We start from the raw sequence: 106,601 nt of genomic DNA, 5'->3' as shown, positions 1-106,601 counted from the left end.
AGGATACAACTGTTGTTGGACAGTTCAAGATGAAGAACCCTAAACCTGAAATGGCTCAGTGGGGTACTCCTTATTTCATAGCTTGGACTACTACTCCTTGGACATTGCCTTCAAACACAGCTCTTTGCGTTGGCCCGAAGATTGACTATGTGGCTGTACAGACTTATAACGGTTATACAGGCGAGAAGATGACTGTAGTTTTGGCAAAACCTCTTCTTTACACTCATTTCAACAAGAAAGCTGAAGAAATAGCTCTTGAAGACTATAAGCCTGGTGACAAACTTATCCCATTCAAGGTGGTAGGAGAGTACAAGGGTACTGACCTCGTAGGTATGGAATACGAACAGCTTATTCCATGGGTTAAACCTGTTGAGGCTACAGCTGATGGATGGGTTGAGGCTTCTGCCAAGGCTTTCCGCGTAATCCCTGGTGATTATGTAACAACAGAAGACGGTACAGGTATAGTACATATCGCTCCTACATTCGGTGCTGACGACGCCAATGTGGCTCGTGCGGCAGGAATTCCTTCATTGTTTATGATCAACAAGAAGGGCGAGACTCGTCCTATGGTTGACTTGACAGGTAAGTTCTATCTGTTGGACGAACTTGATGAGGCTTTCGTGAAGGAATGTGTAAATGTTGATGCTTATAAAGAATATCAGGGACGTTGGGTTAAGAATGCATACGACCCTCAGTTCACAGTTGACGGCAAATATGACGAAAAAGCAGCTCAGGCTGCAGAATCGCTTGATATCTATATCTGCATGATGATGAAGCAGAACAATCAGGCATTCAAGATTGAGAAGCATGTACACAACTATCCTCACTGCTGGCGTACAGACAAACCGGTGCTTTACTATCCGTTGGACAGCTGGTTTATCCGTTCTACTGCAGCTAAAGACCGCATGATAGAACTGAACAAGACTATCAACTGGAAACCAGAATCAACTGGTACAGGACGTTTCGGCAAGTGGCTTGAAAATCTGAACGACTGGAACTTGAGCCGTTCCCGTTATTGGGGTACTCCGCTTCCAATCTGGCGTAACGATGAAGGAGAAGAATTGTGCATCGGTTCTGTAGAAGAACTTTATAATGAAATAGAAAAGTCTGTAGCTGCAGGCTTTATGACAGAAAATCCATATAAGAAACTCGGTTTCGTTCCAGGACAGTACAGCAAGGAAAACTACGATAAGATAGACTTGCACCGTCCTTACGTAGATGATATCGTTCTTGTTTCTGAAAGCGGCAAGCCGATGAAACGTGAAACTGACCTTATCGACGTTTGGTTTGACTCTGGTGCTATGCCATACGCACAGCTTCACTATCCGTTCGAAAACAAGGAGATAGTTGACAACCGTTCTTACTATCCTGCCGATTTCATTGCAGAAGGTGTTGACCAGACTCGTGGATGGTTCTTTACACTTCATGCAATCGCTACTATGGTGTTCGACAGTGTGGCTTACAAGAATGTTATCTCTAACGGTCTTGTACTCGACAAGAACGGTAACAAGATGTCTAAGCGTCTTGGTAATGCGGTAGATCCGTTCGCTACAATCGAGAAGTTCGGTTCAGACCCATTGCGCTGGTACATGATTACCAATGCTTCTCCATGGGATAACCTGAAGTTCGATACTGAAGGTGTGGATGAAGTGAGACGTAAATTCTTCGGAACACTATACAATACATATTCATTCTTTGCACTTTATGCAAATGTCGATGGCTTCTGCTATGCAGAGAAAGATGTACCGATGGAAGAACGCCCTGAAATAGACAGATGGATATTGTCATTGCTCAACTCTTTGATTAAGGATGTTGATGCTTGCTATAATGATTACGAGCCAACCAAGGCCGGTCGTCTGATTACAGACTTCGTGAACGACAATTTGAGTAACTGGTATGTACGTCTGAACCGTAAGCGTTTCTGGGGAAGCTCAATGTCAACAGACAAGCTTTCTGCTTATCAGACATTATATGTATGTCTTGAGACAGTTGCCAAACTGATGGCTCCTATAGCTCCGTTCTATGCAGACCGTCTGTATATGGACCTTGTAAATGTAACAGGACGTGACAATGTAGTTTCTGTTCACCTTGCTAAATTCCCTGTTGCTGATGAAAGTCTTGTAAACAAGGAACTTGAAGCACGTATGCAGATGGCACAGGATGTCACTTCAATGGTACTTGCACTTCGTCGTAAGGTAAATATCAAGGTACGCCAGCCACTGCAGTGTATCATGGTTCCAGTTGTCGATGAAGACCAGAAACGTCATATAGAGGCTGTTAAGGATTTGATTCTTAGCGAAGTGAATGTTAAGGAAATCAAGTTCGTTGAAGGTGCTTCGGGTGTATTGGTTAAGAAAGTTAAGTGTGACTTCAAGAAACTTGGTCCTAAGTTTGGAAAGCAGATGAAAGCAGTAGCCGCTGCTGTTGCAGAAATGTCGCAGGAAGCTATTGCAGAACTTGAAAAGAACGGTTCTTACACATTTGCTCTTGACGGAGGTGACGCCGTTATTGAAACTGCCGATGTTGAAATCTTCAGCGAAGACATCCCAGGATGGCTTGTTGCCAACGAAGGCCGTCTGACTGTAGCTCTTGAAGTGACAATCACTGAAGAACTCAGACGTGAAGGTATCGCACGTGAACTTGTAAATCGTATACAGAATATCAGAAAGAGTAGCGGATTTGAAATAACAGATAAAATAAATATCACTTTATCAAGAAATTCCAATACAGATGATGCTGTAAATGAATATAATAATTATATTTGCAACCAAGTTTTGGCTAACTCACTTGAACTGGTAGATGAAGTTGCTGAAGGTACAGAACTTAACTTTGACGACTTCTCTCTGTTTGTGAAGGTTACCAGACAGTGATAAATGTTCTCATCTGCCGGGTGTTGTAACATCTGGCAGGTACTATTATTAATTTTAAAACTTAAACACTATGGCTGAGAAAACAAGGTATTCTGACGCTGAACTCGAAGAGTTCCGTGCCATTATCATGGAAAAGCTTCAGCTCGCAGAACGCGACTATGAGAAACTTAAAAGCAGTATAATGAATGCTGACGGTAATGATACAGACGATACTTCACCTACATACAAGGTGCTGGAAGAAGGTGCCAGTACGTTGTCGAAGGAAGAAACAACTCGTCTTGCATCACGACAGCTTAAGTTTATTCAGAATCTGCAGGCTGCTTTAGTGCGTATAGAGAACAAGACGTATGGTATTTGTCGTGAAACAGGCAAACTTATTCCTAAGGAACGTCTTCGCGCTGTGCCACACGCTACTTTAAGCATTGAAGCAAAACAACAAGGAAAGAAGTAATTTTTATTGTTTTATGAAATTGAGAATCGAAGTTTTTCGGTTCTCAATTTTTTAGGATAAGATTGAAAGTTGCTTAGTTTTAAGTTTTTTACTGATTTGATAGGTTTTTATATGAACAAGTTTTTTTCACAAGGCAGGATGGCTGCTATCGTTGTAATTGTGGTGTTGATTATTGATCAGATAATTAAAATATGGGTTAAAACATCGATGTTCCTTCATCAGAATTACAAGATAACAGACTGGTTCTATATATATTTTACTGAGAATAACGGAATGGCTTTCGGCCTGGAAATATTTGCAAAATTATTTCTTACCATATTCCGTATAGTAGCCGTTATCTTGATAACATGGTATATTGCCAGACTGGTGCGTCAGACTGAAAAGGTAAAGAACGGATATATTGTATGCTTGTCATTGGTTCTTGCCGGAGCAATTGGTAATATAATAGACTGTGTTTTTTACGGTGAGATCTTTAGTGAAAGTACAAGAACCCAAATTGCCAGTTTTGTTCCGATTGGAGAAGGATATGCCGACTGGCTTCACGGGAAAGTAGTCGATATGTTTTATTTCCCGATAATTGATACATATTGGCCGGATTGGATGCCGTTTGTTGGTGGAGAGCATTTCATTTTTTTCAGTCCGATTTTTAATTTTGCCGATGCAGCCATTAGTTGTGGTATTATTGCTTTGCTTATCTTTTATAGCGGATATCTTAATTCATTGTCTCATTCTGAAAAGAAATAATATATAGATTTTTATGAATAAATATTTACGTTTGTTACTCTGGGTAACGGTTTTGTTTTTTATGTCTTGTGGAAAACAGATTCCGGGCGATATTATACAGCCTGCTGAAATGGAAGACTTGCTGTATGATTATCATTTGGCTCTTACAATGGGTAATGATTTGAGCTATACTGACAGATATAAGCGTGAATTATATAAGAATTATGTATTTGAAAAACATGGAGTGACTGAAGCTGAGTTCGATTCTTCAATGGTATGGTATACCAGAAACAGCATAATGTTGACTGATATATATAAGAATTTGCAAAAAAGATATGAGATTGCAGAAGAACAGATGAGGTCAGAACTTAATAAACGAAGCGGACAGATTTCGGTTTCACTGTCGGGTGATTCTGTGGATGTATGGTCTGACAGAAACATTTATTGGTTGACATCATCGCCTCTAACTAACAGGCTTATGTTCGACCTTAAGGCTGATACTACATTCCATATAGGTGATGTACTGGTGTTTGAGGCAGAATATAACTTTTTGACATACGAGAAGAACAGTGCTAAAGCTGTTGTTGCGATGAATATAACATTCAAAAACGACAGTACTCAGGGCATATCGAGAATAGTCGATAAATCCGGAAAATGGGATTTGACTTTAAAGCCTGACTCTGCATTTGAATATAAAAGTATTAATGGGTTTGTATATTTCAATAATCCTGACAGTACGGAAACATCTGTACTTATAAATAAAATCAGGCTTATGCGTTATAGAAACGGTAGTTACAGGGGTGGCAAATCTGACGGACAAATGCCACAGCCTGCTGTACAACCTATTGTTGAGAGTGATAAATCTAAGGCCAAAAATGAAGATGTACGTATGTCCGACAGAAAAATCAGACGTACAGACAGTGAAGTGAAAGAGTTGAAGCCAATATCAAGTAAATAAAAAAGTTAGTGTGAAGAGATTTGCTTCTCATAGGTTATATATACCACATAAGAACATTTTGCTGAGGAATCAGGTGGTTGAGATTAGTGAAGTTGGGGGCGAAGTGACTGGATATTATCCTTTTATGGAAGAAATTCCATATACCGAATGGATGAATGGCCTCATAGTATTGTCTTACAATGAACCTATTATTTCGGCACATACACATCCGGATCCGATTAATGATTCTGTGGTCCTTTATATAGGGCTGGAAAAAGAAATAAGGAGTGTCCTACCGCTTGATTCCGATATGACATTCCTTACTTTGAAAGCTTATTATGTGACAATGTTTAACGTGTCTGAAGTGAGCTTCTCATTGGATAGCAGGGTGATACAGCTTTGCTAGAGTTGTCTTCTTCTGAATTCTGAACATACAATTGCCGTTGCTACTGCTACGTTTAGCGAATCTGTTGTTTCGTGCCCTTGTGGATAATTGGGAATCAGAATTCTTCTATTTATCAATGCTGAGACTTCCTTGCTTATACCGTTACCTTCATTTCCCATTACTATTAGACCGTTTGATGACAGACCGCTTTCGTATATATTGTCACCGTCAAGAAAAGTACCGAATACTGGAACATCTTTAAGGTTGGAAATTAATTCTTTTATGTCGCAATAATGCAGTTTTACTCTGGCAAGAGCTCCCATTGTGGCTTGCACTGTTTTTGGGCTGAAAGCATCAGCGGTTCCATGTGAACAATAGATGTTGTGAATTCCAAACCAGTCGGCTATTCTAATGATAGTTCCTAAATTACCAGGATCCTGTACATCATCAAGAGCCAGACATAACTCTTTATTCGGACACTCTTCGGATATTGGATAAGACGGTATCTCTAAAACAGCCAGAACATCTTGTGGACTTTTAAGTAGACTTACACGTGATAGTTCATTTTTTTCAACGCAGATTGTTTCATCAGAATTTATGTTAGGGTTTGCTGACAACCAATCTTGGGTTGCAACCAGAATCCTACATCTGAAATGTGGTACAAGTTCAGATACAAGTTTGTTGCCTTCGGCGAGAAATACTTTATTTTCTTTTCTGAATTTCTTCAATTCTAAAGAGTGGATAAATTTTATCTTGTTTTTACTGAGCATATAGTTGTTGTATTCTATGTTTTTTCTTAGGCAAAGCTAATAAGATATTTTCAATAAATGGTTATCTTGTATCTTATAATTGGATAATTTTCATTTACATATTCACTGTTAGTGGATTTTTTTGTAAGTTTGCAAATAAAAAAGTTTGCTTGTAGGAATGATGAACAGAGTTTGTATATACATATATTTCTTGACAGTGGTTATGCTGCTGGGCAGTTGTTCCGTAAGTAAATTTATCCCTGAAGGACAATACCTGCTTGATGAAGTTCATGTAAAAAGTGACAATAAGGAAATAAAATCGTCTGAAATGTACTCATACGTACGACAAAAACCTAATTCAAAATGGTTCAGTTTGGTTAAATTGCCTATGTATATTTATTGTGCGTCAGGCAAGGATTCTACAAAATGGATTAACAGGTTACTCCGTAAAATGGGAGATGCTCCCAGAATATATGATTCATCTGCAGCTGAGGAAACAAGAATGCAAATACTAAGTGCTGTACAGAATAAGGGATATCTTGGTGCTGAAGTCTTCCTGGAAGAGAAAGTAAAGAATAATAAAATTGATGCTTATTACAAAATCTCCACTGGAAATCCATACGTTGTATCCACTATCAGCTATAATATTGAAGATTACGTAATAAGAGGTTTATTGATGAATGATTCCATAAGTATTGGATTGAAAGAAGGAATGCGTTTTAATGTAAATGTACTTGAAGAGGAAAGAAATAGGATTACGCAGTTTCTTCTTAATAGAGGCTTTTACAGGTTTAATAAGGATTATATTACGTTTCAGGCTGATACGGTTTATGGAACATACAAGATTGATCTTACAATGAATATAGCTCTTAGTGACCAAAAAATGGGAAATAGCTCAAATTCATTACATCGTCAGTATAAAGTCAGAACTGTAAATTATCTTATGGATATTGATAATGTATCTGCTAATGTCAATTCATTGAATGATACCGTTAAATATGATCAGCTCAGTATAATATATAATGATAAATTGTTTCTTCGTCCGGGTGTTATAACCTCGCATAACAGGATAGATGCTGGAAAGTTGTATTCTAATCGTGACGTAATGGCTACGTATTCCTCTTTATCAAGACTTGGTATATTGAAATACTCAAATATCAGATTTGTAGAGTATTTTGAGAATGATTCTGCATATCTTGATGCTTTTGTTTCTTTGTCAAAGAATAAGAATAAAACTTTGGCTTTTCAGATTGAAGGAACAAACTCTGCCGGCGATTTGGGAGCTGCGGCGTCAGTAACTTATACTCATAGAAATCTTTTTAAAGGATCTGAAACTTTCAATATCAAGGTCAGGGGAGCATACGAGGCTGTTACAGGTCTAGAGGGTTATGCTAATAACAATTATACGGAGTATGGTGTTGAGAGCAGTTTGGAATTTCCTGAATTTATGTTTCCGTTTTTGCGATCTGATTTCAAGAAAAGTGTTAACGCAAAGTCACAAGTCAGTGTAAAATATAATTGGCAAATCAGGCCTGAGTTTGAAAGAACATTGGCTTCAGCAGCCTGGAGTTACAGATGGAACAGTAGAAGGAAAGCCAGTCATAGGCTTGACGTTCTTGATATAAATTATATATATATGCCATATAGGTCGAAAACATTTATAGAATATCTTGACTATATGGATGAAATCAATCCTCTGTTGAGGTATAGTTATGAAGATCTGTTTATCGTAAGATTGGGATATACATATACTTATAACAGTGCAGGAGTCTCCACTCAGCAGACTGCCAAGAAAAGTTCTTATTCCATCCGTTTCAATATTGAGGAGTCGGGTAATCTTATATATGGATTATCGAAGTTGATACATAGGAAACCTTCTGACGGAGAGTCCTACAAGATGGGGAACATAAGTTTTGCTCAATATGTTAAGGTGGACTTTGATTTTGCTAAGAACATTATGATTGATGAAAGAAATGCACTGGTTTTCCATATTGGTACCGGAGTGGCCGTTCCATACGGTAATTCAAAAAGTTTGCCTTTCGAAAAACTTTATTTTTCCGGTGGTGCCAATAGTGTAAGAGGGTGGAGTGTGCGTTCGCTTGGGCCGGGAGGATATCCTGGAGCAGCGGGTTCCTTAGATTATGTAAATCATACAGGAGATATTAAACTGGATATGAATATAGAGTACAGGACTCATCTGTTCTGGAAATTAAACGGTGCTGCGTTTATTGATGCAGGAAATGTATGGACTCTTAAAAACAGATATTCTGATTCTACCGGACAATTCTCATTTAAACGTTTTTATAAAGAAATTGCAGTTTCTTATGGATTGGGAGTCAGATTTGATCTTGATTTCCTGATTTTGAGATTCGATGGTGGTATGAAAGCTATAAATCCTATGGAATCAGGAGCGAACCGTTTCCCGTTTTTAAGACCGGATTTCTCTCGTGATTTTGCTTTCCATTTTGCTGTTGGATATCCGTTTTGATAGAAATAAATATTATCTGATTTATAATAAAATAATATATGGCTAAAATAGAAACTAAGCTTTATACTCACGATGAATTGCGTGAACTGGAAGAATGGTTCAATGGTAGAGAATTGCCGGAAGATATCCAATTGGATAAAGCTACATATATTCCGAATGTCAAAGAAACCATTGGCAGACTTATGATTCAAGCCGAAATAAACTGTGATAATCCTAAAATGCAAGGAGCAATATATATCCTTGAACGTCTTAAGACTAAGCTTGAAGAAACTCAAAAGTGAATATAATTGCATAAGTCAAAAACATGTACTAACTTTGTCGTTCAAAAGATTAAAAATACTCTTAATATGTTTAGAAGTCATACTTGTGGCGAGTTGAGACTTGCCGATGCAGGCAAAAATGTAACGCTTTCCGGATGGGTACAGCGTACACGTAAGATGGGAGGAATGACATTCGTTGACCTCCGCGATCGTTATGGTATCACACAGTTGGTTTTCAATACCGATGTGAATGCCGACCTTTGTGAAAAAGCCAATCATCTGGGACGTGAGTTCGTTATACAGGTAAAAGGTACTGTGAGCGAACGTTCAAGCAAAAACAATAATATTCCTACAGGTGATATCGAAATCATCGTTTCTGAGCTTAACATTCTGAATTCTGCTCAGACTCCTCCTTTCACTATCGAAGATAATACTGATGGTGGTGACGATCTTCGTATGAAGTACCGTTACCTAGACCTTCGTCGTACTGCTGTTCGCAAGAATTTGGAATTGCGTCACCGTATGACAATGGAAGTACGTCGTTATCTTGATAGCAAAGGATTCCTTGAAGTGGAAACTCCTATGCTTATCGGTTCTACTCCTGAAGGTGCGCGCGACTTTGTAGTTCCGTCACGTATGAATCCGGGACAGTTCTATGCACTTCCACAGTCACCTCAGACATTGAAACAGCTGTTGATGGTTTCAGGTTTCGACCGTTACTTCCAGATTGTGAAATGTTTCCGCGACGAAGACCTTCGTGCAGACCGTCAGCCTGAGTTTACTCAGATTGACTGCGAGATGAGCTTCGTTGAACAGGAAGATATTATCAATATGTTCGAAGGCATGGCAAAACACTTGTTCAAGGAATTGCGCGGTGTTGAGCTTACCGAACCGTTTATCCGTATGCCTTGGGCAGATGCAATGAAATATTACGGTAGCGACAAACCTGACTTGCGTTTCGGAATGAAGTTTGTCGAACTGATGGACATCCTCAAAGGTTATGGTTTCTCTGTATTTGATAATGCTGCATATATCGGTGGTATCTGTGCCGAAGGTGCCGCTACATATACACGCAAGCAGCTTGACCAGTTGACTGAATTCGTTAAACGTCCTCAGATCGGTGCTAAGGGATTGGTTTATGCACGTGTTGAGGCCGACGGTAATGTGAAGTCAAGCGTTGACAAGTTCTATTCACAGGAAGTACTGCAGAAGATGAAAGAAGCATTCGGTGCAAAACCGGGTGATTTGATTCTTATCCTCAGCGGTGATGATGTGATGAAGACACGCAAGCAGCTTTGCGAACTCCGTCTTGAAATGGGTAATCAGTTGGGATTGCGCGACAAGAACAAGTTTGCTTGTCTGTGGGTTGTTGACTTCCCGATGTTCGAATGGAGCGAAGAAGAAGGTCGCTTGATGGCTATGCACCACCCATTCACTCATCCTAAGGATGAAGATATCGCACTCCTTGACACTGATCCGGCAGCAGTTCGTGCAGATGCATACGATATGGTTATCAACGGTGTTGAAGTAGGAGGTGGTTCTATCCGTATCCACGACTCTCAGCTTCAGGCCAAGATGTTCGAAATTCTTGGATTTACTCCTGAAAAGGCACAGGAACAGTTTGGCTTCCTGATGAACGCCTTCAAGTTCGGTGCACCTCCTCACGGTGGTCTTGCATACGGTCTTGACCGTTGGGTATCACTCTTTGCCGGTCTGGATTCAATCCGCGACTGTATAGCATTCCCTAAGAACAACTCAGGAAGAGACGTTATGCTTGATGCTCCTGGTTATCTTGACCAGAAACAGCTTGACGAACTTAACCTGGTAGTTGACATCAAGGAAAAGAACTGATAAAACTTCTTTAAATATAATTAGGCACGGATATAGGTGTGTTTGGATTATACCTGTTTCCGTGCCGTATTTTTGAATTTCATTAATGAAAGAAACAGTACGTATCATAAGGTTTGTCATAGTGGGTACTCTCAATGCAGTGATCGCTGCCTTGGTGGTATGGGTGCTTATGCATATTTGCAGACTTGACTATATGATAGCCAATATTTCTGCATATACGGCCGCACAGATAAACAACTTCCTTTGGTGCAAGTACTGGATTTTTCCTTTGGACAAGGAAACAAAAAAGAACAGCATCCAGCGTCAGATACTGTTCTTCCTTATAGCTTTTGTCATGGCCTACAGCGCCCAGTTTGTGTTCCTTCTTGTATTGGTGGAACTTCTTCATCTCAATGAATATCTTGCCCAGTTCCTTGGACTCTTTGTTTATGGCGCTGTAAATTTTATAAGCAACAAGATGATTACTTTCAAGTAATTTATATTGCATTTGTTTATGCCATATTGTACAAGTCTTTATCTTCCAGATAACTCATATTGTTCTTTGTAATCACATCTCTTGTCTTTTCAGCATCGTCTGTGCGGAATACAAGGATACCTTTTCCTGCCAGTAGGAACGAATACAGATATGATATGCCTATGCCTGCGTCTGTGAAGCTCTTTATTGCATCGGCAGCTCTTCCCGGATAATTGTCGAGTGTTATTGCAAATACTTCCGAAACATTTGCAGATATTCCTGCCTTGCTTAGTGTCTGAAAGGCTCTTTCAGGATCGGAACATATTATTCTGTATATTCCGTATTCCACAGTATCGGAAATGGTAGAGGCTATTAACTGAATTTCTGCCTCTTTCAGCAGTTCGAGAACTTTTAGGAGAGTTCCCGATTTATTTTCTACAAAAACAGATAATTGATGTACTGTCATGATGTATATATCTTTAAATTAATGTTTTACGTAAATCTTTCACTCTCACAGCCTTTCCTTCCTGCTTCGGCAAGCTTCCTTTCGGTACCAGTTTTACGGTTGGGGTAATCAGAATTTCGTCTTTCAGTTGGCGAGTAATTTCCTTTGTAAGTTTTTGCAGTGAGCCGAAATCGTCTGTGAATTCGTTCAGTTCCACTTCTACCGTCATTTCATCGTTTGCATCAAGGTTTGTAAGTGTGATCAGGTAGTCAGAACCAAGCTCTTTGAACTGCATAAGTATGGTTTCTATTTGAATAGGGAAGATGTTTACCCCCTTCAGTATGATCATGTCGTCACTTCTTCCCTTCATGCGGTCAAGGCGTCTGTGATGACGTCCGCACTTGCATTCTCCTGGTAGGAATCTTGTAAGGTCTCTTGTTCTGTATCTTAACAGGGGCATTGCCTCACGGTTTATTGTTGTAAGGACAAGTTCACCCACTTCACCGTCCGGCACAGGTTCCAGCGTTTCCGGATCTACTATTTCAACTATATAATAGTCCTCCCATATGTGCAGACCGTTCTGTTCTGTACATTCGAAAGCCACTCCCGGACCGCACATTTCTGACATTCCGAAAGAGTTGTATGCCTTCACTCCGAGCATTTTTTCTATTCTTTTCCTTTGTTCTTCAGAGTGTGGTTCGGCACCTATTATCAGTGTTTTCAATTTTGTATCCTTAACCGGATCTATTCCCATTTCTTCCATAACCTCATGCAGACGCCCTGCATAGCTTGGTATGGCGTGAAGTGCAGTAGTTCCGAAGTCTGTTATGAATTTAATCTGTCTTTTTGTGTTTCCTGCTGCAGCCGGTACAGTTAGCATTCCAAGTCTTTCAGCGCCATACTGAAATCCCAGTCCACCGGTAAACATACCGTATCCGGACGAGTTCTGGAATATATCTCCGGCTCTCAATCCAACCATGTGCAGACAGCGTGCCACGGCATTTGCCCATTCGTCAAGATCTTTTTGTGTATGGAGTATTACTGTAGGTGTTCCTGTCGTACCGCTTGACGAATGCAGTCTTACCACGTCCTTCAGTGGTACTGCGGCAAGCCCGTAAGGATAGTTGTCGCGCAAATCCTGTTTGGTCGTGAACGGTATTTTTCTTATGTCGTCAAGTGATTTTATATCTTCAGGTTTCAGATTACACTCTTCGAATCTTTTCTTATAGAAAGGTGAGTTCATGCAATGTTTTACTGTTTTTTTCAGTCTTTCCAATTGCAGCTTCTCTATTTCCTCTCTCGTCATTGTTTCCATCTCCGGATGGAGATATTTGCAGTCGTTTTCCATTATAACAATTATTTGTAAGGTTTATGTTTTTATTGGAATATTATTCTGAAATGTTATGTTGAAATTCCTATGACTGCAAAATTAGAAAAAATCATCAAAACAGCAAGGAAAAATTTCATTTTTGCTGCTCTGATGATTTATGTGTGTCAATTTGATGTTATTTTTATTCGTTTTCTGTCTTTTTAAGGTATCCTACCGGCATCTCAACCATTGCGCATCCCAGCATGTTGAGCCTTACAGATACTTGACATTTCCCTTCTATGTCGATTAGTTCTCCTTTTAATCCGTTTAGCGGTCCTTTTATTACTTCGACTTTTTCCCCGGGTTTGAGTTGTTCGTTTGTGAATCTTACTGTATCTTCTGAATAGTCCAACATGAACATGAAACGTTCCATTTCTTCGTCTCTAATTATTGCAGGTTTGTGTGTAGCCTTGTCTATCATGGTACCGTTTATTGAAGGGACAGATTTCAGAATTTCAATTCTGTCTTTTTCATTCGATTTTACAAAGATAATCATCGGAATAATAACAACTTGTATCTTTTTCTTTCTGTCGCTCCATTGTCTTACGGTTTCCTGCAGTGGCAAATAGTTTTTGATTCCCATATTGGATAGCTTTTCTGCAGTCTTTTTTTCGTGATGCATTTTTACATACATCGCATACCAGTGTTCGTTCTCCATTTGTGTCTTGTAGTTTACTTTTCGTTTAAGCTCCTACAAAAGTATAAATAAAAATTAATAGTACATTTTTTATTCATTAAAACTTTCTTCATGTTATGTCTTTCATTATTTTACAAATTATGAGGTATGGTATATATTTTTTATTATATTTGTTCTGAGTAAAGTAATAAATAATTTTTGTATGAACGAAATTGAGGTTATTATAATAGGAATATCTAATTTATTAAAACCTTCTACATCGCATGCCCTGATTTTGGAGGAAGTTACGAGTTGTAATGGTGGAAGGCGTTTGGCAATGATTATAGGCGATAGAGAAGCTTCCGATTTAAGAGCATGTATGTCCGGTTACAAATCTCCTCGTCCATTGACCTACGATTTTGTTAATTCTCTATTGCATGAAGCTGGTATTTCTGTAGATAAGGCTGTAATATACGATGTCAACGACGGTATTTTTAATTCTTATATATACTGTACACGTTCTGATGGGACTAGTTTTAAAGTTGATTCACGCCCTACCGATGCATTGGCTTTATCTTTTAAAATGGGGTATCCGGTTTATGTTTTAGATGATTTGCTTGAAAAAGAAAAGATTCGTATTGTAACTTCTGATGGTTCTGGATTTAGTATGCCGCTTAATTCTGTAGGTACTGATATGCTGAAAATGGATTTGGAGGCAGCTGTTAATAATGAAGATTACGAGAGAGCCGCAATGCTAAGAGATGAAATATCAAGGAGAAAAAATAAAGATCAATGTTAACTAATATGTATAACTATTTATATTGTGAGATTAAGGTATAAAAATAGTTAACCATGATGCTTTTTTCTTTGTTTTTATATGTTACATAACATAAAACCCGTATATTTGCACTGTGTTTTTCATGGTATTAGATTTAAGGTTAATGAAGATTGGGAGTCTGGGAAGATTCCCTTTTTTTATGCCTTATATTTTACCGGAGAAAATGACAGTTCATTTTAATTGAAACGACAAAGCGTTTTAGGTAAAATGACAGGTAATTTTTTTGAAATGTATCAACATGATTATTATGGAAACAGAAACTATAAAACTATTGAAAGAGTGGGCTGAGACTTACCATTGTGCATCGTTTATTCCCGACGACCCAGTACAATTCCCTCACAGATATACCGAACAGCGTGATATTGAAATTTCAGGTCTTCTTACGGCTGTTCTCAGTTTTGGCAATCGCAAGATGATACTCCGCAAGGCAGACGAACTGGATGCCATTATGGGACATTCACCCTTGCAATATATCCTTTCTGGGAAATGGAGAGATGATTTCCGTGCTGACGACAAGAGCAGTTTCTACAGGATGGTGTCGCATTCCGACTTCCGTTTTTATCTTGAAAAACTTTATTCCGTCTATTCTGAAGGAAAGACTTTGGAGGACAGACTATTGGAATATAACGGAACACCGATGCAGAAACTATGCGCGTTTCTTGAGGTCTCAGACCGTTCGCCACAGAAGAAACTCAACATGTTCCTGCGCTGGATGATACGTCAGAATTCTCCAGTTGACTTCGGTATGTGGAAAAGAATGGATGCTGCCGATTTAATTATTCCTCTTGATACCCACGTATGCCGTGTGGCGCATCTTCTGGGACTTACTGATAAGCCAGTGTTCTCGCTCACAAACGCTAAAAGAATAACGAATGCTTTGGCAGAAATATTCCCTGGTGATCCTTGTATGGGGGATTTCTCACTTTTCGGCTATGGTGTGAATAATAAAGATTAAATCAATGAAAAATGAAAGTATTGTTTTTATAAATAGTATAAATCAGAAATTCATCGAAGCATAAATGCCGTAATGACCGTCACCTGCTACGGGACTTATCGTAAGATTATGTTTCTTGGCAAACGGACGTGTGAATATGTATGAGCTGGCAGTACCTATAACGGCTCCTGCCGCAACATCCCACCAGTCATGTTTCTTGCCATAAACGCGACTCCAGCCTACATACGTTGACATTACGTATGCCGGTGCTCCCCATTTCCAGCCATAGCGACGCTGTATGAAAGACGCAGCCGCGAATGATACTGACGTGTGCATGGAAGGGAAGGAGTGAAAGTTGCTATGGTCAGGACGTTCTTTCTTTACGGCATATTTCAGTGCATATGTCACTCCAAGTGTGGTTATGCCTGAAAATACTCCTTGTTTCAACCCCTGCCAATCCTTGTTTATAAGAATGGCTGTCAGTCCGGCTACTGGCAAAAGCACTGCACCTATATCACCGGATGTGCGGACTGCCTTACGGCTACCGGTAACTTCGATGGTCTGTGCGCTTATGGAGAATGACAGCAGGCAAACCATAAATAATATGCTGGTTCTTTTAATCATATTTTTTTATCATTTAGTATAGAAACACAAACTTCAGCGTGTCTGTTCAGCTGAATATTTCCATTATTTTAGGAATAAATATAATCAGTCCTACTATGGCTGCTGATATGGCAAGTATAAGCACTGCTCCTGCAGCAAGATCTTTAGTACGTTTGATAGCTTCATTATATCCTGGTGAAATAAGGTCTGCAATGGCTTCTATTGACGAGTTTACAGCTTCTGCTGCAAGTACTGTTCCTATGGCAAACGTTACAGCTATCCATTCTGTAGCGGATATGTCAAAAGCAAATCCTGCTATTATTACACATACAGCCGCAAAACAATGTATCCATGCATTGTGTTCACGGGTAATGAGCAATATTATGCCGTTAAAGGCAAACTTAAAACTCTTCAGCCTTTTTCTGAGTGTAAACCCGTCGTTCTTCATCTCTATATTATAAATCGATGGTTACTTCCACCGGACAGTGGTCTGAACCGAATATTTCTGTATGTATTTTTGCTCCCTGAAGTTTATCGGCAAGGCGTGCCGAAGCCACGAAGTAGTCAATACGCCACCCTGCGTTCTTTTCGCGTGCCTTGAAGCGGTACGACCACCATGAATAGATATTCTCCATGTCAGGATAGAAATGGCGGAATGTATCTATAAAGCCGGCATCGAGCAGTGTCTGGAACTTTTCTCTTTCCTGGTCGGTAAATCCTGCATTCATGCGGTTGGTCTTTGGATTTTTCAAATCTATCTCTTTGTGTGCCACATTAAGGTCTCCGCATACTAATACAGGTTTCTTGCTGTCAAGATTCTTGATGTATGCCCTAAAATCGTCTTCCCATGTCATACGGTAGTCCAGACGTTTAAGTCCGTCTTGTGAGTTTGGAGTATATACCGTTACAAGGAAGAAGTTTTCCATTTCCAGTGTTATCACACGTCCTTCATGGTCATGTTCGTCAATACCTATGCCGTATGTAACGTTCAGAGGCTGGTGGCGTGTGAATATTGCTGTACCGGAATAACCTTTCTTTTCAGCATAATTCCAGTATGATGTATATCCTTCGAAACTGAGGTCTAACTGTCCTTCCTGCATCTTTGTTTCCTGCAGGCAGAAGAAATCGGCATCAAGTGCCTTGAATGAATCACGGAAACCTTTGTCGCAGCAGGCGCGGATTCCGTTTACGTTCCATGAAATAAGGCGCATATTGAATTAATAATTAACAATTAAAAAAGATTATATGGCTTCAGTTACGAGTTTACAAGGCATTATGGAAACTTCGTTATCTCGTCAACTTGTCAACTGAGCCTCATTTTCTTATATCAAAAAGATAAGTAATTTTGCCACATATATAAGTATGTGCCGAGCGTGAAAAATAGTCTTTCTTTGTACTGTTGAAAAAATCGCTAAGTCCGAAATAGTACCTGCCTTCAAGTAGGAAGTGACCTATACCTGTACGTATTTCCAGACCTCCGCCACCAATCAGTCCATAATCGAAACCGTTTTCAGCAGCTTTGCCGTATTGCTCTTTTTGTATTGAAGGCATGGCATGAGTTTCCTTTTCACCTATCAGAAATCCTATCTGAGGTCCTAGGTTAAGAATGAATCTTGCTCCGTTTCCGTGTTCTTTACCGAATGCCAGATGCGCCAGAAGAGGTACTTCTACATAATTCATAGCTCTCTGATAGCTGTCACCACTATTGTCTTCTATTACTTCTTTCCATCCGCGCTGGGAGTAGTTCACTTCCGCTTGAATACCACAAATCATGCTGAAATATTTCTCGGAGATATATCTGGCGGTGAAACCCATTTGCGGTCCTACGAGGTAGCCTTGTTTTATTCTTGGAGCAAAATCAACATTGCTGAAATTTACACCTCCGCTTATACCTATGGAAAAGTTATGTTTCTGTTCTTGCAATTGGGCTTGTGTTTCAGTAACGTTTAGCCAGCAGAGAAAACATACTAAAATGGATATATATTTTTTTATAATCATTCAAAGTCAAGTTTAATCAGTTCATAATCCTTTGAGAAATGTACGAAGAACACTTTTCTGTTTATAAATCCTCCCCAGTTATTTACACGTTCGAATTTGAATCCTGTCTGGATTGGAGTAACTTGTATTGAAGCTAGGTTTTCTTCCATTTTATTTCCGTATTTAGCCAAACCCTTTAGGAAGAAATAACCGGTGTCATACCCTAGCATTCCGTATTTTGGGTAAATATTAGCCATGTCTTTACTATACCAACGGCGGTATGCCTGAGTGAAGTTTATGGCAGCTGGGAAAAGATTGTTTGTATAGAATGATGAATAAAAATAAGTGTCAAGCTCATAAAAGCTTGCCAGATAATCGTTGGTATAAGTCTGCCATTCTGGATAACCAAACATATTTATCATGTAATGAGGCTTTTCGCGACGGATCTGTGTGAGTTGAGGAAGAATCTTTACCAAAGCAGTACTCTTTCCGGAAGTAGGAATGAATATATTGTTTCTCAGTGTATCCATAACGCTGATTATCTCATAAAAATTGTCAGTCAGTGTAAAGTCACGGTAACTTATTCCCTTGTCTTTCAGCTCTGTTTTCATTCCTTTGATAAATTCATCTTTTTCTCTGTCACCGTTGCCGGCATTAAGGAATATCACATTACTGTCGCTGAACTTACGGTTGAAGTGTTCGTATACCTCTGAGTACAGATATGACTGTGGAGTGTTAACCTGGTAGATATGTGGATTCTTGAATACCTGATCTACTTTTGGGGCAAATGGTACGACCAGACGAATGTTGTTTTGGTCTGCAAAAGTTGCAAGAGCATCGATGTCCTGTGTCCTTGCAGGTCCGAATATTATATCCATACTCTTCATTTCCTTCTTGGCAAGAATGTTGTTCAGCGTTGCTTCTCTACCTTTGGTGTCGTATGTATAAAGGTCAACAGAAACGCCCTGTTTTTTCAGACTGTCCACTGCCATGAGAAAACCTTCATAGTATTCCACCATTCTTAGCTGTTCGTCAATGTTTGCACTTGTTCCTGACATGAACGGAAGAAGTACTGCTGCCTTGATTGTCTTAATGTCTTTTCTTGAATCTTCCAACTGGCTGAATATCTCTTCGTTGGTGAGTTCCTGTTTTTCAGGCTTTGATTCCGGTTTTTGAGCTTTTTGGTCATTTTTTCCGTATGGGATGAACAGGAAAGTGCCTTTTTTCAGCTTACCTTTTTTCAGCTCAGGATTGGCTGCAATAAGTTCCTCTTCAGTGATTCCATATTCGCGGCTGATGCTGAAAATTGTTTCTTTCCTTTCCACTTTATGCATGTCTTTCCAGTCATTCATCTTCACATTTGTTTTCTCCTGTTCAGCTACTTTAGGAGTTTCTTTTTGTGGCTTGGAATCAGACTGGACGGGAATTATTATCACTTGTCCGGAACGAAAATTTTCACTGCTAAGTCCAGGATTAGCTTCGCAAATAGCCTGAGTGGTGACGTTATATTTCACAGATAGGCGATACAAAGTTTCACCTGCTTGTATTGTGTGGAATACTGGTTTGTCGGAATTGGAATTGGTTGCCTGAGGAATTTTAAGTGCAGCTCCTTCGCGGATTTGCTTGTCGCTTCCTGGATTCAGGCGTACAATGTCGTCAATAGTAACATTATACATACTTGATATGGAATATAGGCTTTGGCCTTTTGTTACTGTGTGAAGAAAATATCCGCTCTCGGCAGATGCCTGAGCCATTACTTTAATGCTGCTTCCGGCCATGAGTGCCAGTGCAAGAAATACAGATTGAATAAATTTCATTTTTCAGCTATATGATTATTTACGGGCAAAAGTACGAAAAAAGCATTATCTTTGCAATGTTTCACTGAATATTAAGATATGACAGAAGGAAAAGAAACGATAAGCGTGCAGGGAGCACGTGTACATAATCTGAAAAATATAGATGTCGAAATACCGCGCAACAGCCTTACGGTTATCACCGGGCTGAGTGGAAGCGGTAAGTCATCGCTTGCATTCGATACAATCTTCGCCGAGGGACAGCGCAGGTATATAGAGACATTCTCCGCATACGCCAGAAATTTCCTTGGTGGAATGGAACGTCCTGATGTTGACAAGATTACAGGACTGAGTCCGGTTATCTCAATCGAGCAGAAGACGACCAACAAGAATCCGCGTTCCACTGTGGGTACAACTACCGAGATATACGATTATCTGCGTCTGCTCTATGCGCGTGCAGCTACGGCATATTCCTATCTTTCGGGAGAGAAGATGGTGAAATATACCGAGGAACAAATCATAGAACTTATAAACCGTGATTATAAGGGAAAGCGTATCTTTATACTTTCTCCATTGGTTCGTACCCGAAAGGGACATTATAAGGAGCTGTTCGAACAGGTCAGAAAAAAAGGCTATCTTTATGTTAGAGTTGACGGTGAAGTGAAGGAAATCACTCACGGAATGAAACTGGACAGATACAAGAACCATGACATAGAAGTTGTGGTAGATAAAACAGTTGTAACCGAGAAAGAGGATAAAAGGTTGCGACAGAGTGTGGCTACTGCCATGCGGTTGGGAGACGGTCTGCTTATGATACTAGATGCGCAGACAGAAAGTGTGCGTCACTACAGTAAGCGTTTGATGTGTCCTGTGACAGGACTTTCTTATCGTGAGCCAGCACCACACAATTTCTCTTTTAACTCTCCGCAGGGCGCATGTCCGCGATGCAAGGGATTGGGATATGTCAATCTTATAGATGTTGACAAGGTAATTCCTGACCGTACGCTTTCTGTGTATGAAGGGGCAATAGCACCACTTGGGAAATATAAGAATGCCATGATTTTCTGGCAGTTGAGTGCATTGCTTGAACGACATGAAGCTACGCTTAAAACTCCCGTAAGCGAATTGCCTGACGATGCCATTAATGAAATTCTTTACGGTTGCGATGAGCGTCTGAAGATAGACAGTTCACTGGTACACACTTCGTCAGACTATTTCGTAGAATACGAAGGTATAGTGAAATATATACAGATGATGCAGGAGAAAGATGCTTCTGCCACTGCACAGAAATGGGCGGAACAGTTTGCCAAGACAGATGTTTGTCCTGAGTGTAAGGGGATGAGGCTGAATAAGGAGGCTCTACACTTCCGTCTGCATGACAAGAATATCTACGAACTGGCTTCGATGGATATAAACGAATTGTACGAATGGCTGCAGGGAGTGGAGGAACATCTGGACAACAAGCAGAAAGTAATAGCTCAGGAAATTCTGAAGGAGATCCGTACACGACTGAAATTCCTTCTTGATGTGGGACTGGAATATCTTTCTCTTAACCGTACTTCAGTCAGTCTTTCAGGTGGCGAAAGCCAGCGTATTCGCCTTGCAACACAGATTGGTTCGCAACTTGTAAATGTACTTTATATCCTCGATGAACCTAGTATAGGACTTCATCAGAGAGACAATGTCCGACTGATAAACTCTCTGAAAAGCCTTAGAGATATAGGTAACTCGGTGATAGTGGTAGAGCATGACAAGGATATGATGCTGGCATCGGACTATATAGTGGATATGGGACCTAAGGCAGGACGATTGGGCGGCGAAGTGGTATTTGCAGGAACTCCGCAGGAGATGTTGAAGACACACACTATGACATCGCAGTATCTGAATGGTGAAATGAAGATAGAAATACCTGCCAAAAGAAGACCGGGTAACGGCAAGAAACTTTCCTTGTTCGGAGCAAGAGGAAACAATCTGAAAGGAGTTGATGTGGAATTTCCGTTGGGAACACTTATTTGTGTGACAGGTGTTTCGGGAAGCGGTAAGTCAACTCTTATCAACGACACTCTTCAGCCTATACTTTCTCAACATTTCTACCGTTCGCTTCAGGACCCTTTGCCATACGACCGTATTGAAGGACTGGAGAATATAGATAAGGTGGTAAATGTGGATCAGTCGCCGCTTGGGCGTACTCCGCGTTCAAATCCGGCTACATATACCGGAGTGTTCTCAGATATAAGAAACCTGTTTGTAGGTCTGCCGGAAGCAAAGATACGTGGTTACAAGCCTGGGCGTTTTTCGTTCAATGTAGCCGGAGGACGCTGTGAGGCTTGCGGAGGAAACGGATATAAGACCATAGAAATGAACTTCCTGCCTGATGTGCTTGTTCCTTGCGAGGTATGTCATGGAAAGCGATATAACCGTGAGACATTGGAAGTAAGATACAAGGGAAAGTCAATAGCCGATGTGCTTGATATGACAATAAACCGTGCTGTGGAGTTCTTTGAGAATGTGCCTCAGATACTGAATAAGATAAAGGTACTTCAGGAAGTAGGTTTGGGATATATCAAGTTGGGACAGCCCTCAACCACTCTTTCCGGTGGAGAGAGCCAGCGTGTGAAACTTGCTACCGAACTTTCCAAGAAAGATACAGGAAAGACTTTCTACATCCTTGACGAACCTACCACAGGTTTGCATTTCGAGGATATCCGTGTACTGATGAATGTACTCAACCGTCTGGTGGACAAAGGAAACACAGTTCTGGTTATAGAACATAATCTTGATGTTATAAAGATGGCTGACTATATCATCGACATGGGACCTGAAGGCGGAAAGGGTGGAGGACAGTTGCTTTCGTGCGGAACACCTGAGGAAGTGGCTATGTCTGATAAAGGATATACACCTAAATTCCTTAAAGAAGAACTAAATCAGAAATAAATTGTTTAATCTATACAGACGTAATTATGAATGCCGTTTAATCAGCTTTTAAAAAGTATTTAAATAGCTTTTAAACGGCATTTAAACATTGTTTAAAATTATAACATTATACAGTTATGGCTAAAGAAAAAATATCCAAGACCAATGTGGCAAGACTTCTGGACAAGGATAAGATAAAATACGAACTTGTACCATATGAGGTTGATGAGAATGATTTGAGTTGCGTGCATGTGGCTGCAACTCTTGGTGAGAATATAGAACAGGTATTCAAGACACTTGTACTTCATGGCGATAAGTCAGGGTATTTTGTATGCGTGATTCCTGGAGAACATGAGATTGATCTGAAACTGGCTGCCAAACTTTCAGGGAACAAAAAATGCGACCTTATCCCAATGAAGGAACTTCTTCCACTTACGGGATATATTCGTGGAGGTTGCTCTCCTATAGGTATGAAGAAACATTTCCCTACATATATTCATCACACTTGTAATTATTTTGACTATATATATGTAAGTGCCGGAGTACGCGGGTTGCAGGTTAAGATAGCTCCTGCAGATTTGATTAAGGTGAGTCGTGCGGAAGTTTGCACATTGTTTGAATAATAAATAATTTATCTATGATATTTACAGCAGAGAATATACTTTTGATTGGATCGGTGCTTATCTTCACCAGTATATTGATAAGCAAGACCGGTTATCGTTTCGGAATACCGACATTGTTGCTTTTTCTCCTTGTGGGAATGATGTTCGGTAGCGACGGACTTGGATTGCAGTTCAATAGTGCCGAGGATGCACAGTTTATAGGAATGATGGCACTCAGTATCATCCTCTTTACCGGGGGTATGGAGACTAAGTTTACAGACATTAAGCCTGTTCTTAAAGAAGGTATTGTTCTCTCTACCGTAGGGGTTCTTCTGACGACTTTACTTACCGGACTGTTTATCTTCTATATTTCGGGATGGAACAGTACGAATATCGAACTGACATTCATGGTGTCACTGCTTCTGGCAGCTACAATGTCTTCTACCGATTCGGCTTCTGTGTTCAGTCTTCTCCGTTCGCAGAAAATGAATCTGAAGGAAAACCTTCGTCCTATGTTGGAGTTGGAAAGTGGAAGTAATGACCCTATGGCATATATGCTCACGATTGTTCTTATACAGGTAATATCCAGCGGTAGTTCGCTTAGTATAGGTCTTTTGCTCAAAGACCTGTTTGTACAGTTCCTCATTGGTGGTGCTTTGGGGTATTCCATGGGACGGTTCATGTCATGGCTCACAAACAAGATAGGTCTGTCAAACTCATCACTTTATTCAATACTTCTTCTGAGTATGGTTTTCATTACTTTTACTGCTACTGATATGCTTAAAGGTAATGGTTATCTGGCTGTATATATAGCCGGTGTGGTGGTCGGGAATATGAAACTGACTTATCGAAAGGAGATTGTTACATTTATGGACGGACTTACCTGGCTGTTCCAGATTATAATGTTTATCACCCTCGGATTGCTTGTAAATCCTCATGAAATGCTTGATACTGCCGTAGTAGCATTGCTTATCGGCGTATTTATGATAGTTGTGGCACGTCCGTTGAGTGTGTTCGCGTGTCTGCTTCCTTTCAGGGGAATAAGTGCCAAAGCCAAACTTTTCGTTTCGTGGGTTGGACTGCGTGGTGCTGTACCAATCATATTTGCCACATATCCTGTGATTGCACATATAGAAGGTTCACATCAGCTGTTTAATATAGTGTTCTTTATCACTTTACTGTCACTTGTAATTCAAGGAATGACAATTTCTTCTGTGGCACGTTGGCTTAAACTTGACTTACCTTTGGAGAAGGAAGGAAACGAGTTTGGAGTAGAACTGCCGGATGAGATAGATTCGCAGCTTCACGACATAACTCTTAATGAAGAAATGTTGGTACACGGTAATCGTCTGGCTGATATGAATATACCTAAAGGTTCGCTGGTTATGCTTATCAAACGTGGAAATGAGTTCCTGATTCCTAACGGACAGATGGAACTGCATGTGGGTGACAAATTATTGTTTATAACGGAGAGTACGAAAGATTAAATTTAAAATATGGTATTTTATTTTTCAGCTACAGGCAATTCTTTATGGGTTGCACAATACATATCAAATTCTTTCAATGAACCCTTGTGTGAAGTTTCCGGGTTTATACGGAAACATTCGGCTGAAGGTCTGAGATATACATTGCGAGATGAGGCGGAAATGTTATTTTTCGTATTCCCTGTACATTCATGGGGACCTGCATTAGTCATGCTGCGTTTTATCAGGGAGTTACAGTTGTCCGGATTGAAAGGAAACCGTGTATTCGCCATTGGCACATGTGGTGACGATTGTGGATATACAGACCGGATAGTGCGTAAGGAACTTGCAGACAAATGTATTCCTCTGGAAGCCTTCTTTTCGCTGAAAATGCCCAATAACTATATTCTGATGCGTGGTTTCGGTACTGATCCTGAGCCGGTGAAGGATGAAAAACTTGCTTTGGCTCCAAGTGGTATGGAACAGATTGTAAAAGCTATAGATACACGTAGTTATTCTGAATCTCTGATTCTCCGTACAGGAATGTCGTGGCTGAAGAGTTACGTGGTCTATCCTGTATTTAAGAGATTTGTTATAGGTAGGCAGTCTTTCCGGACTACAGAGGTGTGTATTTCCTGCGGACTGTGTGCTAAGGTCTGTCCAACAGGTACGATAGTTATGCATAACGGCAAACCGGTATGGCAAGGAAGGGATTGTGTACAGTGTACGGCATGCATACACCGTTGTCCGGCTAAGGCTATTGAATTTGGCAAGGTGTCGGTGGGTAAGGGAAGATATGTTCATCCGGTACTTGCTGGAAAATGATAATAAATAAACCATAAACTATAAATATGAATAACACATTGAAAAACGACAGAATAGAAGTTGTAGATGCCTTACGAGGTGTTGCATTGTTTGCAATAGTGATTTTACATTGTTTTGAGCACTATAATCTTTATTATATGCCGGATTGTCAGCCTCATTGGCTTACAGCTCTTGATAAAGGGGTTTGGGATACGGTATGGTTCTTGTTTGGAGGAAAAGCCTTTTCCACTTTTTCTCTTCTTTTTGGACTTAGCTTTTTTATTCAGTTTGATAATGCAAAAAAACGTGGACTTCCTTTCCGATGGAGATTTGTGTGGAGAATGATTCTTTTGATGCTTTTTTCTCAGCTTCATTCCTTATTTTATAATGGTGATATTCTTTTGTTGTATTCCGTTATGGGAATTTTCCTTGTATCAGTATCAGGCCTTTCCACAAAATCGGTGCTAATATTGGCTTCGGTTATGATTATTCAGCCTGTTGAATGGATAAGACTGATTTGTATCGGATGCGATATTCCTTTTCTGGAATATGGGAATAACTGGGTAGTGTATGGTAATTTGGCAAAGCCTGTAATGGAGTCCGGTAGTTTCCTGGAAATTCTGAGGTCAAATATCACCGACGGGCAGTTGTATGGTAATTTATGGCAGATAGAAAACGGTCGTGTTTTTCAGATAGGAGGACTGTTTCTGTTTGGAATGGCAGCGGGAAGGCTTTCTTTATTCAAGAAATCTGATTATTCAGTCATGATATGGAAAAAAGTATTGTTGTGGTCTGTAAGCCTGTTTGTAACTTTCAATATAATCAAGATGACATATCCGGAAATGGTAGCCGGTAATGAAGCGCTTATGGTACCGTTGGATATTGCAGTACCGTCTATATGCAACTTCCTTTTTATGGCATTGCTGGTTTCATTCTTTGTTTTGATATGGTGGTTCGGAGCAGGAAACGGATATAGATTCCAACGTATATTTATCCCTTATGGGAAAATGAGTCTGACAAACTATATTGTACAGTCAATAATAGGTGTATCTTTATTTTATGGCTTCGGCTTGGGATTATATAAATATACAGGAGCAACTTCGTGCTTGGTTATAGCGATATTTGTATTTATGATACAGTTGTCATTTAGCAGGTGGTGGCTTTCATCTCACAGACATGGACCGTTGGAGTGGATATGGAAGAAACTTACATGGATTATTTTCAAGTAATGACTGTTATATTTTAGATAAGTTTCATCTCCTTCGCTATTTTGCAGGCCTCGACAGAATTTTTAGCCTGAAGTTTCTCAAGAATATTCTGTCGGTGTCTGCTTACTGTATTCTTGCTTATGGATAGGGTGTTGGATATGTCGATACTGCTCATACCTTTTTCTATGAGGCGCAATATCTCTTTTTCTCTTTCTGATAAGATACGGTTGTCGTATTCATTGTCGAGAATATATGATTTTTGGGTTATTGAGTTGAGAATATACGAATCTTCTTTTTCAACATCTATTTTAAGGTTATAGAGGCATAGTGAAAATCGTATGTTACTGTTTTCGTTCTCGTAAAAATAGTACATTCTGTGTGTTATGGGAAAACATTTACCATCTTTGTTGAACATTCTCAACGATTCTTTTACAAAGAAACCTTCTCTTTTCTGAGGTGGAAGATTTTTGATGAAGTTGTAGAATCTGAGTTCGTTGATGTGTTTATTAGATAAATCGTCCTTATGTATAGAGTCGTATATTTTCTTTTCCCAAATAGAGTTTACAATTTCATTTGTATAGCTTTCTGCTATACCTAATAATTCAGCTATACCTCCATAGTATATATAACTTTTATTATTTTTCAGGTCGCTCAATACTGCTATTGCGTTTTCTGTTACGGCGTATCCCAATGCAACGGTTTTCAGAAAACGTGTCTTTTCTGAATCATCATCCGAGCTGAAAGGCTGCATCTGAAAGTTCCTGCTTATTTTTTTCTGAATGTCCATAAACGCATAAAAAATGGTTATTTGTGATTATTGTGCCGAGGTAGCATATATCATAACTTTGCAAAAGTAAACAAAACACAAATTATAAAGAAATGACTGAAAAGGAAAAATGCCATAAAGGGCTGCTCTATGATGCTAATTACGATGAAGAACTGTTACGTGAGAGGGCAGTATGTAAAGATTTATGCTATGAATATAACTCTTTGAGACCGTCAATGATTGCTGAACGTACTGAGATAATACGACGACTGTTCGGAAAAACAAAAAATAACTTTCTGATAGAGCAGCCTTTTTATTGCGATTATGGCTATAATATTGAAATAGGTGAGAACTTCTATATGAATGTGAATTGCGTCATCCTGGATGGGGCAAAGGTGACATTTGGTGACAATGTTTTTGTCGCTCCTAATTGTGGCTTCTATTCGGCAGGTCATCCTCTTGACGCAGAGAAAAGAAATAAGGGGTTGGAATATGCTTTCCCTATTACAGTAGGTAACAATGTGTGGATAGGGGCAAACGTGACTGTTCTGCCTGGAGTATCGATAGGCGATGATACGGTAATAGGAGCGGGAAGTGTAGTCACAAAAAACATACCTTCGGGAGTTCTGGCAGCCGGCAATCCTTGCAGAGTAATTCGTGAACTGACTGAAGATGACAAAAACAAATACAGAATGGAATAACACATAAAGCATTATAAATATGAAGAAACTGATTTTAAGTTTGTTTGGAATGATGGCTCTTTCGTCGGTATCGGCACAGAGTCTGGAGAAAATGAACTGGTTTAATGAACCGGAAAGATGGGAGATAAAGGATAGTAAAACCATGACAATGTTCGTTACTCCTCAGAGTGACTATTGGCGTTTATCTCATTATGGTTTTACAGTAGATGACGCTCCTTTCTATTATGCTACATATGGTGGTGAGTTTGAAGCAAAAGTAAAGGTGTCGGGAGAATACAAGACGCGATTTGACCAGGCCGGTATAATGTTGAGAATAGATCATGAGAATTATATCAAGGCAGGAATTGAATTTGTCGATGGCAAGTACAATCTTAGTACAGTGGTTACTCATAAGACATCCGACTGGAGTGTCATTACTCTTGACAAGCCTGTTCCTTATATCTGGATTAAGGCTGTAAGAAGACTTGATGCTGTAGAGGTGTTCTATTCTTTCGATGATAAAGAATACACAATGATGCGCAATGCGTGGATGCAGGACAATGTTCCGATGAAGGTCGGTATCATGGCAGCATCTCCTGATGGAGACGGATTTGAAGCCAAATTTGAGAACTTCACTGTGAAACATTTGCCGGACATGCGCAGATTGGAATGGCTGAAAAAGAATGCGGAAGAATAATTACATAACAAATGTTATAATGTAAATAATTGATAGGATTAATCATTCAGATGATTAATTTTGTCAATTATTTTTTTGTATCCTTTTAATGTAAAAACATAGATGAAAACAAAATCAGTTGCTTTTTTATTATTGTCTTTTATCTCGATTATTGTAAAAGCTGATCCTTTTTCTTCACTAAGAAATGAAATCATACACAGTATATCTAAATACGATGCAAAAGTAGGTGTAGCGGTAATGGTAAATAATACGGATACACTGACTGTAAATAATGGCGATAAATATCCTATGATGAGTGTCTTCAAGTTTCATCAGGCATTAGCTGTATGTCATCATATGCAGACTAAAGGAATATCATTGGACTCTGTAATTAATATATCAAAGGAAGAGTTAAGGAAGAATACTTATAGTCCATTACGTGACAGATTTCCGGAAGGGAATATCCGCATAAGCTTATCGGAACTTATGGAATATACTCTCCAACTTAGCGACAATAATGCATGTGATATTCTGTTCAATCGTATTCTTAGTACAAAAGATACAGACAGGTATATTCGCTCATTGGGTATTGATGATTTTTCAATAGAAATGGATGAGAACGACATGCATGAGAATCTTTACAACTGTTACAGCAACTGGACTACACCTATGGCTGCCGTACGCCTGATAAATTTATTTCTAGAAGGAGATGCAGTTTCTGGTGAATATTATGATTTTATTAAAAGAACAATGACGGAATGTACTACGGGTACCGGCAGATTGCCATATCCGCTGAAGAATACTGCAGCTGTGATAGGTCATAAAACTGGAACAGGCGACAAGAACTCCGATGGGCGGTATATTGGCATAAATGATATCGGTTTTATTGATTTGCCGAACGGTGACCGTTATCTGATAGCCGTATTTGTGAAAGATTCTGCCGAGAACTATGAGACTACGGAAAAAATAATAGCAGAAATATCATCTATAGTATATAAGAATATTAGTAATCAATAAAAACTGTATTATGAAAAAAAACAATCTTTTATTTTTACCGGCATCATTAATGATTATGATGTCGTGTGCTGAAGGGGGAAATATGTTTAATGAAACATCATTCATTGGCGAATGGCACGAGATAATGCCTGTAAACAAGCATATTCTTCAGGGGGTTGTGTTTGAAAAGGACGGAAAGGCTTCGTCTGTGGGTATGGCTACTCTGAAATATAAAGCTTGGGAGTTGTTGAAGAAAGGAAAGGAGTGCAATATCGTGTTGTCAGGCGAAAGTATTGGTAACGGCCAGACAATACAATTCTCAGATACACTTAATGTTATATCACTGAATAATGATACTTTGACCTTGGGAAAAGGAGATATGTATCGTATTCAGTATGTTAAATCTGGAAACCCGGAAGGGCAGCTTATAGGAGGCAGTGACGCTGCCATGGGATATACTTATTCAAAAGTACTCGATAAGAAAATCAGGATTTTTGAGGAAGGTGGTCGTTTGCTGTCGGCTACAGATCCGAATGCCACTATGGCTGCATATTCAGTGTTTTCTGCCGATTCATCAAAGGTAGAGCTGTTTTTGCCTGGAGGGGCTGTGGTATTGGACAAGCGTGTCAGACCTAATGGTACAGCAATATGGAACGTAGAGGATGATGATACTTATATGGTAGAGAAGTATAACGATGAATGGCTTGTTACCAGAAGAGGCAAGTTGCTTTATGTAACGTCAGGAACAGAGAATACTATTAATACAGAATTTACCGGAAAAGGTGGTGAGAATCTGTTCGTTACATTTTTCAATAATGCAGGAGTGGCTCAGATGAATTATAATGGTGTTGATTATTTGCTTTATCAGTATCGTACTGCTTCTGGTTACGGATATAAGAATGCTTTTGCCGATATTCGTGGAAAAGGCAAGAATATGACACTTACTTTGGCAGGAAGTGAATCTATCGAATTTACTGAAAAATGATAGGGCTTTAATTTAGTAATGTCAGTTGATATATGAAAAATCCCGGTTCGGAATTGTTTTTTAACTTTCCGAATCGGGATATTCTTTTTTGTTATAATTGTGGTAATGTAGTCAATTACATATTGTCATTAGTAAGAGTCTTACCCTTGTATTCACCTGTAAGAGTTTTCAGGAACTTCACGATGTTGGCAGTTTCAGTTTCTGTAAGTGTGATACCTACTTCATATTTAGCCATATCGTTTACAGCTTCTTCAAGTGTCTTCTTTGTACCGTCGTGGTAGTAAGGACCTGTCAGCTCGATGTTTCTCAGACCAGGAACCTTGAATCTGTGCATGTCGCGTTCAGTCTTGGTTTCCTTGTTGCGGCCATGGTCTTCGAATGTGATTTCAGTACCTCTGTCGCCGAAGTAGTCAGCTCTTACTCCCATAAGCTCATATGACTGTCCTCCCAAGTTTTCACCTACGTGACAAGTAGCACAGTTGTACTCCTTGAACAGTTCGTAGCCGTTTATCTCTTCTGCTGTAAGGATATTCTTGTCGCCTTTCAGATATTTGTCGAACTTAGAATTTGGAGTAATCAATGTGCGTTCGAATTCCTGAATAGCATCAGTGATTGTTTCCTGAGTGAATCCTTCCGGATATACTTCCATAAATGCTTTTTCAAAGGCTTTGTCTTCTGAAAGGACCTTACAGATATCATCGAATGATTTGTGTCCCATTTCTATAGGGTTGAGTGGAGGACCACCTGCCTGTGCTGCCAGTGTAGCGGCACGTCCGTCCCAGAACTGAACGAAGTTGTAGTGTGCGTTGAACACAGTAGGTGCGTTTACACCTCCAACCTGTCCGTCAACACCTTCAGAGAAACGCTTGTTGTCCACACCAGCAGTGTTCAGAGCATGACAAGTTGCACATGATACGGTATTGTCTATAGAAAGACGTGTGTCGTGGAAAAGCATATCTCCAAGGATAACCTTACGGATATCTACAGGAATAGAATCGTGTATAGGACGTATTGGCTCGTTTGCAAACTCAGCAGCAGCCAGAGTATTTGGATATGCCTGAGCTCTGTAATTCTTTACCCAGTCAAGAGCAATCTCTGTTTTCTTGCCAGTCATAGACGAACCCCAGTGTACAAGGTAATATTTAGCCAATGGCATTGTACCGTCCTTTATTACCTTTTCTACTTTAGCCAAATCGACTTCGCCCACTTTCTCACCATTCTTGAGAGCTGTCATCATAGGCTCTACGTCAAACTCTCTGTATCCTTTCTCGATGTCCTCTTTCACCACTTTTCCTGCTACAGGGAAGTTGGCATAGAAAGGAAGTTTAGGATTTGCCGAGTGGCACTCCATACATCCTCCGTCAGTAAGTATTGCAAGCATTCTTTCGTTTGCTGCAAGCGATTCTGATGGAGCCTGATTCACAAGGCGGTAAACTACCACAGCTCCCGCTGCAATCAGTAATGCTGCCAAGATAATCTTTTTCTTCATAATCTCACTTTTTTTAAATGTTAGTATTAGTAGTTTCCTTTTGGGATTATTGTCTATTATATAAATGTACACTCTTCTGTGCCGCCGGAAGATAGTTTACTCCATACCAGCACATCTGCAGTGATACGAATCCTGCAATGAGCAGTCCGTACAGTAGTTTTTTACTCTTATACGTTCTTTGCAGTCGTATGTGTATGTATAGCAGGTAAATTGTCCATGTTATGGCTGCCCATGTTTCCTTCGGGTCCCAGCTCCAGTAATTGCCCCATGCATCCTTTGCCCATATTGCTCCGGTCAGCATACCTATGGTGAGGAAGGCTGTTCCTGTATATACCAGCTCGTCTGCAGTAGTAGTGTATATCTCTTTATGCTTTTTCATTCCTATACATCCTATGATAAATGCGCATCCAAGCACTGAGTATGAGAACATGTAAACTGTTACATGAGGTATGAACCACACACTTTGCAGAGCCGGCATCAGCGATTGGTCGTGTATCTCCGGTTTGAGTATGTTGATAATGCAGAATACTGTAGATACCAGTGTAGAGAATGAGAGTATCCACCTGTATTTCCACCTCAAGTATGTGATAATTCCGGATATTCCCATGAAAAGCGAATACCATAATCGGGTTTCTCCCATTGTTCTGAGCGGAGGTCTTTGCAGATAAATCCATAGTCCTATGATAAATGCCAGGAAAACGGTGCTGCCTGAAAGACTTGCTGCAACGGCTGTTTTTGAGATACCGTTTTTCATGGCAGAGGTAACAGAGCTTATAATCCACAGAATTACAGAAACGATAGTGAATATATAGAAAACATCCCAGTTGATTGTCATTTTTTTTATAGTTATAAGGGTTATTGTTACTGCTTTGAAATCTGTTTTTGTGGTCCTCCGATAAACATTCCTGTAGCTCCGGCTATTGTCATTATTATACCTATGAGTTGGATATATTTCCATGGTTGATATACTATCTGCAGGACACAGTATTGTGGCTTATCACTTTGCGTATCATAACTCACCAGATAAATGTCTTCACCGAATTTGTATTCGTGAGGGTGGTTTACTTCAAGGCTTATTTGTGATGAATTCCCGGAATGTCTGTCAGAAACTTTCACCTCCGCTACATAGCTTTTGGGCATTCCGTTCTGATAGTAATCAGCATTGAAACCTGTCAGCTGCATGTCGTAGTCAAGGTAGAAATGCTTGCCTTCCATGGTCAGAGCTTCATTGTTCTCTTTATCGAAAAATACGGGAATTCTTGCTGTGATAATGTCGCTGCTACCCATGAAACCGCCAAAGAGTGCAAGCCATACTCCGGCATGGTTGAGCAGAAATCTCCATCTTTTATTTTTTCTGGTCCTAAATCCTTTTATGGTTATGGCAGCAAGATGTGAGAGTAAGATAAACAGTACCGATACAAAAATCCATGAGGACATGAAATTGTAGAATCCGAGGCGTCCTAATATACCTTCTTTATTTTCGGCATCTAAGACTGACAACTGTGGAAAAAGTCCAATAACTAATGTCCCACAAATGAAAAGAAACAGGCTGAATACTGTAGTTTTAGGAGAAACAAGAACTTTTGATATATTGTTGTTACAATTTTTTTTACGTAAAAATATGTATATGGAGTAAATCCATATTGCCCCAAGAATAATATTCAGTGGGAACTCAAAGAAATGGAACGGGAAATTTCCTGCAAAATATTGTATAATGGCAGCTGCCACTATAGGATATAATAATATCAGGTAGATATTTTTCGCCATTTTTGTGTCGTTTAAGTCTAAAAAACTGTTTTTGTATATTTGAGTGCAAAAATAGTAAAAACTATCTATTCTCAATATATTATTATATGAAAATTGTATTTGTTACAAAAAGGTAATAGAACTTGTCATATAAAAGCAGAAAAGCAATGATACCTATCTTGTGTATAAGAGTCATTGCTTTATTTAGATATAGTTTGAGTTGTATTACATACTTTTCAAGGCCTTGCAAAGTTGGTCTGGACATGAAGTATTCTTGTTTCCACAACGGATACCTTCAAGGCGAGAGATAACTTCATTTACTTCCATTCCTTTTACGAGCGAGCAGATGCCTTTAAGGTTTCCGTTGCATCCGCCCGTGAAGCTTACTTCCTTAATCTTGTTGTTCTCTACTTCAACCTCGATAAATGAACTGCATGTTCCCTGTGTTCTGTAGTTTATTTTCATTGTTTTTTCTTTTTATTGTATTATAAAAAAACAGATTTCACACGAAGAAAACTTTATGCGAAATCTGTTTCTGTCTGTATAATTAAGAATGATTACTCTTCTTCAGGCTTCATGTTAGTGTAAACATTCTGCACATCGTCGAATTCTTCAAGACGTTCTACCATCTTGTCGATAGTTTCGCGCTGTTCAGGAGTAACATCTTTCAAATCGTTAGGTACGTATGTGAACTCACCACCGACATCTTCGAAACCACATTCTTCCAAATGTTTCTGGATAAGAGAGTAGCTCTTAGGATCACCGTAGATAGTGATTGTTCCTTCTTCCGGATCTTCGTCGTATTCATCTTCTACGTTGTAGTCGATAAGGTCAAGGATAAGTTCTTCCATATCAAGACCGTCTTTCTTCTTGAATGTGAAAACGCACTTGTGGTCGAACAAGAATGCAAGCGAACCTGTTGTTCCAAGGTTACCTGAGAACTTATTGAATACTGAACGAACGTCAGCTACAGTACGTGTAGTGTTGTCTGTAAGAGTATCAACGAATACTGCAACTCCAAAAGGTCCGTATCCTTCGTATGTCATGCTCTTGTAGTCGCTCTGGTCTTTTCCCTGTGCATTCTTGATAGCACGTTCGATGTTGTCCTTCGGCATGTTTTCACGCTTGCAGACAGCGATGATAGAACGAAGTGTAGGGTTGTTTTCCGGTTCCGGACCACCTGCTTTTACTGCAATTGCAATTTGTTTACCCAGACGTGTAAAGGTCTTTGCCATGTGACCCCATCTTTTCAATTTGGCAGCTTTTCTATATTCAAACGCTCTTCCCATTGGTTTATAATTTTATATTGTTGTTATTTGTTTCTTGTTATTTTTGATTATTCTAAATAATCTGTATGCCGTGATGATAAACAATATCAGGAAAATACCTCCACCTATTGATGCACAAATTATTTTCCATGACGGATTTCCTTCCTGAAACAATGTATTCAAAGATACACCGATGAACAATAGTTGAATGTATAATGCAACTGTCAGTACTGCATTTTTCTTGTTAATATTTCCCATGACATTATAGTTTTATGTTATCTCAGTTTAGCGTCAAGCTTGTTCTGCAGGTTAGTGATAAGTTTCTGCATGAACTTGTCAATCTGCTTGTCGTTAAGAGTGGCATTCTCGTCTTGAAGCATGAAGCTTACTGCGTAGCTCTTTTTGCCTGCCTCGAGGTTCTTGCCTTCGTAAACGTCGAACAGTTCAACAGATTTCAAGAGTTTCTTGTCTGTTTCGTAAGCTATCTTTTCGATTTCAGCGAACTGTACTTTCTTGTCGATGAGCAATGCAAGGTCACGTTTTACTGCAGGGAACTTAGAGATTTCCTTATATGTTACTCTGTTACCCTTGATTGACTTCATCACTTCGTTCCAGCAGATGTCTGCAAAATAAACTTCATTGTCTATATCGAATGCTTTCTGAATCTTCTTACTTACTACTCCGAATGTAGCCAACAGTTTTCCTCCACGAGTGTGTACTGATATTGCTACAGAGTAGATATCGTCTGTAAGATTTCCGAATACAAGGCCACCGAAGTTTACACCAAGACGACGGAAGATATTGAGAACGTATGCCTTGAGTTCGTAAACAGATGAGTTTTCGTCTGCGTGTGCCCATGAGTTGCTTACGCGCTTACCTGTAACCCACATACCGAGGTGAAGTTCTTCAGAATATGCGGCAAGAATCTTTTCAGGGTTCTTTTTTTCTTCGTTGAAGTGGTAGCACTTACCGAATTCGAAGAATTTCAAATCTGCATTCTTACGGTTTGCATTGTGCTGGATGCTTTCAAGACCACCGAACAGCAGAGTTGCACGCATTACGTTCAAGTCGTTGCTCAACGGATTCATCAGGCGAACCAAGTTTTCAGGCTTGTAAGTTTCAAGTCCTTCGTAATAAGCAGCTGCAGTAAGCGAGTTGTTCATTATTTCATTGAATCCGCATCCTACAAGCTGTTCTGAAACGATGTTCTGAAGTTTTACAGACTTGTCTTCAGCACCCTTAACGTTGATGCTTGATTTCAGACTAGTAGGTATCTCTACATTGTTGTATCCATAGATACGGAGGATATCTTCCACTACGTCGCATGGACGCTGTACGTCAACACGATAAGGAGGAACAAGAAGAGAAAGACCTTCAGCTGTTTCGTTTACAATCTTCATTTCAAGACTGCTTACTATGCTCTTGATTGTTTCGGCTGGTATAACCTTTCCGATAAGGGTATTTACATAATCGTATGAAAGTTCGATAGCGAAATCAGCGATAGGAGCAGGGTAGTTGTCTTTGATTTCAGAAGCTATTTCACCGCCGGCAAGTTCTTTCACCAACATTGCAGCTTCTTTCAGTGCATAGATAGTGATGTTAGGGTCGATACCACGTTCGAAACGGAATGAAGAGTCTGTGCTCAGTCCGTGACGGCGTGCAGTCTTACGAACCCAAGTTGGGTTGAAGTATGCACTTTCAAGGAATACATCTGTAGTAGTTTCAGTAGTACCTGAATCAAGACCACCGAATACTCCGGCAATACACATTGGTTCTTCAGCGTTGCAAATCATGAGGTCGCGTTCAGACAAAGTGCGTTCCACTTCGTCAAGTGTTACGAATTTTGTACCTTCGGCACAAGTTCTTACTACGATTTTGCCACCTTTAATCTTGTTTGCATCGAAACAGTGCATTGGCTGTCCGTAAGCATGAAGTATATAGTTTGTAATATCGACGATATTGTTGATAGGGCGAACACCTATAAGGCGAAGTTTGTTCTGAAGCCATTCAGGACTTTCCTTTACGGTTACGTTCTTGATAGCAACTCCGGCATATCTTGGACATGCTTCAGTGTTTTCCACTTCGATGTCGATATTCAGATTGTTGCTGTCTACCTTGAATGCGTCTACAGAAGGACGTTTCAATTCAGCTTTATAACCATTTTGGATTAACCAAGCGTAAAGGTCACGAGCTACACCATAGTGTGAGCATGCATCCGAACGGTTAGGAGTAATGTCCACTTCAAGTACGTATTCGCTCTGAATGTTGTAGTATTCTTTTGCAGGAGTTCCCGGAACAGTGTCTGCAGGAAGAACGATGATACCATCGTGGCTTGTTCCCACACCGATTTCATCTTCTGCACAAATCATGCCGTTTGATTCTACGCCGCGGAGTTTTGATTTTTTGATAGTGAAACATTCGTCGCCATCGTAAAGTTTTGTTCCAAGAGTTGCTACGATTACTTTCTGACCTGCTGCAACGTTGGCTGCGCCACAAACAATCTGTACAGGCTCTCCCTGTCCCAAGTTTACGGTAGTAACGTGCATGTGGTCTGAGTTTGGATGAGGCTCACAAGTCAGGACTTCACCTACAACAAGTCCTTCAAGACCTCCTTTTATAGTCTGAACTTCCTCTACGCCTCCGGTTTCGAGACCGATTGAGGTAAGTGCGGCTGCTACTTCATCTGGAGTCAAATCGAAATTGACATATTCTTTCAGCCAGTTATAAGAAATATTCATATATAGATAGTTTTATGTATTTTTATGAATGATGTGCAAAGTTAATATAAATATTTGGTTTACAAGACTGCGTAAAAGTTTTTTTCTGAAATCAGAATGGTACATCTGGTAACGGTCCGCCAAACGGATTTCCATCCTGTACAGGAGCCATATCCGCAGGTGGGGGAGGTATGGAACCGTTTCCCTTGTTCATCTTCGAACGGATAACCGGTGTTGCATTCTCTTCGGTAGGTAACGGTACAATCATTTCGTCTTCAGGATTCTGGAATCTGGCAAATTCTCCTCGGAATCGTAGTAGTACGTCTCCTACTGCACCGTTACGGTGCTTAGCAATAATGATCTCGGCCATACCATGAAGGTCGTTACCCTTTTCGTCTGTATATATCTTGTAGTATTCAGGACGATGGATGAAGCAAACCATATCGGCATCCTGCTCGATGGCACCTGATTCACGAAGGTCGCTCAGCTGCGGACGCTTACCATCTACACCCTCACGGTTTTCTACACCACGGTTCAACTGACTCAGAGCTATGATAGGAATGTTCAATTCCTTGGCAAGCCCTTTGAGCGAACGTGATATGGTGCTGACTTCTTCCTGACGGCTGCCGAACGACATACCGCTGGCATTCATCAGCTGCAAGTAGTCGATGATGATTATTTTCACATCATGCTCTCTTACAAGTCGGCGCGCTTTTGTTCTTAGTTCGAATACAGACAATGAAGGGGTATCATCGACATATAGAGGAGCATCATACAGTTCCTTTATCTTATAGTCCAATTGTCCCCATTCGTATGGAGCGAGCTGTCCGCTCTTGATTTTCTCGCCCGGTATCTCACACACGTTTACAATCAAACGGTTGACCAACTGGACGTTACTCATTTCAAGCGAAAATAATGCTACCGGCACCTTATTGTTCACGGCTATGTTCTTGGCCATAGAAAGCACGAACGCGGTCTTACCCATGGCAGGACGTGCTGCAATGATTATAAGGTCGGAGTTCTGCCATCCGGAAGTCATTTTGTCTAGCTTGTGGAAACCGCTTGCAAGACCACTCAAACCGTCGGTACGTGCAGCTGCTGTACGAAGCATCTCATACGCTTCCTGTATCACAGGATTGATCTGCGTATAGTCCTTCTTCATGTTCTGCTGCGAGATTTCGAACAGACGTCCCTCGGCTTCCTGCATAATGTCGTCTACGTCTTCAGTCTCATCGAAAGCCTTTTTCTGTATGTTACTGGTGAAAGTTATAAGTTCTCTGGCAAGGTATTTCTGTGCTATTATGCGTGCGTGGTATACGATATGTGCAGACGATGCCATCATACCGCTCAATTGAGTGATGTAGAAAGGACCGCCCACTTCTTCAAGATGTCCTTTGAAGCGCAGGTGTTCTGTCACTGTAAGCAAGTCTATAGGCTTCTGCTGTATTGCAAGATCCGTTATGGCGGCATATATCAGCTGATGCCTGTGCTCATAGAAAGATTCCGGCTTAAGAATCTCACTTACAAGCGAGTATGCATCTTTTTCTATCATCAGTGCACCTAGTACAGCCTTCTCCAACTCAGGAGCCTGGGGCTGAAGGTGTCCGTATTCATCCGTAAGCTTTTCTTTGCTTACCTTTGTTGTTCGTGTGGGTCTTTTCTGTGTAGTAGCCATTATCTATGGTATAATTTTTTGCAAAGATAAGATTTTCCTATTTATAATTTAGGATAAACGTGAATAACTAATAGCAAAAAAAATGCTATTTCGTATTTTGGTGCTGACTATTGTCGGCAGAGCTGCCCACTATAGTCAGCAGTGCTGCTCACTATGGTCGACAGTGCTGCTCACTATGGTCGACAATGCTGCTCACTATGGTCGGCACCAGAAAATCTAGGTATAATTTTTTTGATCTCTCCAAAACGAAATGTGATTTTTATTAATTCTAATGTATAAAAAAATAGGAAGAAAGCCATATTGACTATCTTCCTACTTAAATATTCTTATAAAGACAATGATTATTTTACGGGGATTTTATCTATTCTACCCTGATGACGTCCGCCTTCAAATTCAGTATTGAAGAATTCTGTCATAATCTTGTCTGCCATTTCAGTATCAATGAATCTTCCCGGCATAACAAGAACATTTGCATTATTATGCTGGCGTGACAGTTTTGCTATTTCAGGAATCCAACAAAGTGCTGCACGTATTCCCTGATGTTTGTTCAATGTCATGCTTATACCTTCACCGCTACCACAAATGGCTATTCCAGGATAACATTCGCCAGCCTCTACAGCTTCTGCTAATGGATGTGCGAAGTCAGGATAATCACAACTAGCAGTGGAGTAAGTTCCAAAATCTTTGTATTCCAATCCTTTTGCTTCCAACCACTGCTTAACATATTCCTTCAATTCAAATCCTGCATGGTCGGATGCGAGTCCTATTGTTTTCATTATAACATTGCTTTTACTTGGTTATAAACATTTTCTGCTGTGAATCCCAGTTTTTCGTCCAATACCTTGTAAGGTGCAGAGAAACCGAATGATTCAAGACCCCAAACTTTTCCGTTAGGACCAACAAGTCCTTCAAGGTTTACAGGAAGACCTGCTGTAAGTCCGAATACTTTAGCTCCTGTAGGGATTACGCTTTCCTGATATTCCTTACTTTGGCTGCGGAACAGACCTTCAGATGGAACAGATACGATACGTGTCTTGATACCATCTTTTTTCAACAGTTCGGCACCGGCAACCAATGTTGAAACTTCAGAACCTGAAGCAACCATTATTACATCTGGAGTACCTTCTGAGTCAGTAACAATATATCCACCTTTAGCAGCTTCGGCATATTTAGTATTTTCAGGAAGGTCGTTAACATTCTGGCGAGAAAGAATTAAAGCTGTTGGAGTGTCAATGTTTTCCATCGCCAGTTTCCAAGCCTCTGCTGTTTCTTTAACATCTGCAGGACGAAGAACAAGCATAGAGTTCTTTCCGTGGTGGTTTTTCAGTTTTTCCATTAGACGAATCTGAGCTTCCTGCTCTACAGGTTCGTGAGTAGGACCGTCTTCACCTACACGGAACGCATCATGAGTCCATATGAACTTGACAGGCAATTGCATCAAAGCAGCCATACGTACTGCAGGTTTCATATAGTCTGAGAATACAAAGAATGTACCGCATGCAGCGATAACACCACCGTGAAGAGCCATACCAAGACAGCAGCACGCCATAGTAAGTTCGGCAACACCAGCCTGTAAGAATGCTCCACTGAAGTCACCTGACTGGAATGCATGAGTTTTCTTCAAGAAACCGTCAGTTTTGTCGGAGTTTGAAAGGTCTGCAGAAGAACAGATCATGTTAGGTACCTGTTCTGCAAGGATACTAAGAGCCGCAGCTGATGCGTTACGTGTAGCATCGTTGGCCTTGAGCTGTATTTTTGACCAGTCTACTTTTGGTGCATTTCCGCTGAACCATTCTTTGAGTTGGGTAGCCTTTTCCGGATTTGCAGCAGCCCATGCCTTTTCTTCTTCGTATCTTGCAGCAACGATTGTTTCAAGTTCCTGAGCACGTTTGGCATATATTTCTTTTACATCATCGAAGATAACGAATGGATTCTCAGGGTCAGCTCCCAGATTAATAATTGTATTTTTGTAAGCATCACCACCAAGAGGAGCACCGTGAGTCTTGCAACTGTTTTCGTATGAAGAATTGTCGTCCTTACGCGCACCCTTACCCATGATACATTTACCAATAATAAGAGTTGGACGTTTTGTTTCTGCTTTAGCTGCTTCTATGGCTTTGCGTATTTCGTCGCAGTCGTTACCGTTTATTTCAATAACGTACCAACCCCATGCACGGTATTTCATGGCAGTGTCTTCTGTCATTACTTCTTTTGTCTCAGTAGAAAGCTGGATATCGTTTGAGTCGTAGAACATGATAAGATTATCAAGTCCCAAATGACCTGCTATACGTCCGCTACCTTGTGATATTTCTTCCTGAATACCACCATCAGAAATATATGCGTAGATAGTTTCTTTAGCGAAAGTAGGGTTACCTGTACGTGCAGCAAGGAATTTGGCTGCAATAGCGGCACCCACAGCAAATGTATGTCCCTGTCCAAGTGGTCCGGATGTATTTTCAATACCGCGTTCTACATCAACTTCAGGATGTCCCGGAGTAGGTGAACCCCATTGACGGAACTCTTTCAACTCATCGATAGTGAATTTTCCGGCTAAAGCCAATTGTGAATACAGCATAGGAGACATGTGTCCCGGATCAAGGAAGAAACGGTCTCTTCCTTCCCATTTAGGATTTTTAGGGTCGTACTGCAGATATTCCGAATAAAGAACATTGATAAAGTCTGCACCACCCATAGCACCACCAGGGTGTCCTGACTTAGCTTTTTCTACCATTGAAGCTGCCAGAATACGGATATTGTCTGCAGCATGGTTCATTACTTGTTTGCTGTTCATATTAGTTTGTTATTTTATTGAATATTTTTTATCAGCTTTCTGTGTTATATGAATTTGGGAGCAAAAATATAACATTTATATGTAAAACACAACCTGAATAACAGCTTTTTTATCAATACTAAGATTGAATAATCAGTTATTCAGGTCGTTTTATACTTACTTATTGTCAATATTTATTGTTACTTTTTGTATTTCACAGCAGCTTCTTCAACAGGTATGCAAGCTTTGTAGTTTTCTATGTATTTGTTGAATCCTGCTACATCTTCTGCAGTAGGAGATACTTCTGTACCTGTATTTCCGGCAAATACCTTTTCATCCAGGAAGTCGGCAAGTGATTGTTTTTTGTCATTGTTTACTAAATAAGAACCAAGTAGTGCTATTCCCCATGCACCGCCTTCGCCTGCTGTTTCCATTACCGATATAGGAGAGTTGATGGCTGCGGCAAGAACTCTTTGTCCTACACCTTTAGTTCTGAACAGACCACCATGTCCTGTGATTCTGTCAACCTTGATTTTCTCTTCATTGAACAGGATGTCGTTACCTATTTTCAGCACTCCTACAGAAGCATACAGATGTGCGCGCATGAAGTTGGCAAGGTTGAATTTATCACTTGCATTACGAACGAATAGCGGGCGGCCTTCTTCAAGTCCTGTTACAGGTTCGCCTGAGAAGTAGTTGTATGAGATAAGTCCGCCGCAGTCTGCATCACCTTTCAGGGCGTTGTTGTAAAGTTTTCCGAATATCTCGTCCATATCTACAGGAATGCCCATCAGCTCCTGATATTCCTTGAAGATGTTTACCCATGCGTTTAGGTCGGAAGTACAGTTGTTGCAGTGAACCATTGCCACAAGGCTTCCGTCAGGAGTAGTGACCATATCAATCATTTCGTATGGTTTAGACAAGTCTTTTTCCAATACAATCATTGAGAAAGAAGAAGTACCTGCAGATACGTTGCCTGTGCGCTGTTTAACAGCATTTGTAGCTACCATACCAGTTCCGGCATCGCCTTCAGGAGGACAAACAGGGATACCTGCTTTCAGATGTCCTGACACGTCGAGCATTTTTGCACCTTTTTCTGTAAGGCAACCTGCATTTTCGCCAGCCAGAAGGACTTTAGGAAGAATATCTTCAAGAGTCCAGTTAAATCCGTATGGAGCTACGAGATTGTTGAATTTCTTTACCATTTCGGCAGAATAGTTCTTTGTTTCGGGATTGATAGGCAGCATACCGGATGCATCACCTATTCCAAGAACTTTTTCCCCTGTTATCTGCCAGTGTACATATCCTGCCAATGTTGTTAGGAATGTTATGTCTTTTACGTGTTCTTCCTTATTGAGGATAGCCTGATAGAGATGTGATATACTCCATCTCAAAGGAATGTTATATACGAACAGTTCAGACAATTCTGCGGCAGCCTTACCTGTGTTGGTGTTTCTCCATGTGCGGAAAGGTACGAGGATTTCTTCTTTGTCGTTGAAAGCCATATAGCCGTGCATCATTGCGCTCACACCAATTGCAGCCAGAGTTTCAATTTCAATTCCGTATTCCTTGTTTACGTTTGCGCGGAGGTTTGCATAACAGTCCTGTACTCCGTTCCATATAGCATCAATACTATATGTCCACAAACCGTTTTCAAGTTGGTTTTCCCATGTGTGGCTTCCTTGTGCGATAGGCTTGTTTTCTTCGTCTATCAATACAGCCTTGATTCTTGTAGAACCGAATTCGATACCCAAAATGGCTTTCCCGCTTTCTATTGTTGATTTAGCATTAAGACTCATAGATTTTAAGTTTTTAAGTTCTAAAAAAATAAAAGTGCTACAAACGATTGCTCGCCGAGCACTTTTAATTAAGGCAATATAATCAATTTATTAGCAAAGAGCTTTGTTCAGCATGTAGTAAACTTCATTCATGCGAAGCTCTTTCTTGAACTCACTGATAGTAGTATCTTTGTTGATATGAACCATTTCGATACCTGCGATTTCTGCATAGTCTTCCCAGTATTCTGCTGTCAGATCGTATGAGAAGCAAGAGTGGTGAGTACCACCTGCAAGAATCCATGCACCAGCACCTGTTTCGAAGTCAGGCATTGGTTTCCAAAGAGCGGAAGCAACAGGAAGTTTTGGCAATGGTTTTGGTTCGATACATTCTACATCGTTTACGATGAGACGGAAACGGTTTCCGAGGTCAACAACTGTAGCTGTACATCCTGTTCCGACTTTAGATGTAAACACAAGGCGTGCAGTCTGGCTCTTGCGGATACCAATGCCGAGGAAGTGAACTTCCAGACGAGGTTTCTTGGCTGCTATTAACGGACAAACTTCCAGCATATGTGCCTGAAGGATTGAGCTGTTTTTGCCATCGAAGTTCAGAGTATAGTCTTCAAGGAATGAGCAACCGTTTGCAAGTCCCTGATTCATTACCCATACAGTGCGGTAGAGAGCTGCTGATTTCCAGTCACCTTCAGCACCGAAGCCGTAGCCTTCTGCCATAAGACGCTGTGAAGCAAGACCCGGAATCTGGTCGAAATGGCTGCCGTCTGTCTGTCCGAGGTCGTCGAAGTTTGTAGTGAAACCTTTGGCACCTTTAGCTTTCAGGATAGCACGAAGAGCAAGTTCTGCCTTAGCTGCATTCCATACTTTCTGATATGCTTCAGTTGACTTGTCTTCAAGTTCTGCATCATGGTCATATTCGCTGAAGTAAGTTTTAACCAAAGCTTCAACTTCTTCGTCCTTGATATTCTTGTGATATTCCATCAGTTCGCTTACTGGGCAATAGTCAACGTGGTAACCCATGCGCTGTTCAGCTTCAACTTTGTCACCGTCTGTTACGGCTACATTGTTCATCTGGTCGCCGAAACGTAAAATAAGCATATCCTGAGAATCAGCCCAAGCAGCACATACTCTCATCCAAACAGCAATCTTGCTGAGTGTTTCTTCGTCTTTCCAGTAGCCTACAACCACCTTGCGGCGAACACGCATACGAGTGCAGATATGACCGAACTCACGGTCGCCATGTGCGCTCTGGTTAAGGTTCATGAAGTCCATGTCCATAGTGTCCCAAGGAATTTCCTTGTTGAACTGAGTGTGTAGGTGCAGCAAAGGTTTCTTCAACTGCTGAAGTCCGTGAATCCACATCTTGGCAGGAGAGAATGTATGCATCCATGTGATTACACCGATACATTTTTCATCATTGTTTGCTGCCTTGAATACTGCTTCTACTTCTTTTGAAGAATTTGCAGTGCCTTTATATACAACCTTAACAGGAAGTTTTCCACTTTCGTTAAGACCTGCTACCATTTCATTACTGTGTGCATCGACTGCTATTACTGCGTCGCCTCCGTAAAGGAGCTGTGCTCCGGTTACGAACCATACTTCATACTGACTGAATGCGTTCATAATTTTTTATTTTATTAATAGGTAATAATTTGTTTATTTCAGTATTTATTAATTTCAGATGTTTTTACTTTTTCTGTCCGTAGTAAGCGTTAGGACCATGCTTGCGGTTGAAGTGTTTTTCCACCAGCAGAGGATTCATCGTAAGGTTTGGGTTAGCTGCATATGCAATGCTTGCCATTTTGGCTACCTGTTCCATAACTACGGCATTATGAACTGCATCGTTGGCATCCTTACCCCATGAGAAAGGACCGTGGTTCTTCACTAATACTCCCGGAGTGTGTATCGGATTCATTCCTTCGAAACGTTTTACTATCACATTTCCTGTTTCCTTTTCGTATTCACCTTTCACTTCTTCTTCTGTCATATCTGCAGTGCAAGGAATAGCTTCGTGGAAATAGTCGGCATGAGTTGTTCCTATGTTTGGAATGTCAAGTCCGGCCTGTGCCCAGGCTGTGGCATAAGTGGAGTGAGTATGTACCACACCGCCAATTTCAGGGAATGCCTTATAAAGTACAAGGTGAGTAGGAGTGTCGCTTGACGGACGAAGATTGCCTTCTACTACTTTGCCTTCCAGATCAACTACTACCATGTCTTCTGCTTTCATCTCGTCGTATGAAACGCCACTAGGCTTGATTACTACAAGTCCTGTTTCGCGGTCAATGGCAGAAACGTTTCCCCAAGTGAAAATAACAAGTCCATGTTTCACCAAATCAAGATTGGCATGGAATACTTTTTCTTTTAATGCTTCTAACATATTTGAGTTCTTTTTTTAAGTCAAATTTTGAATTTCGGATCCTTTTCGTATGCCTTGTCATTAAATTTGAACAGGCGTGCACCTCTTTTCGATCCGGTTTTGTCTATTTTGTCTGTCTGTTCTATAAAGTCCATTTCGGCTATGCGCTTGCGGAAGTTTCTCTTGTCCATGGTTTCACCATAAATGGCTTCATAAAGATTTTGCAGTTGTGTCAGGGTGAACAGTTCAGGTAGCAGATTGAATCCTATCGGTTTGTGCGAAGCTTTTTCTTTCATCATCTTTCTGGCTTTTCTTACCATTTCCGAATGATCGAAAATCAGTTCAGGCACTTCATTGATATTAACCCAATGTGCGTTGTGTTGCTGTACCAGTTCACGGTCGTATTCATTTATGTTTATCAGTGCGTAGTATGCAAGTGATATGACACGTTCTCCAGGATCTCTGTCTACTGCACCGAATGCGCCTATTTGTTCCATGTAAACATTCTCAAGTCCTGTCAGTTCACTCAATACACGTTTCGCTGCATCGTCTGCACTTTCGTTTTCCTGTATAAATCCTCCCATAAGAGACCATTTCCCTTTAGCCGGCTCAAAATTTCTCTTTAGCAGGAGGAGATTCAGTTCGCCTTTGTCAAAACCGAATATAATACAGTCTATGCCGACGTAGAATTTTGGATTTTGTTTGTAATATGCTGTCATGTAAGTACAGATTTTATATTGTTCTACATTTTTTCGAATACAAATGTAGAACAATATTTATTCTTTTTACCAGAAATAAGCGTAGAATAATCCGCAAAGGAGTATAACTCCAAGTGATGCTATTACATCCCACTTATTCCAGCTCTTTCTGATAAGTTCCTTGTAACTACCTGTGAATGTTATAGCTTCAATCTGCTGTGCAGAAGGTTTTGGGGTGAAACATGACACTACAGCCATCATTATCATCAGGAATACCAGTAACCATATTTCAAAAATCAACCAGTTAGTCTGCCAGAACCATGCTGTAGCATCCCAAAACGCTCCTTCCATTGTTGCTGAACCGCTTTTTGTTATTACGTTAGTAACGAGCCTTACCATGCCAATGATGAAACCTCCGATAAGTCCCCATTCGCCAGCCTTAGGAGTGATTTTCTTAGAGAAAATACCTAGTGTAAATACTGCTACCATTGCAGGTGCCAACAGTGATTGGATGTCTTGCAGATAGCTGTAGAGATTATCCATGTTCATCATGATAGGTAACCATAGCAATCCGAGGATAACAACTACTACTGTAGCTACTCGTCCTACGAATACATAGTGTGCTTCGCTCTTGCCCTGACGCATTGGTTTGTAGAAGTCTTCTGTAAACAGAGTTGCACAACTGTTGAAGAACGCTGCCAGAGATGTAACCAAGGCACATATGAAACCGATTGTTACCAATCCTTTCACACCTGCAGGAAGAATATTTTTCACCATCATTGCAAATGCTCCGTCAGTGTCGTGCTGGTTTGTAAGATCCATTACAATACCACTGTTTGGATCTTGTGCCAAGGCTACAGCTACCATACCTGGGATAAGGAACATGAAAACAGGAAGAAGTTTGAAATAACCGGCAGCGATACTACCTCTGCGGGCACGTTTCATTACTACGTCGTCCGATTCGCCTTTCTGCTGTCCAAGTACACGCTGAACAATATGCTGGTCAGTACACCAGTACCAGAAACCGATGATAGATGCTCCGATGAATACTGCAAATCCAGGGAATTTAGGATACATAGGATCACCTTCATCCCAGTGGAACATGTGGTTTATTCCATATCCGTCGTGAGCGGAACGTGCGTAATCCATCATGTTGCTCCATCCGTCGGCTATGCTTCCTTGTCCAAGTGCAGACAATCCGAGGAATAGAACAAGGAATGAACCGATAATCAGGATAGGGGTCTGTATAGCTGACATTGTCATCACACCTTTCATGCCACCCAATACTGTAAATACGGCTGTAATTGCAATCAGTCCCAAAGCTCCCCACCAGAAAGGAAGTCCGAGCAGATATTCGAAGAAGATACCACCGGTGAAAGCTGTTACACTCACTTTTGTGAGAATATAGGCTATAAGTGTGATGATGCTCAACCATGAGCCTGTTCTCTGAGTGTAGCGGTATTTCAAGAAATCCGGCATAGTGATTATCTTACCCATTTTATTGTTAAGTAACTGATAGAATGGCACAAATAGCCAGCCGAGGATAAGAATCATCCAACCTTGCATTTCCCAGTGTGCCATACCCACGCCGTCTTTAGCTCCTGTTCCTGCAAGACCTACTAAGTGTTCTGAACCTATATTAGCAGCAAAAATTGCGGCTCCTATGACATACCAAGGTTCTCCTTTACCAAATAAATAATCCTGACTGTCTGCTCCTTGCATTGCAAGTTTGTCTTTTCTTACCGCGCGCCAGACGGCCCATGCTACTCCCAATATTCCTATGATTAGTACTAACCAGTCCAACCATATAAATTCTTTTGAACTCCAATTCATAATGATAATGTGTTTTTATGATATTAAGCTATATGTTATTTCTCTACTCCAAATTTGAATACACAATGGCTGTAATATTTTTCTCCTGGTTTAAGGATTACCGATGGCCATTGTGTTTTGTTTGGGCTGTCTGGATAATGTTGCGTCTCAAGACAAACTGAAGCACGCTGTGGATAAGCCACACCATTTTTCCCTTTTACCTCACCTGTAAGGAAATTGCCTGTATAAACTTGAATACCAGGTTCATTAGTGTAAACCTCAAGTGTTATGCCACTTGTAGGACTTGTAAGTTTAGCTGCAACTTTTGTATCGTTACCTTTTGTGGATAATACCCAGTTATGGTCAAAACCATTTCCGAATTTTATCTGTTCATTATCAAACGCTGTTACGTCTGGAGCTATTGTCTTAGGTGTGTTGAAGTCGAAAGGAGTTTCTTTAACAGCCATCATTTCACCGGTAGTCATGAATGTACTGTCTACAGGAGTGATGCTGTCTGCTGCTACGTAAAGGATATGATCAGTTGCAGGTTTTGACATGTCTCCACTAAGGTTGAAATATGAGTGGTTTGTCATATTGATAACTGTAGTTTTATCGGTTGTGGCGTCATATTTTATGTCTATAGCATTATCTGAAGTTAAAGTATAAGTAACATTTGCAGTTATGTTTCCAGGGAAATTGTTATCACCATCAGCTGATTTCATTGTAAGTACAATTGTGCTATCATTGGTCTGATTGGCCTCATAAACCTGATATTGCCAACCGGTAGGACCTCCGTGTAGGCAGTGACCGAAATTGTTTGTCGGAAGTTGAATTTCCTGTCCGTCAATGTTGATTTTACCTTTATTTATACGGTTTGCATATCTTCCTATGCTTGCTCCGAAATCACTTGGTATATTTTGATAATCATTAATATTATCGAATCCAAGAACAACATCTGTCATTTTCCCGTTTCTGTCCGGTACCATTATTGAAACAATTCTACCACCAAAATTCGTTACACAAACTTCCATTCCATTTTTGTTTGTGAGAGTGTAAAGATCCGTTTTTTTACTACCGTCAATTGTAGTCTCAAAATTACTTGGGTTAAGTCCTGACAGTGTAAGTTCTGCTTTCTTCTCTTGTGAGGTACATCCGCTTAGTATAATTACGGCAGTACCGATACTTAAAAATGACTTTTTCATGTTTCTCATTATATGTTTATATGGTATTGTCTTTTAAACGGTGTAAAAGTAACACTTATTTCTTTATCTTGTTCTTGTATAAATATGTTTTACAACATTGAAGTGTTTATTTTACACTATTTGTAGTAAAATATTATCATTTACTTGATAAATAAGATTATAAAAAGGCAGAGGATGTGTCTTTGAAGTGAGATAACATCTTGAATTTTAATAATTAATAGATTATTTCTCTGGAAAAACTGATTTTAGATGTATTTTTGTAACTTGAGAAGATTAAATTAATAATAGCTTATGATGATTTATATATCTTGTGCTAAGACAATGACAGAACGCACTAAAAAAGAAGTCCCTTTTACAACAACTCCTATGTTTTATGAAGAGGCAGCATGTAATATCAGAAGTTTATCGCAATTCAGCAGCAGTGAGATTTCCCGAATGTTGAGAATAAACTCAAAATTGGCGGCAGAGAATTATTTTAGATTTCAGAATTTCTTTTCGGAAGACAATAATGGATTACCTGCCATATTGTCTTACACAGGTATGGTTTTCAAACGTTTGTATGTAAATTATTTTACGGATGAGGATTTTAATTATGCACAGGAGCATTTACTTATTACATCATTTCTTTATGGATTGTTGCGTCCTTTGGATATTATAAAGAAATATCGTCTGGAAGGAGATGTACGATTGCCGGAGAGGGGTGGTATTACGATGTTTGATTTTTGGAAACCAGTATTGACAGATTTTTTTATAAATGAAATAAAGAATCAGGGAGGTATCCTTATAAATCTGGCAAGCAATGAGATGAAAGATCTGTTTGACTGGAAGCGAGTATGTCGTGAAGTAAATGTAATAACTCCGGACTTTTATGTATATAAGAATGGGAAATTATCAACTGTTGTGATTTATGCTAAAATGTGTCGTGGAGAAATGACTCGCTTTCTTTTGAAGAATAGGATAGAGAATCCTGAACAGATGAAGTTGTTTGAATGGGAGGGATTTTGTTTTAATGAAAAAGAGAGTACAAATAACCATTTGGTGTTTACTATGGGGTGATATTCGTTTAAATACTATTCAAAACCTTTTTAAAAGGTTTTGTAAGATGTTTATGTACATAAAAAATCCAGGTTAATGTATCTTATTCAGATGAATTAACCTGGAAAATTATTTTTAAATAGAAACGTATGTCGAATGGTTTATTCTTACTTTATACCTATTCAGTCTGTTACTGGAATCAGTTTTATTTTTATCGTTGTTTTTGAGTTTGCCTTAATGTTTACATTTGCAGTCACACGGCAAGAACCCGGATTTGGCGTGTCATAATCATGGTCAGGAGTGTTATCAAGAATCTTGAATGAAGCCATTACTGGTGATTCGATTACCATACGCAGACGTTTACCTTCTTTATTAAGTTCCAGATTCCTGTCATCAATAATTTTTGGAGATGCTGTAGTAAACATAGTCCAGCGAACATTGGCATCTTGTTCGCCTGTTCTGAGTTCGTCGGTAATAGTTAGATACTCATTATTGTTCAATACTATTTTTCGTACGGCCTTTTTTAGGTTACCGGCAAATAGAGGAGACAGATCGAGTTCTGCACCTAGTTGGGATTTTTTGTTTATTATTTTATTTATAGGTACGAAAGCATCTGCTATATGTTTTTCTTCATTTACAGTTAGTGTATTATGCACAAAATTATTATATCTGAATACATCCCAACGTTGTCCCTTCTGGCTGCTGTCCCATAAGTTCACACCTTTCTGTTCAAGAGAATTGTATTCCTGCATTCCCATGTCTTGAGCCCATCTGACTCCCATGGCTTCGAATACAAATGAACCGGCATCCATGTGACCATGACTTTCTTTTGCTTTACCGCCTTTTATGCCAAGATAACATCCTTTACCATATTCCCAATTCGTCCTTACAAGGACTACCGGGGTTTTTCCGTTGCCATACCATATATTTTCTTTCGGCTGTTCAATCTTGTTAATATCAATATGGGAACCATATATGAGCGAAAGAGGAAGAAAACGTTCTTCTTCAGCTGTAAAGCGTGAATTATTGTCCCTTAAAAACTCTATTTCATTCCATAATAATGAAGGATCATTCTGATGATCAGCAAACCAGAATTGTGCTGGGAATGCCTGTTTAGTTTCACGAGCATCACTGAAGTTGAATGCCAGTCCCGTTGTACCTGCCATATATAGCATATACTTTGAGGATTCCATGAAACCAGGGTAGTCACAAAGTCCAGCGTCAGTGTTCAGGGCAGATTCCAAAGCTGCAATAAGAAATACATTAAAAGTTGTACCATATCCCCAGTAATTGTATCCCTCAGGATAGTTGCCGTCAGGAGCATATCCTTTCACACAAGTGCCTAATGTCTGTAAAGCTCTTTCAATCATGAAAGAAGAATCATCCTGTGCTTCTTCGAAAATTGATAATGCTCCCAGTACCATACCGGCATTGCATACCTGATTCCAATTGTTGGAAGATTTCAGGAACCAGTTATAGCGTTTGTCTTTTGAAGGTACAAACCCTTTACTGATTATGGATTCCTTTATCATTTTTTTGCTGTCATCCCGCAAGCAATCAAACAGCCAGTCATATCCTATAGCCAGAGCCAAAGTCATTTCTCCCACATCAAGAAAATGTGAGGGGTTCCAGTCGTCGAACATGCAAATAGCTCGCATTTCCTGTTCTGCCCTTAAGGCATAGATTCTTTCATTTGTCATTCTATATGAAAAAGACAGATAAAATATTCTTTTGATAGCTTCGCGAGAAACAGATAACAAGCGTCTTCCGGTCATCTGATGTTTAAGCGTTGGTGTGACTAGATAATTATCAGATTGATCTACAATATAATCATAAATACGTTTAAATTCCGGATGCATTTCAACAGCATTCATGATTCCTTTTTCACCACCTTTGTGGAGAAACAATCTTGGATGAGGATTAATGGTAGAATAATCAATAGAAACACTTTGTTGGTTTTGTGAATTTACTATGATACAACATAGTAACATTAATGATAGTAACAGATATTTTTTCATACGTAAATATTAAGCGTCCTACACATAAAGTAGGACAGGTTTATACTAAAATTGATATAAAACCGAGTGTTTTGACAAAAGAAAGATTAGCATTCATGAAAACACAAATGCGGCTATTATACGATGACAAATAGCAACAGCTAAGAATTTAAAAGTTTCATACACGTGTACATAAGTCACAATCTTTGGCGCTTAGCTGTTGAGACCAATTTCATTTTCGGACTATGGTAATTCCAGTAAAAGTCGGCCTTTGGTCTGTATTGTTAATTGGGTGTTACTGCTTGTGGAACTTTAGTAAGCGAGACATTGTATCCAAGCTTTTTAAGTTCGGAAGACAAATATACCTTGCGTTTCTGCTCTATCTTGGATTGCATATATTGTGCACCAAGCTCATGGTAACGGGCTCCCGTACTCAGTATAAGATAAACGGATATCAACTGAGAATGTCCCACTGCAATCAAGGCACGTTTTTTCCCTCTGCGGGCAGCTATACGATGGTATCTCTCACTGAAAAACGTATTCTTTGTACGGGTCGCAGCCCATGCGGCTTCTGTGATTACCGCCTTTACCTGTTTGTTTCCGTGAGTGATTCGTGCGCTTTTTTTGCCAGCACTCTCGTTGTTACCCGGAGAAAGACCGGCCCAGGACGAAAGATGCTTTTCTGAAGGGAAGTGGGACATGTCAAGACCTATCTCAGAAACCAGATCCTCTACAACCTTGGTGCTAAAACCGGGAATCTCCCTGAGAAGTTCAAGGACATTCTCGTACTTGGACAACAGTCTCTTTATACATTCGGACAAATCATCAACTAAAGTCTGAGTCTGGTCTATATCCTTTCGGATTATCTGAAGAAGATAAATGTGATGCTCTTCAACAAAACCGGTACACGCTTCCAACAACTCTTCCGGACTGGCTGACAGTTTTCAGTGGTAAACTGACTTTATATCATCAAGAGTAAGGACTTTACCTTCACAAAGCATATCAATAAGAGAAGTAGCTGTCGTACCGCTTGTATTGCTTACTACACCTGAAAGCTTGATGTTGCAGTCTTCAAGAATACGCATCATACGGTTCTTCTCTGAAGCTATCTGCTGAATAAGCTTGTTCCGGTAGCGAGTCAGGTCACGAAGCTGACGCTGCTCCTTGGGAGGAATATAGCTCGGCTTGAGAAGACCTGCCAAAAGAAGCTTGCAGATCCATTCGCTGTCCATCTTGTCTGTCTTGTGACCCGGAACATTCTTAATGTGACGGGCATTGACTATCCAGACATTGGGAATGGAATCTTCAAGTACCTTATAAACAGGTTTCCAGTAAACACCGGTACTTTCCATTGCCACATGCGTTATACCATTGGACAATAGCCATTCTTTCAATTCATTCAAAGAACTCGTGAAGGTTTTGAATGAGCGGGTATCACATTGGATGCCTACTCCGTCTATTGTCGCCACCACAACCTTCAGATGGACGTCGATACCGCAAGCACGCTGTATCAACTGAGGGAATGTCACTTCTGCCATAACTGATACATTTGTTACACTATACAAAGGTAACTTCAGCTTGACTATTTACATTCTCTTTGGCGTGATTTTTTTATCTCATGGGAATTTCATTTGAAATAACATTTAATGAGGAATGGATTATCTTCTTCAGTACAATTCTTAATTTTGTCAAGTTCATTTTTATTCAATATATTCCTATAAGCATTCAAGTCCTCATACGATGCTATTGATAATAAAAAATCATCGCAAAAATACATTGGATTTAGAATAATACCTTCTTTTGTTTCACGGAAGAAGAAACTTTTACCATCAGATTTCCTATAAAATAAGTGTTTTCTGCCTGTTGGGGTAAATCCATAGACAATCATAGTATAGTAATATTTGTCAGTTTGCCTATTTCCCACAAAACAATAAGGAATGGTTTTTCTTTCCAGTAAATCCATAAGTTCGTTCCTTTCCTGTATGTTCCCTTTTTCTTTTAATGAAAATCCAAAATCTTCTATCAAATAGTTTTCACTACCGAAATCCCATTGGTAAGCTACTTGTATATTGTTTAGACTGAACTTGTAAACCTGATGTTGGAAAGGACGTGAAAAAAACAATTCTTCTCTATATTTATGGAAAGCTCGTGGGTATAGAAACATTGTATTAGGATTTCCTTTCCAATATTCTCGAACACATTGTAACGAGTCTTTTGATATTAAGCTTATTCCACTTTCTTCATCGCTTATAGGAAGTGTCCATGTTACGAAGTAATTTTCATAATCCATTATAGCCTGATAGTTTGATTTCTCAGGAAGCTGCAAACGTTTGATGAAATCTCCTTCAGAGTTGTATACAAATATTTCCTGAAAAGGTGATAGAAGACAGATATTTCCGTTCCGTGAATCATTTATAACATCATATACTTCCCTGTATTCACCTACTCCTTCTCCTCTTTTACCTACTTGCCTTATAAACTTCCCGTCTTTATCGAATAGAAACAAGGCATTACGTTTATGATCAAATACTTCGTAATGTTCGTTCGTACACAATACCTTATCAGGAAAGATAAGTAGACAAGAATCGTTCGTTTCCAGAGGAATAATTTCAAGTTGTTTGAACAAGTCCTTTATTGAAACCTCCTGTTTTTCCAATGATACTTTCAGTAAAGGATAATCACTTTTTCTTTCCTTCTCTGAACATGAACAAAATAATAGTAGCAATATGCAAAAGGTTGTTATATTCATTTCATTTTGTATTTAATTTTAGAACTGAGGCTAAAATACATTGTTTTAGGCAAAAAAGCAAATAGTATTGTTTATTTCTAAAAAAATATGTGGACATTACTTGTAACAGTTTATCATTAGTAATTAATGATTATACTATTATACGATTTGGATGAATAATAATATATTTTGCTTATAGAAGTCAATTACATTTTCTGCTTGTCACTTTTTATTCGTATTTTTGTATCCGTTAAAAAAAGGATAGGAGACTATATGTTGTCGGTGAAACCTCAGTTTTTGATTGGTGCTGCTGCTTCAGGAAGCGGAAAAACTACGTTTACGATGGGATTATTGCGCGTTCTCAAAAGAAAGGGAATGCGTGTACAACCGTTTAAATGCGGTCCAGATTACATTGACGGAAAATTTCATACAATAGCCGCTGGAAGGGAATCTGTAAATTTAGATACTTGGATGGCTTCTGAACGTCACGTGGGTGAGGTTTATTTTCATTACGCTGAAGACGCGTCGGTGTGTGTGGTTGAAGGTGTGATGGGCCTGTTCGACGGTTATGACAGAATGAAAGGAAGTAGTGCGGAGATTGCTGCATTGCTGAAACTGCCTGTTGTGGTGGTTCTTAATGCCCGATCTTCAGCATATACGGTTGCCGCTATATTGTATGGATTGAAGAATTTTATGCCTGGTGTGGAAGTGGCAGGAGTAGTATTCAATCAAGTGGGTTCGGCCTCACATTATTCGTATCTTAAGGCTGCCTGTGACGATGTGGGCATGGTCGATCTTGGGTATTTACCCAAAGTCTCTGATATAGAGATTCCCTCAAGACATCTTGGACTGACTATAGGAAAGGAGAATGAAATAGATGCATTGTCCGACAAGGTGGCGGATATGATAGAACAGTATGTGGATGTGGAACGTCTGCTGGAGATTTCTTCCCGCTCATTGGATACAAAAGGTGTAATCTCAGATGTTTTGATTGAAACAAACGGCGGTTATGACCGTCCGAAAATAGCCTTGGCAAAGGATGCCGCTTTCAATTTTATCTATAAGGAAAATATTGATGTTCTTTCAAAGAAAGCAGATATAGTGACTTTCAGTCCTCTGGCAGGTGATGAATTGCCTCAGGCTGATTATGTATATTTGCCGGGCGGATATCCGGAATTTTTTGTCGGAGAACTTAGTGATAATATACGGCTGGGAGAGCAGTTGAGGTCTTTTGCCGGGAATGGAGGACGTATTTTTGCCGAGTGTGGAGGTATGATGTATCTTTGCAGGAAACTTGTAGCACAGGAAGGAGTTTCGTATCCTATGTCGGGAGTGTTGCCTTTTGAATGTACTCTGGAAAAAATGCGTCTGCATTTGGGATACCGTACGGCTGATTATCGCGGAATGCGGCTTAAAGGGCATGAGTTTCATTATTCATCTATCGTAGAACCGGACATGTTGCCTTCCGATGTATGCCAGTACAATGTGAAAGGTTCGGCTGTGGATACACCTCTGTATCGCTATAAGAATGTGATAGCCGGATATACACACTGGTATTGGGGCGAAAATGATTTCTTTAAACTTTGGGATTGAAAAAGGATTGGATTATGAGAAAGATATATACACGGACGGGTGATGAAGGAATGACAGGTATCCACGGTGGAGAACGTGTACCGAAAGATGACATCCGCATAGAGGCTAACGGTTGCCTTGACGAACTGAATACACTGTTCGGCATTATACGAAGTATGCTTTCTGAAACTGACGAATGGCAGGAAAAGCTTTATTTTATACAGCGCAACATGATGATAGTGATGAGTCATGTGGCCACACCTTCTGCAATCAGGGACAGGAATCCTAATGAACTGCCTCAGGATTTGGACAAGTTTTGTGAAGATTGGATGGACGAAATGATGCCTCAGATTGAGGATAACGGATATTTCATCCTGCCGGGAGGTACACCGCTGGCAGCCCAGTTGCAGTATGCAAGGGCAGTAGCACGCAGGGCAGAGCGCAGGCTGTGGACCCTTGACCGTTCTGATGCCGTGCCGCGCGAGATCCTTCGGTTCATAAACCGGTTGTCGGACTTGCTTTTTGTCATGGCCAGGTTCGAGATGCAAAGGCAGCAATGGCAGGAAGAAAAATGGTTGAAATTTTCTTACAAAAGAAAGAAAAAAGATTCTGATCAATAATAATCAAACTTAGAAATCAATGACTATACATATCAAACGATTACATCCTTTGATGCTGGCGGGTACAGGCAGTGATGTGGGTAAAAGTGTTCTGGCAACGGCATTGTGCAGGATTTTCCTGCAGGACGGTTATTGTCCGGCTCCTTTCAAGGCACAGAATATGGCTCTCAATTCGTATGCTACTCCCGAAGGGCTGGAGATAGGCAGGGCGCAGGCTGTACAGGCGGAGGCTGCAGGCGTGCCGTGTCATACGGATATGAACCCTCTGCTGCTGAAACCAAGCTCGGACCATACATCGCAAGTGGTATTGAACGGGAAGCCTATAGGTAACCGCAGTGCGTACGAATATTTCCGCAAGGAGGGAAGGGACGAGTTGCGCCGTGAGGTATGTGCCGCTTTCGACAGACTGGCGGCGCGTTATAATCCTATAGTGATGGAAGGTGCGGGAAGTATCTCCGAAATTAATCTTAGGAATACGGATCTTGTCAATATGCCGATGGCAAGGTATGCCGATGCGGATGTAATTCTAGTGGCTGATATCGACCGTGGCGGTGTGTTTGCCAGTGCTTACGGCTCTATTGCACTGCAGTTGCCGGAAGACCGTAAGCGCATAAAGGGAATAATAGTAAACAAGTTCCGTGGTGACTTACGCCTGTTTGAATCTGGTGTGAAAATGATGGAAGAGACTTGCGGTGTGCCGGTGCTTGGCGTGATTCCTTATTATAAGGATATCTATATAGAAGAGGAGGACTCTTTGGAATTGCAGCAGAAACAGCGTGCGGCAGTAAGCGGAAAGGTCAACATAGCGGTCGTACTGTTGCGTCATTTGTCAAACTTTACTGATTTCAATCGTTTGGAGCGGGACGAGCGTGTAAATCTGTATTATACCAATAATACCGAGGAGATAAGCAAGGCTGACATAGTGATATTGCCTGGAACAAAAAGTACTCTGGATGATTTGCTGGAGCTGCGCCGGAACGGGGTGGCCGAGGCTGTAGTCAGGGCGGCACGAAACGGAGCAACCGTTTTCGGTATCTGTGGAGGTTATCAGATGATGGGACTGTCTGTAGAAGATCCGGACGGCGTGGAAGGAGGAATAAGCCGTTTGCCGGGACTTGGACTGTTGCCTGTTTCTACTGTCATGCAGTCGGAAAAGGTTACACGCCAGACTGAATTCAGATTTCTGGATAAGGACGGAGATACCTGCAAAGGATATGAGATTCATATGGGACAAAGCAGTATATCGGCTGACAGCGATGCAGTTCCTTTGAATTATCTGCAGGATGGAACAGCCGAAGGATGGAGAGTGGGAGAGAAATGTTTTGGTACGTATATGCATGGAATATTGGATAATGAAGCTGTTGTCAATTATCTGTTGGCGCCTTATACAGACATTGAAAAAGGAAATATATCCGATTATCTCTCATTTAAGGAAGAACAGTATGACAGACTGGCTGCTCATGTTCGTTCGCACATAAATATGCCATTGTTGTATAAAATACTTTCAGATAATGATTAAAGGACACGGTGATGATATTTTTCAGTACAGGAATGGAATCCGTATGAATTTCAGCTCGAATGTTTATGGAAATGTTTCTCATGACGGGCTTAATGCTTATTTGTGCAGTGTGATATCATGCATACGTTCTTATCCTGAACCGGAGCCATATTCTCTGGAAAGATTGTGGGCGGAGCAACTGGATATTGTGGATGCTTCGATTTGTGTCACAAACGGAGCTACCGAGGCTATTTATCTTATAGCACAGGCTTTTAGGAAAAGCCGTTCGGTAATCCTGATGCCTACATTCAGCGAATATGCCGATGCGTGCAGGTTGCATTCGCATGAAATCATAAAGGCTTATTCTTTTGAGCGGATGGATATTTCCGGTTGCGACATCTGCTGGATATGTAATCCTAACAATCCTACGGGGAAAGCCGCGGATGTGGATGAGCTCCGTAAGATGATAGTCAATAATCCGGGATGCCTGTTTGTAATAGACCAGTCGTACGAGGCGTTTACTGCAGTCCCGTTATTGTCGGCCAAGGAAACTGTTATGTTGCCGAATGTGCTGTTGCTTCATTCCATGACAAAGCATTTTGCCATTCCGGGGCTAAGGTTGGGTGGGGTTACCGGAAATCCGGAACTGATAAACCGCTTGAAGAAGTGCAAGATGCCGTGGTCTGTCAATGCTTTGGCTATATCGGCAGGCCATTATCTGCTGACTCATCATGATGAGTTTGAAATCGATTTATCTGCGTTGCTCCGTGAAAAAGACCGTGTGGCTTCTGCTCTGGAGATGACTGGGGAGATGGATGTCATGAAATCGGATACTCACTATATGCTTGTGCGCCTGAAAAAAGGTAAGGCTTCGGAACTGAAAACTTTCCTGGCAGTGGAAAAAGGAATCTTGATTCGTGACGCTTCGAATTTTGATGGACTTGACGAACGTTTCTTCAGGATTGCCGTACAGATGCCTGAAGAAAATGATGAACTGATTAATTGTATTAAAGAATGGATTTGCATACGTTGAATGTTTTGTTGCCATTGCTGGCGGGAGTAGTGTTGGACAAGTTGTTGGGCGACCCTCTTTGGCTACCTCATCCTGTGGTAGGTTTCGGAAATATGATTCGCTTTTTCGAACATAGACTGAATAGTGGACGTTTCCGCCGCATCAAGGGAGCGTTTACGGCATTGCTGCTTATTGCTGTTGTTTTTGTGGTGTCCTACTTTCTCCTGAAATATGTTTTTTCATATAGCAACTGGGCTGGTGTGGCTATTTCGTCAGTCGCGGTGTTCTATTGTCTGGCAGGAAAGACATTGATAGACGAGGTCAGGATGGTGTTCGATGCTATGGAAGTGTCGCTTGAAAAAGGCAGGAAGCAGGTTGCACGTATTGTAGGCAGGGATACAAACGAGCTTGACGGTCAGGAAGTACGTGCCGCTGCATTGGAAACCTTGGCTGAAAATCTGAGTGATGGGGTGATTGCTCCGTTATTCTGGTTCATGCTGCTGGGGGTACCGGGCATGCTGACGTACAAGATGATAAATACCCTTGATTCGATGATAGGGTACAAGAATGAACGTTATCGTCTGTTTGGGTATTGTGCGGCAAAGATTGATGATATCGCCAATTTTATACCGGCACGTATCACCGCTTTTCTGATGGTAATGGCTTCCGGACATCCGTCGCTGTTGAGGTTTGTGCTTCGTTACGGACATGAACACGCTAGTCCTAATTCCGGTTATCCGGAAGCTGCGCTTGCCGGTATCTTGAATTGCCGTTTCGGGGGACCTCACAATTATTTCGGGGAGCTGGTGTATAAACCATTTATCGGCAGTAACAACCGTCTGTTTGTACGCAAGGATGCTGATGTGGCTATCCGTATAAACAGGATTTCGGAAGTTTTTATGATTATCATTGTTGCCGCCGTGATTTATATCTCGTCAGGGGCTCTTCCTGTATAGTAGTCTTGGTATCAGAACTTCGTTTCTACGATTTCACCATAAGAGGGCTGTTTGCTGAATCCGTTCTCGAATGTTGCCATACCGGCATAAATCATAGCGCATACTATACTTCCGCCGTGGGAGAAAACTACGGTTTCGTTTTCATCCTTTTTAAGAATGTCGTCAATAAAGGCTGATATTCTGGAATATTGCATTTCCAGAGACTCGCCGTTAGGGGCTGGTAGATGGATGTAGTCGTCGAACCACTGGGACAGATATGGATCATCTATTTCGTCATAACGCTTCATCTCCCAGTCGCCGAAATTCATTTCCATAAGCCGTGGGTCATGGACAGCTTCCTTGAAGCCGCAGAAACCGGCAAGCCGTGTGCAGCGTGAGAGTGGACTTGTATATGCTTTCTGGAAAGAGTATTTCTTCAGCTGTGCGGCGCACTTTGATGCCTCTTCTTCAAATGAAGCTTTTAACGGTACATCGGTCTGACCGTAACATGTTCCCGGAGTTACTTCCGGGGCGGTATGTCTCACCCATACTATTTTCTTCTTTTTTCCTGTACTCATCGTATTTCGGTTTTTATCGGATCAATCCTGAAACTATTGCAATGGAGAACCACATTGACAGTTCACATATCAGAAATGACGCTCCGCAACAGTCGCCTGTATATCCACCCAATCGTTTCCTTAACAGGTGTTGTATATAGATAAATACTAGTATCGGAACCGGCAGTGTAATAAAGAAACTGTGGGGCATGAAAACAAGGGGAAGCAGTCCTCCGATGGCTGATGCTGTTTCTTCCTTATAGTTTTGTCTTGAGTATATAACCTTGGCTTTGCTTTCTTCTTCTTTACGGGCGTAAGGCAGCAGCCATAATATGTGACTGCATACGAATTTACAGAAAGAATCGCTGCATAGCAGTATAAACGGAGTGTATGACGGATTTATGGAACTCAGGAGCTGGTATCCCAGAAGATAGTATATGATTAATCCCAGGACACCGTATGTACCGATATGGGAGTCTTTCATAATCCTGAGAGTACTCTCTCTGTCTCTTCCGCCTCCAAAGCCGTCAAAGAAGTCGGCAAGTCCGTCTTCATGCAATGCTCCGGTTATGAGAAGACGGACTGTAAGCGCCGTTATTACCGCTATTGAGATCGGAAGTATCTGGCTGACACCCCAGAAACATATCGCCGTGATACCGCCCGTGAGCCATCCGCTGAAACTCCAATAGCTGACTACATGTTTGAAGCATTCGTCCGGTACGCTTTTGATTTTCCAGAACGGCAGACGGGTGAAGAATATAAAAGCAGCAAGAATCTGATTCATTCCGATAGTCTTTTTTTAGTCTTTAGAGTTTAAAAGTATTTTGTTATAGACGCTTTTTTGAATGAGTCCATCTCATTCAGCATTCTGACAGCAGAATCTACTATAGGGTAGGCACATACGGCTCCGCTTCCTTCGCCCAGACGAAGATTGAGATGAAGCAGCGGTGATGCCTTGAGATGCTCCAGCAGAATACGATGGCCGGCTTCATCTCCCTGATGTCCGAAAATGGCGTATTGCAAAACATCAGGATAAAGTTTTGATGCTGCCAGTATGCAGTTGCTCATAATGAATCCGTCAACAAGAATAATCATCCTAAGTTCAGCGGCTTTAAGCATTCCTCCTACAGCCATTACCATTTCGTATCCTCCAAACCGGCAAATTATTTCTTCGGCAGTGTGCTCTCCCTTGAAATTGTCCTGTGCCTGTTTCAAGACCTGATATTTGTGCTCTATACCTTTAGCCTGCAGTCCTGCCCCGGCGCCGATACATTGCTTTAATGGTATATTTGCGAAAGATGACATCCAAAGCGATGAGGCTGATGTGTTTGCTATACCCATTTCGCCGAAGCTTACTATGTTACATCCTTTGTTATAGGCCATTTCCACACATTCAGCTCCTCTCTCTATGCACAGTTCCATTTCTTCTTTGGTCATTGCTGCCTCATGAAGATAATTGCGGGTACTCTTTCTTACCTTCATGTTGATTATTCCACGTTCGTAAGGCAAGTCATAATCTACTCCGGCATCTACCAGCATCAGTTCAAATCCATGTTGTCGGCACAGAAAGTTTATTCCTGCACCACCATCCAGAAAATTATATAGTTGCTGCCAGGTTATTTCTTTGGGAGAGACGCTTACTCCTTCTTCCACTATACCGTGGTCGCTGGCAAACAGGATGTTGTATGGATTGCTTAAACGTGGAGAAAGTGTATGCTGGATCATGCAGATTTGTTTGGCGAGCTCTTCGAGTCGGCCCAAAGAACCTTTAGGTTTCGTAAGATTGTCTATTTTGTCGATGACTTCCTGCTCAAACTGCAGGTCGTCTATTGGTTTGATATTAAACTTTTTCATATTCTGATTCTTTTTATTTTATTTTCATAGGAATACCGCTCACCATGAATATCACTTCATCGGCTTTCGTCGCTACATACTGGTTTGTAAATCCTTGTACATCTGTGAATTTACGCTGTATCTCATTCTCTGATATACCTCCTAGACCTATCTCGTTTGTCACGAAAATGAATGTCGCGTCCTGATCGGTAAATTTGTCGAACTCTGCTTTTATTGAGTCCAGTGTTTTTTGGACATCCTGATGCTTGAAGAAGTAATTAGTGCACCAAAGAGTGATACAGTCTATCACAACAACCCTTCCTTCCAGATTGTGCTTGCTTAATTCCATTTCTTCCTCTATATTAGTCCACTCCGGACCGCGGTTTTGCTGATGGCGCAATACGCGCTGGCGGAACTCCTCGTCCCATATCTTTGCTGTGGCAAGATAGACAGGTCTGTCCGTAAGCTGATGTGCCAGTTTTTCAGCGTATGTACTTTTGCCGGAGCGTTGTCCTCCGGTTACCATAATAATTCTTTTCATTGTTTTTTTGATATGATCATGAGTGAAAAGTATGGAAACTTTTTGTCTTTTATAATGTCGGTATCCGATGTATAGAATTCGTTTTCCCTGCTTATATTCTCGAAATAATGAAACTCAGCTTCAGGATTTTGGGTTATCGCTTTGTGGACAGCCTCTTCGCAAAGTGGCAGTTTCATGATGACCACAACATAACCTGAATTGATTTTATCGGTAAGTTCTTTTTCTGAGATTATTCCGGGTACTACCAGTAATCTTTCTTCCTGTTTTACCAGACGAATACCTGCCACAGGACCGGCTGCTATGAATGCAGGTACTCCTGCTATCCGCGTTACCTGTAAACCTTTTTCTTTGAGAAGCTCATATAAATACTGTATTGAAGCATAGAAGCCAGCGTCCCCTTCGGCTGCCACCGCTATCTGCATATTGTTTTTGTAGCACTTTTCTATATCGTCCGCCAGATCCTGATATACTTTTATCGCCGCATCCCTGTTTTTGCTCATGGGCAGTGTAAATGTCTTGATTTTATCAGCGTCTATACCCAATGCCTGTAGGGTGACGGACGAGTGTGAACTTTTTGTACCGGATGGAGTCATTGTGGCAGGACAGTAAATAAATGACGCTTCCTGTAATGCTTTCAATCCTTTTATTGTAATAAGCTCAGGATCTCCTGGACCAAGTGATACGAATTTGATGACTTTTTCAGATTGTTTCATATTGCCGATATGATGTTTTTCTTTTTTGAGGATGCTAAGATAATATCTTTTTCCTTTTGTTGTTGTATTTTCATACATTTTCTATTTGGTAGCTTCGGTTATAATATCTACCTTTGCGGCGATATTGGTTCATTGCTTGACAAAAGCGTGATGAAAAGGGAATCAGGTGAAAGTCCTGAACAGACCCGCTGCTGTAAGTTTCATAATGATTTTCAGGAATTCTATATGCCACTGTCTATTGAACGGATGGGAAGGCTCCTGAAAAGAAACAAGTCAGAAGACCTGCCGGTATCTTAAATAGTTTTTTATGCTTTCGGGAAATAAAGTATGAAAACATCGAGTTGGAATTTTCTTTGTCCGTTCGGGATTTATGGAATCCTCTTTCTCTTTGTATATATATGTTTCTCGTAGGTGTACGGTAGTTATACGATGAATTAGAGGTATTTATGAAACGTCTTACGTTTGTCTTTTTGGTATTGTTTATAATTTCCGGTATTACGGATGGAGTTGCACAGGTTTTTGTGACACTTTCCGGAAAAGTAACATCTTCTGACGGTACTCCCGTGGTGCAGGCGACACTTGCGGTAGAGGGTACTTCTTATGGCACTTATTCAGATGATAACGGAAATTATTCGCTTTCTCTTCCTGAAGGTAAATATACACTGGTCGTTTCTTTCGTAGGTTTCAAAAGTCAGAGAAAGAATATAGAACTTCGCGGAAAAAAGTCTGTGGATTTTATTTTGCAGGAAGATGCGGTAGGCTTGAAGGATGTGGAGGTATATGCCAAGAGTAAATCACAGAAACTCCGTGAAAGTTCGTTTGCTGTAAATGCGCTGGATGTAAAGCCTATAGTAAATTCTTTGAATAACCTTAATGAACTCGTGAACCGTGCATCGGGTATAAAGGTGCGCCAGGAGGGTGGTGTAGGTTCCGATTTCGATTTGTCAATAAATGGAATGTCAGGCAACTCAGTACGTTATTTCATTGATGGTGTTCCTCTTGAAACAAAAGGTTCTGAAGTGTCTCTTGCCAATCTTCCTGTCAATATTATAGACCATATAGAGATGTACAAAGGTGTTGTACCTTCATATCTGGGTTCGGACGCTCTTGGTGGTGCGATAAATATAGTCACAAAGAAGGAAAAAAAGAATTATCTTGATGTGTCTTACGGAGTCGGTTCTTTCCATACACATAAGGCTGATATGAATGCGCAAATAGTATTCCCGAAAAGCGGACTTATTGTGCGTCCTACGGTCGGAGTCAATTATTCCAAAAACGACTATATGATGAAGGGGGTAGAGGTATGGGATGAAAGCGTCAGGAAATACGTCCCTTCTGACCGTAAGCGTTTTCATGATGACTATTTCTCATTGCTTGCACAGGTTGAAGTCGGTGTCACCGGGAAGTCATGGGCTGATGATTTCTTTGTAACAGCATCATATTCAAAGGTAAACAAGGAATTGCAGACAGGTTCTATTCAGACAAAGGTTTATGGTATGGCAGAACGTAACGGTGATGCATATAACGTTTCTGCACAATACCGCAAGAAAGACTTCATCCTGAAAGGTCTGCAGATGCAGAGCATCCTTTCACATACCTGGGATCATTCACTTACTGTGGATACCGCATACAGGGTTTACGACTGGAACGGAGATTATATCGAGAGCTCACGAAATGAGATAACCGGTCGTGAAAAGTCATTACGCCACTATAAGCGTCCTACAACGATGTTTCGCTCAAACTGGGATTATCGTATAAACCAGCATCATTCCATTAATCTTAATTATCTGGTAAACAGAACAGGCAATGACAGATATGATGATGTTGATGACAGTTTTGTGCCGTCTAACGATATCGTCTGCAAACACATCATCGGGCTTTCATATCATCAGCAGTTCTTGCAGAATAAAATCGAGAATACTTTCTTCGTCAAAGACTATGTAAATCATCTTAATATTCGGCAGACAGATTTATACTGGCAGACCGGTTCGGATGAGGTTATGGGAAGCAATACAAACAATTATTGGGGATATGGAGTGGGAACACGTGTGAAATTCATTGAACCGGTGGCATTGAAGGCTTCCTTTGAACATAGTGTCCGTCTTCCTTTGGCCCGTGAATTGTTGGGTAACGGCTCCACCATATATGCCAATACGGCTTTGAACCCCGAAAGGAGTGATAATGTAAATTTTGGCGCTTTCGGTACGTGGCATTCTGCTACAGGACATTCTTTGTATTATGAGGTCAATGGTTTTATGCGTTTTGTTGACGATTATATCCAGGCTGTAGTTGCGGAAAAGGAAGGTATGATGCAGTATGAGAATGTACCGGCTGTACACATAAAGGGTGTTGAAGGAGAAGTGCGTTACAGCTGGAAGAGAAATTTGCAGTGTATGGCTAACATAAGCTGGCAGGACGCACGCGACCAGCGCAAATATAAGGATGACGGAAAACTCTCGGCTACTTACCTTAACCGTGTGCCTAACCGTCCGTGGTTGTTTGGAGCAGCAGAAGCAAACTATACTTTTTACGATGTATTATTAAAAAATAGCAGTCTTCGTTTGGGAACATCTTATCAGTGGGTACATTGGTATTTCCTGACATGGGAGGCATACGGTTCAAAAGAAAGTAAAGCTCAGATTCCGGCGCAGCATATATTCAATGCTGATATGACATATTCTCTGGAAAACGGGAAATATAACATCTCTGTAAGTTGTGACAATATCTTCGACAGGTTGGTATATGACCATTACAAATTGCAGAAACCGGGAAGATCGTTTTTTCTGAAATTCAGAATGTTCCTGAATTAATAATAATGACAAATACTATATAAAAAATCAATTAAAAAAATTTTGCTTATGAGAACAAAAACATTTTCAGTTATGAAATTCCTCAAAACGGGTATGTTTGCTACAGCTCTTTTTTCTTTTGTGGCATGTAGCAATGAAACACCTGGTGGGGGTGATGATAATCCAGGACTTAAAGGAAAAATCCATTTTGATATTTTCATGTCTGTAGGCGAACATGGCGGTATGGGTGGAGGAGAAAATACCATAGTGAAAAGCGTGGAGTCTCTCACTTCAGATCAGCCGATAATAGATATAAAAGGCTCGGGAGTGGAGCTGAATCCTTACACTATAGAACTTATTTCTAAAGGAAAGTATTATTATCAGGTACCAAGCAAGCAGACTCGCTTTACTAAGTTCCAGATTGTAAACAATAAGATTGAGATTGTTCAGGAACAGCCTTTTGTCGTGAATTCTTATACAGAAAGAAAATATACTCATGCGTGGCTTGACGATAAGACTTTGTTAGTCATGGCTGCCAATGGAGATGCTGACAAGATCATTTGGACAAAACTTAATGCAGATGATATGACTATCCTTGCGGAAGGAACATTGGATCTTCCTCTTCCTGCAGGTGCGGCTGTTTTCACTACAACAGGTATTCTTACATATAATGAAAAAGTCGGAAAACTTTACTATTTCTATTATGGAAAAGACAAGGCTGGCAGAAAAGGTGTTCCTACATCAAACTTCCTTACTGCTGTAATCAATCCGTCTGATATGAAGGTTGAGAGCAATAAGGTTAATACTTTGGCGGCTGAAATGGCCGGCAGCTCATACGGACAGCTTTTGCAGGAATGTGTGACATACGATGAAAATGGAAATCTTTATCTTGCAGCATTTACTAAGAATGAAGAAAGTGGTTTGGAAAAAGGGCAGTTGTTGCGCATAAACAAGGGTGAGTCTGATTTCGATCCTTCTTATGAAGGCTATCCAAATGCTGACGGTAAACTGTGTACAGTTCAATATCTTGGTAACGGCAAGGCTCTGACTTATGCCAGAAACCAGTCGGCAGATGTCGGTAGAGATACTTATAGCCTGTATTATTCAATTGTTGACCTTAAGACAGGAGAAAGAACCCCTCTGACATGTGACGGTAAGAAAGTAGGTTACAGCAGTGGCCGTTTCTCTCAGCGTTCTGTTGTAGTAGGCGGAAAGGCATATATTGGTGTCAACACAGAGACAAGCACTTGTATATATATATATGATATAGCTACAGGAACCACTGAAAAAGGTGCTGATATAGCTCAAGGTTATTATTTTGATGCTTTAAGAGTGGTGGAAAACTGATAAAATCACTAACTTTGCAACTATTAGATGATTATAGTACCAAAGTAAGAATGAATAAAAATAAAATAATAGTAGCAGGCATAGGCCCGGGCTCCGCGGAGGACATCACTCCGGCGGTAGTCCGGGCTTTAATGTGTTCGGATGTGGTTGTTGGATATAATTATTATTTCCAATTTATACGCCAATATCTGAAAGAGGGAGCAGAGTGTGTGGATACGGGAATGAAGCGTGAACGCGACCGTGCCCGTCAGGCTTTTGAACTGGCGGAACAAGGCAAATGCGTATGTGTTATCAGTTCCGGTGACTCCGGTATTTACGGAATGGCACCGCTTATCTATGAGATGAAACGCGAGAGGAACAGTGATGTGGATATCGAGGTTCTGCCTGGAATAAGTGCTTTTCAGAAAGCGGCAGCCAAGCTTGGTGCTCCTGTAGGACATGATTTCTGTGTCATATCCTTGTCAGATCTTCTTACACCATGGGAGAAGATAGAAAAACGCATACGTGCGGCAGCAGTAGCTGATTTTGTAACCGCTGTTTATAATCCAAAGAGTGAAGGCAGATACTGGCAGTTGCACCGTCTGAAAGAGATATTCATGCAGGAGCGCGATGCGAAGACTCCTGTGGGGTATGTCCGTCAGGCAGGACGTGATGAAGAGATTGTTAAGATCACTACTTTGGTAGACTTTGATCCTGAAGATGTGGATATGTTTACTGTAATCCTTATCGGTAACTCACAATCGTATGAGTGGTCAGGCAGGATGATAACTCCTCGTGGATATTATCAGAACGAGAAGCAGGACGCTGCAGGGATAGGTCAGGAAATAATGATGAACAGTTTCGCTACTATATCTAAGGAACTGAAAAATCAGGATCTTCCTCTCGGACACAAGTGGGCTTTGCTCCATGCCATTCATACTACAGCCGATTTTGAGATGGAGAATCTGCTCTACTCTGATGAAAATGCGGTAGAGACATTACATTCCTTAATCGTAAATGGAAAAATCCGTACAATAGTAACAGATGTTACAATGGCTGCGTCAGGTATCAGAAAACGTGCTCTTGAAAGGCTTGGGCTTGAAGTGAAGTGCTATCTGAACGATGAAAAAGTGGCGCTGATGGCATCCGAAAAGAATATTACTCGCACTCAGGCAGGAATACGTCTGGCGGTGGAAGAACATCCTGATGCATTGTTCGTGTTTGGCAATGCTCCTACAGCCTTGATGGAACTATGTTCTTTGATGCGTAAACATAAGGCACATCCGGGTGGTATTATAGCGGCTCCGGTAGGCTTCGTACATGTGTGCGAAAGCAAGTATATGGTTAAGACTTTCAGTGATGTTCCGAAATTGATTGTAGAAGGCCGTAAAGGTGGAAGCAATCTTGCAGCCACATTGGTAAATGCCATAATGACTTTTGATGATGCGGAATTGTTAAAACCGGGACGTGATGTGTAAACAGTTATTTCATATTATAGGAATAAGCGACAGTGACGAGATATACTTTTCTCCACAGGTAATGGATGTCATTTCCAATGGAAAGGTATTTTCCGGTGGTTTGAGACATCATCAGCTGGTAGAAAAATTCCTGCCCGAAGGTGCTTTATGGATAGATATAACCGTTCCTTTGGATAAGGTTTTCGAGAAATATGCTGAGCACAGCGAGATAGTGGTGTTTGCATCAGGCGATCCGTTGTTCTTCGGTTTTGCTAATACTGTGCAGCGTTTATTGCCTGAAAGCAGTATCCGTGTATATCCTACGTTCAACTCATTACAGATGTTGGCTCACCGCCTGCTGTTGCCTTATCATGATATGAGGATGGTATCGCTCACAGGCCGCCCTTGGAAAGCTTTTGATGCCGCACTCATATGTGGTGAGAAGATGCTTGGCGTATTGACAGACAAGGTCAAGACACCTGCTGCGATTGCAGCACGCATGCATGAATACGGTTATGACAATTACCGCATATATGTAGGAGAGGCTTTGGGCAATACTGTTTCAGAAAGAGTACGTGAGTTTACTGTAGAGGAAGCCATAAAAGCCGAATTCACATCACCTAACTGTATGATTCTTGTGCGCACAGAGTTGCGTCGCCGTCCGCTCGGAATGGATGAGTCGGAATTCTGTCTTCTTAACGGTCGTGTAAATATGATTACCAAGAGACCTGTGCGTCTGCAGACATTAAGTATGCTTGATTTGCAGAACCGCATCGTATTGTGGGATGTAGGCAGTTGTACAGGTTCAGTGTCGATAGAAGCTAAAAGCGCTTATCCTGACATTGACGTGATAGCGTTCGAACGTCGTCCTGAGGGTGAGGAACTTTTGAGGCAGAACAGCATTAGGTGGGGAGTGCCCGGAATACGTTTCATAGGCGGCGATTTCATGGAACAGGATTTATCGGAACTACCGCGTCCTGATGCCGTATTTATTGGTGGTCACGGAGGCAGGTTGCAGGAGTTGCTTCAGCGTATAGACGAGGAGTTGCTTCCTGGTGGAATTATCGTTTTTAATTCTGTGAGCGATGACAGCTTGCAGCAGTTTTATGAAGGAGTATCTAATATCGGACGTAGGGTGATAGAACGTATAAGACTTATTGTCGATACCCATAATCCAATCGAAATATTGAAAGCAGAATGAAAGAAATGACAGCTATTATATTGATATCTTCTCAAGCATTGCCTATGGCGCAATTGTTGCAGAAGGAGTTTGGTAATTGTACCGTTTTTTCACAGAAAGAACTTGACGGGTGCACTCAGGTACAGTCATACAGTGATTTTGTGGCGGCTTCGTTTACTGATTATGACAGGTTCCTGTTTATTGGTGCTATGGGGATATGTGTCCGTTGCATAGCGCCATGCGTTTCCAATAAGTATGACGACCCTGCTGTGGTATGTGTTGACAGCACAGGTCAGTTTGCCATTCCTGTGCTATCCGGTCATGTAGGAGGAGCTAATGAATGGGCTAAACAGATTTCGTCCATTCTCGGTGCGCAGGCTGTTATTACTACTCAGAGCGACTGTAATGGTGTGTGGGCTTTGGACTTGTTGGCTTCAAAGTTCGGATGGCAGACAGATTTCTCGCATGATGAGCTTAACAAGGCAATAGCATGTTTTGTAAACCAGGGTAGAGTAGTACTCTTGCTTGATATTAAGGATAAGGGTACAGCATGGATGGAACGTACATTGCCTTCTTATGTAAAGGTTTATTACCATTATAATGATATTCCTTTCGATGAAACAGAACTTCTGATAGCTGTCACTCCGTACGAATATGAATGTCCGGTACAGGCTTTGTACTATCGTCCTCAGGTTTTGCATCTGGGAGTTGGATGCAGGAAACAGTGTGTGCCCGACGGAGTACCTGAGTATATAGAAGATTACCTGATATCACAGCATCTTTCGCCTTTGTCACTTGCAACTATCAGTACAATAGAATTGAAAAAAGACGAACCGTTGCTTGCTGCATTGCATGATAAATGGAAGCATGCTAATGTCCGAATATACTCTCAGGAAGAACTGAGCGGTATTGAAGTTCCTAATCCGTCGCAGAAAGTACACGATGTGACAGGTGTTTATGGAGTAGCAGAGAGTGTTGCTTCCAAGAGCAGTGAACACGGAAAGTGGCTGATTGAAAAGCAGAAAGGAGAGCTTACACCTGATTCCAACTTTACTTTTGCTGTAACTCTTGATGCCAATGCTGTCCGTGGTGGACATATAGAGATCGTCGGTGCCGGTCCGGGAGATCCTGAACTGATTTCCGTGAGAGGAAAACACATGCTTGAAAAGGCTGATCTGGTGTTGTATGCGGGAAGTCTTGTACCTCGTGAACTGACTTATTATGCCAAGGAAGGTGCGGTAGTACGTAGCTCGGCTAATATGGACCTTCAGGAACAGTTTGCCTTGATGAAGGAATTCTATGACAAAGGTCTGTTCGTAGTACGCCTTCACACAGGTGACCCATGTATATACGGTGCCATACAGGAACAGATGGCATTTTTCGATGAGTATAGTATGAGTTATCATATCACTCCGGGTATATCCTCATTCCAAGCTGCGGCAGCTGCTTTGCGTTCGCAGTTCACTATACCTGAAAAAGTTCAGAGCATCATACTTACACGCGGGGAAGGACGAACTCCGATGCCGGAGAAAGAACAGTTGCACAAACTCGCACAGTCACAGAGTACTATGTGTATATACCTCAGTGCATCAATCGTAGAAGATGTACAAAGAGAACTCTTACAGGCATATCCGCCTGAGACTCCTGTAGCGGCTTGCTATAAACTTACATGGAAAGAGGAAAAGATTTACAGGGGAGTATTGAAGGATTTGGCTCGTATAGTACGTGAGAATAACCTTACACTTACAACCCTGCTTGTAGTAGGTGATGCTATAGACAACCGTAAGGGACTTTCCCGTTTGTATGCTTCCGACTTTAAACATTTATTCAGACCATGATACTTGTATTGGGTGGTACAACAGAAGGCAGACTTGCCGTGAAAGTGCTTGATGAGGCCGGCAAGTCTTATTTTTATTCTACTCGCGGGGAGTTGCAGCAGGTGAGTTGCCGCAACGGAGAGCGTGTGACCGGTGGAATGGATGAACAGAAGATGGAAGAATTCTGTTGTTCTAACGGAATACGGTTATTGGTAGATGCCGCCCATCCATTTGCTGTTCAGTTGCATAAGACTGTAGAGCAGGTAAGCAGAAAACTGAATCTGAATGTTGTCCGTTTCGAACGTAAATACCCTCCACGGACTGAGAATGTAATTTGGTGTAAAGACTATAATGATGCTGTCCTCCGTTTGAAGGAGGACGGTATTTCACGTCTGTTGGCACTGACTGGGGTGCAGACTATCGGTAGATTGCGTGATTTTTGGTCTGATGAAAACTTGAAACCTGAATGTTGGTTCCGTATTCTTGACAGAGAGGAGTCTTTGTCGTTAGCCATAGGGCAGGGATTTGATGCAAGCCGATTGGTCTATTATCACGAAGGTGAACCTGAGGCGCAACTTATGGAGAAGATAAAGCCTCAGGCGGTATTGACAAAAGAAAGCGGAGAAAGCGGAGGTTTTGTAGAAAAGCTGGATGCTGCCCGTAGTCTGGGTATTCCGGTTTATGCCGTATGCCGTCCTTCATTGCCTGACAGTTTTATTACAGTTACAGGCATACACGGACTCCGTAAGGCTGTAGAACGTCTGTTGCCTGATTTCTATCCGTTGCGTAGCGGCTATACAACCGGAGCATGTGCCACTGCAGCATCTAAGGCAGCACTGATAAAGTTGCTTACCGGTGAGTCATTTCCCGAAGTGAGTTTTCATATTCCGGACGGAGAGGAATTGTCCTTGCCTGTCGAATCTGTCTGTCAGAATGATACTTCATCGGCTACTGCTACTGTTGTAAAAGATGCGGGAGACGATCCTGATGTAACAAACAACAGAGTTATAGAAGTAAAAGTTTCTTACTCAGAACAACCTGGAATACATTTTCTTCAGGGTAAAGGTGTAGGAGTAGTTACTCTTCCTGGTTTGGGGCTTCCTGTTGGAGAACCTGCTATAAATAATACTCCACGACAGATGATAATACGAGAATTGTCAGAGTTATATAGTGGTGGACTTGATGTCACTATATCTGTACCAGGAGGAGAGGAACTTGCTCTCAAGACATTCAATCCTAAACTTGGAATAGTGGGAGGTATCTCCATTATAGGTACTTCAGGGATTGTACGGCCTTTCTCGTCGGAAGCGTTTGTCGATGCTATCCGTCGCGAAATAGAGGTTTGTCAGGCAATAGGAGCGGAGCGTCTTGTAATAAACTCCGGAGCCAAGAGTGAGAAATACGTAAAGCGTGAATATCCGGATTTGCCGCCACAGGCTTTTGTCCATTACGGTAATTATATAGGTGACACTCTCAAGATAGCCGATGAACTGAAAATAAGTAAAGTGACAATGGGTATAATGCTTGGAAAGGCTGTAAAACTTGCTGAAGGTCACCTGAATACATATAGCAAGCAGGTTATTATGAACAAAGAGTTCCTAATTGAGCTGGCAAAGAAATGTGGCTGCTCTCGGGAAGCCTTTAACGTGATTTCCGATATGACATTGGCAAGAGAACTATGGACGAGCCTGTCGGAATCTGATGCATCACTCTTTTTCCCGGCACTCCTGAATGAATGTATGAAACATTGTTCTGCATTGCTTACCGATACAGAACTCACCTTGATGCTTATTGATGAGGATGGAAACATTGCCTGTCGTCTAACTGGACAAGGTAGAAAGTAGGTTGTGTACAGACTGAAGCAAATCTTCTATACTTGATGTCTGTTCTGTTTTGCCATTAGTATGGTGTATATTGAAATATTCCTCAGTCACTTCGATATACCAGTCGGAACTATTCTCTCTGTCTGCATTTATGCCGTGTCGCGCAAGAGCCTTCTGTGCCATAGTATATCTGTTACCTTCACCAATGAGTCGTGTTGATACAGTAGCCTGTTTCGATATACGGAACAGACCGCTTTCCATATCGAATCTGATACCTTTTCTCAGGAAAAAATGGCTTAGGCTGCCGTTTAGCGACAAGTCCTCTGGTGTTCCTGTACGGACACCCTCCTCACGGTTCATAAGCCAAACTTTATCTGCAATCTGCAGTGCCAGTTCCAAATCGTGTGTTGAAAGGAAAATGGTACGGTTGCCCGAATGTGATAAGCGGTGCAGCAATTGCATAATCTCCACCTTGCTAGGGAAGTCAAGAAAGGCAGTGGGCTCGTCAAGGAAGATAATGTCTGTTTCCTGTGCAAGAGCTTTTGCAATCATGGCTTTCTGTCTTTCACCGTCACTAAGCTGATGTACCATCTGGTATCTCAGATGTTCTATATTTACGAGCTTAATAGAATTGTCAATCACCTCTTTGTCATGCTTGCTCAATCGTCCCCAGAAACCGGTGTAAGGGCTGCGTCCCATTCCTACAAGCTCTTCTACTGTCATGTTTCTCAGTTCGCATTTCTCTGTAAGCACAACACCTATAATGCCGGCAAGCTCTTTGTCGGTATAATCGGACAGTGCTCTTCCCCTTATGATGATTTCTCCTCCCAATGGGGCCTGAAATCCGGATAGGGTACGAAGCAGTGTGGATTTTCCGATGCCGTTTGCGCCAAGCAGACATGTCAGCTCTCCGCTTCTGATAGTGGCATTTATGTCGGAGGCAACGGTTTTCTTGTTTCCTCTTTCCTTGTAGCCGATAGTGAGATGATTGATATGTATATGATTGTTTTCCATTACTCGTTAATGTCGTTACGTCGTTTGTTGAACAATACTGATATGACCACCGGTGCGCCGACAAGTGCTGTTACAGAATTGACCGGAAGCGCTCCTTCAAAACCCGGCATTCGTGCGATAAGGTTGCATACCAAAGCCATGGCTCCTCCCATCAGTAAGGATGCCGGCATCAGGATACGGTGGTCCGATGTGCGGAACATTGTACGGCACAAATGCGGAACTGCCAGTCCAAGGAATATGATTGGTCCGCAATATGCTGTGACAATTGCCACCAATACACCTGAACAGGTAATGACCTGCAGTCTGGCTCTTTTGATGTTAAGTCCCAGATTTCGTGCGTATGCATCACCAAGCAACAACAGATTTAAAGTCTTAACCAGCAGGAAAGAAACAGGCAACAGCACAAGCATTATTGAAACAAACAATGTCATCTGATTACCTGAAACTCTTGCAAAACTGCCCAATCCCCAAATGACGTATGCACGAATATCTTCTTCTACACTGAAATATTTCAGAACACCGATTACGGCGTTTGCCACATAGCCTATCATGACACCTATAATCAGCAATGTCACGTTTCCTTTCACCTTTTGCGATACGAAAACTATCAGTGCCATAATGGATAGCGAACCAATGATAGCCGATATGGTCAGTGCTATTTCGCCCATAATTCCTACCTTGCTCAGTGCTACACCGCCCAATGTGCCAGATAGCAATACCACAAATGCTACTCCCATGCTTGCTCCCGAACTGATACCCAATACGGAAGGGCCTGCCAGCGGGTTACGGAATACAGTCTGCATCTGCAGTCCGCTGACGGACAGTCCGGCTCCTGCCACCAAGGCGGTCAATGCCTGTGGAACTCTGGATTTCCATATTATATTCTGCCATATCTCATTTCCATTGTAGTCTCCCCAAAGGATATGCCATACATCCTTAAACGGAATCTGTACAGATCCTAAAATGATATTCAACAGGAAGAAAATGAAAATCAGTATTACAATGAATAACATATATAGTGCTACCGGACGTTTCATGCTTGTGGTATGGTTATTATTTTAAAAGTTCATAATAGCGTGGAGAGTGGTCTGGCAATAACTGCGGGTGGAAAATAGCTATAAGATCTGCCAGAACTATTTCCGGTTCAACAGGCATGCTTTCGTAGAACGGCTTTTCACTCATATTGCAATATATCACATGTTTTTTCTTGAATGCCTGAAAGTCGGCATATCTGATGTCTTCGGCTTGCAGGGTGTTATATGAAAAATCACCTTTGTAGCTGTTCACTATCCTCCAGTAGTCGGCATACGCAGCCTGGCTGTAAACTGTTTCAAAATCGAGAGACACTCCTCCTGAGCGTACATCATCTTTAAGGAAGTAATCGGCACCTGCATCCTTGAAAAGCTGTGCAAGGAAACTCTTTCCGCCTACAGCATACCAGTTGCCTCCTCTGAGTTCGCCGCTGAATACCACAGGTCGTTTTTTCACTTCCGATGTGAGTTTTGTCAGTTCCAGATAACGGTTTTCTATTTCCGAGAACACTTTATTGGCCTTCTCTTCTTCACCTATCAGCAATCCGACGAACTTGATCCATTCGGCCTGTCCCAGCGGAGTCATTTCCTTATACCCCAAATGTGGAATCAGCGGTATTCCTACTTCTGTCAGTGCATCATAGCCGCCACGCTTGAATGGAGAAATCAATATAATGTCGGGATTGATACCCATAATTATCTCATTGTCAAAGTTACCTTCTATACCTATTTTGTGGGTTTTCCCCTCATCCAGTCTTTTCTGCATTTCAGGATTGAACAGATGGCGTGTGCTTGTAATACCCACAACGGCATCAAGTTCTGACAGTTTTATAAAATTTGAAAGCTGTAACGAGGTCATACAGATAGTGCTTCTCACAGGTGTTTCTATTGTTGTATAACCTTCCGGAATATCTTTGGCCTTTACTCCTCTGGGCTTCAATGCGTAATGATATGTTTCTCCGCCATCTTCTTTTTGAGGATCTTTGATGTCTAGCAGGCAATAGCCTTTATCGGTGTAAGTGACTTGAAATCCTTTTGCATATTTGGGGACAATAGAAACGTTTCTGCCTGTAGTGGTTAAGGTACTGTCTGTGTTTGTGCCGTTATCAGTGTTTGAACTCTTTCTTGCTTTGCAACCAAACAGTATTGGTATTAACAGGCATATCAGCCAAATGGTATGTTTCATGTTCTATTTTTTGTGTATTATTTTCTAGCTATACAAATAGCTGTTTCTTAAATGGAAAATCTTTATTCTGTTCATATACTGAACAGAAAACTTTACTGCAAAGTTAAAGAATATAATTAAAATCATGCTCTATATAATTACTTTTTGTCATACTATAACAATCTATAGTATTGTCAGTTTTCCAGAAATGCGGGATAATAGTATATTTGCGAAGTTTTTTTATTCACGAATTATTGTATTTTTATGAAATTGAAATCTTTTCTTGTTTCCTGCTGTATAGCTTTGAGTGGCATGTACTTGCCTGTATATGCACAATCCGAAGGAAATTTTGTACACGAAGATATGTTGCAGAATCTTCAGAATGGCGATAAAGCAGCCCTTCTGATGGTACATTTTGGTACTACACATGATGATACACGTGCCGTTACTATTGATGCAATCAATCAGAAAGCCAAGGATGAATTTCCTCAGTTGGATTTCCGCGAGGCTTATACGTCGCGTATCATAATGCGAAAGCTGTCCAAGCGTGGAGTACGCAAACTGAATCCTGTTGAGGCTTTGGCCCAGCTGAAAGCGGAAGGATATACACATGTAATAGTCCAATCTACAAATATAATAGATGGTATTGAAATGGAATCGCTGCGTAAGGATATAGACATGATGAAGCCACTCTTTAAGGAAATACGTCTTGGAATGCCGTTACTTTACAGTCCGGAGGATTATAAACAGGTAATAGACTGTCTGAAAGAAAAGAGTAAGGAGAAAACATTCACGATATTGGTTGGTCATGGAACATATACGCCTGCAACCGCCCAGTATGCTATGCTTGACTATATGTTACAGACTGAAGGATATTCGGATTTTGCAGTCGGTACAGTGGAAGGTTATCCCACTTTTGACAATGCCATCGGTAAACTGAAAGGACAAAAGAAAATAAAACAAGTTCAGTTGCTTCCGTTCATGTTTGTAGCCGGCGATCATGCCAAAAACGACATTGCGGTAGATATGAAAGAAGTTTTGGAAAAAGAAGGATATGAAGTTACGGCATTGATGGAAGGCTTGGGTGAACAGCCAGCAATTCAACAGATTTATATAGACCATATCCGTTTTATCATCAAACATAAACAGATTGATATCGTACAGAAAAAGATAAACTATGCAAATGGTAAGGAGCTATAAAGCTTTTGTAAAATGAACTGTCATTTGAAATGAAACGCCCTGTCATTTTACTTTAAATGACAGGGCGTTTCATAAAGGTCTTTAATTGATGTTTTTCTGTAAATAATAATTACTGCCCTACAGTAAGCATGAGCCCAACACCTCTTACTGTCTTGATCTCTATCTGAGGGTCGTTTTCGAACAGCTTTCGCAATTTTGTGATGAACACATCAAGACTTCTCGAAGCGAAATAATCATCATTCTTGTCCCAGCAGCGGCTTAGGATGACTTCTCTTCTTACCACTTCGCCTTTGTTTTCTGCAAGCAGTTGCAGAACCTGTGCCTCTCTTGCAGTCAGTGTAGTGTTATTGCCAGATTCATTGTTGTGCAGCGTAGCGTGTCCTGCATCAAGAGTATATTTTCCGAACTTGCACATTCCGCTTTCATCGCGTGTTTTCGAGCCTTCCTTCATTTTCAGAATAGCGTGCAGATGGGCATCCAGTTCGTCAGGGATGAACGGTTTCTTAACGTAGTTGTTCACACCTATGTCATAACCTTTTCTGACGTCCTTTGGCGATGTAAGTGCAGAGGCAAAAAGGATAGGGGTGTCGCCGTCAGTCTCCCTGATATGGCGTACCATTTCGAAACCATCCATAACCGGCATGTCTATATCCGATATGATGATGTCAGGATGATGTTCCTCCCAAGCCTGCAAGCCTTCCTTGCCATTGAATGCGGTGATTACCTCATATCCGCCAATTATATCCTGTAGTCCGCTTTGGACTATGTATGAAAGATTCTTGTCGTCTTCTACTAATAACAGTTTTATCATTGTTCTTCTCGTTTTTCTACACAAAGGTATTCAAAATATCGTATTGTCTGTGTGTTTGTAAAATAAAAATTGAGTAAAAGTAAAAATATGATTTAGTCATTGTGGCAGTTGAACAATAACAGTTCGTATATCTCCTTTGCCTCCTGCTCTTTCAGACTCCTTATGGCGAACGATGTTCCATTGGTGGAAATTACCAGTTTCACTCTGTGATAATATGGTGTGAAAGGAGTGGAAACTATACGTACTACCTCTATATCCTCATACTTCACATAATTATAGATCTCGGCAAACTTTCCGTTGCTTATTTCCATATAGTCCTCTTTGAGTGTGATATAGCTTTTGCGTACCGCAAAAAGCCCCTTGGCCAGCGAAACCAGCATATAAGCTATGGGAGCGAAAAGCCAGATGTACTGTCCGTAATAGCACAAGACTATGGCTAGCGCCAGCGAAATCAGAATATCGAATCTTATGGTATAGCCAAGCAGACCATAACCGGAACGGGCAGAAATGACAGTGGGCGAGGATGTATAGTCTTTCCCAAGCCACCAACTCAGGAAGTTTCCGTCATGCGACGAACCGTAAATCTTTACGTCGGCACCTTTCTTTTCGTCTGTAGCATTTAGCGCCTGCCTGACCATTATAGTGCAGCATCCCAACCAGTTTTCAATGATATTCCTTTTCACGTAAAGCGTACATACCTTGTCGAATGAGAAGCGGCTGCTGTTGCGCGTAATCAGTCCACTTTCGAAAAAAAGCTGTTTTTCGCCCATACGTATATCCATATTGAAGTATTGCAGGAAAACCTTTCCCAACCACAGAATCAGTATTACTAAGTACAATATCACGATGACCGTTAATACAGCTGTAACAGAGAATGCGGAAGAATCGGCATGTGTCTCTACATAGTCAATGAAATAATTTGCGGCTTTGTCGTTGACGGAAGTTATCTGATTGTACAGCGTGGCAAGCACACCGAACAGCACAGCCATGCCTTTCAGGTGATTCTGGCAGAGAGCACCTTTAATCAGATTCAGGTTACTTACTTTCAGTTTCACGGTCTTGTTGTTTGCTGTAGCCACTTGTTCCGTAGCTTCAGTCTCTTGCACTTCCTCCTGCATATTTTCCTGAGTCTCCACACGGCTTAACAGAGCATCCCAGTCGTCATCGTCAAGGATGAGTTCTATCTCTTCAGTACGTGATGCAAGCGTGTCGAACGAGATGCCTTTCATATCAAGCATACGATAGATGAGACCACTCTTGGTACGTAAAGACTGAATCTTATTCAGAGGGATGCTTGTCCTTTCATGCTGTATTACACCATGGATAAAAATCAGATTACCGTCCTCGACGTAATATTTCTTGAAGTAGAAGCTCAGGAATGCGGTTATCAGCGATATAGCAATGAATCCTGCCAGATAGGACAGAAGCATTATTATGTATTCCATGACAGAAGTCTCATCGGACGAATCGAATATCCTGACAGCGAAAAGTATCAGGATAAGACTTGCATAGCTTCGCAGAGCCTTCACGAAGAAAATGACGAAAGCACTTTTGCTCATCCTGCGTGGTATTGAGAAATCATTTATTTTCATTTCTGATACTTTCTGTTATAAGTGCCTTAATATCGTTTGCTTTCTCTTCAGTCAGTCCCGGAATGCTGGTTGCTTCAAGCATCTGCGCACCGTTTACGATGTCGATGGCATAAAGCCCGAAAATACGTGTTATCGGGTTCTGGCGTACGCTGACCTGTTGTATCTTACAGAAAGGAATCGTAATTACAGAAGGGAATATGATTCCCGAACGGTACGTGATGTCATGCTCGCGGATGGCAAATCCTTTGTAGGCGTATGCCTTTGGAAGTAGAAAAAGATTTACAATCATAGCTATCAGAAAAGCACATTCGATGCCGATTGTAGTTGCCACACGACAGGTGAACTCATCTGCCAGAAGGAGCAGAAGTGTGAGTCCCATAAAGATGATATAAACCAGTACTGTTTTTACTATCTGCACTTTCAGGTATTTCTTTTCCAGCGGAGTATAACTGAGGTTCTCCACCTTGTCTATGTTATCAAAGTTCAATTGTCTGTTTGTCATATTATTATTGATTTTGGTTTATTCCTCACTGTCTGTCAGAGGCAAATATATTATAAATTCGGTAAACTCACCCTCAATGCTGGTAACAAATATCTTCCCGTGATGTGCCTTTACCACCTGATCGACAAAGCTCAGCCCGAGTCCGAAACCCGACGCACCGTTTTTGCAGCTACGCTTTATAGCTGATGCGCGTTCGAACTTCTGGAATATTAGATGAATGTCTTTTTCTGAGATACCGAATCCGTTGTCGCGTATCTTCAGCATTGTGTATCTGTCGTCCTGAGCAGTGCTTATTCTTATCTTCACGCTCTCACCCGAATATTTTATGGAATTGTCTATCAGGTTGCTTAGTACCTCTTCCAGATATTCAGCATCGGCATAGGCAGTTTCGGCTTTTATATCTGTAATGAAATTCACCGTCTTTTGCGATTTTGCCTTGAATCTCTCCGTCAGTTTGTCTATTATAGGAGTAAGCTCAACTTCTGTTCTGTTCATCTCCAGTTTATGGTTTTCCAGCTTGGATATGGTCAGCACTTTATTTGTAAGGGTAAGCAGATGGTCTGCTTCGTTCTCGGCAATGTCGAAGTATTTGTCCTTCATTTCCTGCCTGTTGTCCAGCTTACCGCTTCTGAGGAATTTCAGTGCCATGATGATGGATGTGAGCGGTGTTTTCATGTCGTGTATCATGGCATATGAGAAGTCTTCGCGAATTTGGAAAATCTTTTCGAAGCGTGAAATGAATCTTACCTGATAGCTGATGCAGACGATAACGAGCAGCATTATGATGAATGTACCGGCAAGCATCAGGCCCATACGCTCTAAGAAAGTCTTATTAGGATTGGTTATGATGAGCTGGACAACCTGGGTATAGTCTGAACGGATTGGAAAGTATTTGGGTTTGATTGCCATAAAGGACGGTTCTTTTTGGGGTCCGATACCGTTTAGTTTTTCTCCTGTTCTTAAATTTATAATGTCTATATAATATTGGTTTCCTAATCCATTTTGTATTAGTAATTCTGCAGTAATGGAATCAAGATTGTGTAACGACATCGGATATCCCATGTCTGAAAGACGTTCATAAAAATAGGTCATAGGGGGAATTGTGTCGTTTGTAGGACCACTCTTTATTGCTGTACCTTTGGGAGTTTGTCCGAATCTCATATTCCCCTCTTCTTCCAAGGCTTTTTCAATGGTTGCATAACCTTCATTCTTAATGTCGTTTTTTATCAGTTCATACGAATTGTATATCCATATCATCTGCAAAGCCATAGCTCCGATAAGTCCTACGACAGACAGTATGGTGATGAATAATATGTTTTTCTTACGTTTTGAAGTCTTCATATATGATATTATATGACATTTATAATGTTTTTCAATGCAAATATAATATTATGATTGCTAATATAAACCGTAAATCGAAGTATTAACCTAAAGATAACATAAGGATTACAAATGATTTGATTGTATCACATTATATTTGCAGTGTGATAAAGAATATAATGAAAAATGCAATAGATATGAAAGCGTTTAAGAAATATTTTAGTGGACAGTCATCCGGAAAAGGAACATTAATTTCGTACGGAAGAGGGTCTGAAGGGGAGGAAGTTATGATAGACTTCACAGAACCTAAACGAATAAATCTAAAAGCAATAGTGGTATTCATTATTATCCTGCCAGTGATGATGTGGCTGTTTTCTGCTATTTATGGAACTGAAAGTCTGAATGTAACATCAGAGAATTATTTCAGTAAAGGCAGGTATGTCGTATTTTCCAGTGTGCTTTGTGGTATTTTATTGAACTGGTTAATTCAGGCCGTCGTTTATATTATAATCAATCCTCGGTCATATGGAGAATTTGCAGTAATACATAACAAGCGTAATCATACCATACGTTTCTTTTATAAAGGAGATGTGAGGATAATTCATTTCCGTATAGCTAATATCCTTGCACATTGTGTATGCGGATATATCCCTTTGCTGTTAGGTTTTATAATAGGTGATATTTCTATATGTTACTTTGGCCTTTTATCAATAATGTTCTTCTTTGATGAAACCAGTATTGTATGGAGACTGCGCCATTACAGCGGACAGGCTTTGTGCAGGTATAAGGCAGATAGATAATAACTATCCTAGATTATGACAGAGAGTTTATTACTCTATATGAATCTACGCTCAAAACAGATTGTGCGCTTACTTGCAGGCATCGGACCGTTCCGGTGTCTGTTTCTTATCGGTATTGCTGCCATACTGTTTTATGCTTTTACGAAAGTAATGAGTGTATGGATATTGCCAGTATGTTATCTGCTTATACTTTGGCTGTATCATAACAATAGAAAAGATAAGGAGTTCTTGTCTTTGCAGGTGCATGGAATAAAGGGATTGTTTACGGCAGAATATTTATTGCTCGGATTACCGTTTATTATTTCAGGTATTATTGCTGCAAATTACATTTCTTTACCGGTTATCATACTGATTGCGGTAGTTATGCCGTGGATTCACCCTGTAAGGTTTCATTCTATAGTTCTGCCTATACCCTTATTATACAATGGGGATTTGTTGTATAGAAGGATGTTCCGAAAACAAGTATCACTGTATGCGGTATTGCTCTTACTGTCTTTCATGGGAGTACTGCATGACAATATCAATCTCTGTAAAGTATGCCTAATATTGTGGGGAGCTATTCAGGGAACGGCATATATGGTGACGCCACCGAAGCATGAACTCTCTGTCTATAACAGTTTCGGAATGTATCAGCTGATACTGGTAAAATCAGGGCTGAGGAATATCTTTATAACCATATTACCGTTCATTGTACTTATGCTTATGCTGATACACGATACAGAAACTATACTTTTCTGTCTTGTATTGTTTTCTTCTACATTGTTATACCAGTGGAATATGGGCATGGCAAGATTCTCTTTTGAGACACAAACAGTAATGGGAATATACTGGCTGCTTTTCCCGTTGCCGCTGTATTTAGTTTCGATTATAACCCCAGTCGTACTGATACTTTATTTGGCTTTGAATATAGGCCTTACACTTTCTGTAAAGAAAAAATATAAACATATATGGAACTGATATATATAAAAGAATTGACTAAGGCATACGGTAAGACGAGAGTGCTTGACAAGCTTTCCGTTTCTTACAAATCTGGGAAAATCTACGGACTGGTGGGAGAAAACGGAGCCGGGAAAACTACACTCTTCAATTGCATTATGGGAGTAACCGATTACGACGGTGAAATAAGGAAATCATCCAAGAAGGCCGTTGGCTATATGCCTGCTGAAAGCTTCTTTTACTCGCTTATCACAGGAAAGGAGTATCTTGAGTTCTGTATTAAGGCAAAAGGTAAGAAGATAGATGCTAAAGCCATAGATTCCTTGAATAAAATCTTTCAACTGCCACTGGAAAGATTCGCTTCGGACTATTCTACCGGGATGAAGAAGAAGCTTGCACTGATGTCCCTGCTCCTTCAGGAAAATGACCTGTACATTCTTGACGAACCTTTCAATGGGGTAGATCTTTACGGATGTATCCAACTTAAAAGAATCATACGTGAACTGAAGGACAAAGGGAAGACTGTAATAATATCATCGCATCTTATCAATACGTTACATGAACTGTGTGATGAGATTGATTTTCTGGATGGTCATACCATTCGGAAAAGATATATTCAGGCATCAATTGATGAGATTGAGCAGGATATTCTTAACAGGAAGTATTAACCTAAAGATAACGTAGTGATAACATAAACTCTTGCTCCTTACACATACCTTTGCAATATAAGTATAATGTAATATTTTATAGCCTATGAAAAAAGTTCTTATAAATACGGTCGTATATTTTATTGTGGATTATTGGTAGGTGCTGCAATTGGAATGCTTATAATGTCGTATTATCTTATATGTAATAGTACAGACGGTGTCTGTAACCTGACATTTTTTCTTTCCCTCTTGTCGAAAATGACTGTCACAGAAGTGCAGAATTCCAAACGAGGACTGAAGTATTCCGTCCAACCCGGACAGGTGGACAGTTCCATGCTGGTGTTGGCCAAGGAATGGAACATCGGTCGCAAGGCGGTATTCCGCCTGTTGGAGGATTTCTCGGAACGTGGACTTATTAATATCGATTCCAATCCCATGACATCCATTTTGGATATGGTGTGCGTGAAGTCATGGATGACAGCAGGAAAACTTGTAGAAAATCCGACATATCGCCAGACAGTCAAGGCTTACGAAGGAGTAAGGATATTCCTTTTTAACGGACAAAAGCTGGAGACATTGCGCCGTAGTTCGCCAAGGAAAAAAACAGCAAAACCGGTGGATGGAACCGATAACCTGATGTCCATAAAACCGACTGTCTCCAATCCTGTTGTAACAGGAACTACAAGTACAGTATCAACGGCTGACAAAAACAGAGAAGAAAATACTTTCATGGAAGCTGACAATATACCTGTTTTAGTAAACGGTGATGCATTGCCCGATTCACAAGATGGATACCAGTGTAGGAATGAAGCGGCAGGAATGGAGAGTGATAGCATTTAAGAGGGATATTTTTTAGGGCTGGCAAGTTAATGTTTTCGTCCACGAAAACTATGCCGTCAATGGCAACCTGTCCACCCCGGGTATGGAAAGCCACAGATTCAGCCCTAAAAAATAGGATGGGTTAACAGATAAAAGAAAATGGACATGACATATCAGGAAAACAGGAACAAGGGAGGGCGTCCCAAGGCCGTAAAAGGCAAAGCTCGGACAAAGACCATATCCACAAGACTCACGCTTGCCGAATGGAAAACGGTCATGAAACGGATAAACGATGCGGGCAGGAAGCCGTCCCACTTCCTGCGTGAGCTATTACTGCACGGCAAGGTTGAGGCGGCAAGAACACAGGAGGACAGGCAGCAGATAAGGATGCTGGAAGGTGGGTGCAACAATCTGAATCAGTTGGCGAAGCTGGCACACCAACAGGGTTTCTCATTTGCGAAAACTAAAATCATGAGATTGTTGGACGAGTTCAATAAAATCATCGAGAGGATATGATGGGCGATTTGAAGAAACGTGCGAGTTTCGCCAGAGTGGTTAATTACGTGAACAACCTAAAAAAGGCAAGGCTTATCGACAGCAAAGATGTGAGGCTGGACGACAACGCCGCCATCGCAAGAAGTATGCAGGGACAATCGGATGACAAGCCTGGACTTAAACTGAAAAATCCGGTTTATCATATCTCATTGGATTTTGCTCACGAAGATACGCCCAAACTGACGGATGACCTGATGGTGGAAATCGCACGTGAGTATATGCAGCGCATGGGAATAAAGAACACCCAATACATAGTATGCCGTCATACCGACAAGGAGCACCAGCATCTGCACATTGTAGCCAACAGGGTGGACAACAACGGGAACACCATCAGTGACTGCAACGATGATGTGCGCAATGTGAAGGTATGCAAGGCTCTCACAAGGGAATACGGACTGCACTTCTCCAAAGGCAAGATGAATGTGAAACGTGACCGCCTGCGTGGAAAAGACAAAGTGAAATACCAAATCTATGATGCCGTCAAAGCAACCTTGCCCCATTGTAACAGCTGGTCGGATTTGTGCGACAGATTGTCAAAACAAGGCATAGGGGTATATTTCAAGTTTGACAGACGTAATGGCAAAATCATGGGCGTATCGTTCACCAAAAATGAAATTTCATTCAGCGGTTCACGGATAGACCGAAGTATGAGCTTTTATAAACTGGACAAGCTGTTTGGAAACCGTATTGCCGAAGGGATGGAATGGAAGCCCGGTGTGTCATACAATGGAACTGAAAAGCAGGTACAACCAATTAGGGAAGATATGGCTACCGGTAACACCATAGCAAATCCTTTTATAACCCAGCCATCATCAATCGGAATGGACTCGGACGGCAGCATTGGCGGTTCTTCTGAATCCGGCTCAAATATCGTTCAAGTGACCATCGGGGTACTCATGGAGTTGTGCGTTCAGCCACAGCAAGCCAAGGTTTCATCCGGTGGAGGCGGTGGGGGAAATGAAAGTGGATGGGGTGAAAATGACAACGAAAAGGATAAACATAAACCAAGAAGGAGAAGAAGATGAAAGACGAAATGCAGAATCTCATAGACCTCATAGGGGCATTGGCTGAGGACATCGAGGCCGTCAAGACGAAGTTGGACACAAAAGACGCTTCAGACAAGGACGAGGCGGTGAAAAGGCTGGCGGTGAAGCTGGAGCCTGTCATACGTTTCTTTGGCGGCAACACGCCGACGAATATCGATGAGATTTTCAAGAGCAAGGACGCCATAGAGGACTACAAAAAATCCTTGGGCGACGAAATGGTTGTCAGTTGGCTGGCATACACCAAAGCCGACGAGAAGGATATGCGCAAACGCGGCATACCGACCACGAAAGACCTCTTATCAGACATACGCAAGATACTGGCGGAGCATATAGATGAAGGCAAGCGGATTACGGGAAACGGACAGCAAAGCCAACGACGGACAGATGGATTTATGCGCCCGTTAAAATTCAGTTCCATATCCAAGCGGATAAAATCCTTATGGAGCAAAATCCCCTATGGAGATGGTACAAGAACCCTTACGCATGGACTGTCATCATTTGTACACTCGTGTTCTTTGCGCTGTTTGTCATCAGTTGGATGCAATGGCGTGAATACCGAATGGAAAACAGACGGTTGAGAGCGGTTGCGGACAAATACGAAGTGACTACGAATATGATCAATGAATTATACCCGGAACTGGCCGTGACTGTCGGTGCATACGAAAAACTGGTGGAAACGGTTGGCGTGGATTCCACGTTGACGGTATTCAGAAAACAACTCAAAACTGTCAAAAAGACATCGTACATAAATAATTTAATTAAGAAGTGCCCAAGAGGGGGGCAGTGAAGCTTTGAGTAAAATATCTTCCCATGAGAAAATTATTATACTGAATTTTATTCGGAAAACTGTTGTGTGAATAAGCATTTCTATATCTAGTCCCTCCGGTTATACGGTCTCTTCATTTGCAAATGTACGGCTACAAAGACTGTAGATTACTATTCTGCCGGAATCTCCGTGGAGTTCATACCGTACTTCTCTTTGAATGCCCTCGAAAAATGCGCCAGACTCTTGAAACCGACTTGCAGGTAAATTTCCGAAGCCTTTTTATGATGATTGACAATCAAATTATGGGCTTCCTCCAACCGCCTGTTGATGAGCCATTTCTCCGGTGACAAAGGACTGACTTTTCGGAAATCCCGCTTGAAGGACGTAAGGCTTCGCCCTGTAGAATGGGCAAACTGGGTCAGGGACATGTCGCACATATAGTTCTCGTTCATGAACTCCTCGATGTCTATCTTGTACGACTGGTGGAAGTTGAACAGGTACTTGTAGAACACCTTGTCCGTCTGCAACAGGGCGAGCAGTCCTTCGTACAGTTTCAGTTCCATCAGCTCGGGCGTGGGTTTGACGTTAAACTCGAAATAAGGTTCCAGCGAAAGGAACAAGCTTTTCAGATTGGGCTTCAGCGGGACCTGTATAATGGGCGGGACATCCGGTTTGCTGTTTTCAAAAAACTCCGAGGCGTAGTCCGCCAATACCCCCATCTTGCTTTTTAGGAAATTCCGCCGGAACACGAGAAACACGCCCCGGTATTCCTCCCCGTCGGGCGAGGGTTGCTTCACCACCAGTATGCGCTGGTCGCGGTGCAGGAACACGCATTCGCCCTTGCGGACGACGGTGGTCTTCTTGTCCTGCGTGACGAGCATTTCTCCGGAATAGATATAGATAAGGTAGTGAAAATTCATGAACTTGTCGAACACCCGGCTTTTCGCAGAGTGGTAACAGAAGAATACGTCCGAGTAATTGAACGAGATATGTTCGGGTAAATGTGCCATAGAGTCGATCCGTTTTTACATTTTAGGCAAAGGTAAGTTACTTTTTCCATATCATACAACCGATTTTTGATTTTTTACGACTGTCGGACTTTTCAGGTAAGTAGTTGGGGCTTATGGGATAACCTTGCCGTTTTCTTTTCCCGCTAATTTTGCATCAGAAAAATTAAAGAACGAGAAGATGGAAGATAAAAAGCAGAAAAACGACAATGGAATCTCCCGCCGCGAGATGCTGAAATGGCTAGGGGCGGGAACCATCGCAGCGGCAGCCGGAGCCTACGGATGGCGGCAGACGGTGTTGGGCGGAAAGGACGGATATTCCACGGCAGGCGTCATGCCGGAGATGATTCCTTCTGACCGGATGACTTATCGTACCGACCCGCATACGGGAAAGAAAGTTTCCCTGCTGGGTTACGGGCTGATGCGCCTGCCGGTGAAGGAAGGGGCGAACCCGAACTCGGACGAGGTGGATCAGGACATGGTGAACAAACTGGTGGATTATGCCATGGCGCACGGCATCAACTATTTCGACACGGCGCATCCATACCACAAGGGTATGTCGCAGATAGCCATCGGCAAAGCGTTGAAAAAGTACCCGCGCGACAGCTTCTTTCTCGCTACCAAGATGCCCACGCCCCACATGCCCACCTTGGAGCAGGCGAAGGAGATATTCGAGAAGCAGTTGAAAGATTGTCAGGTGGAGTATTTCGATTACTACCTGTTGCACAACCTCCAGACCATAGAGGTGTATCAGGAAATCTACGAGCGGCGGGGAATCCTTGACTATCTGCTGGAACAGAAGTTTAAGGGACGAATCCATAACTTAGGCTTCTCGTTCCACGGCACCCGTTCTCTGATGGAGTACCTGCTGAATCTCAACCTGCAATGGGATTTCGTGCAGATACAGTGCAACTACCACGACTGGGACCGGGGAGCCGAGCTTCCGGCATGGATGCAGCAGAGCGAACGGGTTCCCGCACGGTGGATGTATGAGAAACTGACGGAGAAACAGATTCCCATCACCGTGATGGAGCCGCTACTCGGCGGCCGGCTGACACGATTGAATCACAGTGCTATCGCCATACTGAAACAGGCTGCGCCAGAGCGGAGTGTCGCTTCGTGGGCATTCCGCTTTGTCGGCTCATTGCCTAACATTCTCTGTGTGCTGAGCGGCATGACCTATATGGAGAACCTGCAGGAGAACATCTGCACGTTCTCGCCCCTGCAACCGCTGTCGGAGGAGGAACACAAGGTGCTGGACGAAGCCCTTGATGTCTTCCTCTGCAACCGTACCGTGCCCTGCACTGGCTGCCAGTATTGCACACCCTGTCCCTACGGGGTGGACATCCCCGCCATCTTCGCCCATTATAACAAGTGCGTGAACGAAGAACGGATGCCGAAAGACCGGATGGACAAGGATTACCGCCGCGAGCGCAGGCGGTTCCTGATAGGCTACGACCGCAGCGTACCGGAACTGCAACAGGCCAACCGCTGCATCCAGTGTGGGCAGTGCGTGTCCAAGTGTCCGCAGTGGATCAATATCCCGAAGGAACTGGAGAAGATAGACCGTTTTGTGGAACGCTTAAAACTAGAAAAATGAAAAACAGGTATAAAGCGTTAAGAGTCTGGGCGGCGGTTGTGTGCTGGTCGCTCATCACGGGGCTGTTCCTCGACTTCACGGGGACGCTGCATCCCTATTTCGGTTTCCTTGCCAAACTGCAATTCCTCCCGGCATTGCTGGCAGCCAACGTACTGGTCATCCTGCTCTGGGTGGCGGTGACTTTCGTGTTCGGGCGCATCTACTGCTCGGTCATCTGCCCGCTGGGCGTGATGCAGGACATCGTTTCCTATTTCTCCGGCAAACGGAAAAAGTTCAAGTACCGTTTTTCCTATTCGCCTGAAAAGAAACTGCTGAGATACGGTGTTCTCGCAGTCTTCACCGTCGCTGTCTTTGCAGGACTGACTGTCATATATACCACGCTCGCCCCATATTCCTCATATGGAAGGATTGCCACCAACTGGTTCGCTCCGATCTGGCGGGGAGTGAACAACGTGCTGGCTTACCTGTCGGAGCAGGCGGACAGTTATGCTTTCTATCATGTGGATATTTGGATAAAAGGGATAACCACCTTTGTCGTTTCCGGCCTTATCTTCGTCGGAATCAGTTTCCTTGCATGGAAGCACGGGCGCACCTATTGTAACACGATTTGTCCGGTGGGGACGCTGTTGGGCTTTATCAGCCGCCATTCGTTGCTGCGCATAACGTTGGACACGGCCAAATGTAATAGTTGTGGCCTATGCTCCCGCAAGTGCAAGGCTGCCTGTATCGATGCCAAGCAGCACCGTATCGACGGCAGCCGTTGCGTCACCTGTTTCACCTGCATCGAAACCTGCAAGAAGGGGGCGTTGTCTTACACGCTGCACTTTCCGTTCAGGAAAAATAGTGCAGCAGATATATCGGAATCCAAGAAAGAGACCGAAAGCCGGGTGGACGAAAGCCGCCGCAAGATGCTGATGCTTACGGCAACGCTGGCAGGCACGTCCATGTTGGCACAGGCCAAGCAAGCCGCCGGAGAATTTGTGGCGGCTACGGAACGTAAGACCATGACCAGACGCAAACAGCAGATTGTACCGCCGGGGGCGTTGAGTGCCCGCAACATGGCGGACCATTGCACCGCCTGCCAGCTTTGCGTGAACTCTTGCCCCAATCAGGTGCTCCAACCTTCCGACAAACTGGAAACATTCATGCAGCCCGTCATGTCCTACGAGCACGGGTTCTGCCGCAGCAACTGCAACACATGCTCACAGGTTTGCCCGGCAGGGGCGATACGTCCCATATCGCTGGAGAAAAAGGTGTCCGTCCAAGTGGGACACGCCGTGTGGATTGCAGCCAACTGCGTGGTGAATACCGACGGGGTGAGTTGCGGCAACTGCGAACGTCACTGTCCCAACGGGGCCATCATGATGGTGGCGAAGGACAAGGATAACTCCGATTCGCTGAAAATCCCGGTTGTGGATGCCGAGCGGTGCATCGGTTGCGGCGCGTGCGAATACGTGTGTCCGGCACGTCCGTTCAGTGCCATATATGTGGAAGGACACGAAAATCACAGAATCTTGTAAACCACGGGAACAATGAAAGATTTAATCGAATTGTTGCATAGGGACGGCAATACGCTGGTTGTGGCGAACGGTGAGGTCTGCGCTTTTCAAGGTCGTGGCATATCCGACCTTTACCACCTGCTCCGTGACGATGCCGGATTTCTGCAAGGAGCCTTCGTAGCCGACAAGGTTGTGGGCAAAGGGGCAGCGGCTTTGATGGTTCTCGGCGGCGTGAGCCGGCTCCATGCCGGCCTGATCAGTGAACCGGCCATTCCCCTGCTGCGGACAAGCCAGATACTGGTTTCCTATGATAAAAAAGTCCCACAAATCCAGAACCGCACGAAAACCGGCATCTGCTCGGTGGAAGCACTCTGCCGCAATGCGGCAACGGCAGGAGAATGCCTGCCCTTGATAGAAGAATTTATGAACTCAACCAGACAATAGAAGAAACAACAGGAATGAAAAGCCTCAAAGAATATTTGCTGACAGGTGCCGTTTTACCGCTTGCATTTCAGGTACAGGCACAGGTAGCCGACACGGCTTCCATAGACAGGACTTACTCCATCGGCGAGGTAGTCGTGACGGGAACACGCAGTGAAACCGATGTGCGACATCTCTCACAGACCGTTTCGGTGGTAAACCGGAGCAAGTTCGAACAGACGATGCAGTCCTCCCTGCTGCCTGTGCTGACGGAACAAGTGCCGGGACTGTTTGTCACCTCACGTGGCGTGATGGGCTACGGCGTGTCGAACGGTGCGGCGGGCGGTATCTCGTTGCGTGGGCTGAGCGGAGGCAACGCCCGGCTGATGGTGCTGATAGACGGGCATCCGCAGTATGCCGGCATCTTCGGCCACCCGATAGCCGACGCTTACCAGACACTGCTTGCCGACCGGGTGGAGGTACTGCGCGGTCCGGCTTCCGTGCTCTACGGTTCTAACGCGATGGGCGGTGTCATCAACATCGTCACTCGGAAAATGCGGGAAGACGGTGTGCGGACGAACTTGCATTTGGGCTACGGCTCTTACAACACGCTGGAAACGGAACTGACCAACCGCATCTGCAAGGGCCGTTTCTCGTCCGTCGTCAGCGGTTCGTACAACCGCACAGACGGACATCGTGCTGATATGGACTTCGAGCAGTACGGCGGCTACGCCAAGTTAGGATACGAACTGACCGACAACTGGAATTTGAGGGGCGACGTGAATGTGACCCATTTCAACGCCTCCTATCCCGGTCCCGTATCTGCTCTGCTGTTGGACGGTGACCAGCGCATCACACGCGGTATGACCTCGCTGGCCGTGGAGAATAACTACGACCAGACTTCCGGCGCATTGAGTTTCTTCTACAACTGGGGAGACCATTGGATAAACGACGGATATACGCCCTCTGCCGGTGAAACTCCGCAGGATGACCGTTTCAATTCATCCGACGATATGATGGGACTTTCCCTGTACCAGAGTACACGCTTCTTCAAGGGCAACCGCATCACCTTCGGGTTCGACTGGTTTCGTTACGGGGGACACGCATGGAGCGAATATGTAAGCGGCGAGAAGGCAGGAACATGCAGCGACATCGTGGACAGGCATGAAAACGAGGTGGCGGGTTACATGGACATACGTCAGGACTTCGGACGATGGCTGACGCTCAATGCCGGTTTGCGCGTGGACCATCACTCCCGTGTGGGTACAGAATGGGTGCCGCAGATGGGGCTGGCGTTTCATCTGCCCCGTTCCATCGAACTGAAGGCATCGGCTTCGAAAGGTTTCCGTTACCCGATTCTCCGTGAGATGTACATGTTCCCGCCACAGAATCCCGACCTGCAGCCCGAGTCGATGTGGAACTATGAGCTGGCTTTCTCGCAACGGTTGCTCGACGGCCGACTGCAATACGGAATCAACCTTTTCTATATCGATGGCAAAAACCTGATTCAGACCTTGCCTAATCCAAATGGGAGCGGAATGCTGAACCAAAATTCGGGGAAAATCGACAATACGGGCGTGGAACTACAAGCAGCATACCGTATCAGTCCGGTTTGGTCGGTGGATGCCAACTACAGTTTCCTGCACATGGAGAATCCTGTCATTGCCGCACCTGAACACAAACTCTATACCGGGGTGAACTTCTCGGAAGGACGCTGGACGGTTTCTACCGGATTGCAGTACGTTGAAGGACTTTACACATCGGTCGGCAAAAAGGAAACGAAGGAAAACTTTGTCCTCTGGAACCTACGCGCTTTCTTCCGTGCATCAAAATGGCTCGACATTTGGGCGCGTGGAGAGAACCTGTTGGCGCAACGCTATGAAATTATGGCGGGTTATCCCATGCCGCAAGCTACGGTTATGGGCGGTATAAACATTAACTTCTGATTAAACAAATAAATTATGCAGACCACAGTAAAACTTTACGCTTACGGCTACAGGGAAGTCAGGACTTACTTTGCAGCCTCCTTGTTCGTTTTGGGCAATATTGCTTTGCCCCAGTTCTTCCATCTCTTCCCGCAGGGCGGGGTGACTTGGCTTCCCATCTATTTCTTCACGCTGGTAGGAGCCTACAAATACGGTTGGAGAGTGGGATTGCTCACTGCCTTGCTTTCACCTCTAATCAATTCCGCGCTGTTCGGGATGCCTCATCTTGCAGCGCTTCCGGCTATCCTGCTGAAATCGCTGCTGCTGGCAGTAACCGCCGGTTATACGGCTTTCCGCTTCAAACGGGCTTCACTCGTTCTCCTCGTCGGAGTAGTATTGGCTTACCAGTTCGTAGGAACATTGGGCGAATGGATGATGAAAGGAGATTTTTATCTTGCCATGCAGGATTTCCGTATCGGCATACCGGGTATGTTGTTACAGATGTTTGGAGGATATTTGTTTATTAACCGCTTCATACGAAAATAGCCATGTTTGGAATAGGAACACAAGAGATAATCTTCATCGTACTGATAGTCCTGCTGTTTTTCGGGGGCAAAAAGATACCCGAGCTGATGAAAGGTTTGGGCAAAGGGGTACGCAGTTTTAAGGAAGGCGTGAAAGGCGTGGAAAACGACCTTGACATAAGAGATGGAAATTCGGTCAAATGACAATATGGAACAGACGGTAGATAATGCTCAGACTGGAGAGATGTCATTTTGGGAGCATTTGGATGTATTAAGGGCTTCCCTTATAAAAATTGCCGTTACGACCGTACTGTGCGGTATTGTGGCCTTTCTGTTCAAGGAAGAAGTTTTTTCTGTTATCCTTGCGCCTAAAAGTGACACGTTCATCACCTACCGCCTGTTCAGTCATATTGCGGAGTGGACGACTGGGGCACATAGTCCCTCCTTTTCCGTCCAACTTATCAATACCGGGTTGGCGGAACAATTTGTCATCCACATGAAAACATCTGTATATATCGGATTCCTGCTTTCATCCCCATATACATTATACCTCTTGTTCCATTTCATTTCCCCTGCTTTATATGAAAACGAAAAAAAATACTCCTTGCGTGTGGTTGGTAGCGGATACGTAATGTTCATTCTTGGAGTACTGCTCAGCTACTTTCTGATATTTCCACTGACATTTCGCTTCTTGGGGACCTATCAGGTTTGCAATGATGTCGCCAACATGATAACGCTCCAATCCTATATGGGAACACTGATGATGATGAGTGTATTGATGGGCATTGTGTTTGAATTGCCTGTATTATGCTGGCTGTTGGGCAAACTTGGCATATTATCCGCCGGATTCATGAGGCGTTTCCGCAAACATTCAATTATTGTGATTCTAATAATCTTCGCTATCATTACCCCCACATCGGACGTATTCACCTTGTCTTTGGTGGCATTGCCCATCTGGTTGTTGTATGAGATTAGCATCTTGATTGTCTGTAAATCAGGAAAGTATAAAATTTATATCAATTAAAAAATGTTTCAGTATGAAAAGATGTAAAATTTATAACTCACAGCTATCAGCATAACGGACGGATTCATATCCATAAATATTCATCTTTCCAGTTTTTGTAAAATCCCATAGCTGTAATGTCTACTGAAGGGAAACAAGCCAATAGATTGGCAATCTTTTCATTGAAGTTGTTATTTGGAGAAACGGATGCAAGGAAATATCTGATTATACATAACCGGTAAAAAATCCTTTTCTTGTCTATTTTCGATGTGTCAATCCATATGCTTGACATTTTGCGTGGTTCTGCCGGGGTCAGCATAAAATCCCTGTTCCATACCCTCGCATGGTGGCAACACATGTTGCGAAGATTGGCAAGCACTGTCAGCCACGAGGTAAACACCTGCGGTTTCAGTCCGAAATAACCGGCTATGCGTTTCATCAACTTATTGCTGGCGATGTTAGAATAGATGTAATTCAGATTCCCGAAAGACAGCACTTCCATTATCATCCATGCCGGAGGATAGCTTTCAACATAATTACGACTGAAATCCTCGATGTAACCTTCTTTACTCGATGTCAATTCCTTTTCTATGATAGCCAATGTCTGGTTGAATTTATCCGCATTGGCAAAATATTCCGGCTTTGTTATCCAATACTTATCGCCAAGCTCTTGACATCCTATATTAGCCAGTATACTTCGTATGGCAACCTCTATTTTTTCAATTTCGTTGAAAAGGAGTATGCGCAGTTTCTTGTCAAAGCGGTAAAGCGTCAGTGCTTGTTTGAAAGTCGTTCCATCTTTTAATACCAAATCATCCTTGGGACTTTTATAAAAAGGATAAATATAGGCAGATAACCGATGATAGCCGATGTTCATCAGGTAATTCTCAACTTTCTGCTCATCTTCCATGAGCATACCACGTGTCTTTAATATCTGAACAATCTGTTTCGGTGAGGAATACGGTTTGGTGAAATTTGATTTCATATAGGTTAATAAAAAAACGACCCGCCGATTTGAGCATCGTTGAGAGGCTTGGCAGGTTCTAATGCTGCAAAGGTAACAAATCTTTTTTAAGTACCAAAATATTTGATAACTTTGTTCTCAAAACTGCATTATGGATAGTTTGTAAAAGCATTGATAGCCGTTCAACCGTCCTCTTTTTGAAACATAACTAATGATGCCAAAATGGTACTATTTTTTACATATTCCATTTTGTATATCACATAAATTGTATGATATCAAATAGTTATAAAATAATTTAGATTGTTGCCCACCACTATAATGATTCACGATGTTTATGAGAATGAAGTTTATAATTTCAGGCATTCTGATTGCCACTATCGGGCTTGTACTATCGCACACGTATCGCCCGTATGTTTATGAGAACCATATTAATGATTTTCATCAGGCAGATGTGATAGGCAGTGTAGTTTGCGTACCTGCTGCATTACCGATTATGCCTATTGTTTAGGGTTTCAAGCGGCAGATAGATAGTAAATTCCGTAAATTCTCCTTCTGTGCTGTTGACGAATATTCGTCCCTCATGCGCCTTAATCACCTGGTCAACAAAGTTCAGGCCCAGTCCGAATCCTGAAGCTCCGTTTCTGCGGCTCCGTTTTGCCGCCGCTGCGCGTTCATACTTCTGGAAAATGACTTTCTGGTCGGCTTCTGATATACCCAGACCATTGTCGCGTACTTTCAGGATGGTGTAGCGTTCGCTTTCTTCAGCCGTGATGTTTATTTCCACACTCTCCTTTGAGTATTTGATGGCATTGTCAATCAGATTACTTATTACTTCACCCAGATAATCGTTGTCTGCATAAGCTGTTTTGGCCTGCAAGCTGATTATAAAGTTTACAGGTTTCTGTGCTTTGGCCTTGAATTTCTCAGTCAGTTTCTCTATTATCGGTGTAAGCTCAACTTCCGTTCTGTTCATCTCCAGTTTATGGTTCTCCAGTTTGGAAATTGTAAGTATCTTGTTGGTGAGAGCAAACAGATGGTCTGTTTCGCTTTCCGCTATGTTCATGTATTTGTTTTTTATTTCGGGTTTGCCTTCCAGTCTTCCGCTTTTCAGCATATCCTGTACCATCATAATAGTGCTTAGTGGTGTTTTCATGTCATGTACCATGGCGTATGAGAAGTCTTCACGGATTTGGGAGATCTTATTGATTTTTGATATTATTCTTACTTGATAGATTATGCAGAATACAACAAAAATGAGAAGTATAGTTGTGGAAACTAAGAGTATCCCCATTTTTTGAAAAAAGAATTTATTTGGATTAATAATTTGGGCTTTAATAACATATGAGAAGTCACTCCTAATAGGGATTTTCTGTGTTTCGATATAAAAAAATGAATAATGTGCGTTCCCTTTATTTTGTATAATACTATCCCCTTTTAATAGATATAGACAAAAGCGATTATTAATATTTTCTTCTTCTAGAATCTGTTTATAATATTTTGCTATTGTATCCAAAGAAATAGGTTTTCCAAGTTCATCTAATGATTCTTGCATATAAGCAAATTCCGGTATATCTTTTCCACTATCACTTTGGGGCCTACTTTTAACCATTGTTCCTTGTGGTAAAGAACCCAATCTGGAAAATGTTTCAGCATTAATAGCATTCTCTAACAGATGACTTGTTTTAAATACTATTTCATTTTTGTTAAATTGGTACGAACTGTATAACCATATAATTTGTATTAGGACTAATATAAAAAGACCAGATATCGTTATTATTTTTATATATTTTCTCATTTAGCAGTTTTATTGCAAAGTTAATAACATTATGCAGATATATAACTAAAGTTCTCGCAGAAAACTTCTTAACCTAAAGATAACGTATTGATAACATAAACTCCTGTTCTTTGCGCATACCTTTGCAGTATAAGAAATAACAAAAGAAGTCTAACTTAAAAATTAAATTATTATGATAGCAGAATTAATCATTTCAGCAGTAGCGTCAGTGTCTTTGTCAACACCAAAAGTTGTTTATAATGTAGCTTCAGAAGATAAGAAAGTTACAAATATTGAGGCTTATTCTGTAAGTGAAGGTAAATATCTTAAACGTATGTATAAGATAAACTTTATCTATAACGCAGATGGGGAAGTCACCGATAAGAATACTTATCAGTGGGATGAAAGAAATTCCGGTTATATATTGAAGGAGACTGAGAAGTTTACCAAATAAAATTCCTCAATTTCTCTCTTAAAAGTTTAACTCGATAATCTCTGATATTCTGTATGTTTTATACCGGATATCAGAGATTTTTATGGATATACATGGTGTATTATACGTATATGATATCGTCGCTGTGATAAAACAGCATTGTGCTTTACAGATTATGCTTGTCGTTTGGAGTCTCAAACGGTAGATAGATAGTAAATTCCGTAAATTCTCCTTCTGTGCTGTTTACAAATATTCTTCCCTCATGGGCTTTTATTACCTGATCAACAAAGTTCAGGCCCAGGCCGAAGCCTGAAGTTCTGTTTCTGCGGCTGTGCTTTGCCGCCGCTGCGCGTTCATATTTCTGGAATATGATTTTCTGGTCGGCTTCGGATATACCCAGACCATTGTCACGTACTTTCAGTATGGTGTAGCGTTCGCTCTCTTCAGCCGTGATATTAATTTCTACGCTTTCCTTTGAGTACTTGATGGCATTATCAATCAGATTGCTTAATACTTCACCCAGATAATCGTTGTCGGCATAAGCTGTTTTGGCCTGCAAGCTGATGATAAAGTTTACAGGTTTCTGTGCTTTTGCCTTGAATTTCTCAGTCAGTTTCTCTATTATCGGTGTAAGCTTAACTTCTGTTTTGTTCATCTCCAGTTTATGGTTTTCCAGTTTGGAGATGGTAAGTATCTTGTTTGTGAGAGCAAACAAGTGGTCTGTTTCGCTTTCCGCTATGTTCATGTATTTGTTCTTTATCTCGGGTTTGCCTTCCAGTCTTCCGCTTTTCAGCATATCCTGCACCATCATAATAGTACTTAGAGGTGTTTTCATGTCATGTACCATGGCGTATGAGAAGTCCTCACGGATTTGGGAGATTTTGTTTAGTTTGAAGATATATTTAATCTGATAGACAGTGCAGACAATTGTTAGAATAGTCATTATGATTGTTGTTATGAATATAATCCACATCTTATTAAATATATTCCAATATGGATTTATCAGAACTAGCTGCATGCCAATGGATTTATCTAATTTTATGGGAATAACCTCAGTTTTGATGATTCCTAGCTTGGGAATTGTTATCTTTTTACTGGTTTGTATAGTTTTGCAGGAATCAATGACGCAGACTATGAATTCAGAGTTGATATTTTTTTTACTTAGTTGTAAATCAGTAAGTGAATCTATTTCTGATAAAGAATATTTATAGCCTAATTTGCTTATTCCGTCATATATATAAGTGATTATTGAAATAGAATCATTTGGCGCTCCTCCACCTATGACAGTTCCTTCAGGAACACTCTTGGATATTATATTAGCTTCTTTATATAATGCCTGGTCAAATAAATCTGTACATTCTTTTTTAATTTCTTCTTTTACAAAAAGATATGTATTGCAAAGCCATAAGCTTTGCAGTGAGAAGATGGAGATTAACCCTAAAATTGTTATTATATGAATGTATTTCTGTTTAGACATTTTTTTATTTGCAAAGTTAATAACATTATGCAGATATATAACTAAGCTTTTGCAGAAAACATCTTAACCTAAAGATAACGTATTGATAACATAAACTCTTGTTCTTTACGCATACCTTTGCAACATAAGAAATAACAAATGAAGTATAACTTAAAAAAATGAACACAATGAAAAAGACACTATTATTCGCGTTGCTGTTCTGCATCACGCTTGGTGCTAAGGCGCAACTGTTATGGAAAATATCAGGTAACGGACTTGACAGACCATCATACGTTATAGGAACGCATCACCTTGCACCGCTCAGTATCAAGGACAGTATAGCCAATCTGCAACAGGTTATTGACCAGACCGAACAGGTGTATGGTGAACTCGTGATGGAGGATGCTACAAATCCTGAATCTGTTATGAAGATGCAGCAGGCTATGGTACTGCCGGCCGACACTACACTGAAAAGCCTTTACACACAGGCACAATATGATACCATAGCATCTGTGGTAAAGACCTATATAGGAGTAGATCTTTCCTTGTTCGATAAGCTGAAACCTGCGGCTGTAACTACCCAACTGGCATTGGCTTTGGCTATGAAGTCGCTGAAAGGATTTAATCCGCAGGAACAACTTGACACTTGGTTCCAGACACAGGCACGACAGGCAGGAAAGAAGGTAGGAAGTCTGGAAACCGTTGATATGCAAGTAAATGTTCTTTACAATTCGCAAACTCTGGCACGTCAGGCACTCTTATTGCACTGCGCCGCTACTCATATTGAGCAGGGTATTGACCAGACATTACGTATGACGAATGCTTACATGAAACAGGATTTGGACGGACTTCTTTCCATTATTGAAGAAAAAATCAACAATTCCTGCGACAGTACTCCAGAAGAGCAGGAAACACTGATATACGGACGTAACGCAAACTGGGCCCGTCAGTTACCTGACATTATGAGGCAGTCCCCAACCTTGTTCGTAGTTGGTGCCGGACATTTGCCTGGTCCAAAAGGTTTGCTGAAGTTGATTCAGGAACAGGGATATAGGGTAGAGGCTATGAAATAGACCATGAATATATAAATATAAGGAATCTGATCATATATTATTATGACTGTATTTCTGTTGGAATTTATAGTGCTGTTTAGGCGTGCGCACGTTCGAGTTTAAATGTGCGCACATTCGATCTTAAATGTACGCACGTTTTACCTGAAATGTGCGCACGTTTTTTTCGGAACACGAGGAAGGAAAAATCCGTACAAAAACGGCCAGTGAAGTTTACCAAATAGAATCCTTCAGATTTTCTCTCTTAAAAGTTTAACGATGTAATCCCTGATATTCTGTACGGCTGTTTGCAGAATGTCAGGGATTTTTGTATCGGACGTATTGAGCAAGCAACGGTCATTTAATTTAAAGTTTAGAATATAAAAATATAAATATCAACGTATTAATTCGTATATTTGCATCAATCAGTAATAAAGGAGTTAATATGAACAACAGTGATTTTACTTGTGGCCATTTTGTCAATCCGTTTACGGATATTGGCTTTAAAATTATTTTCGGACAGCCTGCCAGTAAGGAATTGCTAATCACGCTGCTTAATGAACTTCTGAAAGGCGAACACTGCATAGAGAACCTTACTTTCCTTGATAAGGAAAATCATTCAGACAATATGGACGATGCAGGAATCATATACGATCTTTATTGTCTTACTACTACTGGTGAGTATATTATTGTTGAAATGCAAAACCGCCTGCACAGTAATTTCCTTGACCGTACGCTATTCTATATGTGTCGTGCCATTGGTAGACAAGTTGAGAATATACGTGAGAAAAGGAAAAAGGAACAGGAACTTCGTTCGGAGAACTCTGTTTCCAATTGTGAGGATAGCTTTGTTTTAAGTGAACCAAAACCGGACAAATATGGAGCCAGATATAAACTCTCTAAAGTTTATGGTATATTCCTGATGAATTTCTGTGAACCTGATTTGGAGGAAAAATTCCGAACTGACGCGGTTATAGCTGATATGGAAAATGGAAAAGTGATAAACGGCAGGTTCCGTCAGATTTTTTTGCAATTTCCATATTTCAAGAAAGAACTTCGAGATTGTGAAACTCTTTATGATAAATTGATTTATACACTCAAAAATATGCAACATTGGAACAGAATGCCGGATGCTCTTAAAGAGCAGGTCTTTAATCGCCTGGAAGAACTAGCTTCTGTGGCTAATCTCTCTTTGGAAGACCGTATTGCTTATGATAAAGCTTTAGACCGTTATAGAGTAAGCAGGATAGTGGAGGAAGATGCCCGTGAGGCAGGATGGAAGAAAGGGCTTGAAGAGGGGCGCGCAGAGGGTCGTGCGGAAGGTCTTGCAGAAGGTCATGCAGAAGGACTTCTGGAAGGTAAAAAATCTGTCGTTGCTAAATTGAATGCTTTCGGACTGTCTATTGAGCAAATTCAGGAGGCTACCGGATTGACCGAAAAGGATATAAGAGACTTGTTGGTATAATGTGGCTTTTCTGTTCAGATTTCTGATAATAAAAAATATTAATATTTAAGTCCTTTGTTGATTACCGGCGGGTATCTTCAAAGGACTTTTTTCTATTACGTCTGTTTATATAATTGAATTAATTCGTTTTTATCGCATTAGATTAAAAATATATCGTTTTTCGATAAATTTTTTCTTGTTTTTCTTTTGTACTTAAAAAATAGTATATACATTTGCATATCGAAAAACGATAAATATTTATTGAAAACAAGTAAGAGACGATTAAAATAATAACAACGAATAAACATTGAGATTATGAAAACAGTACGTATTTTAGGATTTGTGGTAATAGCGATAATCGTATTTTTCGCTTCTACAGACGTGCTCAGAAAGTTTGGTGAAACAGATGATTCTATTCCTCGTACATATGTTGGAATGAATCCGGTATTGGTTTCTGTAGTACAAGATAAAACTTTGATTCCGGATAGTCTGTACAATTATGCAGAGAGCAGGAAAGTACCATATAAGCTGGATACTATATCTACATATGTTACTTTTGATAGTTTTTATACTGATTACTTTATAATACTGACAGTTCCTTTTCTGTTATTTTTCTTATATGGCTTTGTATCTCTTGTAGGTCTTTTGCTGGATATTTGCCGTAATAAGGTGCTTACCAAAAAGAATGTACGCCGTATGCGTATGTTTGTTTATTCTTTTGTATTGTTTTCAGCAATAAAGGAATTAGGGGAATATATAATTCTCAGGTTGTGAACGAAATAACTTTACCTGCAGGTTATACGATTGACGCTTTCGGACTGAAATATCCTTGGATATTGTTTATGTTGTTGGTATTGTTTGTCGAAATATTTGCCAAAGCAGAGAAAATTAAGGAAGAAAATGATTTGACAATTTAACTAATGAAAGGGAATAACAATGAAGACGATATGGAAAATGCTCAAGCAGCGCTATAAAAATATGGGTAATCTTCTGTTTGCTGTTCTGGTTGGAATGATAAGTGTAATGATGTATTTTGGTCCTACTATTGTAAGACTTTTGCTGGCTGGCACTTCTGAACGGATGCTGGGCGGAGTGTATGCATGTAATTTATTGGTCATTCTTGTGTTTTGCTTTTGTATAATCAGGATTGACTGCCGAAAACTGATTAGTAATAAGACTGCTGGTCTTATGGAGAGTATTGGCTCTTTTACGGTTCTTTTTATGTTGATTCGTAATTCTTTTGCAAAGAGAGCAGGTGATTTGGGAGATGAATTTTTATATTCATTGGATTGGTTCACTATTATGTTATTTGGAATTATGATGGCATTTATAGGAAAGATAGTGCGTCGTGCGGTAAAAATTAAGGAAGAAAATGATTTGACAATTTGATAGATAAAAAAAACTGACATATATGCCTATAATAGTAAACTTGGACGTAATGATGGCGAAACGCAAGATTTCGCTTGGTGAACTGGCCGAACGTATAGACCTTACTCCGGCAAAC

General features: G+C 41.4%; 101 protein-coding genes and 1 riboswitch (1 of these 102 only partly in view). Of the genes, 55 read left to right on the top strand and 46 right to left on the bottom strand.

Annotated features, from left to right (window positions below; translation table 11 throughout):
• The 5 genes from ileS to Q0486_RS13100 all read left to right on the top strand — a co-directional run.
• A partial coding sequence (gene ileS, locus Q0486_RS13120; RefSeq protein ID WP_299234157.1) for an isoleucine--tRNA ligase occupies window positions 1-2,870 on the top strand: 2,870 nt, incomplete at its 5' end.
• 70 nt (window positions 2,871-2,940) lie between these two features.
• The gene (locus Q0486_RS13115) at window positions 2,941-3,321 is read left to right on the top strand and encodes a TraR/DksA C4-type zinc finger protein (protein ID WP_204393956.1); all 381 of its coding nucleotides are present in this window, start codon (window positions 2,941-2,943) and stop codon (window positions 3,319-3,321) included.
• Window positions 3,322-3,432: 111 nt separating this feature from the next.
• Window positions 3,433-4,065 carry a lipoprotein signal peptidase gene (locus Q0486_RS13110; RefSeq protein ID WP_299234151.1) on the top strand — a complete coding sequence of 211 codons (633 nt, stop codon included), beginning with the start codon at window positions 3,433-3,435 and terminating at the stop codon, window positions 4,063-4,065.
• Between the two features lie 13 nt (window positions 4,066-4,078).
• On the top strand, window positions 4,079-5,002 hold the full coding sequence (locus Q0486_RS13105) for a DUF4296 domain-containing protein (RefSeq protein WP_299234148.1): 924 nt from the start codon (window positions 4,079-4,081) through the stop codon (window positions 5,000-5,002).
• Between the two features lie 10 nt (window positions 5,003-5,012).
• Window positions 5,013-5,387, top strand: coding sequence for a hypothetical protein (locus Q0486_RS13100; RefSeq protein WP_299234145.1), 375 nt, complete (start codon window positions 5,013-5,015; stop codon window positions 5,385-5,387).
• Here the strand turns inward: Q0486_RS13100 and Q0486_RS13095 are convergent.
• Entirely contained in the window at window positions 5,384-6,136 is a 753-nt protein-coding gene (locus Q0486_RS13095; RefSeq protein ID WP_299234142.1) for an RNA methyltransferase, read from the bottom strand. The genes Q0486_RS13100 and Q0486_RS13095 overlap by 4 nt on opposite strands.
• Before the next feature lie 160 nt (window positions 6,137-6,296).
• Between Q0486_RS13095 and Q0486_RS13090 the strand changes: the two genes are divergently transcribed.
• From Q0486_RS13090 to Q0486_RS13075, 4 genes are all read left to right on the top strand, one after another.
• Window positions 6,297-8,603: a BamA/TamA family outer membrane protein gene (locus Q0486_RS13090; protein ID WP_299234188.1), complete on the top strand. Its 2,307-nt coding sequence runs from the start codon at window positions 6,297-6,299 to the stop codon at window positions 8,601-8,603.
• A gap of 38 nt (window positions 8,604-8,641) precedes the next feature.
• Entirely contained in the window at window positions 8,642-8,884 is a 243-nt protein-coding gene (locus tag Q0486_RS13085) for a hypothetical protein (RefSeq protein WP_299234140.1), read from the top strand.
• Between the two features lie 66 nt (window positions 8,885-8,950).
• The gene (aspS, locus tag Q0486_RS13080) at window positions 8,951-10,714 is read left to right on the top strand and encodes an aspartate--tRNA ligase (RefSeq protein WP_299234138.1); all 1,764 of its coding nucleotides are present in this window, start codon (window positions 8,951-8,953) and stop codon (window positions 10,712-10,714) included.
• Between the two features lie 85 nt (window positions 10,715-10,799).
• The gene (locus Q0486_RS13075; protein ID WP_204393943.1) at window positions 10,800-11,189 is read left to right on the top strand and encodes a GtrA family protein; all 390 of its coding nucleotides are present in this window, start codon (window positions 10,800-10,802) and stop codon (window positions 11,187-11,189) included.
• Window positions 11,190-11,205: 16 nt separating this feature from the next.
• On the opposite strand, the gene Q0486_RS13070 is transcribed toward Q0486_RS13075, so the two are convergent.
• The 3 genes from Q0486_RS13070 to Q0486_RS13060 form a co-directional block, all read right to left on the bottom strand.
• Window positions 11,206-11,634: an amino acid-binding protein gene (locus Q0486_RS13070; RefSeq protein WP_154044100.1), complete on the bottom strand. Its 429-nt coding sequence runs from the start codon at window positions 11,632-11,634 to the stop codon at window positions 11,206-11,208.
• A 13-nt stretch (window positions 11,635-11,647) separates the two neighbouring features.
• Complete coding sequence (locus tag Q0486_RS13065) at window positions 11,648-12,961, bottom strand: phenylacetate--CoA ligase (RefSeq protein WP_299234134.1); 1,314 nt, start codon at window positions 12,959-12,961, stop codon at window positions 11,648-11,650.
• Window positions 12,962-13,124: 163 nt separating this feature from the next.
• On the bottom strand, window positions 13,125-13,640 hold the full coding sequence (locus Q0486_RS13060) for a UpxY family transcription antiterminator (RefSeq protein ID WP_299234131.1): 516 nt from the start codon (window positions 13,638-13,640) through the stop codon (window positions 13,125-13,127).
• Between the two features lie 181 nt (window positions 13,641-13,821).
• Between Q0486_RS13060 and Q0486_RS13055 the strand changes: the two genes are divergently transcribed.
• Window positions 13,822-14,397: a bifunctional nuclease domain-containing protein gene (locus tag Q0486_RS13055; RefSeq protein WP_299234128.1), complete on the top strand. Its 576-nt coding sequence runs from the start codon at window positions 13,822-13,824 to the stop codon at window positions 14,395-14,397.
• A gap of 286 nt (window positions 14,398-14,683) precedes the next feature.
• Window positions 14,684-15,391 carry a TIGR02757 family protein gene (locus Q0486_RS13050; RefSeq protein WP_299234125.1) on the top strand — a complete coding sequence of 236 codons (708 nt, stop codon included), beginning with the start codon at window positions 14,684-14,686 and terminating at the stop codon, window positions 15,389-15,391.
• A 42-nt stretch (window positions 15,392-15,433) separates the two neighbouring features.
• On the opposite strand, the gene Q0486_RS13045 is transcribed toward Q0486_RS13050, so the two are convergent.
• The 5 genes from Q0486_RS13045 to Q0486_RS13025 all read right to left on the bottom strand — a co-directional run bounded on the left by Q0486_RS13045 (window position 15,434) and on the right by Q0486_RS13025 (window position 19,767).
• The gene (locus Q0486_RS13045; protein WP_299234122.1) at window positions 15,434-15,994 is read right to left on the bottom strand and encodes a phosphatase PAP2 family protein; all 561 of its coding nucleotides are present in this window, start codon (window positions 15,992-15,994) and stop codon (window positions 15,434-15,436) included.
• A gap of 46 nt (window positions 15,995-16,040) precedes the next feature.
• Entirely contained in the window at window positions 16,041-16,421 is a 381-nt protein-coding gene (locus tag Q0486_RS13040; protein WP_299234119.1) for a diacylglycerol kinase family protein, read from the bottom strand.
• 7 nt (window positions 16,422-16,428) lie between these two features.
• Complete coding sequence (locus Q0486_RS13035; protein WP_154044093.1) at window positions 16,429-17,184, bottom strand: exodeoxyribonuclease III; 756 nt, start codon at window positions 17,182-17,184, stop codon at window positions 16,429-16,431.
• Window positions 17,185-17,287: 103 nt separating this feature from the next.
• Complete coding sequence (locus Q0486_RS13030) at window positions 17,288-17,971, bottom strand: porin family protein (RefSeq protein WP_299234116.1); 684 nt, start codon at window positions 17,969-17,971, stop codon at window positions 17,288-17,290.
• Entirely contained in the window at window positions 17,968-19,767 is a 1,800-nt protein-coding gene (locus Q0486_RS13025; protein ID WP_299234114.1) for a LysM peptidoglycan-binding domain-containing protein, read from the bottom strand. The genes Q0486_RS13030 and Q0486_RS13025 overlap by 4 nt, the downstream gene beginning before the upstream one ends.
• Before the next feature lie 78 nt (window positions 19,768-19,845).
• Between Q0486_RS13025 and uvrA the strand changes: the two genes are divergently transcribed.
• From uvrA to Q0486_RS13000, 5 genes are all read left to right on the top strand, one after another.
• On the top strand, window positions 19,846-22,677 hold the full coding sequence (uvrA, locus tag Q0486_RS13020) for an excinuclease ABC subunit UvrA (RefSeq protein ID WP_299234111.1): 2,832 nt from the start codon (window positions 19,846-19,848) through the stop codon (window positions 22,675-22,677).
• Window positions 22,678-22,793: 116 nt separating this feature from the next.
• Entirely contained in the window at window positions 22,794-23,279 is a 486-nt protein-coding gene (gene ybaK, locus Q0486_RS13015; protein ID WP_299234108.1) for a Cys-tRNA(Pro) deacylase, read from the top strand.
• A gap of 14 nt (window positions 23,280-23,293) precedes the next feature.
• Window positions 23,294-24,745: a potassium/proton antiporter gene (locus Q0486_RS13010; RefSeq protein ID WP_299234105.1), complete on the top strand. Its 1,452-nt coding sequence runs from the start codon at window positions 23,294-23,296 to the stop codon at window positions 24,743-24,745.
• 9 nt (window positions 24,746-24,754) lie between these two features.
• Entirely contained in the window at window positions 24,755-25,546 is a 792-nt protein-coding gene (locus Q0486_RS13005) for an EFR1 family ferrodoxin (protein WP_299234103.1), read from the top strand.
• 26 nt (window positions 25,547-25,572) lie between these two features.
• Window positions 25,573-26,754, top strand: a complete 1,182-nt coding sequence (locus tag Q0486_RS13000) for a DUF418 domain-containing protein (RefSeq protein WP_299234100.1) — start codon at window positions 25,573-25,575, stop codon at window positions 26,752-26,754.
• A gap of 13 nt (window positions 26,755-26,767) precedes the next feature.
• Here Q0486_RS13000 and Q0486_RS12995 read toward each other — a convergent pair whose 3' ends face one another.
• A complete protein-coding gene (locus Q0486_RS12995; RefSeq protein WP_299234097.1) occupies window positions 26,768-27,520 on the bottom strand; it encodes a LuxR C-terminal-related transcriptional regulator in 753 nt (250 codons plus the stop codon).
• 92 nt (window positions 27,521-27,612) lie between these two features.
• On the opposite strand from Q0486_RS12995, the gene Q0486_RS12990 reads away from it, so the two are divergent.
• The 4 genes from Q0486_RS12990 (at window position 27,613) to Q0486_RS12975 (ending at window position 30,836) form a co-directional block, all read left to right on the top strand.
• Window positions 27,613-28,200, top strand: coding sequence for a sugar O-acetyltransferase (locus tag Q0486_RS12990; RefSeq protein WP_299234094.1), 588 nt, complete (start codon window positions 27,613-27,615; stop codon window positions 28,198-28,200).
• 19 nt (window positions 28,201-28,219) lie between these two features.
• A complete protein-coding gene (locus tag Q0486_RS12985; RefSeq protein ID WP_299234091.1) occupies window positions 28,220-28,876 on the top strand; it encodes a DUF1349 domain-containing protein in 657 nt (218 codons plus the stop codon).
• Between the two features lie 102 nt (window positions 28,877-28,978).
• Entirely contained in the window at window positions 28,979-29,872 is an 894-nt protein-coding gene (gene bla / locus Q0486_RS12980) for a class A beta-lactamase, subclass A2 (protein ID WP_299234088.1), read from the top strand.
• Between the two features lie 10 nt (window positions 29,873-29,882).
• The gene (locus Q0486_RS12975; protein WP_299234085.1) at window positions 29,883-30,836 is read left to right on the top strand and encodes a lipocalin family protein; all 954 of its coding nucleotides are present in this window, start codon (window positions 29,883-29,885) and stop codon (window positions 30,834-30,836) included.
• Between the two features lie 115 nt (window positions 30,837-30,951).
• Here Q0486_RS12975 and Q0486_RS12970 read toward each other — a convergent pair whose 3' ends face one another.
• The 16 genes from Q0486_RS12970 to Q0486_RS12895 all read right to left on the bottom strand — a co-directional run bounded on the left by Q0486_RS12970 (window position 30,952) and on the right by Q0486_RS12895 (window position 50,371).
• A complete protein-coding gene (locus Q0486_RS12970; RefSeq protein ID WP_299234082.1) occupies window positions 30,952-32,325 on the bottom strand; it encodes a cytochrome-c peroxidase in 1,374 nt (457 codons plus the stop codon).
• A 46-nt stretch (window positions 32,326-32,371) separates the two neighbouring features.
• The gene (gene ccsA, locus Q0486_RS12965) at window positions 32,372-33,160 is read right to left on the bottom strand and encodes a cytochrome c biogenesis protein CcsA (RefSeq protein WP_299234079.1); all 789 of its coding nucleotides are present in this window, start codon (window positions 33,158-33,160) and stop codon (window positions 32,372-32,374) included.
• Window positions 33,161-33,186: 26 nt separating this feature from the next.
• The gene (locus Q0486_RS12960) at window positions 33,187-34,092 is read right to left on the bottom strand and encodes a cytochrome c biogenesis protein ResB (protein ID WP_299234076.1); all 906 of its coding nucleotides are present in this window, start codon (window positions 34,090-34,092) and stop codon (window positions 33,187-33,189) included.
• A gap of 204 nt (window positions 34,093-34,296) precedes the next feature.
• On the bottom strand, window positions 34,297-34,536 hold the full coding sequence (locus tag Q0486_RS12955) for a TIGR03905 family TSCPD domain-containing protein (protein WP_204392230.1): 240 nt from the start codon (window positions 34,534-34,536) through the stop codon (window positions 34,297-34,299).
• 92 nt (window positions 34,537-34,628) lie between these two features.
• A complete protein-coding gene (locus Q0486_RS12950; RefSeq protein ID WP_299234072.1) occupies window positions 34,629-35,360 on the bottom strand; it encodes a YebC/PmpR family DNA-binding transcriptional regulator in 732 nt (243 codons plus the stop codon).
• 12 nt (window positions 35,361-35,372) lie between these two features.
• The gene (locus tag Q0486_RS12945; RefSeq protein ID WP_299234069.1) at window positions 35,373-35,597 is read right to left on the bottom strand and encodes a hypothetical protein; all 225 of its coding nucleotides are present in this window, start codon (window positions 35,595-35,597) and stop codon (window positions 35,373-35,375) included.
• Between the two features lie 17 nt (window positions 35,598-35,614).
• Window positions 35,615-38,077, bottom strand: a complete 2,463-nt coding sequence (gene pheT / locus Q0486_RS12940) for a phenylalanine--tRNA ligase subunit beta (protein WP_299234066.1) — start codon at window positions 38,075-38,077, stop codon at window positions 35,615-35,617.
• A 91-nt stretch (window positions 38,078-38,168) separates the two neighbouring features.
• Entirely contained in the window at window positions 38,169-39,731 is a 1,563-nt protein-coding gene (gene dnaB / locus Q0486_RS12935; RefSeq protein WP_299234063.1) for a replicative DNA helicase, read from the bottom strand.
• A 341-nt stretch (window positions 39,732-40,072) separates the two neighbouring features.
• Window positions 40,073-40,507: a ribose 5-phosphate isomerase B gene (gene rpiB, locus Q0486_RS12930; RefSeq protein ID WP_299234060.1), complete on the bottom strand. Its 435-nt coding sequence runs from the start codon at window positions 40,505-40,507 to the stop codon at window positions 40,073-40,075.
• Window positions 40,507-42,522: a transketolase gene (locus Q0486_RS12925; protein ID WP_299234057.1), complete on the bottom strand. Its 2,016-nt coding sequence runs from the start codon at window positions 42,520-42,522 to the stop codon at window positions 40,507-40,509. Before Q0486_RS12925 ends, rpiB begins: the two co-directional genes overlap by 1 nt.
• A 179-nt stretch (window positions 42,523-42,701) precedes the next feature.
• Window positions 42,702-44,300 (bottom strand): FGGY-family carbohydrate kinase, encoded by a 1,599-nt coding sequence (locus tag Q0486_RS12920; RefSeq protein ID WP_299234054.1) that lies wholly within the window; start codon window positions 44,298-44,300, stop codon window positions 42,702-42,704.
• Between the two features lie 90 nt (window positions 44,301-44,390).
• Window positions 44,391-45,917 (bottom strand): L-arabinose isomerase, encoded by a 1,527-nt coding sequence (araA, locus tag Q0486_RS12915; protein WP_235339319.1) that lies wholly within the window; start codon window positions 45,915-45,917, stop codon window positions 44,391-44,393.
• Window positions 45,918-45,981: 64 nt separating this feature from the next.
• Complete coding sequence (locus Q0486_RS12910) at window positions 45,982-46,671, bottom strand: L-ribulose-5-phosphate 4-epimerase (protein WP_287679447.1); 690 nt, start codon at window positions 46,669-46,671, stop codon at window positions 45,982-45,984.
• A 20-nt stretch (window positions 46,672-46,691) separates the two neighbouring features.
• Entirely contained in the window at window positions 46,692-47,369 is a 678-nt protein-coding gene (locus Q0486_RS12905; protein ID WP_299234049.1) for an NUDIX domain-containing protein, read from the bottom strand.
• A 66-nt stretch (window positions 47,370-47,435) separates the two neighbouring features.
• Window positions 47,436-49,181 (bottom strand): sodium:solute symporter, encoded by a 1,746-nt coding sequence (locus Q0486_RS12900; RefSeq protein WP_299234047.1) that lies wholly within the window; start codon window positions 49,179-49,181, stop codon window positions 47,436-47,438.
• Window positions 49,182-49,216: 35 nt separating this feature from the next.
• On the bottom strand, window positions 49,217-50,371 hold the full coding sequence (locus Q0486_RS12895; RefSeq protein WP_299234045.1) for an aldose epimerase family protein: 1,155 nt from the start codon (window positions 50,369-50,371) through the stop codon (window positions 49,217-49,219).
• 282 nt (window positions 50,372-50,653) lie between these two features.
• Between Q0486_RS12895 and yaaA the strand changes: the two genes are divergently transcribed.
• Complete coding sequence (gene yaaA / locus Q0486_RS12890) at window positions 50,654-51,418, top strand: peroxide stress protein YaaA (RefSeq protein WP_299234042.1); 765 nt, start codon at window positions 50,654-50,656, stop codon at window positions 51,416-51,418.
• Between the two features lie 161 nt (window positions 51,419-51,579).
• On the opposite strand, the gene Q0486_RS12885 is transcribed toward yaaA, so the two are convergent.
• The 4 genes from Q0486_RS12885 to Q0486_RS12870 all read right to left on the bottom strand — a co-directional run bounded on the left by Q0486_RS12885 (window position 51,580) and on the right by Q0486_RS12870 (window position 56,143).
• Window positions 51,580-53,415 (bottom strand): heparinase II/III family protein, encoded by a 1,836-nt coding sequence (locus Q0486_RS12885; protein WP_299234039.1) that lies wholly within the window; start codon window positions 53,413-53,415, stop codon window positions 51,580-51,582.
• A 263-nt stretch (window positions 53,416-53,678) separates the two neighbouring features.
• Window positions 53,679-54,311: an IS110 family transposase gene (locus tag Q0486_RS12880; protein ID WP_299234036.1), complete on the bottom strand. Its 633-nt coding sequence runs from the start codon at window positions 54,309-54,311 to the stop codon at window positions 53,679-53,681.
• 27 nt (window positions 54,312-54,338) lie between these two features.
• A complete protein-coding gene (locus Q0486_RS12875) occupies window positions 54,339-54,932 on the bottom strand; it encodes an IS110 family transposase (RefSeq protein WP_299234034.1) in 594 nt (197 codons plus the stop codon).
• An 89-nt stretch (window positions 54,933-55,021) separates the two neighbouring features.
• Window positions 55,022-56,143 (bottom strand): 6-bladed beta-propeller, encoded by a 1,122-nt coding sequence (locus Q0486_RS12870; protein ID WP_299234031.1) that lies wholly within the window; start codon window positions 56,141-56,143, stop codon window positions 55,022-55,024.
• A 261-nt stretch (window positions 56,144-56,404) separates the two neighbouring features.
• Between Q0486_RS12870 and Q0486_RS12865 the strand changes: the two genes are divergently transcribed.
• The 5 genes from Q0486_RS12865 to cbiB are packed head-to-tail and all read left to right on the top strand — an operon-like array spanning window position 56,405 to window position 61,780.
• Window positions 56,405-57,715: a cobyrinate a,c-diamide synthase gene (locus Q0486_RS12865; protein ID WP_299234185.1), complete on the top strand. Its 1,311-nt coding sequence runs from the start codon at window positions 56,405-56,407 to the stop codon at window positions 57,713-57,715.
• A gap of 14 nt (window positions 57,716-57,729) precedes the next feature.
• On the top strand, window positions 57,730-58,314 hold the full coding sequence (locus tag Q0486_RS12860; RefSeq protein WP_299234028.1) for a cob(I)yrinic acid a,c-diamide adenosyltransferase: 585 nt from the start codon (window positions 57,730-57,732) through the stop codon (window positions 58,312-58,314).
• 19 nt (window positions 58,315-58,333) lie between these two features.
• On the top strand, window positions 58,334-59,833 hold the full coding sequence (locus Q0486_RS12855) for a cobyric acid synthase (RefSeq protein ID WP_299234025.1): 1,500 nt from the start codon (window positions 58,334-58,336) through the stop codon (window positions 59,831-59,833).
• Window positions 59,826-60,845, top strand: a complete 1,020-nt coding sequence (locus Q0486_RS12850) for a threonine-phosphate decarboxylase (RefSeq protein WP_299234022.1) — start codon at window positions 59,826-59,828, stop codon at window positions 60,843-60,845. The genes Q0486_RS12855 and Q0486_RS12850 overlap by 8 nt, the downstream gene beginning before the upstream one ends.
• Window positions 60,827-61,780, top strand: a complete 954-nt coding sequence (gene cbiB / locus Q0486_RS12845; protein ID WP_299234019.1) for an adenosylcobinamide-phosphate synthase CbiB — start codon at window positions 60,827-60,829, stop codon at window positions 61,778-61,780. Before Q0486_RS12850 ends, cbiB begins: the two co-directional genes overlap by 19 nt.
• Before the next feature lie 11 nt (window positions 61,781-61,791).
• On the opposite strand, the gene cobC is transcribed toward cbiB, so the two are convergent.
• Genes cobC through Q0486_RS12820 form a run of 5 tightly spaced genes read right to left on the bottom strand, consistent with a single transcriptional unit; the run spans window position 61,792 to window position 65,403 of the window.
• Window positions 61,792-62,337: an alpha-ribazole phosphatase gene (cobC, locus tag Q0486_RS12840; protein WP_299234016.1), complete on the bottom strand. Its 546-nt coding sequence runs from the start codon at window positions 62,335-62,337 to the stop codon at window positions 61,792-61,794.
• A 13-nt stretch (window positions 62,338-62,350) separates the two neighbouring features.
• Entirely contained in the window at window positions 62,351-63,100 is a 750-nt protein-coding gene (locus Q0486_RS12835; RefSeq protein WP_299234012.1) for an adenosylcobinamide-GDP ribazoletransferase, read from the bottom strand.
• 29 nt (window positions 63,101-63,129) lie between these two features.
• A complete protein-coding gene (gene cobT / locus Q0486_RS12830; RefSeq protein ID WP_299234009.1) occupies window positions 63,130-64,170 on the bottom strand; it encodes a nicotinate-nucleotide--dimethylbenzimidazole phosphoribosyltransferase in 1,041 nt (346 codons plus the stop codon).
• Window positions 64,171-64,183: 13 nt separating this feature from the next.
• Window positions 64,184-64,690 carry a bifunctional adenosylcobinamide kinase/adenosylcobinamide-phosphate guanylyltransferase gene (gene cobU, locus Q0486_RS12825; RefSeq protein WP_299234006.1) on the bottom strand — a complete coding sequence of 169 codons (507 nt, stop codon included), beginning with the start codon at window positions 64,688-64,690 and terminating at the stop codon, window positions 64,184-64,186.
• Window positions 64,687-65,403 carry a precorrin-2 C(20)-methyltransferase gene (locus Q0486_RS12820; protein ID WP_299234003.1) on the bottom strand — a complete coding sequence of 239 codons (717 nt, stop codon included), beginning with the start codon at window positions 65,401-65,403 and terminating at the stop codon, window positions 64,687-64,689. The genes cobU and Q0486_RS12820 overlap by 4 nt, the downstream gene beginning before the upstream one ends.
• Window positions 65,404-65,511: 108 nt before the next feature.
• A riboswitch (cobalamin riboswitch) is annotated at window positions 65,512-65,708 on the top strand.
• Between the two features lie 141 nt (window positions 65,709-65,849).
• Here Q0486_RS12820 and Q0486_RS12815 point away from each other — a divergent pair.
• The 6 genes from Q0486_RS12815 (at window position 65,850) to cbiD (ending at window position 75,816) form a co-directional block, all read left to right on the top strand.
• Window positions 65,850-68,213, top strand: coding sequence for a TonB-dependent receptor (locus Q0486_RS12815; RefSeq protein WP_299234001.1), 2,364 nt, complete (start codon window positions 65,850-65,852; stop codon window positions 68,211-68,213).
• A 72-nt stretch (window positions 68,214-68,285) separates the two neighbouring features.
• On the top strand, window positions 68,286-69,539 hold the full coding sequence (locus Q0486_RS12810) for a hypothetical protein (RefSeq protein ID WP_299234000.1): 1,254 nt from the start codon (window positions 68,286-68,288) through the stop codon (window positions 69,537-69,539).
• 50 nt (window positions 69,540-69,589) lie between these two features.
• On the top strand, window positions 69,590-70,996 hold the full coding sequence (gene cobJ, locus Q0486_RS12805) for a precorrin-3B C(17)-methyltransferase (protein WP_299233998.1): 1,407 nt from the start codon (window positions 69,590-69,592) through the stop codon (window positions 70,994-70,996).
• Entirely contained in the window at window positions 70,989-72,176 is a 1,188-nt protein-coding gene (gene cbiE, locus Q0486_RS12800) for a precorrin-6y C5,15-methyltransferase (decarboxylating) subunit CbiE (RefSeq protein ID WP_299233995.1), read from the top strand. The genes cobJ and cbiE overlap by 8 nt, the downstream gene beginning before the upstream one ends.
• A gap of 5 nt (window positions 72,177-72,181) precedes the next feature.
• Window positions 72,182-73,993, top strand: coding sequence for a precorrin-4 C(11)-methyltransferase (gene cobM / locus Q0486_RS12795; RefSeq protein WP_299234182.1), 1,812 nt, complete (start codon window positions 72,182-72,184; stop codon window positions 73,991-73,993).
• Window positions 73,990-75,816 carry a cobalt-precorrin-5B (C(1))-methyltransferase CbiD gene (gene cbiD / locus Q0486_RS12790; protein ID WP_299233992.1) on the top strand — a complete coding sequence of 609 codons (1,827 nt, stop codon included), beginning with the start codon at window positions 73,990-73,992 and terminating at the stop codon, window positions 75,814-75,816. Before cobM ends, cbiD begins: the two co-directional genes overlap by 4 nt.
• Here cbiD and Q0486_RS12785 read toward each other — a convergent pair.
• The 3 genes from Q0486_RS12785 to Q0486_RS12775 are packed head-to-tail and all read right to left on the bottom strand — an operon-like array spanning window position 75,793 to window position 79,026.
• The gene (locus tag Q0486_RS12785) at window positions 75,793-76,809 is read right to left on the bottom strand and encodes an ABC transporter ATP-binding protein (RefSeq protein ID WP_299233989.1); all 1,017 of its coding nucleotides are present in this window, start codon (window positions 76,807-76,809) and stop codon (window positions 75,793-75,795) included. The genes cbiD and Q0486_RS12785 overlap by 24 nt on opposite strands.
• Entirely contained in the window at window positions 76,809-77,846 is a 1,038-nt protein-coding gene (locus Q0486_RS12780; protein ID WP_287679293.1) for an iron ABC transporter permease, read from the bottom strand. Before Q0486_RS12780 ends, Q0486_RS12785 begins: the two co-directional genes overlap by 1 nt.
• 16 nt (window positions 77,847-77,862) lie before the next feature.
• Window positions 77,863-79,026: an ABC transporter substrate-binding protein gene (locus tag Q0486_RS12775; protein ID WP_299233984.1), complete on the bottom strand. Its 1,164-nt coding sequence runs from the start codon at window positions 79,024-79,026 to the stop codon at window positions 77,863-77,865.
• Window positions 79,027-79,317: 291 nt separating this feature from the next.
• On the opposite strand from Q0486_RS12775, the gene Q0486_RS12770 reads away from it, so the two are divergent.
• Window positions 79,318-80,205 carry a sirohydrochlorin cobaltochelatase gene (locus tag Q0486_RS12770; protein ID WP_299234179.1) on the top strand — a complete coding sequence of 296 codons (888 nt, stop codon included), beginning with the start codon at window positions 79,318-79,320 and terminating at the stop codon, window positions 80,203-80,205.
• Window positions 80,206-80,314: 109 nt separating this feature from the next.
• Here Q0486_RS12770 and Q0486_RS12765 read toward each other — a convergent pair whose 3' ends face one another.
• From Q0486_RS12765 to Q0486_RS12750, 4 genes are all read right to left on the bottom strand, one after another.
• Window positions 80,315-81,016, bottom strand: coding sequence for a response regulator transcription factor (locus tag Q0486_RS12765; RefSeq protein WP_299233981.1), 702 nt, complete (start codon window positions 81,014-81,016; stop codon window positions 80,315-80,317).
• 92 nt (window positions 81,017-81,108) lie between these two features.
• On the bottom strand, window positions 81,109-82,608 hold the full coding sequence (locus Q0486_RS12760; RefSeq protein WP_299233978.1) for a PH domain-containing protein: 1,500 nt from the start codon (window positions 82,606-82,608) through the stop codon (window positions 81,109-81,111).
• Window positions 82,595-83,110 (bottom strand): PH domain-containing protein, encoded by a 516-nt coding sequence (locus tag Q0486_RS12755; protein ID WP_299233975.1) that lies wholly within the window; start codon window positions 83,108-83,110, stop codon window positions 82,595-82,597. Before Q0486_RS12755 ends, Q0486_RS12760 begins: the two co-directional genes overlap by 14 nt.
• Window positions 83,111-83,128: 18 nt before the next feature.
• Window positions 83,129-84,451, bottom strand: coding sequence for a HAMP domain-containing sensor histidine kinase (locus Q0486_RS12750; RefSeq protein ID WP_299233972.1), 1,323 nt, complete (start codon window positions 84,449-84,451; stop codon window positions 83,129-83,131).
• Between the two features lie 176 nt (window positions 84,452-84,627).
• On the opposite strand from Q0486_RS12750, the gene Q0486_RS12745 reads away from it, so the two are divergent.
• The 7 genes from Q0486_RS12745 (at window position 84,628) to Q0486_RS12715 (ending at window position 89,811) form a co-directional block, all read left to right on the top strand.
• Window positions 84,628-85,230 (top strand): hypothetical protein, encoded by a 603-nt coding sequence (locus Q0486_RS12745; protein ID WP_299233970.1) that lies wholly within the window; start codon window positions 84,628-84,630, stop codon window positions 85,228-85,230.
• A gap of 15 nt (window positions 85,231-85,245) precedes the next feature.
• The gene (locus tag Q0486_RS12740) at window positions 85,246-86,187 is read left to right on the top strand and encodes a hypothetical protein (RefSeq protein WP_299233968.1); all 942 of its coding nucleotides are present in this window, start codon (window positions 85,246-85,248) and stop codon (window positions 86,185-86,187) included.
• Window positions 86,178-86,834, top strand: a complete 657-nt coding sequence (locus tag Q0486_RS12735) for an ABC transporter ATP-binding protein (protein ID WP_299233966.1) — start codon at window positions 86,178-86,180, stop codon at window positions 86,832-86,834. The genes Q0486_RS12740 and Q0486_RS12735 overlap by 10 nt, the downstream gene beginning before the upstream one ends.
• A gap of 237 nt (window positions 86,835-87,071) precedes the next feature.
• Entirely contained in the window at window positions 87,072-87,653 is a 582-nt protein-coding gene (locus tag Q0486_RS12730) for a hypothetical protein (protein WP_299233964.1), read from the top strand.
• A gap of 144 nt (window positions 87,654-87,797) precedes the next feature.
• Window positions 87,798-88,148 (top strand): plasmid mobilization relaxosome protein MobC, encoded by a 351-nt coding sequence (gene mobC / locus Q0486_RS12725; RefSeq protein ID WP_299233960.1) that lies wholly within the window; start codon window positions 87,798-87,800, stop codon window positions 88,146-88,148.
• Window positions 88,145-89,212, top strand: coding sequence for a relaxase/mobilization nuclease domain-containing protein (locus Q0486_RS12720; RefSeq protein WP_299233957.1), 1,068 nt, complete (start codon window positions 88,145-88,147; stop codon window positions 89,210-89,212). Before mobC ends, Q0486_RS12720 begins: the two co-directional genes overlap by 4 nt.
• On the top strand, window positions 89,209-89,811 hold the full coding sequence (locus tag Q0486_RS12715; RefSeq protein ID WP_299233954.1) for a hypothetical protein: 603 nt from the start codon (window positions 89,209-89,211) through the stop codon (window positions 89,809-89,811). The genes Q0486_RS12720 and Q0486_RS12715 overlap by 4 nt, the downstream gene beginning before the upstream one ends.
• A gap of 358 nt (window positions 89,812-90,169) precedes the next feature.
• On the opposite strand, the gene Q0486_RS12710 is transcribed toward Q0486_RS12715, so the two are convergent.
• Complete coding sequence (locus Q0486_RS12710; RefSeq protein WP_299233951.1) at window positions 90,170-91,009, bottom strand: AraC family transcriptional regulator; 840 nt, start codon at window positions 91,007-91,009, stop codon at window positions 90,170-90,172.
• A gap of 178 nt (window positions 91,010-91,187) precedes the next feature.
• Between Q0486_RS12710 and Q0486_RS12705 the strand changes: the two genes are divergently transcribed.
• The 7 genes from Q0486_RS12705 to tatC are packed head-to-tail and all read left to right on the top strand — an operon-like array spanning window position 91,188 to window position 97,998.
• A complete protein-coding gene (locus Q0486_RS12705) occupies window positions 91,188-92,606 on the top strand; it encodes an aldo/keto reductase (protein ID WP_299233948.1) in 1,419 nt (472 codons plus the stop codon).
• Entirely contained in the window at window positions 92,603-94,126 is a 1,524-nt protein-coding gene (locus tag Q0486_RS12700; protein WP_299233945.1) for a 4Fe-4S binding protein, read from the top strand. Before Q0486_RS12705 ends, Q0486_RS12700 begins: the two co-directional genes overlap by 4 nt.
• Window positions 94,127-94,138: 12 nt before the next feature.
• On the top strand, window positions 94,139-94,549 hold the full coding sequence (locus tag Q0486_RS12695) for a DUF1893 domain-containing protein (protein WP_299233942.1): 411 nt from the start codon (window positions 94,139-94,141) through the stop codon (window positions 94,547-94,549).
• 14 nt (window positions 94,550-94,563) lie between these two features.
• Window positions 94,564-96,471, top strand: coding sequence for a TonB-dependent receptor (locus Q0486_RS12690; RefSeq protein WP_299233939.1), 1,908 nt, complete (start codon window positions 94,564-94,566; stop codon window positions 96,469-96,471).
• 15 nt (window positions 96,472-96,486) lie between these two features.
• Window positions 96,487-96,996 (top strand): ECF transporter S component, encoded by a 510-nt coding sequence (locus Q0486_RS12685; protein WP_299233936.1) that lies wholly within the window; start codon window positions 96,487-96,489, stop codon window positions 96,994-96,996.
• A gap of 2 nt (window positions 96,997-96,998) precedes the next feature.
• Complete coding sequence (locus Q0486_RS12680) at window positions 96,999-97,178, top strand: twin-arginine translocase TatA/TatE family subunit (RefSeq protein ID WP_299233933.1); 180 nt, start codon at window positions 96,999-97,001, stop codon at window positions 97,176-97,178.
• A gap of 40 nt (window positions 97,179-97,218) precedes the next feature.
• Complete coding sequence (gene tatC / locus Q0486_RS12675; protein ID WP_299234176.1) at window positions 97,219-97,998, top strand: twin-arginine translocase subunit TatC; 780 nt, start codon at window positions 97,219-97,221, stop codon at window positions 97,996-97,998.
• Window positions 97,999-98,062: 64 nt separating this feature from the next.
• On the opposite strand, the gene Q0486_RS12670 is transcribed toward tatC, so the two are convergent.
• The gene (locus Q0486_RS12670) at window positions 98,063-98,962 is read right to left on the bottom strand and encodes an Abi family protein (RefSeq protein ID WP_299233930.1); all 900 of its coding nucleotides are present in this window, start codon (window positions 98,960-98,962) and stop codon (window positions 98,063-98,065) included.
• 313 nt (window positions 98,963-99,275) lie between these two features.
• Here Q0486_RS12670 and Q0486_RS12665 point away from each other — a divergent pair, with 313 nt between their 5' ends.
• Window positions 99,276-99,449, top strand: coding sequence for a hypothetical protein (locus Q0486_RS12665; protein WP_299233927.1), 174 nt, complete (start codon window positions 99,276-99,278; stop codon window positions 99,447-99,449).
• Here Q0486_RS12665 and Q0486_RS12660 read toward each other — a convergent pair.
• Window positions 99,426-100,232, bottom strand: a complete 807-nt coding sequence (locus tag Q0486_RS12660; RefSeq protein ID WP_299233924.1) for a HAMP domain-containing sensor histidine kinase — start codon at window positions 100,230-100,232, stop codon at window positions 99,426-99,428. The genes Q0486_RS12665 and Q0486_RS12660 overlap by 24 nt on opposite strands.
• A gap of 676 nt (window positions 100,233-100,908) precedes the next feature.
• Here Q0486_RS12660 and Q0486_RS12655 point away from each other — a divergent pair.
• The gene (locus Q0486_RS12655) at window positions 100,909-101,169 is read left to right on the top strand and encodes a DUF3836 domain-containing protein (RefSeq protein WP_258322053.1); all 261 of its coding nucleotides are present in this window, start codon (window positions 100,909-100,911) and stop codon (window positions 101,167-101,169) included.
• A gap of 145 nt (window positions 101,170-101,314) precedes the next feature.
• Here Q0486_RS12655 and Q0486_RS12650 read toward each other — a convergent pair whose 3' ends face one another.
• The gene (locus Q0486_RS12650; protein WP_299233918.1) at window positions 101,315-102,625 is read right to left on the bottom strand and encodes a HAMP domain-containing sensor histidine kinase; all 1,311 of its coding nucleotides are present in this window, start codon (window positions 102,623-102,625) and stop codon (window positions 101,315-101,317) included.
• Between the two features lie 167 nt (window positions 102,626-102,792).
• On the opposite strand from Q0486_RS12650, the gene Q0486_RS12645 reads away from it, so the two are divergent.
• The 6 genes from Q0486_RS12645 to Q0486_RS12620 all read left to right on the top strand — a co-directional run.
• Window positions 102,793-103,677 (top strand): TraB/GumN family protein, encoded by an 885-nt coding sequence (locus Q0486_RS12645; RefSeq protein ID WP_299233915.1) that lies wholly within the window; start codon window positions 102,793-102,795, stop codon window positions 103,675-103,677.
• 421 nt (window positions 103,678-104,098) lie between these two features.
• Entirely contained in the window at window positions 104,099-105,118 is a 1,020-nt protein-coding gene (locus Q0486_RS12640) for a PD-(D/E)XK nuclease family transposase (protein WP_299233912.1), read from the top strand.
• 294 nt (window positions 105,119-105,412) lie between these two features.
• Window positions 105,413-105,871 carry a DUF2975 domain-containing protein gene (locus tag Q0486_RS12635; RefSeq protein ID WP_299233909.1) on the top strand — a complete coding sequence of 153 codons (459 nt, stop codon included), beginning with the start codon at window positions 105,413-105,415 and terminating at the stop codon, window positions 105,869-105,871.
• Window positions 105,868-106,014 carry a hypothetical protein gene (locus Q0486_RS12630; RefSeq protein ID WP_299233906.1) on the top strand — a complete coding sequence of 49 codons (147 nt, stop codon included), beginning with the start codon at window positions 105,868-105,870 and terminating at the stop codon, window positions 106,012-106,014. Before Q0486_RS12635 ends, Q0486_RS12630 begins: the two co-directional genes overlap by 4 nt.
• Window positions 106,015-106,033: 19 nt before the next feature.
• The gene (locus Q0486_RS12625) at window positions 106,034-106,486 is read left to right on the top strand and encodes a hypothetical protein (protein WP_299233903.1); all 453 of its coding nucleotides are present in this window, start codon (window positions 106,034-106,036) and stop codon (window positions 106,484-106,486) included.
• Window positions 106,487-106,508: 22 nt separating this feature from the next.
• Window positions 106,509-106,601, top strand: the 5' end (the start) of a protein-coding gene (locus Q0486_RS12620; protein ID WP_204390448.1) for a helix-turn-helix transcriptional regulator. 114 nt of this gene lie beyond the right edge of the window; the window shows 93 of its 207 coding nt (coding positions 1-93); it begins with the start codon at window positions 106,509-106,511; its stop codon lies off the right edge, out of view.

The organism is uncultured Bacteroides sp., assembly GCF_937912035.1.
Lineage (GTDB): Bacteria > Bacteroidota > Bacteroidia > Bacteroidales > Bacteroidaceae > Phocaeicola.
The sequence above is the reverse complement of the archived record's forward strand: the minus strand, read 5'-3'. Positions and strand labels throughout refer to the sequence as shown.

Bases quoted from the DNA above. Each gene is read 5' to 3' on its own strand.
- Q0486_RS13030 (WP_299234116.1), bottom strand. From the start codon at position 17,971: ATGATTATAAAAAAATATATATCCATTTTAGTATGTTTTCTCTGCTGG.
- Q0486_RS13000 (WP_299234100.1), top strand. From the start codon at position 25,573: ATGAATAACACATTGAAAAACGACAGAATAGAAGTTGTAGATGCCTTA.
- Q0486_RS13040 (WP_299234119.1), bottom strand. From the start codon at position 16,421: ATGAAGAACGACGGGTTTACACTCAGAAAAAGGCTGAAGAGTTTTAAG.
- Q0486_RS12960 (WP_299234076.1), bottom strand. From the start codon at position 34,092: ATGGCGAAAAATATCTACCTGATATTATTATATCCTATAGTGGCAGCT.
- cobC (WP_299234016.1), bottom strand. From the start codon at position 62,337: ATGAGTACAGGAAAAAAGAAGAAAATAGTATGGGTGAGACATACCGCC.
- Q0486_RS12810 (WP_299234000.1), top strand. From the start codon at position 68,286: ATGAAATTCCTCAAAACGGGTATGTTTGCTACAGCTCTTTTTTCTTTT.
- uvrA (WP_299234111.1), top strand. From the start codon at position 19,846: ATGACAGAAGGAAAAGAAACGATAAGCGTGCAGGGAGCACGTGTACAT.
- Q0486_RS12685 (WP_299233936.1), top strand. From the start codon at position 96,487: ATGCAGACCACAGTAAAACTTTACGCTTACGGCTACAGGGAAGTCAGG.
- Q0486_RS12855 (WP_299234025.1), top strand. From the start codon at position 58,334: ATGACTATACATATCAAACGATTACATCCTTTGATGCTGGCGGGTACA.
- Q0486_RS12780 (WP_287679293.1), bottom strand. From the start codon at position 77,846: ATGAAACGTCCGGTAGCACTATATATGTTATTCATTGTAATACTGATT.
- Q0486_RS12670 (WP_299233930.1), bottom strand. From the start codon at position 98,962: ATGAAATCAAATTTCACCAAACCGTATTCCTCACCGAAACAGATTGTT.
- Q0486_RS12850 (WP_299234022.1), top strand. From the start codon at position 59,826: ATGATTAAAGGACACGGTGATGATATTTTTCAGTACAGGAATGGAATC.
- Q0486_RS12950 (WP_299234072.1), bottom strand. From the start codon at position 35,360: ATGGGAAGAGCGTTTGAATATAGAAAAGCTGCCAAATTGAAAAGATGG.
- Q0486_RS13045 (WP_299234122.1), bottom strand. From the start codon at position 15,994: ATGATTAAAAGAACCAGCATATTATTTATGGTTTGCCTGCTGTCATTC.
- cobU (WP_299234006.1), bottom strand. From the start codon at position 64,690: ATGAAAAGAATTATTATGGTAACCGGAGGACAACGCTCCGGCAAAAGT.
- Q0486_RS12900 (WP_299234047.1), bottom strand. From the start codon at position 49,181: ATGAATTGGAGTTCAAAAGAATTTATATGGTTGGACTGGTTAGTACTA.
- Q0486_RS12735 (WP_299233966.1), top strand. From the start codon at position 86,178: ATGGAACTGATATATATAAAAGAATTGACTAAGGCATACGGTAAGACG.
- Q0486_RS12860 (WP_299234028.1), top strand. From the start codon at position 57,730: ATGAGAAAGATATATACACGGACGGGTGATGAAGGAATGACAGGTATC.
- Q0486_RS12785 (WP_299233989.1), bottom strand. From the start codon at position 76,809: ATGGAAAACAATCATATACATATCAATCATCTCACTATCGGCTACAAG.
- tatC (WP_299234176.1), top strand. From the start codon at position 97,219: ATGTCATTTTGGGAGCATTTGGATGTATTAAGGGCTTCCCTTATAAAA.
- Q0486_RS12975 (WP_299234085.1), top strand. From the start codon at position 29,883: ATGAAAAAAAACAATCTTTTATTTTTACCGGCATCATTAATGATTATG.
- Q0486_RS12690 (WP_299233939.1), top strand. From the start codon at position 94,564: ATGAAAAGCCTCAAAGAATATTTGCTGACAGGTGCCGTTTTACCGCTT.
- cobJ (WP_299233998.1), top strand. From the start codon at position 69,590: ATGAATAAAAATAAAATAATAGTAGCAGGCATAGGCCCGGGCTCCGCG.
- mobC (WP_299233960.1), top strand. From the start codon at position 87,798: ATGACATATCAGGAAAACAGGAACAAGGGAGGGCGTCCCAAGGCCGTA.
- Q0486_RS13050 (WP_299234125.1), top strand. From the start codon at position 14,684: ATGGAAACAGAAACTATAAAACTATTGAAAGAGTGGGCTGAGACTTAC.
- Q0486_RS12760 (WP_299233978.1), bottom strand. From the start codon at position 82,608: ATGAAAATAAATGATTTCTCAATACCACGCAGGATGAGCAAAAGTGCT.
- Q0486_RS12755 (WP_299233975.1), bottom strand. From the start codon at position 83,110: ATGACAAACAGACAATTGAACTTTGATAACATAGACAAGGTGGAGAAC.
- Q0486_RS13110 (WP_299234151.1), top strand. From the start codon at position 3,433: ATGAACAAGTTTTTTTCACAAGGCAGGATGGCTGCTATCGTTGTAATT.
- Q0486_RS12905 (WP_299234049.1), bottom strand. From the start codon at position 47,369: ATGACAGCATATTACAAACAAAATCCAAAATTCTACGTCGGCATAGAC.
- pheT (WP_299234066.1), bottom strand. From the start codon at position 38,077: ATGAATATTTCTTATAACTGGCTGAAAGAATATGTCAATTTCGATTTG.
- Q0486_RS12650 (WP_299233918.1), bottom strand. From the start codon at position 102,625: ATGTCTAAACAGAAATACATTCATATAATAACAATTTTAGGGTTAATC.
- Q0486_RS12835 (WP_299234012.1), bottom strand. From the start codon at position 63,100: ATGAATCAGATTCTTGCTGCTTTTATATTCTTCACCCGTCTGCCGTTC.
- aspS (WP_299234138.1), top strand. From the start codon at position 8,951: ATGTTTAGAAGTCATACTTGTGGCGAGTTGAGACTTGCCGATGCAGGC.
- Q0486_RS12750 (WP_299233972.1), bottom strand. From the start codon at position 84,451: ATGAAGACTTCAAAACGTAAGAAAAACATATTATTCATCACCATACTG.
- Q0486_RS13035 (WP_154044093.1), bottom strand. From the start codon at position 17,184: ATGCGCCTTATTTCATGGAACGTAAACGGAATCCGCGCCTGCTGCGAC.
- Q0486_RS13095 (WP_299234142.1), bottom strand. From the start codon at position 6,136: ATGCTCAGTAAAAACAAGATAAAATTTATCCACTCTTTAGAATTGAAG.
- Q0486_RS13115 (WP_204393956.1), top strand. From the start codon at position 2,941: ATGGCTGAGAAAACAAGGTATTCTGACGCTGAACTCGAAGAGTTCCGT.
- Q0486_RS13065 (WP_299234134.1), bottom strand. From the start codon at position 12,961: ATGGAAAACGACTGCAAATATCTCCATCCGGAGATGGAAACAATGACG.
- Q0486_RS12660 (WP_299233924.1), bottom strand. From the start codon at position 100,232: ATGGGGATACTCTTAGTTTCCACAACTATACTTCTCATTTTTGTTGTA.
- Q0486_RS12715 (WP_299233954.1), top strand. From the start codon at position 89,209: ATGAAAGACGAAATGCAGAATCTCATAGACCTCATAGGGGCATTGGCT.
- Q0486_RS12665 (WP_299233927.1), top strand. From the start codon at position 99,276: ATGAGAATGAAGTTTATAATTTCAGGCATTCTGATTGCCACTATCGGG.
- yaaA (WP_299234042.1), top strand. From the start codon at position 50,654: ATGATGATTTATATATCTTGTGCTAAGACAATGACAGAACGCACTAAA.
- Q0486_RS12910 (WP_287679447.1), bottom strand. From the start codon at position 46,671: ATGTTAGAAGCATTAAAAGAAAAAGTATTCCATGCCAATCTTGATTTG.
- ybaK (WP_299234108.1), top strand. From the start codon at position 22,794: ATGGCTAAAGAAAAAATATCCAAGACCAATGTGGCAAGACTTCTGGAC.
- Q0486_RS12970 (WP_299234082.1), bottom strand. From the start codon at position 32,325: ATGAAGAAAAAGATTATCTTGGCAGCATTACTGATTGCAGCGGGAGCT.
- Q0486_RS13010 (WP_299234105.1), top strand. From the start codon at position 23,294: ATGATATTTACAGCAGAGAATATACTTTTGATTGGATCGGTGCTTATC.
- Q0486_RS12730 (WP_299233964.1), top strand. From the start codon at position 87,072: ATGACTGTCACAGAAGTGCAGAATTCCAAACGAGGACTGAAGTATTCC.
- araA (WP_235339319.1), bottom strand. From the start codon at position 45,917: ATGAACGCATTCAGTCAGTATGAAGTATGGTTCGTAACCGGAGCACAG.
- cobT (WP_299234009.1), bottom strand. From the start codon at position 64,170: ATGAAAAAGTTTAATATCAAACCAATAGACGACCTGCAGTTTGAGCAG.
- Q0486_RS13005 (WP_299234103.1), top strand. From the start codon at position 24,755: ATGGTATTTTATTTTTCAGCTACAGGCAATTCTTTATGGGTTGCACAA.
- cobM (WP_299234182.1), top strand. From the start codon at position 72,182: ATGACAGCTATTATATTGATATCTTCTCAAGCATTGCCTATGGCGCAA.
- Q0486_RS12635 (WP_299233909.1), top strand. From the start codon at position 105,413: ATGAAAACAGTACGTATTTTAGGATTTGTGGTAATAGCGATAATCGTA.
- Q0486_RS12995 (WP_299234097.1), bottom strand. From the start codon at position 27,520: ATGGACATTCAGAAAAAAATAAGCAGGAACTTTCAGATGCAGCCTTTC.
- rpiB (WP_299234060.1), bottom strand. From the start codon at position 40,507: ATGAAAACAATAGGACTCGCATCCGACCATGCAGGATTTGAATTGAAG.
- cbiD (WP_299233992.1), top strand. From the start codon at position 73,990: ATGATACTTGTATTGGGTGGTACAACAGAAGGCAGACTTGCCGTGAAA.
- Q0486_RS12740 (WP_299233968.1), top strand. From the start codon at position 85,246: ATGACAGAGAGTTTATTACTCTATATGAATCTACGCTCAAAACAGATT.
- Q0486_RS12745 (WP_299233970.1), top strand. From the start codon at position 84,628: ATGAAAGCGTTTAAGAAATATTTTAGTGGACAGTCATCCGGAAAAGGA.
- Q0486_RS13070 (WP_154044100.1), bottom strand. From the start codon at position 11,634: ATGACAGTACATCAATTATCTGTTTTTGTAGAAAATAAATCGGGAACT.
- Q0486_RS13075 (WP_204393943.1), top strand. From the start codon at position 10,800: ATGAAAGAAACAGTACGTATCATAAGGTTTGTCATAGTGGGTACTCTC.
- cbiE (WP_299233995.1), top strand. From the start codon at position 70,989: ATGTGTAAACAGTTATTTCATATTATAGGAATAAGCGACAGTGACGAG.
- bla (WP_299234088.1), top strand. From the start codon at position 28,979: ATGAAAACAAAATCAGTTGCTTTTTTATTATTGTCTTTTATCTCGATT.
- cbiB (WP_299234019.1), top strand. From the start codon at position 60,827: ATGGATTTGCATACGTTGAATGTTTTGTTGCCATTGCTGGCGGGAGTA.
- Q0486_RS12645 (WP_299233915.1), top strand. From the start codon at position 102,793: ATGAAAAAGACACTATTATTCGCGTTGCTGTTCTGCATCACGCTTGGT.
- Q0486_RS12680 (WP_299233933.1), top strand. From the start codon at position 96,999: ATGTTTGGAATAGGAACACAAGAGATAATCTTCATCGTACTGATAGTC.
- Q0486_RS12925 (WP_299234057.1), bottom strand. From the start codon at position 42,522: ATGAACAGCAAACAAGTAATGAACCATGCTGCAGACAATATCCGTATT.
- ccsA (WP_299234079.1), bottom strand. From the start codon at position 33,160: ATGACAATCAACTGGGATGTTTTCTATATATTCACTATCGTTTCTGTA.
- Q0486_RS12655 (WP_258322053.1), top strand. From the start codon at position 100,909: ATGATAGCAGAATTAATCATTTCAGCAGTAGCGTCAGTGTCTTTGTCA.
- Q0486_RS12775 (WP_299233984.1), bottom strand. From the start codon at position 79,026: ATGAAACATACCATTTGGCTGATATGCCTGTTAATACCAATACTGTTT.
- Q0486_RS13025 (WP_299234114.1), bottom strand. From the start codon at position 19,767: ATGAAATTTATTCAATCTGTATTTCTTGCACTGGCACTCATGGCCGGA.
- Q0486_RS12695 (WP_299233942.1), top strand. From the start codon at position 94,139: ATGAAAGATTTAATCGAATTGTTGCATAGGGACGGCAATACGCTGGTT.
- Q0486_RS13055 (WP_299234128.1), top strand. From the start codon at position 13,822: ATGAACGAAATTGAGGTTATTATAATAGGAATATCTAATTTATTAAAA.
- Q0486_RS12955 (WP_204392230.1), bottom strand. From the start codon at position 34,536: ATGAAAATAAACTACAGAACACAGGGAACATGCAGTTCATTTATCGAG.
- Q0486_RS12710 (WP_299233951.1), bottom strand. From the start codon at position 91,009: ATGGCACATTTACCCGAACATATCTCGTTCAATTACTCGGACGTATTC.
- Q0486_RS12720 (WP_299233957.1), top strand. From the start codon at position 88,145: ATGATGGGCGATTTGAAGAAACGTGCGAGTTTCGCCAGAGTGGTTAAT.
- Q0486_RS12700 (WP_299233945.1), top strand. From the start codon at position 92,603: ATGAAAAACAGGTATAAAGCGTTAAGAGTCTGGGCGGCGGTTGTGTGC.
- Q0486_RS12985 (WP_299234091.1), top strand. From the start codon at position 28,220: ATGAAGAAACTGATTTTAAGTTTGTTTGGAATGATGGCTCTTTCGTCG.
- dnaB (WP_299234063.1), bottom strand. From the start codon at position 39,731: ATGGCTACTACACAGAAAAGACCCACACGAACAACAAAGGTAAGCAAA.
- Q0486_RS13090 (WP_299234188.1), top strand. From the start codon at position 6,297: ATGAACAGAGTTTGTATATACATATATTTCTTGACAGTGGTTATGCTG.
- Q0486_RS12705 (WP_299233948.1), top strand. From the start codon at position 91,188: ATGGAAGATAAAAAGCAGAAAAACGACAATGGAATCTCCCGCCGCGAG.
- Q0486_RS12885 (WP_299234039.1), bottom strand. From the start codon at position 53,415: ATGAAAAAATATCTGTTACTATCATTAATGTTACTATGTTGTATCATA.
- Q0486_RS12765 (WP_299233981.1), bottom strand. From the start codon at position 81,016: ATGATAAAACTGTTATTAGTAGAAGACGACAAGAATCTTTCATACATA.
- Q0486_RS12895 (WP_299234045.1), bottom strand. From the start codon at position 50,371: ATGAGAAACATGAAAAAGTCATTTTTAAGTATCGGTACTGCCGTAATT.
- Q0486_RS12640 (WP_299233912.1), top strand. From the start codon at position 104,099: ATGAACAACAGTGATTTTACTTGTGGCCATTTTGTCAATCCGTTTACG.
- Q0486_RS12625 (WP_299233903.1), top strand. From the start codon at position 106,034: ATGAAGACGATATGGAAAATGCTCAAGCAGCGCTATAAAAATATGGGT.
- Q0486_RS13085 (WP_299234140.1), top strand. From the start codon at position 8,642: ATGGCTAAAATAGAAACTAAGCTTTATACTCACGATGAATTGCGTGAA.
- Q0486_RS12770 (WP_299234179.1), top strand. From the start codon at position 79,318: ATGTACTTGCCTGTATATGCACAATCCGAAGGAAATTTTGTACACGAA.
- Q0486_RS13060 (WP_299234131.1), bottom strand. From the start codon at position 13,640: ATGGAGAACGAACACTGGTATGCGATGTATGTAAAAATGCATCACGAA.
- Q0486_RS12870 (WP_299234031.1), bottom strand. From the start codon at position 56,143: ATGAATATAACAACCTTTTGCATATTGCTACTATTATTTTGTTCATGT.
- Q0486_RS12990 (WP_299234094.1), top strand. From the start codon at position 27,613: ATGACTGAAAAGGAAAAATGCCATAAAGGGCTGCTCTATGATGCTAAT.
- Q0486_RS12815 (WP_299234001.1), top strand. From the start codon at position 65,850: ATGAAACGTCTTACGTTTGTCTTTTTGGTATTGTTTATAATTTCCGGT.
- Q0486_RS12820 (WP_299234003.1), bottom strand. From the start codon at position 65,403: ATGAAACAATCTGAAAAAGTCATCAAATTCGTATCACTTGGTCCAGGA.
- Q0486_RS12945 (WP_299234069.1), bottom strand. From the start codon at position 35,597: ATGGGAAATATTAACAAGAAAAATGCAGTACTGACAGTTGCATTATAC.
- Q0486_RS13105 (WP_299234148.1), top strand. From the start codon at position 4,079: ATGAATAAATATTTACGTTTGTTACTCTGGGTAACGGTTTTGTTTTTT.
- Q0486_RS12875 (WP_299234034.1), bottom strand. From the start codon at position 54,932: ATGGCAGAAGTGACATTCCCTCAGTTGATACAGCGTGCTTGCGGTATC.
- Q0486_RS12920 (WP_299234054.1), bottom strand. From the start codon at position 44,300: ATGAGTCTTAATGCTAAATCAACAATAGAAAGCGGGAAAGCCATTTTG.